At 69.2% G+C, this 111,651-nt stretch carries 105 protein-coding genes (2 of these 105 cut by a window edge); 59 read left to right on the forward strand and 46 right to left on the reverse strand.

Features of this window, described 5'->3' with window-relative positions:
* From QTI33_RS15995 to QTI33_RS16005, 3 genes are all read right to left on the reverse strand, one after another.
* On the reverse strand, positions 1-1,757 hold the 5' portion of the coding sequence (locus QTI33_RS15995) for a cytochrome c biogenesis protein DipZ (RefSeq protein ID WP_286507071.1). 31 nt of this gene lie to the left of the window's left edge; only the first 1,757 of its 1,788 coding nucleotides appear in the window; the start codon lies at positions 1,755-1,757; its stop codon lies off the left edge, out of view.
* 23 nt (positions 1,758-1,780) lie between these two features.
* Entirely contained in the window at positions 1,781-3,157 is a 1,377-nt protein-coding gene (locus QTI33_RS16000) for an ATP-binding protein (protein ID WP_286507072.1), read from the reverse strand.
* Between the two features lie 112 nt (positions 3,158-3,269).
* Positions 3,270-3,686 carry an organic hydroperoxide resistance protein gene (locus QTI33_RS16005; RefSeq protein WP_286507074.1) on the reverse strand — a complete coding sequence of 139 codons (417 nt, stop codon included), beginning with the start codon at positions 3,684-3,686 and terminating at the stop codon, positions 3,270-3,272.
* A gap of 189 nt (positions 3,687-3,875) precedes the next feature.
* Between QTI33_RS16005 and QTI33_RS16010 the strand changes: the two genes are divergently transcribed.
* Positions 3,876-4,619, forward strand: coding sequence for a response regulator (locus tag QTI33_RS16010; RefSeq protein ID WP_286507075.1), 744 nt, complete (start codon positions 3,876-3,878; stop codon positions 4,617-4,619).
* Positions 4,620-4,632: 13 nt separating this feature from the next.
* Here the strand turns inward: QTI33_RS16010 and QTI33_RS16015 are convergent, their stop codons facing one another.
* Both QTI33_RS16015 and QTI33_RS16020 read right to left on the reverse strand, forming a co-directional pair.
* Complete coding sequence (locus QTI33_RS16015; RefSeq protein ID WP_286507076.1) at positions 4,633-4,761, reverse strand: hypothetical protein; 129 nt, start codon at positions 4,759-4,761, stop codon at positions 4,633-4,635.
* Position 4,762: 1 nt separating this feature from the next.
* A complete protein-coding gene (locus QTI33_RS16020; RefSeq protein WP_286507078.1) occupies positions 4,763-5,326 on the reverse strand; it encodes a thioredoxin family protein in 564 nt (187 codons plus the stop codon).
* Positions 5,327-5,679: 353 nt separating this feature from the next.
* Between QTI33_RS16020 and QTI33_RS16025 the strand changes: the two genes are divergently transcribed.
* From QTI33_RS16025 to QTI33_RS16045, 5 genes are all read left to right on the forward strand, one after another.
* A complete protein-coding gene (locus QTI33_RS16025; RefSeq protein WP_286507080.1) occupies positions 5,680-7,251 on the forward strand; it encodes a phospholipase D family protein in 1,572 nt (523 codons plus the stop codon).
* Positions 7,252-7,572: 321 nt separating this feature from the next.
* Positions 7,573-12,726, forward strand: coding sequence for a trifunctional serine/threonine-protein kinase/ATP-binding protein/sensor histidine kinase (locus QTI33_RS16030; protein ID WP_286507081.1), 5,154 nt, complete (start codon positions 7,573-7,575; stop codon positions 12,724-12,726).
* Between the two features lie 13 nt (positions 12,727-12,739).
* Positions 12,740-13,411 carry a response regulator transcription factor gene (locus tag QTI33_RS16035; protein ID WP_286507082.1) on the forward strand — a complete coding sequence of 224 codons (672 nt, stop codon included), beginning with the start codon at positions 12,740-12,742 and terminating at the stop codon, positions 13,409-13,411.
* A gap of 112 nt (positions 13,412-13,523) precedes the next feature.
* Complete coding sequence (locus tag QTI33_RS16040; RefSeq protein WP_286507083.1) at positions 13,524-14,519, forward strand: ATP-binding protein; 996 nt, start codon at positions 13,524-13,526, stop codon at positions 14,517-14,519.
* Positions 14,516-14,908, forward strand: a complete 393-nt coding sequence (locus tag QTI33_RS16045; protein ID WP_286507084.1) for a response regulator transcription factor — start codon at positions 14,516-14,518, stop codon at positions 14,906-14,908. The genes QTI33_RS16040 and QTI33_RS16045 overlap by 4 nt, the downstream gene beginning before the upstream one ends.
* 24 nt (positions 14,909-14,932) lie before the next feature.
* Here QTI33_RS16045 and QTI33_RS16050 read toward each other — a convergent pair whose 3' ends face one another.
* Positions 14,933-15,526, reverse strand: a complete 594-nt coding sequence (locus QTI33_RS16050; protein ID WP_286507085.1) for a cytochrome P460 family protein — start codon at positions 15,524-15,526, stop codon at positions 14,933-14,935.
* Between the two features lie 365 nt (positions 15,527-15,891).
* On the opposite strand from QTI33_RS16050, the gene QTI33_RS16055 reads away from it, so the two are divergent.
* From QTI33_RS16055 to QTI33_RS16070, 4 genes are all read left to right on the forward strand, one after another.
* Positions 15,892-16,710 carry an alpha/beta fold hydrolase gene (locus QTI33_RS16055; RefSeq protein WP_286507086.1) on the forward strand — a complete coding sequence of 273 codons (819 nt, stop codon included), beginning with the start codon at positions 15,892-15,894 and terminating at the stop codon, positions 16,708-16,710.
* Between the two features lie 145 nt (positions 16,711-16,855).
* The gene (locus QTI33_RS16060; protein WP_286507087.1) at positions 16,856-17,872 is read left to right on the forward strand and encodes an alpha/beta fold hydrolase; all 1,017 of its coding nucleotides are present in this window, start codon (positions 16,856-16,858) and stop codon (positions 17,870-17,872) included.
* Between the two features lie 8 nt (positions 17,873-17,880).
* The gene (locus QTI33_RS16065; RefSeq protein WP_286507088.1) at positions 17,881-19,323 is read left to right on the forward strand and encodes an aldehyde dehydrogenase family protein; all 1,443 of its coding nucleotides are present in this window, start codon (positions 17,881-17,883) and stop codon (positions 19,321-19,323) included.
* On the forward strand, positions 19,320-20,663 hold the full coding sequence (locus QTI33_RS16070) for an epoxide hydrolase family protein (RefSeq protein ID WP_286507089.1): 1,344 nt from the start codon (positions 19,320-19,322) through the stop codon (positions 20,661-20,663). The genes QTI33_RS16065 and QTI33_RS16070 overlap by 4 nt, the downstream gene beginning before the upstream one ends.
* A 7-nt stretch (positions 20,664-20,670) precedes the next feature.
* On the opposite strand, the gene QTI33_RS16075 is transcribed toward QTI33_RS16070, so the two are convergent.
* The gene (locus QTI33_RS16075; RefSeq protein WP_286507090.1) at positions 20,671-21,585 is read right to left on the reverse strand and encodes a LysR family transcriptional regulator; all 915 of its coding nucleotides are present in this window, start codon (positions 21,583-21,585) and stop codon (positions 20,671-20,673) included.
* Between the two features lie 136 nt (positions 21,586-21,721).
* On the opposite strand from QTI33_RS16075, the gene QTI33_RS16080 reads away from it, so the two are divergent.
* From QTI33_RS16080 to QTI33_RS16105, 6 genes are all read left to right on the forward strand, one after another.
* Positions 21,722-22,735 (forward strand): tripartite tricarboxylate transporter substrate binding protein, encoded by a 1,014-nt coding sequence (locus QTI33_RS16080; protein WP_286507091.1) that lies wholly within the window; start codon positions 21,722-21,724, stop codon positions 22,733-22,735.
* A gap of 46 nt (positions 22,736-22,781) precedes the next feature.
* Entirely contained in the window at positions 22,782-24,302 is a 1,521-nt protein-coding gene (locus tag QTI33_RS16085) for a M81 family metallopeptidase (RefSeq protein WP_286507092.1), read from the forward strand.
* A gap of 170 nt (positions 24,303-24,472) precedes the next feature.
* On the forward strand, positions 24,473-27,385 hold the full coding sequence (locus QTI33_RS16090) for an ATP-binding protein (protein WP_286507093.1): 2,913 nt from the start codon (positions 24,473-24,475) through the stop codon (positions 27,383-27,385).
* Between the two features lie 22 nt (positions 27,386-27,407).
* The gene (locus tag QTI33_RS16095) at positions 27,408-27,599 is read left to right on the forward strand and encodes a DUF3311 domain-containing protein (protein WP_286507094.1); all 192 of its coding nucleotides are present in this window, start codon (positions 27,408-27,410) and stop codon (positions 27,597-27,599) included.
* Between the two features lie 38 nt (positions 27,600-27,637).
* Entirely contained in the window at positions 27,638-29,125 is a 1,488-nt protein-coding gene (locus QTI33_RS16100) for a sodium:solute symporter family protein (protein WP_286507095.1), read from the forward strand.
* Positions 29,126-29,398: 273 nt separating this feature from the next.
* Entirely contained in the window at positions 29,399-29,854 is a 456-nt protein-coding gene (locus QTI33_RS16105; protein WP_286507096.1) for a hypothetical protein, read from the forward strand.
* A gap of 31 nt (positions 29,855-29,885) precedes the next feature.
* Here the strand turns inward: QTI33_RS16105 and QTI33_RS16110 are convergent, their stop codons facing one another.
* Positions 29,886-30,557 carry a hypothetical protein gene (locus QTI33_RS16110; RefSeq protein ID WP_286507097.1) on the reverse strand — a complete coding sequence of 224 codons (672 nt, stop codon included), beginning with the start codon at positions 30,555-30,557 and terminating at the stop codon, positions 29,886-29,888.
* A 79-nt stretch (positions 30,558-30,636) separates the two neighbouring features.
* On the opposite strand from QTI33_RS16110, the gene QTI33_RS16115 reads away from it, so the two are divergent.
* On the forward strand, positions 30,637-33,801 hold the full coding sequence (locus tag QTI33_RS16115) for an ATP-binding protein (protein ID WP_286507098.1): 3,165 nt from the start codon (positions 30,637-30,639) through the stop codon (positions 33,799-33,801).
* Positions 33,802-33,823: 22 nt separating this feature from the next.
* Positions 33,824-34,477 (forward strand): peroxiredoxin family protein, encoded by a 654-nt coding sequence (locus QTI33_RS16120; RefSeq protein ID WP_286507099.1) that lies wholly within the window; start codon positions 33,824-33,826, stop codon positions 34,475-34,477.
* 6 nt (positions 34,478-34,483) lie between these two features.
* On the opposite strand, the gene QTI33_RS16125 is transcribed toward QTI33_RS16120, so the two are convergent.
* Together QTI33_RS16125 and QTI33_RS16130 are read right to left on the reverse strand one after the other, a co-directional pair.
* Entirely contained in the window at positions 34,484-35,188 is a 705-nt protein-coding gene (locus QTI33_RS16125; protein ID WP_286507100.1) for a Crp/Fnr family transcriptional regulator, read from the reverse strand.
* Between the two features lie 77 nt (positions 35,189-35,265).
* Positions 35,266-36,018 carry a sulfite exporter TauE/SafE family protein gene (locus tag QTI33_RS16130; protein WP_286507101.1) on the reverse strand — a complete coding sequence of 251 codons (753 nt, stop codon included), beginning with the start codon at positions 36,016-36,018 and terminating at the stop codon, positions 35,266-35,268.
* A 109-nt stretch (positions 36,019-36,127) separates the two neighbouring features.
* On the opposite strand from QTI33_RS16130, the gene QTI33_RS16135 reads away from it, so the two are divergent.
* Complete coding sequence (locus QTI33_RS16135; protein ID WP_286507102.1) at positions 36,128-37,021, forward strand: LysR family transcriptional regulator; 894 nt, start codon at positions 36,128-36,130, stop codon at positions 37,019-37,021.
* Positions 37,022-37,027: 6 nt separating this feature from the next.
* On the forward strand, positions 37,028-38,230 hold the full coding sequence (locus QTI33_RS16140; RefSeq protein WP_286507104.1) for a M20 family metallopeptidase: 1,203 nt from the start codon (positions 37,028-37,030) through the stop codon (positions 38,228-38,230).
* A 9-nt stretch (positions 38,231-38,239) separates the two neighbouring features.
* On the opposite strand, the gene QTI33_RS16145 is transcribed toward QTI33_RS16140, so the two are convergent.
* The 9 genes from QTI33_RS16145 to QTI33_RS16185 form a co-directional block, all read right to left on the reverse strand.
* Positions 38,240-38,653 (reverse strand): YXWGXW repeat-containing protein, encoded by a 414-nt coding sequence (locus QTI33_RS16145; RefSeq protein ID WP_286507105.1) that lies wholly within the window; start codon positions 38,651-38,653, stop codon positions 38,240-38,242.
* A gap of 61 nt (positions 38,654-38,714) precedes the next feature.
* On the reverse strand, positions 38,715-39,899 hold the full coding sequence (locus tag QTI33_RS16150) for a PP2C family protein-serine/threonine phosphatase (RefSeq protein ID WP_286507106.1): 1,185 nt from the start codon (positions 39,897-39,899) through the stop codon (positions 38,715-38,717).
* Entirely contained in the window at positions 39,896-40,804 is a 909-nt protein-coding gene (locus QTI33_RS16155) for a patatin-like phospholipase family protein (RefSeq protein WP_286507107.1), read from the reverse strand. The genes QTI33_RS16150 and QTI33_RS16155 overlap by 4 nt, the downstream gene beginning before the upstream one ends.
* Positions 40,801-41,688: a patatin-like phospholipase family protein gene (locus tag QTI33_RS16160; protein WP_286507108.1), complete on the reverse strand. Its 888-nt coding sequence runs from the start codon at positions 41,686-41,688 to the stop codon at positions 40,801-40,803. Before QTI33_RS16160 ends, QTI33_RS16155 begins: the two co-directional genes overlap by 4 nt.
* Entirely contained in the window at positions 41,685-42,029 is a 345-nt protein-coding gene (locus QTI33_RS16165) for an STAS domain-containing protein (protein ID WP_286507109.1), read from the reverse strand. Before QTI33_RS16165 ends, QTI33_RS16160 begins: the two co-directional genes overlap by 4 nt.
* 21 nt (positions 42,030-42,050) lie before the next feature.
* Positions 42,051-42,473 carry an ATP-binding protein gene (locus QTI33_RS16170; RefSeq protein ID WP_286507111.1) on the reverse strand — a complete coding sequence of 141 codons (423 nt, stop codon included), beginning with the start codon at positions 42,471-42,473 and terminating at the stop codon, positions 42,051-42,053.
* Entirely contained in the window at positions 42,470-42,856 is a 387-nt protein-coding gene (locus QTI33_RS16175; protein ID WP_286507113.1) for a response regulator, read from the reverse strand. The genes QTI33_RS16170 and QTI33_RS16175 overlap by 4 nt, the downstream gene beginning before the upstream one ends.
* A complete protein-coding gene (locus QTI33_RS16180) occupies positions 42,849-44,195 on the reverse strand; it encodes an ATP-binding protein (protein WP_286507114.1) in 1,347 nt (448 codons plus the stop codon). Before QTI33_RS16180 ends, QTI33_RS16175 begins: the two co-directional genes overlap by 8 nt.
* A 7-nt stretch (positions 44,196-44,202) precedes the next feature.
* Entirely contained in the window at positions 44,203-45,612 is a 1,410-nt protein-coding gene (locus QTI33_RS16185; RefSeq protein ID WP_286507115.1) for an ATP-binding protein, read from the reverse strand.
* Between the two features lie 155 nt (positions 45,613-45,767).
* Between QTI33_RS16185 and QTI33_RS16190 the strand changes: the two genes are divergently transcribed.
* Positions 45,768-46,823 carry an AraC family transcriptional regulator gene (locus QTI33_RS16190; protein WP_286507116.1) on the forward strand — a complete coding sequence of 352 codons (1,056 nt, stop codon included), beginning with the start codon at positions 45,768-45,770 and terminating at the stop codon, positions 46,821-46,823.
* Positions 46,824-46,840: 17 nt separating this feature from the next.
* On the opposite strand, the gene QTI33_RS16195 is transcribed toward QTI33_RS16190, so the two are convergent.
* From QTI33_RS16195 to QTI33_RS16215, 5 genes are all read right to left on the reverse strand, one after another.
* Positions 46,841-47,143 carry a LysR substrate-binding domain-containing protein gene (locus tag QTI33_RS16195; protein ID WP_353506345.1) on the reverse strand — a complete coding sequence of 101 codons (303 nt, stop codon included), beginning with the start codon at positions 47,141-47,143 and terminating at the stop codon, positions 46,841-46,843.
* 535 nt (positions 47,144-47,678) lie between these two features.
* Entirely contained in the window at positions 47,679-48,506 is an 828-nt protein-coding gene (locus QTI33_RS16200; protein ID WP_286507117.1) for a MetQ/NlpA family ABC transporter substrate-binding protein, read from the reverse strand.
* A 45-nt stretch (positions 48,507-48,551) separates the two neighbouring features.
* Positions 48,552-49,214 (reverse strand): methionine ABC transporter permease, encoded by a 663-nt coding sequence (locus QTI33_RS16205; RefSeq protein WP_286507118.1) that lies wholly within the window; start codon positions 49,212-49,214, stop codon positions 48,552-48,554.
* Positions 49,207-50,085, reverse strand: coding sequence for a methionine ABC transporter ATP-binding protein (locus QTI33_RS16210; RefSeq protein WP_286507119.1), 879 nt, complete (start codon positions 50,083-50,085; stop codon positions 49,207-49,209). The genes QTI33_RS16205 and QTI33_RS16210 overlap by 8 nt, the downstream gene beginning before the upstream one ends.
* Before the next feature lie 147 nt (positions 50,086-50,232).
* Entirely contained in the window at positions 50,233-51,597 is a 1,365-nt protein-coding gene (locus QTI33_RS16215; protein ID WP_286507120.1) for a replication initiation protein, read from the reverse strand.
* A gap of 624 nt (positions 51,598-52,221) precedes the next feature.
* On the opposite strand from QTI33_RS16215, the gene QTI33_RS16220 reads away from it, so the two are divergent.
* On the forward strand, positions 52,222-53,418 hold the full coding sequence (locus QTI33_RS16220) for a ParA family protein (RefSeq protein WP_286507121.1): 1,197 nt from the start codon (positions 52,222-52,224) through the stop codon (positions 53,416-53,418).
* 1 nt (position 53,419) lies between these two features.
* The gene (locus QTI33_RS16225; RefSeq protein WP_286507122.1) at positions 53,420-54,475 is read left to right on the forward strand and encodes a ParB/RepB/Spo0J family partition protein; all 1,056 of its coding nucleotides are present in this window, start codon (positions 53,420-53,422) and stop codon (positions 54,473-54,475) included.
* Positions 54,476-54,643: 168 nt separating this feature from the next.
* Here QTI33_RS16225 and QTI33_RS16230 read toward each other — a convergent pair whose 3' ends face one another.
* A complete protein-coding gene (locus QTI33_RS16230) occupies positions 54,644-55,456 on the reverse strand; it encodes a hypothetical protein (protein ID WP_286507123.1) in 813 nt (270 codons plus the stop codon).
* 505 nt (positions 55,457-55,961) lie between these two features.
* Positions 55,962-56,192, reverse strand: a complete 231-nt coding sequence (locus QTI33_RS16235) for a hypothetical protein (RefSeq protein ID WP_286507124.1) — start codon at positions 56,190-56,192, stop codon at positions 55,962-55,964.
* Positions 56,193-56,650: 458 nt separating this feature from the next.
* On the opposite strand from QTI33_RS16235, the gene QTI33_RS16240 reads away from it, so the two are divergent.
* From QTI33_RS16240 to QTI33_RS16250, 3 genes are read left to right on the forward strand one after another with little or no spacing between them, the layout of a single operon-like run.
* The gene (locus tag QTI33_RS16240; protein ID WP_286507125.1) at positions 56,651-57,460 is read left to right on the forward strand and encodes a DUF2092 domain-containing protein; all 810 of its coding nucleotides are present in this window, start codon (positions 56,651-56,653) and stop codon (positions 57,458-57,460) included.
* Between the two features lie 20 nt (positions 57,461-57,480).
* On the forward strand, positions 57,481-57,939 hold the full coding sequence (locus tag QTI33_RS16245) for a DUF6515 family protein (RefSeq protein WP_286507127.1): 459 nt from the start codon (positions 57,481-57,483) through the stop codon (positions 57,937-57,939).
* 58 nt (positions 57,940-57,997) lie between these two features.
* On the forward strand, positions 57,998-58,234 hold the full coding sequence (locus tag QTI33_RS16250) for a hypothetical protein (protein ID WP_286507129.1): 237 nt from the start codon (positions 57,998-58,000) through the stop codon (positions 58,232-58,234).
* 3 nt (positions 58,235-58,237) lie between these two features.
* On the opposite strand, the gene QTI33_RS16255 is transcribed toward QTI33_RS16250, so the two are convergent.
* From QTI33_RS16255 to QTI33_RS16270, 4 genes are all read right to left on the reverse strand, one after another.
* Positions 58,238-58,660, reverse strand: a complete 423-nt coding sequence (locus QTI33_RS16255) for a DUF3830 family protein (protein WP_286507131.1) — start codon at positions 58,658-58,660, stop codon at positions 58,238-58,240.
* Between the two features lie 19 nt (positions 58,661-58,679).
* Positions 58,680-60,182 (reverse strand): amidohydrolase family protein, encoded by a 1,503-nt coding sequence (locus QTI33_RS16260; protein ID WP_286507132.1) that lies wholly within the window; start codon positions 60,180-60,182, stop codon positions 58,680-58,682.
* Between the two features lie 231 nt (positions 60,183-60,413).
* A complete protein-coding gene (locus tag QTI33_RS16265; protein ID WP_286507133.1) occupies positions 60,414-61,706 on the reverse strand; it encodes an NAD(P)-binding domain-containing protein in 1,293 nt (430 codons plus the stop codon).
* Between the two features lie 108 nt (positions 61,707-61,814).
* Positions 61,815-62,276, reverse strand: a complete 462-nt coding sequence (locus QTI33_RS16270) for a MarR family winged helix-turn-helix transcriptional regulator (RefSeq protein ID WP_286507134.1) — start codon at positions 62,274-62,276, stop codon at positions 61,815-61,817.
* A gap of 187 nt (positions 62,277-62,463) precedes the next feature.
* On the opposite strand from QTI33_RS16270, the gene QTI33_RS16275 reads away from it, so the two are divergent.
* Together QTI33_RS16275 and QTI33_RS16280 are read left to right on the forward strand one after the other, a co-directional pair.
* Positions 62,464-62,916, forward strand: coding sequence for an Ohr family peroxiredoxin (locus QTI33_RS16275; RefSeq protein ID WP_286507135.1), 453 nt, complete (start codon positions 62,464-62,466; stop codon positions 62,914-62,916).
* Between the two features lie 83 nt (positions 62,917-62,999).
* Positions 63,000-63,608: a DUF2652 domain-containing protein gene (locus tag QTI33_RS16280; protein WP_286507137.1), complete on the forward strand. Its 609-nt coding sequence runs from the start codon at positions 63,000-63,002 to the stop codon at positions 63,606-63,608.
* Positions 63,609-63,781: 173 nt separating this feature from the next.
* On the opposite strand, the gene QTI33_RS16285 is transcribed toward QTI33_RS16280, so the two are convergent.
* Positions 63,782-64,369 carry a TetR/AcrR family transcriptional regulator gene (locus QTI33_RS16285; protein ID WP_286507138.1) on the reverse strand — a complete coding sequence of 196 codons (588 nt, stop codon included), beginning with the start codon at positions 64,367-64,369 and terminating at the stop codon, positions 63,782-63,784.
* A gap of 262 nt (positions 64,370-64,631) precedes the next feature.
* Here QTI33_RS16285 and QTI33_RS16290 point away from each other — a divergent pair, with 262 nt between their 5' ends.
* The 8 genes from QTI33_RS16290 to QTI33_RS16325 are packed head-to-tail and all read left to right on the forward strand — an operon-like array spanning position 64,632 to position 72,206.
* The gene (locus QTI33_RS16290; RefSeq protein ID WP_286507139.1) at positions 64,632-65,612 is read left to right on the forward strand and encodes a VOC family protein; all 981 of its coding nucleotides are present in this window, start codon (positions 64,632-64,634) and stop codon (positions 65,610-65,612) included.
* Between the two features lie 42 nt (positions 65,613-65,654).
* A complete protein-coding gene (locus QTI33_RS16295) occupies positions 65,655-66,797 on the forward strand; it encodes an FAD-dependent oxidoreductase (protein WP_286507140.1) in 1,143 nt (380 codons plus the stop codon).
* 29 nt (positions 66,798-66,826) lie between these two features.
* Positions 66,827-68,014, forward strand: coding sequence for an amino acid ABC transporter substrate-binding protein (locus QTI33_RS16300; RefSeq protein WP_286507141.1), 1,188 nt, complete (start codon positions 66,827-66,829; stop codon positions 68,012-68,014).
* Between the two features lie 36 nt (positions 68,015-68,050).
* Complete coding sequence (locus tag QTI33_RS16305; RefSeq protein WP_286507143.1) at positions 68,051-68,935, forward strand: branched-chain amino acid ABC transporter permease; 885 nt, start codon at positions 68,051-68,053, stop codon at positions 68,933-68,935.
* On the forward strand, positions 68,935-69,894 hold the full coding sequence (locus QTI33_RS16310; RefSeq protein ID WP_286507144.1) for a branched-chain amino acid ABC transporter permease: 960 nt from the start codon (positions 68,935-68,937) through the stop codon (positions 69,892-69,894). Before QTI33_RS16305 ends, QTI33_RS16310 begins: the two co-directional genes overlap by 1 nt.
* A complete protein-coding gene (locus tag QTI33_RS16315) occupies positions 69,891-70,634 on the forward strand; it encodes an ABC transporter ATP-binding protein (protein WP_286507145.1) in 744 nt (247 codons plus the stop codon). The genes QTI33_RS16310 and QTI33_RS16315 overlap by 4 nt, the downstream gene beginning before the upstream one ends.
* Positions 70,618-71,331 carry an ABC transporter ATP-binding protein gene (locus QTI33_RS16320; protein ID WP_286507146.1) on the forward strand — a complete coding sequence of 238 codons (714 nt, stop codon included), beginning with the start codon at positions 70,618-70,620 and terminating at the stop codon, positions 71,329-71,331. The genes QTI33_RS16315 and QTI33_RS16320 overlap by 17 nt, the downstream gene beginning before the upstream one ends.
* Entirely contained in the window at positions 71,331-72,206 is an 876-nt protein-coding gene (locus QTI33_RS16325; RefSeq protein WP_286507147.1) for an alpha/beta hydrolase, read from the forward strand. Before QTI33_RS16320 ends, QTI33_RS16325 begins: the two co-directional genes overlap by 1 nt.
* 36 nt (positions 72,207-72,242) lie before the next feature.
* Here the strand turns inward: QTI33_RS16325 and QTI33_RS16330 are convergent, their stop codons facing one another.
* Complete coding sequence (locus QTI33_RS16330; protein ID WP_286507148.1) at positions 72,243-73,214, reverse strand: LysR family transcriptional regulator; 972 nt, start codon at positions 73,212-73,214, stop codon at positions 72,243-72,245.
* A gap of 74 nt (positions 73,215-73,288) precedes the next feature.
* Between QTI33_RS16330 and QTI33_RS16335 the strand changes: the two genes are divergently transcribed.
* The 10 genes from QTI33_RS16335 to QTI33_RS16380 all read left to right on the forward strand — a co-directional run bounded on the left by QTI33_RS16335 (position 73,289) and on the right by QTI33_RS16380 (position 81,389).
* Complete coding sequence (locus QTI33_RS16335; RefSeq protein WP_286507149.1) at positions 73,289-73,843, forward strand: GAF domain-containing protein; 555 nt, start codon at positions 73,289-73,291, stop codon at positions 73,841-73,843.
* 7 nt (positions 73,844-73,850) lie between these two features.
* Positions 73,851-74,252, forward strand: a complete 402-nt coding sequence (locus QTI33_RS16340) for a VOC family protein (protein WP_286507150.1) — start codon at positions 73,851-73,853, stop codon at positions 74,250-74,252.
* Positions 74,249-75,040 carry an alpha/beta fold hydrolase gene (locus tag QTI33_RS16345; RefSeq protein WP_286507151.1) on the forward strand — a complete coding sequence of 264 codons (792 nt, stop codon included), beginning with the start codon at positions 74,249-74,251 and terminating at the stop codon, positions 75,038-75,040. Before QTI33_RS16340 ends, QTI33_RS16345 begins: the two co-directional genes overlap by 4 nt.
* Positions 75,037-75,837, forward strand: coding sequence for an ABC transporter ATP-binding protein (locus QTI33_RS16350; RefSeq protein ID WP_286507152.1), 801 nt, complete (start codon positions 75,037-75,039; stop codon positions 75,835-75,837). The genes QTI33_RS16345 and QTI33_RS16350 overlap by 4 nt, the downstream gene beginning before the upstream one ends.
* 28 nt (positions 75,838-75,865) lie before the next feature.
* Entirely contained in the window at positions 75,866-76,747 is an 882-nt protein-coding gene (locus QTI33_RS16355; RefSeq protein ID WP_286507154.1) for an ABC transporter permease, read from the forward strand.
* 18 nt (positions 76,748-76,765) lie between these two features.
* Entirely contained in the window at positions 76,766-77,866 is a 1,101-nt protein-coding gene (locus QTI33_RS16360) for an ABC transporter substrate-binding protein (RefSeq protein WP_286507155.1), read from the forward strand.
* Between the two features lie 16 nt (positions 77,867-77,882).
* Positions 77,883-78,998 carry an FAD-dependent monooxygenase gene (locus QTI33_RS16365; RefSeq protein ID WP_286507156.1) on the forward strand — a complete coding sequence of 372 codons (1,116 nt, stop codon included), beginning with the start codon at positions 77,883-77,885 and terminating at the stop codon, positions 78,996-78,998.
* A gap of 224 nt (positions 78,999-79,222) precedes the next feature.
* Positions 79,223-79,513, forward strand: a complete 291-nt coding sequence (locus tag QTI33_RS16370; protein WP_286507157.1) for a hypothetical protein — start codon at positions 79,223-79,225, stop codon at positions 79,511-79,513.
* Positions 79,514-79,808: 295 nt separating this feature from the next.
* Complete coding sequence (locus QTI33_RS16375) at positions 79,809-80,066, forward strand: helix-turn-helix domain-containing protein (RefSeq protein WP_286507158.1); 258 nt, start codon at positions 79,809-79,811, stop codon at positions 80,064-80,066.
* 3 nt (positions 80,067-80,069) lie between these two features.
* Positions 80,070-81,389 (forward strand): M16 family metallopeptidase, encoded by a 1,320-nt coding sequence (locus QTI33_RS16380; RefSeq protein ID WP_286507159.1) that lies wholly within the window; start codon positions 80,070-80,072, stop codon positions 81,387-81,389.
* A 15-nt stretch (positions 81,390-81,404) separates the two neighbouring features.
* On the opposite strand, the gene QTI33_RS16385 is transcribed toward QTI33_RS16380, so the two are convergent.
* The 3 genes from QTI33_RS16385 to QTI33_RS16395 are packed head-to-tail and all read right to left on the reverse strand — an operon-like array spanning position 81,405 to position 83,602.
* Positions 81,405-82,655: an eCIS core domain-containing protein gene (locus QTI33_RS16385; RefSeq protein WP_286507160.1), complete on the reverse strand. Its 1,251-nt coding sequence runs from the start codon at positions 82,653-82,655 to the stop codon at positions 81,405-81,407.
* Between the two features lie 29 nt (positions 82,656-82,684).
* A complete protein-coding gene (locus tag QTI33_RS16390) occupies positions 82,685-83,194 on the reverse strand; it encodes a hypothetical protein (RefSeq protein ID WP_286507161.1) in 510 nt (169 codons plus the stop codon).
* A gap of 36 nt (positions 83,195-83,230) precedes the next feature.
* Positions 83,231-83,602 carry a hypothetical protein gene (locus QTI33_RS16395; RefSeq protein ID WP_286507162.1) on the reverse strand — a complete coding sequence of 124 codons (372 nt, stop codon included), beginning with the start codon at positions 83,600-83,602 and terminating at the stop codon, positions 83,231-83,233.
* 53 nt (positions 83,603-83,655) lie between these two features.
* Between QTI33_RS16395 and QTI33_RS16400 the strand changes: the two genes are divergently transcribed.
* The gene (locus QTI33_RS16400; RefSeq protein WP_286507163.1) at positions 83,656-84,567 is read left to right on the forward strand and encodes an NAD-dependent protein deacetylase; all 912 of its coding nucleotides are present in this window, start codon (positions 83,656-83,658) and stop codon (positions 84,565-84,567) included.
* 1 nt (position 84,568) lies between these two features.
* On the opposite strand, the gene QTI33_RS16405 is transcribed toward QTI33_RS16400, so the two are convergent.
* From QTI33_RS16405 to QTI33_RS16420, 4 genes are all read right to left on the reverse strand, one after another.
* Positions 84,569-85,228 carry an FHA domain-containing protein gene (locus QTI33_RS16405; RefSeq protein WP_286507164.1) on the reverse strand — a complete coding sequence of 220 codons (660 nt, stop codon included), beginning with the start codon at positions 85,226-85,228 and terminating at the stop codon, positions 84,569-84,571.
* A gap of 123 nt (positions 85,229-85,351) precedes the next feature.
* The gene (locus tag QTI33_RS16410) at positions 85,352-87,814 is read right to left on the reverse strand and encodes a response regulator (protein WP_286507165.1); all 2,463 of its coding nucleotides are present in this window, start codon (positions 87,812-87,814) and stop codon (positions 85,352-85,354) included.
* Positions 87,811-89,514, reverse strand: a complete 1,704-nt coding sequence (locus QTI33_RS16415; protein ID WP_286507166.1) for a SpoIIE family protein phosphatase — start codon at positions 89,512-89,514, stop codon at positions 87,811-87,813. The genes QTI33_RS16410 and QTI33_RS16415 overlap by 4 nt, the downstream gene beginning before the upstream one ends.
* 66 nt (positions 89,515-89,580) lie before the next feature.
* The gene (locus QTI33_RS16420) at positions 89,581-89,751 is read right to left on the reverse strand and encodes a hypothetical protein (protein ID WP_286507167.1); all 171 of its coding nucleotides are present in this window, start codon (positions 89,749-89,751) and stop codon (positions 89,581-89,583) included.
* A 119-nt stretch (positions 89,752-89,870) separates the two neighbouring features.
* Between QTI33_RS16420 and QTI33_RS16425 the strand changes: the two genes are divergently transcribed.
* On the forward strand, positions 89,871-91,508 hold the full coding sequence (locus QTI33_RS16425; RefSeq protein ID WP_286507168.1) for a mechanosensitive ion channel family protein: 1,638 nt from the start codon (positions 89,871-89,873) through the stop codon (positions 91,506-91,508).
* Between the two features lie 8 nt (positions 91,509-91,516).
* Here QTI33_RS16425 and fabI read toward each other — a convergent pair whose 3' ends face one another.
* From fabI to QTI33_RS16450, 5 genes are read right to left on the reverse strand one after another with little or no spacing between them, the layout of a single operon-like run.
* On the reverse strand, positions 91,517-92,296 hold the full coding sequence (fabI, locus tag QTI33_RS16430) for an enoyl-ACP reductase FabI (RefSeq protein WP_286507169.1): 780 nt from the start codon (positions 92,294-92,296) through the stop codon (positions 91,517-91,519).
* 11 nt (positions 92,297-92,307) lie between these two features.
* Positions 92,308-93,489, reverse strand: coding sequence for an acetate/propionate family kinase (locus QTI33_RS16435; RefSeq protein ID WP_286507170.1), 1,182 nt, complete (start codon positions 93,487-93,489; stop codon positions 92,308-92,310).
* Entirely contained in the window at positions 93,486-94,421 is a 936-nt protein-coding gene (locus QTI33_RS16440; RefSeq protein WP_286507171.1) for a phosphate acetyltransferase, read from the reverse strand. Before QTI33_RS16440 ends, QTI33_RS16435 begins: the two co-directional genes overlap by 4 nt.
* Complete coding sequence (locus QTI33_RS16445) at positions 94,418-96,577, reverse strand: TerB family tellurite resistance protein (protein WP_286507172.1); 2,160 nt, start codon at positions 96,575-96,577, stop codon at positions 94,418-94,420. Before QTI33_RS16445 ends, QTI33_RS16440 begins: the two co-directional genes overlap by 4 nt.
* Before the next feature lie 56 nt (positions 96,578-96,633).
* Positions 96,634-97,206, reverse strand: a complete 573-nt coding sequence (locus QTI33_RS16450; RefSeq protein WP_286507173.1) for a GNAT family N-acetyltransferase — start codon at positions 97,204-97,206, stop codon at positions 96,634-96,636.
* 200 nt (positions 97,207-97,406) lie between these two features.
* Here QTI33_RS16450 and QTI33_RS16455 point away from each other — a divergent pair, with 200 nt between their 5' ends.
* The 7 genes from QTI33_RS16455 (at position 97,407) to QTI33_RS16485 (ending at position 106,170) form a co-directional block, all read left to right on the forward strand.
* On the forward strand, positions 97,407-97,655 hold the full coding sequence (locus tag QTI33_RS16455) for an RNA recognition motif domain-containing protein (RefSeq protein WP_286507174.1): 249 nt from the start codon (positions 97,407-97,409) through the stop codon (positions 97,653-97,655).
* Between the two features lie 9 nt (positions 97,656-97,664).
* Positions 97,665-98,711 (forward strand): hypothetical protein, encoded by a 1,047-nt coding sequence (locus tag QTI33_RS16460; RefSeq protein ID WP_286507175.1) that lies wholly within the window; start codon positions 97,665-97,667, stop codon positions 98,709-98,711.
* A 25-nt stretch (positions 98,712-98,736) separates the two neighbouring features.
* The gene (locus QTI33_RS16465; RefSeq protein WP_286507176.1) at positions 98,737-99,135 is read left to right on the forward strand and encodes a response regulator; all 399 of its coding nucleotides are present in this window, start codon (positions 98,737-98,739) and stop codon (positions 99,133-99,135) included.
* Between the two features lie 154 nt (positions 99,136-99,289).
* Complete coding sequence (locus tag QTI33_RS16470; RefSeq protein ID WP_286507177.1) at positions 99,290-101,353, forward strand: ATP-binding protein; 2,064 nt, start codon at positions 99,290-99,292, stop codon at positions 101,351-101,353.
* A gap of 44 nt (positions 101,354-101,397) precedes the next feature.
* A complete protein-coding gene (gene pflB, locus QTI33_RS16475) occupies positions 101,398-103,659 on the forward strand; it encodes a formate C-acetyltransferase (protein WP_286507178.1) in 2,262 nt (753 codons plus the stop codon).
* A gap of 18 nt (positions 103,660-103,677) precedes the next feature.
* Positions 103,678-104,535, forward strand: coding sequence for a pyruvate formate-lyase-activating protein (gene pflA, locus QTI33_RS16480; RefSeq protein WP_286507179.1), 858 nt, complete (start codon positions 103,678-103,680; stop codon positions 104,533-104,535).
* Positions 104,536-104,577: 42 nt separating this feature from the next.
* A complete protein-coding gene (locus tag QTI33_RS16485) occupies positions 104,578-106,170 on the forward strand; it encodes an aspartate:alanine exchanger family transporter (protein ID WP_286507180.1) in 1,593 nt (530 codons plus the stop codon).
* Here the strand turns inward: QTI33_RS16485 and QTI33_RS16490 are convergent.
* On the reverse strand, positions 106,156-107,916 hold the full coding sequence (locus QTI33_RS16490; RefSeq protein ID WP_286507181.1) for a SulP family inorganic anion transporter: 1,761 nt from the start codon (positions 107,914-107,916) through the stop codon (positions 106,156-106,158). The genes QTI33_RS16485 and QTI33_RS16490 overlap by 15 nt on opposite strands.
* Before the next feature lie 131 nt (positions 107,917-108,047).
* Between QTI33_RS16490 and ppk2 the strand changes: the two genes are divergently transcribed.
* Positions 108,048-108,914, forward strand: coding sequence for a polyphosphate kinase 2 (ppk2, locus tag QTI33_RS16495; protein ID WP_286507182.1), 867 nt, complete (start codon positions 108,048-108,050; stop codon positions 108,912-108,914).
* Positions 108,915-108,970: 56 nt separating this feature from the next.
* On the opposite strand, the gene QTI33_RS16500 is transcribed toward ppk2, so the two are convergent.
* A complete protein-coding gene (locus tag QTI33_RS16500) occupies positions 108,971-109,435 on the reverse strand; it encodes a universal stress protein (protein ID WP_286507183.1) in 465 nt (154 codons plus the stop codon).
* A 109-nt stretch (positions 109,436-109,544) separates the two neighbouring features.
* Between QTI33_RS16500 and QTI33_RS16505 the strand changes: the two genes are divergently transcribed.
* The 3 genes in view from QTI33_RS16505 to QTI33_RS16515 are tightly spaced (at most 5 nt apart) and all read left to right on the forward strand, a layout consistent with a single transcriptional unit that may run on beyond the window.
* Complete coding sequence (locus tag QTI33_RS16505) at positions 109,545-110,090, forward strand: DUF3302 domain-containing protein (RefSeq protein ID WP_286507184.1); 546 nt, start codon at positions 109,545-109,547, stop codon at positions 110,088-110,090.
* Entirely contained in the window at positions 110,090-111,310 is a 1,221-nt protein-coding gene (locus QTI33_RS16510) for an HlyD family secretion protein (protein WP_286507185.1), read from the forward strand. Before QTI33_RS16505 ends, QTI33_RS16510 begins: the two co-directional genes overlap by 1 nt.
* Before the next feature lie 5 nt (positions 111,311-111,315).
* Positions 111,316-111,651, forward strand: partial view of a TolC family protein gene (locus tag QTI33_RS16515; RefSeq protein ID WP_286507187.1) — the beginning only. Its footprint extends 1,038 nt past the window's final position; 336 of the gene's 1,374 nt are visible here — the first part of the coding sequence; the start codon lies at positions 111,316-111,318; its stop codon lies off the right edge, out of view.

The following is a 111,651-nucleotide window of genomic DNA, read 5'->3' on the forward strand; positions in this document are numbered from 1 at the left end:
CCGCTGTCGAGAAACTCGATCTCGAACAACCGGTCGTTTCCGTTCTTCTGCTGGCGCACCAGCTGATAGAGCTTCTGCGCCTCGATGGTCCCGTAGCCCTGTTCGTCGGTGTCCGCGCCGTGGTCTGCCAGCGGCGCCTTGCCGTCGACCAGCACCCGGAAGCGCACGGGCTTGCCATCGGCCGCCGGGCCGAGCACCAGGTGCAGGTCGCGCGCCTGGAAGCGGTAGGCGATGCGGGCGTTGGCGCCGTTGGACACGGCGCGCTCGGGCTCGACGGTCCAGTCGCCGGCCAGCGCCCACTGGTTGGTGCGCAGGGCAGCGGGCCGCTGGTAGACATGCGCGCGGCCGCTCACGAGGCCGCCAGGCGAGGCGAAGCCGTTCGCGCGCTCGGCGCCCACATAGGTCTCGCCCGACATGGCGAGCTCAGGGCCGGCGGCGGCCTGGGTGCCCTGCCCCTTCGGTGCCACCCGATCGGACGGCAGGTCGCGCTGCCCCGCTTCGCGCAGCAGTTGCTGGAGGACCTGCTCGGCCTTCTCATACCCGTTCTCGCCGAACTGGTGATGGCGGATGCGGCCCTGGGCATCGATGAAATAGAACGCGGGCCACGCCTGGTTGTCGAAGCCGCGCCAGATCTTGAAATCGTTGTCCAACGCCACCGGGAAGTCGATGCCCAGCTCCTTCGTCGCCTGGCGCACATTGGCAGCGCGCTTCTCGAAGGCGAACTCGGGCGAATGGACGCCGATGACGACCAGGCCCGCATCCTTGTACTTCTGCGCCCACGCACGCAGGTACGGCAGCGTGCGCAGGCAGTTGATGCACGAATAGGTCCAGAAGTCGACCAGCACGACCTTGCCGCGCAGCGCCTCGGGCGTCAGTGGTGGCGAGTTGATCCATTCGGTCGCACCGGCCAGCGACGGGAAGTCGCCCTCCACCCCCGGCTTGCGCACCGGCGCCATCGAGGGCTCGGGCGCTGCGGCGGCCGTACGCACGAAGCCCGCGTCCTGGTCCTGCCGGCCGCTCGTGTCGGCACGTCCGGGTTGCGGCTTGGGTCTCTCGATCTTCTCCAGCAACGCCTGCTCCAGTGCCGACGTGGTGCCGACCGACAGCCGGGCCAGCAGGCCCGTGTCCAGCCCCGCCGCGATCGCGCCCACGCCCACCAGCACGGCCGCACCGGCCGCGCGGCGCACCCATTCGCCGGTGGGCAGCGAACGCTTCATGACCGACAGCAAGCGCCCACCGAACAGCAGCGCCGCAGCCAGCGAGGTACAGGCCCCGGCCGCATAGGCCAGCAGCAGCAGCGAGGTGCCGGCACTCGCGCCGTTGAGCGCCGCGCCGGTCAGGATGAGCCCCAGGATCGGCCCCGCGCACGGCGCCCACAGCAGGCCGGTACCGACGCCCAGCAGCAGCGGCGAGAAGACGCCGTCGTGCTGCGACTCGGCCAGCCGCAGTCCCAGCGCCACCAGCGGCCGGCTCAGGCGGTCGGCCAGGCCCGGGAACAACAGCGTCACGCCGAAGAGCGCGAGCACCGCGATCGCCGCATGGCGCCCGTACTCGTTGAGCGTCACCACCCAGCCGCCGCCCACTGCCGCCAGCGTGGCGATGGCGGCAAAGGCGAGGGCCATGCCGATCAGCATCGGCAGGCCGTGCGAACGGAAGGGCCGGTCCGCCCGTGCGAACACGAAGGGCAGCACGGGGAGGATGCAAGGGCTCAGGATCGTGAGCACCCCGCCCAGGTAGGCAATGAGGAGGATCAGCATGATGGGTCGCCGCGCAGAGCGGCTCAGTTCGAAGCAGCGGGTCGGGTCGGCAAGGTCAAGCGCGCCTCGAGTCCGCCTTCAGGGCGGTTTCGCAGCGCCAGTTCGGCGCCCATCGCCATCGCGAGTTGGTGCGCGATGGCCAGGCCCAGGCCCGTCCCGCCAGTGCTGCGGTTGCGCGAGCTCTCGACGCGGTAGAAGGGCTTGAGCACCGCGTCCAGCTCGTCGGGCGGAATGCCGGGGCCGTTGTCGACCACGGCGATGGCCAGCTGGCCGTCGCCGGCCTGCACCCGCAGGCGCACATCGCTGCCGAAGATCAGCGCGTTGTCGACCAGGTTCATGACGATCCGGCGCAGCGCGTTCGGCCGGCCGACGATGGGCGCGCCGACGCGTCCTTCGAGTTGCACCCGCTTGCCGGCGTCTTCGTAGTCGGCCACCATGCTTTCGAGCAGCGCGTCGGCATCCATGCGCAACGCCGGCTCGGTGGCGCCGTGCAGGGTGCGCGCATAGGTCACGCCCTCGCGCACCAGCGAATTCATCTCGTCGAGGTCCTGGCGGAACTTGTCGCGGTCGTGCGCATCGTCCATCAGATCGGTGCGCAGCCGCATCCGCGTGATGGGTGTCTGCAGGTCGTGCGAAATGGCCGCCAGGATCTTCACCCGCTCCGACATGTAGCCGCCGATGCGCTGCTGCATGGCATTGAAGGCGCGCGCGGCGTGCGCCACCTCGGTAGGGCCATCTTCGGTGAGCGTCTGCGCCTTGAGGTCGGGCCCCAGGTCATCGGCCGCGGCCGCCAGGTCGGCCAGCGGCCGCGTGACCAGCCGGACAGCGAACCAGGCGCAGGCGGCCAGCACCAGCAGCTGGATCACCAGCACCCAGATCACCCAGCGCGACATCGGCATGCCCACCCGCATGGCGTGGATCACCACGGAGGCCCCGTCGGTCAGCCGAACCTGGATCTGCAGGCCTTCGGGCGGCTGGGTCACCTGCCCGACCTTGATGATCTGGAACGGCCGTATGGCGTCGACGATGTCCGTGGCGAACTGCTGCGACAGCCGGGATGTCGGATCCACCCCTTCAGCCACGCCGCCCAGCACGAAGCGGTAGTTGCGCCGCTCGAGCCGCTCGAGCCAGCCAGCCCTCTCCGCGGCGGGCAGCCGGTCGAGGAGGGCGACCGAACTCGCGATGTCGCGTTCGATGCCGATCATCATCAGCTCGCGCATGGCCATGTCCCGCTCGTAGCGGATGCTGGCGAAGGTCAGCAGCTGGGCGATCGCCAGGCCCACCACGATGATCAGCGTCACGCGGGAAAAGAGGGTGCGCGGCACCAGGCGGCCCAGACCGCCGCCGGCGCCGCTTCTGGCACTCGCGGCAGGATGAGCGGGGCTGGAGGGTGTGGCCATTGACTCGTTTATAAACCTCGGCCCAGCCGGAAGGCCCAACCCGTGTATCGCAATATGTCGAGCAGCGATGAGCGACATGGAAGATCCTTGGTTCGGCCCCGCCGGCGTGCGCTCAGACCACGTGGATCGTGACGTCGACGTTGCCGCGCGTGGCCTTGGAGTAGGGGCAGGTCTGGTGCGCCGCATCCACCAGCGACCGGACGACCTCGGGCGCGAGGCCGGGCACGCTGACGTTCAGGCGGGCCTTCAGAAAATAGGCCCCTTCGGTGTTGGCCAGGTCGATCTCGGCATCGACGGCGAGGTCGACGGGCAGCTTGAGCGCGAGCTTGCCCGCGGCCAGGCCCATGGCGCCGATGAAGCAGGCGGACCAGCCGGCGGCGAAGAGCTGCTCGGGATTGGTTCCGTTGCCCGAGCCGCCGGGCGGCGACAGCTTGACGTCCAGACGGCCGTCGCTGCTGATGGAAGCGCCGTCCCGGCCGCCCGTGGTGTGGGTCTTCCCGGTATAGAGGATCTTTTCGGTGGAGGTCATGCGGTGTTCCTGGGGAGGGTTGAAGGGAGAACGGCTGGATTGTTGGCCCCCTTCGACCGCGCCGGAGCAGCTTGCGTATGCCTCCGTATCGCCCCTCGCCGCCGGATACTTGCGAATACAAACCCGCCTCCGGTGTGCGACCGGCAGGCTACATTGCAGGCGCGGCGCACCTCAAACACCCTCACCGTCATGACCCCAAAGACCTCCGACCACATCCTCATCGTCGACGACGACCGGGGCATTCGCGAGCTGCTCACCTCCTACCTGGTCAAGAACGGCTTGCGCGTGGTCGCCGTTCCCACCGGCCGGCACATGCGCGCGGCGCTGGAGGAGTCGGGCCCTTTCGACCTGATCATCCTCGACCTGATGCTGCCGGGCGAAGACGGACTGACGCTCTGCCGCGACCTGCGCACCGGCAAGTACAAGGCGACGCCCATCCTGATGCTCACCGCGCGCAGCGAGGAAGCCGACCGCATCCTCGGCCTGGAGATGGGCGCCGACGACTACCTGGCCAAGCCTTTCTCCGCGCGCGAGCTGCTCGCGCGGCTGCGCGCGGTGATGCGCCGCACGCGCATGCTGCCGCCCAACATGGGCGCGGTCGAGCCCAGCCAGAAGCTGGCCTTCGGCGACTGGCAGGTGGACACGGTGGCGCGCCACCTGCTGGACGACAGCGGCACGATGGTGGCCCTGAGCGGCGCCGAGTACCGGCTGCTGCGCGTGTTTCTCGACCATCCGCAGAAGGTCCTGACCCGCGACCAGCTGTTGAGCCTCACCCAGGGCCGCGAAGCCGAACTCTTCGAGCGCTCGATCGACCTGCTGGTGAGTCGCCTGCGCCAGCGTCTGCGCGAGGATGCCCGCGAGCCCCGCTACATCAAGACGGTCCGCAGCGAAGGCTACGTCTTCGCATCGTCGGTCGAGCCCCGGGACGACTGAGCGTTCCGCCCCTTCACGGGCGACCGCGTCTGCGCCCGCCTTCGAATTCGCGGGCGTTGATGCATTGGCAACTCACCGGGTTGCGCACTTCGTGCGCGAAGCCGCCCGCAAGGAAGAGAAGCGCGATCCAGAGCTTCTTCATCTCAGCCTCCTGTCGATGGCGCCGCCGGCGCCTGTTCGGCCAGCAACGCCTGGATCTTCTTCTCGGTCGCGCCGTAGCTGCCCTCGCCGAAATGCGAATAGACGATCTTTCCGCGCTTGTCGATCAGGTAGACCGCGGGCCAGTACTGGTTGCCGAAGGCCCTCCAGGTGGCGTACTGGTTGTCCTGCGCCACGGCGTGCTTGATCTGCAAGCGGTCGATGGCGTCCTGCACGTTCCTGGCGGATTTCTCGTAGGCGAACTCCGGCGTGTGCACGCCCACGACGACCAGCCCCTTGTCCTTGTATTTCTCGTTCCAGTCCTTGACGTAAGGCAGATGGTTGAGACAGTTGATGCAGGTGTAGGTCCAGAAATCGACGAGCACGACCTTGCCGCGCAGGTCTTCCAGCTGGAGGGGCGGGCTGTTGAACCAACGGTCGATGCTCGTGAACTCGGGCGCCTTCTGCGCGGCGCTGGCGGCGCTGTCGCCTGTCGGCGGCGACGCCGCGAAAGTCAGGACGCCCGCAGTGGCCGCGGCGGCCGCAACGGCGAGAAGGGACAGCTTCATGGCGATTTCCTCGATGACGGTTGTGCGTGGTTGGAGAACGAGCGAATTGTTCGACGCTCCGCTCCTTGCGGCCGGCCTTGCGTATGGCCGTGTGTCAACCTCGCAAGCGCACACACTACGTTTCACGGCGAGCCCCTTCACGTCCATGCGCCTGGCCATATTCCTGTGTGCCACTGTATCGGGCAGCCGTCGGTACACATGGCCATGCAAGACGGTCTTCGCCGGACACATGCCAGAGACATGGCCCTCGTCCAATCGACCGACGAACCGACTCGAATGGCGCCTTCATGAACGAACTCTTCCAGCCCTGCCCACCGCGACCGCACGCTGCCAATCGGCCGGGCAGGTCGGTCATGAATTCCTGCGTCGTCGTGCGCTTCCTGCTCGCATGCGCCCTGGTCTCGATCCTCGGCGCGTGCGGCTCCCTGCCGCAACAGCGGGCGAGGGCGCCGGAACAGGCCGAGGTGCCAGACGCGACGACCTTGCTCGCCAGGGTTGCCGAGGCCTCGACGCCGCCGGGCGAGCACTCGGGTTTCCGTTTGATGCCGTTGGGGGTGTACTCCCTCGACGCGCGCATTCAACTGGCGCAGCGGGCTCAACGCTCGCTCGTTCTCCAGTACTACCAGATCGAGAACGACGAAGTGGGCCGCCTGCTGCTGCGAACGGTGCGAGAAGCCGCCTTGCGGGGCGTCCAGGTTCGCGTCCTGGTGGACGATCTCTACACCGTGAACAGCCAGCAGCTGCTGTTGGCGCTTTCGAGGACGCCCAACGTCTCGGTGCGCCTCTTCAATCCGTTCTGCTGCGGGCGCGACGGCTTCCTCGGGCGCTTTGCAGCCTCGCCCCTCGACGCGACCCGGCTGAACCACCGCATGCACAACAAGCTGTTCATCGCGGATGGCGTGATGGCCATCGTCGGCGGCCGCAACATCGCGAACGAATACTTCGTCTTGAGCGAAGCCCAGAATTTCATCGACATGGATGCGCTGATCGTCGGCAAGGTGGTGCCGCAACTCGAGACGATCTTCTACGCCTACTGGAACAGTGTCCAGGTCTGGCCTGTCGCAGACATCGTCACCGCCCAGGGTGACCGCTCGCCGGGCGATGCCGGTTTCGATGCCCGGGTCGAGATGGCCAAGCCACTTCCGAAGCTCATGCTCCCGCCGTCGGACATCCTGGGCTACGGACCGATCGCCGAGGAATTGGACGACGGTCGCATCGGCCTGCTCTGGGGCCATGCAGCCGCCATTGCCGACCCGCCGACCAAGCCCGCCACCATGACCGCGCAAGAGGCCGTTGCCACCAGCGTGACCATGACGGTCTGGGAGCTGATGCGCGATGCCCGGCAACAGGTCGACCTTTCCTCGCCCTATCTCGTGCCCGGAGATCGGGGTGTCATGGCCATCCGGGCATTGACGGATCGCCATGTCAAGGTCACGCTGCTGACGAACTCCCTGGCCGCCAACGACGAACCGCTGGTGCACACGGGCTATGCGCGATACCGGGAGGGTCTGCTGCGAAGCGGCGCGGCGTTGTACGAGCTGAGCCCGAAGCGGACCTCGGCCGGCATGCGCCTCGACGACTTCGGCAAGTCGCTGGGCCGCCTGCATGCCAAGACCCTGGCGATCGACGGCACCCGTATCTACCTGGGCTCCATGAACCTCGACCCCCGGTCGGCGACCCAGAACACCGAGATGGGTGTGGTGGTCGAGAGCCCGGAGCTGGCGCGGGAGCTCCTGCGCATCTTCGATGTGAGCAGGCTCCAGAACTCGTACCGGGTGCAGTTCGCGGAGGACGGGGTCACGCTGAGATGGTCGACCCGCGATGACCAGAAGGAAGTGGTCCATGCCTCCGAGCCGGAAGCCAGCCTGGTGCAGAAGCTCTACTACCTGCTGATGTCGCCGTTCATGCCCGAATCGCTGTTGTAGCCATGGCCGGTCGAGGCGCGGGCCTCGCAGGCCGCATGCGAAGGCCTCTCCCGAACCCACGAGGCCAGCTGCCGTCGTACAGCGACAGCTACGGCGTCGAATAGGCCGCCTGGCCGGCCCGGGAAGGCCAGGCAGGCCCGATTCACGGGCGCGCCTAACAACGGCTAACACACGCCAACACCCCCCACGGCCGCCAAGCCGCCAACTGGGCTCCAATGGGCGCAGCGCGAGACGCCTTCACGATCACGCGATCCGGCGTACAGCCAACCGGATCCCGACAAGGCGCATCGACACCCGAACGCCCATCGGAAGCCCATTTCCATGCGACAAGAAGAAGTCACGCAGCAAGCGCTGCTGTCTCGCGATTTCCGCGCGTTGAGCCCGGGCATGCCGCGAATCGAGCGCGCCTTCGCCCACGGCCTGCCGTCATGGCTGGTTGCCGGACGCGGCCAGGCGGAATTGACGACACTGACCACCCTCCAGCGCGAATATGCGTTCCGCGCCGCGCTTCACGAAGACTGGGCGACGGTGCCGTTGGCGCTGGTGCAGCATGGCGAAGGCGCACTGCTCGTTCTGAAAGACCCAGGCGGCGATCCGCTGCGCCGTGCGGACGGCCCGGCTCGCGACATGGGCACGTTCATCGACCTGGCGATCCAGCTGACCAGCGCCATCGGTGCCATGCACGCGGCCGGCGTGATGCATCGCGCCCTGACGCCGGACCGCTTCCTGGTCACGTCCGAGGGCCGCACCTGCTTGACGGGCTTCGGTTTCGCCCAGCTCGTCGCCACGGGAAACGATGCCCGGCCGGATGAAAACCTGGCCTGGGACGAGAACAGCTTCCACTACATGGCGCCGGAACTTGGCGGGCGCATGAACCTGCAAGTCGATCCGCGTGCCGATCTCTACTCGCTGGGCTGCATCCTCTACGAACTGCTGGTCGGCAGGCCCCCCTTCCCGGGCGCGGATGCTGCGCAGCGGGTGTACGCGCATGCGACCCACAAGCCCTTGCCACCTTCCGATCGGGTCGATGGCATACCCCGGCAGCTGTCGCTGCTGGTCTTGAAGCTCCTCGAGAAGACACCGGAGCACCGCCATGCCGACGCGGCCAGCGTGCTCGCCGATCTGCGTCGCTGCGAGACCCTGTATCGGCAGCACGGATCCATCCCACTGTTCGCGCTGGACGCCCAGGCGCTCTTGCGCAGGCATCGGTACCCGGAGCGGGTGCTGGGCCGCGATGCCGAACTGGAGACGCTGGCGTCGCTCTACCGCCAGGTCGCCAGCGATTCACGACTGCGCGTCGCATGGGTCTCGGGCTCATCGGGCAGCGGCAAATCGATACTGTTGCGCGAGGCCGTCGCGCGCATCCGGCCGTCGGGCTCGCCGCTGGTCGCCGCAGCCAAGTGCGACGAGGGCACCCGTGGCCAGCCGTATGCCATCCTGGTGCAGGCGCTCGATCGATTGCTGCAATTCGTGCTCGGCAGTCCCGAGCCGGAGTTCGCGATCTGGCAGGACCGGATCCGCGCCGCGACGACGGCAGTGGACCGCACCTTGGCCGGCTTGCTGCCCGCCCTGCCGGTGGTTCTCGGCGTGCAAGCCGGAGCGCCCGAGACGCCGGACGCGTCCGCCGCGCTGGAGCGGGAGCGCGTGCTCCAGGGCCTGGCGCGCCTGCTGGCCTGCTTTGCGACCGCCGCGCGGCCGCTGGTGCTGCTGCTGGATGACCTGCAATGGGCGGATGACGGCACCTGGCAGGTGCTCGAACGGCTGCTTCATCAGCATCCCGACAAGGCGCTGCTGCTGGTCGGCACGCTTCGGACCCCCGAGGTCGATGCAGACCCTCCTTCGTGTGCGGACCGGCTCGCCGAAGTGCCTGCCTCCGCGCACCTGTCGCTCGGGCCCCTCGACGCGCCTGACTTGCGCGCGCTGATCGCGCAGGCATTGCAGCAGGACGGCGACGACCTGGACCCCCTCGCCGAAGTGATCGGACGCAAGACCCAGCGCAACCCGTTCTTCACCCAGCACCTGCTCGAGCGGCTTGCCCACGATGGCCTTCTCGCCTACGACGTGGAGGCTTCGGCATGGCGCTGGAGCCTCGAACGCATCGCCGCCCATCCGGGCGTCGACAACGTCGTCGACCTGCTGGTGCGCCGCTTCGAAGAGCTGCCCGCGCCAACGCAGTGCGCACTGCAACGGCTGGCTTGCCTCGGCCATCGCGCCTCGGCCGAAGCGCTGGCCATCGCGGCGGGACTGCCGCCGGGCGCCGATGCGATCCGCGGCCTGGAAGCCGCGCTCGCGCCGGCGCTTCAAGCGGGAAGCCTTTGCCGCGAGAACGACGGCTGGGCGTTCTGCCACGACCGATTCCGTGAAGCGGCCTATGCATCGGTTCTGCCGGAAGATCGCGCGTCGCTGCATCTGCAGATCGTGCGCCACCAGATCGTGCACGCCACGCCGCCGGCCCATGTCTTCGCGATCGCCGCGCAGGCCAACCTCGCGCGGTCGGCGGTCGACACACTTGCCGAACGGCGCGAATTCGCAAAGCTCAACCTCGACGCCGGCCGCCAGGCCAAGGCCGCCACCGCCCACCATTCGGCGCTCGTCTTCTTCCGCGCCGCACTGGACTTCCTGGGGGCGGGCGATGCCACCGAGGACGGCCTGAGCGCACGCGCGTTGTGCGGCGAAGCCGAATTCCTGACCGGCGCCCTCGAGGCTGCCGAAGCACGCCTGTCGGCCTTGGAGCGGGTGGCGGGCGATGGCGTCTTCGGCGCCGACCTGGCGCGCCTGCGGGCGGCGCTCTACACCACCCTCGGGCGCTTCGACCTGGCGCTGGGCGTCGGGCTGGCCTTCGTGGGCAAGGCAGGCATCGAGGTGCCCCTGCAGCCGGACGACGCCGCGGTCGACCGTGAGTACGCGCAGCTGCGGGCCTGGCTGGACCGACACGGCATCGATGCGCTGCGGCGCCTGCCTGTCGCGACCGATCCGCTGCGCCTGGCGATCACCAACATCTTCTGCGACCTCATTCCGCCGGCGCTCTACACCGACCAGAACCTGGTCGACCTGATTCTGCTGCGCATGGCCAACCTCGGGATCGTCCACGGCCACACGGACGCCTCGGCGAATGGCTATGTCTGCATGACGCAGGTCTTCGGGGTTCGCTACGGCGACTATGACACCGCACGCGGGTTCGGCGCACTGGCGCTGCACCTGGTCGACGAGCGCGGCCTGGCCCTCTATCGCGGCCGCGTCTACATGGCCTACGGCACCATGGTCGTGCCCTGGACGCAGCCCGCCCGTGCGGCGCGCGACTTCATCCGCCGTGCCTACAAGGTCCTGGCGGCGGCCGCGGACCACACGTTCGCGATCTATTGCGGCGCCAACGAGGCCAGCGGCCTTCTGTTCGCGGGCGAGTTCCTGGGCAACGTGCGCGACACGGTCGAGCGCGGCCTCGCCATCGCGCGCGACGCCAACTTCCAGTTCGTCGTCGACGCGCTGCTGGCGCAGAAGCTGCTGCTGGCCCGACTGCAGGACGGCCCGGCCGGGCCGCTCGACGCACCACGGAGCGCGCCCCGGGAGGACGGACCGACGACGCTGGTGGACTTCGAGTACTGGGTGTACCGGCTGCAGGGCGCGCTGCTGTGTGGTGACCTCGCGGATGCACTCGAGGCTCGCCGCCGCGCCGAAGCCTGCGCAGCGGCAGGGCGCACCTTCGCGGAGAGCGGCGAACTGCCGTTCTACGGCGCGCTGGCGCTCCTCGCGTTGCCGGCGCGGGACGCAGACCAGCAGGCGGCGCTGCAACGCCACGCGGCGCAGCTCGCAGCCTGGGCCAGCACCTGCCCCGACAACTTCTCTGCCCGATTCGACCTGGTGCGCGCCGAGCTGGCGCGGGTGGGCGGCGAGCCGCTGGAGGCCGGCGAGGCCTACGTCCGCGCGGTCTCGCATGCCCGCCGGCACGGCTTCACCCAGGTCGAGGCGCTGGCAGCCGAACGGGCGGCGGCGTTCCACATCGGCCGCGGCGACGAACTCTCCGCCCACGGCCACCTGCGCCACGCCCGGGGCGCATGGCAGCGCTGGGGCGCCACGGCCAAGGTACGACAGCTGCAGGCCGCCCATCCTGCCGTGTTCGAGCAGGACGCATGGACGCCTGCGGCAAGCCGCCTGCAGGCGCTCGATGCACAGGCCGTCCTGCGCATCTCGACCGCGCTCGCGAGCGACATCGTTCCCACGCGCCTGGTCGAAACCCTGCTGCGCACCGCGCTCGAGAGCGCCGGCGCCGAATGCGGCACGCTGGCGCTGCTGCGCCACGGCGTCTGGCAGGTGCGCGCGCAAGCACGCGTGCTCGATGGCGCCATCTCGGTCACGCACGAGGCGGCCGCGTTCGGCGCCCAGGTTGTTCCGGTGACGATCGTGCAGGCCGTCGCCCGCACCCAGCAGCGCATGGTGGTGGCTGACGCGCGCGAGGACCCTTCCCTCGCCCAGGACGACTACGTTCGCGGCCGCCGCCCGCGTTCGGTGTTGTGCGTGCCGCTGCTGCGCCATGCGACCCTGGTCGGCGCGCTGTACCTCGAGAACAACCTCGCGGCCCAGGTGTTCACGCTGGCCAAGGCCGAGGTGCTGGAGGTGATCGCCTCGCATGCGGCTTTCGCGCTCGAGAATGCCCGCCTGTACGAGGAACTGATCGATCAGAATCGGCAGCGTGCCGTCGCACAGGAACAGCTGCGCGGCGCGCTGGCCGAGCTCGAGCGGGCCAGCCGCCTCAAGGCCATGGGAGAACTGGTCGCGTCCATCGTCCACGAGATCGGACAACCCATCGCGGCCGTCGACACCTCCGCCAGTGCCGCGCTTCGCTGGCTCGACCGCAGCACGCCGGACATCGACGAAGCGCGCGCGATGCTCGCGCACATCAGCAAGAGCGCACTGCGCGCGCGCGCCATCATCCAGAGCCTCAGGTCCAAGGCGCGCAACGCCGAGCCGCAGTTCGCCCCGTTCGAGCTCGGCGAAGCGCTGCGCGAAGCGGTGACGCTGGTCGCCGGTCCGCTCGAATCGCTGGGCGTCGTCCTGGCGCATCAGGGCCTGGACGCCGCGGTGCGGGTCCGCGGCGACCGCGTCCAGCTGCAGCAGGTTGCAGTCAACCTGCTGATGAACGGCGCCGAGTCGATGGCGGCGCTCGAGCGCGGCTCGCGCCGGCTGCTGCTCGCCTGCACGACCGACGACGAGGGCCGCGCCCAGGTGGCGGTGGACGACCTCGGCAGCGGCATTGGCGACGAGGTCGCCGGCAAGCTGTTCCAACCCCTGTTCACCACCAAGGCCAACGGCATGGGCATGGGGCTGGCCATCTGCAGGTCGATCCTCGATGCGCACGGCGCAACGCTGTCGCTGATGCCGCGCCGGACGGCAGGCACGCGCGCCGTGTTCACGCTGCCGCGCCTGGACCTTGGCACCTCGGCGATCGCTGCCGACCGGAGCGTCCGAGTCATTTCCTGAGAGAGTCCGCGCCATGCATCCCGCCACCGCTTCCTCGACCGGCTCCCGTGCCGCCCGCGAACCACGCGTCGCCTACATCGTCGATGACGACGAACTCGTGCGCAGCGCGCTGGGCAGCCTGCTGCGCTCCATCGACCTGGAGGTTCGAGCCTTCGACTCGACCGAAGCATTCCTCGCCGCGCCACGCGCCGACGGGCCGTCCTGCCTGGTGCTGGACGTGCGTCTGCGCGGCCAGAGCGGCCTGGCCTTGCAGCAAAGCCTGCTCCAGCTCGGCCGGCCGCCGATTCCGATCATCTTCATGACCGGGCACGGGGACATCGCCATGACCGTGAAGGCGATGAAAGCCGGTGCCGTCGACTTCCTGAGCAAGCCTTTTCGCGACCAGGACATGATCGATGCGGTCACCGCGGCCCTGGACAGCGACGCGCGACGCGCCGATGCCGAACGCAAGCTGCTGGCGCTTCGAAGCTGCTGGAACTCGCTGACGCCGCGCGAGCGCGCAGTCACGCAGCACGTGGCCGCAGGGCTCATGAACAAGCAGATCGCCGACCGTCTGGGCATCGCCGAGATCACGGCCAAGATCCATCGCGGCCAGGCCATGCGCAAGATGAATTCGCGCTCGGTCGCAGAGCTGGTCCGCAAGATGGAGGCGCTGGGCGTCGTCCAGGAGCCGCACTTCGCATGACCAGGGCAAACCTTCGTAGGGGTCGGGCGAACACAGGTGCAATGGTGCCCTCATGCCCCGCGTGATGTCATCTCCGCATGCCGCCGATTGCGCCGGCCACAGGAGATTGAAGATGACGAATGGCCCCTTCGAAAACACCGGCTCGGGCCGGCGCGCGCCGATCGCAGTGCGCGCGCTGGCTTTCGCCATGCTCGGCCAGACCACGCATGCCGCGACACTGCCGTCGCTGGACTGCACGATCAATGACGGCCTTTGGGGAATGCTTTCCCTGACATTGCTGGCCGGTCTTTCGCTGGTCTGCGTCCTCCTCGGTCTCCACGTCCACGCCCACCGGGCTGGCGCCATGCGAATGGCCCGCGAACTGGATCGGGTGGGCAAGGACGCCCGCCTGCCTTCGATGGCGCAGGACGGCCCCTCGGCCATTGCGCAGCTCATCCGCTCCATCAACACGATCCGCCACCGCCAGGCGGAACGCGAGGCGGAGCATCTGGACGTCCAGGCCTCCTACGCGCACGACCTCCGCACGCCGCTCACCCGCATGGGACTGCGTTGCGAAATGCTGGAGGATCCGGTTGCACGCGAAGGCATGGAGCGGGATCTGGCGGAGATGCGCGAACTGGTGGAGGCCAGCGTCGCATGCGCGCGGATGCAGCGCAACGTGGCCGAGCCGCTGCAGCGTGTCGACGCCGACGGCCTGATCGGCAAGCTGGTGCGCGACTACCGCGACGCGGGCCGGGCGATCGCACTGGACGGGCACATCGGCCGGCCGGTGGTCGCGTGCCCGCTGGCGCTGCGCCGCGTGCTCGCCAACCTGATCGACAACGCGCTGCGGTATGGCAGCGACGTGCGCGTCTGCGCCCGCATCGATACCCAGAGCCTGGTGCTGGCGGTGGTCGACTCGGGACCTGGCATCTGCCCGGCGCAGCTGGAGGCCGTCCTGTCGCCCTGGGTGAGGGCTCCACAGGGACAGGAAGAAAAGCCCGGATCCGGCCTCGGCCTGGCGATCGCCCGGCGCCTGGCGCGGTCCATGCAGGGCGAGCTCCAGTTGCGGAACCGGCGCAGCGGGGGCTTCGAGGCGCGACTGACGCTGCCGCTCGTGGTGGCATGAGCCGTCCTGCCGAGCGTGCCCCCCGCATCGAACTCGTCTCCATCGTCGACGACGATCCTTTCGTACGCACCGCAACGAGCAGCCTCGTGCGCTCGCTCGGATGGGAAGCGCGCGATTTCGCATCGGCCTCGGCCTTCCTCGCCTCCGGCGCGGCGGCTCGGACGCGCTGCCTGGTGTGCGATGTGCAAATGCCGGAAATGGATGGCATCGAACTGCTGAATCGACTGCAGGCCCGGGGCCTGCATGTTCGCACGCTGTTCATCACCGCGTTCGCGTCGACGCGTGTGCGCGAGCGCGTGGAGGCCAGCAAGGCGCTGTGCCTGATCGAAAAGCCGATCGACGCCGGCGAGCTCGAGGCCTGGATCGACCTCGCGCTCCAGCACGACTGACGACGCCCGCCGGCTGGCGAGCTGTCAGCGCGCGAGCCGCGTGAACACGTAGTCGTGGTTCTTCACCAGCGCCTGGTGGCAGGCGAAGCAGGTCTGGTGCTGCGCCAGGTCGGCGGGCTTTCCGTTGACGAAACGGCCGAAGCCCCAGCCACCCGAGGCGGCGTATTTCTTCGAGTCCTTCACCATCACTTGCACGGTCGTGGCCGCACCGGGAATGGATGCGGACGGGAATTCGGGAGACTGCACGTGTTTCCATGCCAGCTTGGCGAGGACGGTGCCGTCCGGGAACGGCAGCGTGCCCTTGTCGTAGGCCTCCACCGCTTTGGCATTTCCAAGGACCGCCCGAAGTTCGTTGAGCGGCTCCGCCTCGATGGCCGGTGCGATCAGCTGCCACTGCCTGTAGCCCTTGGGCAGGGTGACGCCGTAGAGCGGCGAGGCGTCCGACGTGCTGGCGTCCTCGGCGGCGCTGGAGGCCACCGAGAAGACGACGGCGGCTGCCGCGAGCGCGACGAGGCCGATGCCGGTGATCTGCGCCAACACCGCCCGGCAGGAAGACGGTGATGCATCGAGACTTGCCGGATTCGAGGAGGACACATGCTGCGTGGGGGGTCGATTCATGAGACGGGCCTTGTGAGTTGGAAATCTCGCTGGATGCGAAGCCCCAGCGCGCCGGGGCGCGCCGATTGTTCGGCGCGCCTGGCGGTCGCGCACCCGCCTTCGTATGCGCGTGTATCCCCACTGCCCGGCAGCACACTACGTTTCACCGGCGAGCGCTGCGGCACCTCGCGACGTTCTTCGCAGGCGAGGCCTTCGCGTAATTCTTCATGTCAGCCGGTCCGACAGACACAGTGCCATACAGAGACCAGCGCCGCGCCTGGCGGCGAATCCTATAAATGCGGCCGTGCCTTGCGCCGCGCTCGCCGCCCTTTGCGACGGGCGATCCCTCTCGTTGCTCCCAACCTCCATCGCAGGAAAGAATCGACATGAACAAACCTGGCCGCCGTTTCGTCCGTTCCGTCGCCACCGCAGGCCTCATGGCCCTGGCGGGCGCCTTCGCCACGCTCAGTGCCTCGGCACAGACCACCCCCACTGCGCAGGCTGCCAAGCCCACCGTCGTGCTCGTGCACGGCGCCTTCGCCGAATCATCGAGCTGGGACGGCGTGATCCGCAAGCTCGAGGCGCAGCACTACCCCGTGATCGCCGCGGCGAATCCCTTGCGCGGCGTCAAGTCCGACGCCGCCTATGTCGCGGGGATCGTCGATTCGGTCAAGGGTCCGGTCGTGCTGGTGGGCCACTCGTATGGCGGCTCCGTGATCTCCAGCGCTGCCACCGGCAAGAGCAATGTCAAGGCGCTGGTCTTCGTGGCCGCGTTCGCGCCCGAAGCCGGAGAGTCGGCCGCCGATCTCGCCGGCAAGTTCCCCGGCAGCACGCTCGGGCCCGCGCTGGCGCCGCCGGTCGCACTCGCCGACGGCGGCAAGGACCTGTACATCCTGGGGAACAGGTTCCACGACCAGTTCGCCGCCGACGTGCCGGCCGCCGCTGCCCGCCTGATGGCCGCGACGCAGCGCCCGATCGCCGAGGCCGCGCTCGGCGAGCCGGCCGGAGCGCCAGCATGGAAGACGGTGCCCTCGTGGTTCGTCTACGGCGACCGCGACAAGAACATTCCGCCAGCGGCACAGGCCTTCATGGCCGAACGCGCCAAGTCGGTGAAGACGGTGGTGGTGAAGGGCGGCTCGCACGTCGTGATGACCTCCAGGCCCGAGGTGGTCGCCAAGCTCATCGTCGAAGCCGCAAGCCGATAGGCGGCCTGCTGCGCCGGCATCGAAATTTATTGTCGAGAAAACAGCCGTAGATACAGAGCGATACGCAGTGTCTGCCGAAGGGTGATCCCGCCGGCACCATCTGGATCTACCCCTTCCACCGCTTGCTCTTGCCCAGGAGATTCACATGACATCGACGTTCCAGCTGCCCCGCCGGACCTTCCTCACCGCGACGGCGCTCGGCGCCGCGGCTTCCCAGCTCGCGGCGCTCACGCCGGCCTTCGCCCAGTCCGCACGCCCCCTCCAGCGACTCGAACCGCTGAAGAGCATCGATGCCGGCACCCTCAACATCGGCTACTACGAATCCGGGCCGGCCCATGGCGCGCCGGTGATCCTGTTGCACGGATGGCCGTACGACATTCACATGTTCGTCGACGTGGCGCCGGCGCTGGCCGCGGCGGGCTTGCGCGTCATCGTGCCGCACCTGCGCGGCTACGGAACCACCCGCTTCCTGTCGGCCGACACGCCACGCAACGGACAGCAGTCCGTGGTTGCCGTGGACATCATCGCGCTGATGGATGCGCTCAAGATCCAGCGCGCCACCGTGGCCGGTTGCGACTGGGGCGCGCGCACGGCCTGCATCATGGCCGCGCTCTGGCCGGAGCGGGTCGAGGCGCTGGTCTCGGTGAGCGGCTACCTGATCGGCAGCCAGGCAGCCGGCAAAGTGCCCCTGCCGCCGCAGGCCGAACTGCAGTGGTGGTACCAGTACTATTTCGCGACCGAACGCGGCCGCGCGGGCTACGAGAAGAACCGCCACGACTTCGCCAAGCTCATCTGGCAACTCGCTTCGCCGAAGTGGAACTTCGATGCCGACACCTTCGATCGCAGCGCAGCGGCACTCGAGAACCCCGACCACGTGGCCATCACGATCCACAACTACCGCTGGCGCCTCGGTCTGGCCGACGGCGAGGCGAAGTACCAGCCGCTCGAGGACCGTCTTGCCAAGGCGCCCGTGATCGGCGTGCCGACCATCACGCTCGAAGGCGATGCCAATGGCGCCCCGCATCCGGAGCCCAGCGCCTACGCGAAGAAGTTCTCGGGGCGCTACGAGCATCGGCTGGTCAGCGGCGGCATCGGCCACAACCTGCCGCAGGAAGCGCCGGAGGCCTTCGCGAAGGCCGTGATCGACGTCGCACGCGCCTGAGCCGAACCATGTGGAACCTCCATCAGGCCTACATCGACGGCGCCTTCGTGCCTGTCCAGGGCAGCGAACGACTGGAGATCGTCAACCCGGCGACCGAGGCAGCCATCGGGACGGTGGTGCTGGCGAACCGCGACGATGCGAAACTGGCGATCGCCGCGGCCAACCGGGCCCAGCCCGGGCTGGCGAACAGCACCAAGGCCCAGCGCATCGAGATGCTCAGGCAACTCGAAGCCGCCGTGCTCGCCCGGACCGACCAGATCCGCGATGCCACGATCGAGGAGTACGGTGGCCCGGTGGCCCGTTCACAGTGGGTCAGCAACTACGCCTCGCAATGCTTCGCCACGACGGCGCGGATGCTGGCGGACTATGACTTCGAAGGCCGCCTGGGCGAAGCCACCGTGGTGATGGAACCGATCGGGGTCGCCGGCCTCATCGCGCCCTGGAACAGCACGGCTGGCAGCATCTGCAGCAAGTTGGCCTCGGCCCTCGCCGCGGGCTGCGCCTCGGTCGTCAAGCCCAGCGAGCTGGGTCCGCTGCAGGCGCATGTCGTGACCGAGGCACTGCATGACGCCGGCTTGCCGGCCGGCGTCGTCAACGTACTGCTCGGGCGCGGCGGCGATGTCGGCGACGAGATCTCCACCAGCCCGGGAATCGCGAAGATCTCCTTCACCGGTTCCACGCAGACCGGAAAGCTCATTGCCCGCGCCGGCCTGGAGACCATGAAGCGGGTGAGTCTGGCGCTTTCGGGCAAGTCGGCCACCGTGGTGCTGGACGACGCCGACCTGGCCACCGTGTTGCCCATGGCGCTGAGCGCCGCCTTCATGAACAACGGCCAGGCCTGCGTGGCCGGGACGCGCCTGCTGATCCCGAAGGTCTCCATGACGCAGGCCATCGAACGCCTGCAGGGTGCCGTTGCGGCCCTGCGGGTGGGCGATCCGCGGGACGCCGCCACCGCGGTCGGACCGCTCGCGAGCAAGGCGCAGTTCGAGCGCGTGCAGCAATTCATCCGCCGCGGCCTCGCGCAAGGCGCGACCTTGGTGGCCGGCGGCGAGGGCCGACCGGAAGGCCTCGACAAGGGCTGGTTCGTGCGGCCCACCGTATTCGCCGGGGTGCGCAACGACATGGACATCGCACGCACGGAGATCTTCGGGCCCGTGCTCTCGGTCATCGGCTACGACGACGAAGACGAAGCCGTCGAGATCGCCAACGACTCCATGTACGGCTTGCAGGCCTACGTCTTCTCGTCGCAGCCGCAGCGCGCACGCCGTGTGGCCTCGCGACTGCGCGCCGGCACCGTGCTGATCAATCGCATCACCCCCGAGTTGATCGCGCCATTCGGTGGCGTCAAGCAGTCGGGCATCGGCCGGGAGTTCGGAGTCTTCGGGATGGAAGCCTTCCTGGAGCCGAAGACCATTGCCATCGCCGACAAGCTCCTGCAGGTGCCACGATGACGCGCCCGCGCCGCTTTCTCAACACCGCCCTCTGCGCGGCCAGCCTCTGGGTCGCGTCGGGTCTCTCGTTCGCGGGCCAGGTCGGCACCAGCGACGGCACGCCCGATCGCGACCCGCACCAGTCGGCGTCGCCCTCGGAGGCGATTCGTCCGTTCAAGGTCCACGTCCCGGACCGGGCCCTGAAGGAATTGAAAGCCCGCCTGAGAGCGACCCGCTGGCCGGACAAGGAGACGGTCGACGATGCGTCCCAGGGGGTGCAGCTGGCAAGGCTCCAACAGCTGGTGAAGCACTGGGCGACCGACTACGACTGGCGCAAGGTCGAGGCGAAGCTCAACGCCCTGCCCCAGTTCGTCACCAGGATCGACGGCGTGGATGTCCAGTTCATTCACGTCCGCTCGCGTCATCCGAACGCCCTGCCGCTCATCCTGACCCACGGTTGGCCAGGGTCTCCCCTGGAGTTCATCGATGCCATCGGTCCTCTCACCGATCCGACCGCGTTCGGAGGACGCGCCGAAGACGCGTTCGACGTCGTCATACCGGCGATCCCGGGGCATGGCTTTTCCAGCCGGCCTGCCGAGCTGGGCTGGGGGCCGGACCGCGTGGCGCGGGCTTGGGACGTGTTGATGCATCGTCTCCACTACGACCGGTACGTGGCCCAAGGTGGCGACCATGGCTCCGTGATCTCCGACGCCCTGGCCCGGCAACAGCCCCGAGGCCTGCTCGGCATTCACCTGAACATGCCGGCCACGGTGCCGCCCGAACTGGTCAAGGGCATCCTGGGCGGTGACGCGCCCCCGGCGGGACTGCCCGAGGCCGAAAGAAGCGCGTACCAGACGCTGAGCAGCTTCTTCGCCCGCAACGCCGCGTACGGCGCCATGATGGTCACGCGACCGCAGACCGTCGGCTACGGCCTCACCGATTCGCCGGCCGGCCTCGCGGCCTTCATGTACGAGAAGATCACGGAATGGACCTATCCCGCGGGGAATGCCGAGGCCGTGCTCGGCAGGGAGCGAATTCTCGACGACATCTCGCTCTACTGGCTCACCAACACCGCCAGTTCCTCGTCGAGGTTCTACTGGGAGAACAACAACAACAACTTCAGCTCCGCCGCCCAGCGAACGACGGAGATCGCGGTGCCGGTCGCGATCACGGTGTTCCCGGGCGAAATCTACCGGGCACCGAAGTCGTGGGCGGAGCGCGCCTACCCGACGCTCTCCTACTTCAAGGAGGTCGATCGAGGCGGCCACTTCGCGGCCTGGGAACAACCGCAGCTGTTCGCGCAGGAGCTGAGGTCCGCCTTCGGGCCCCTGCGCAACCAGGCCGACCGCCCGGCCCGGTGATGGCGCCTCAAGGCGCGAAAACGGAAAACCGGCGCTGGATCTCGGCCAGCATCTTGCTCGCCGCGATGGCCAGCGGGCGCCCTTGGCGCACGATCAGCCGGACCTGCGCCGTCCTGCAAAGCGGATCGGCAAGGCTCAGTGCCACGAGCTCGCCGGATTCGATCTCCGCCGATGCCGCCATGCCGGCGCCGATGAAGGTCACGCCGTTGGTCGACTTCACGAATCTCTTGAGGCTCACCACGGAGTTGCTGCGCAGCGAAGGGTGCAGCTTCACGTGCTCCGCGTATTCGAGCAGCTCGACGACGCGTTCGACGCCATAGCCCGGCGGCATGAGCGCGATCGGGAATCCGACCAGCTGCTTGAGCCGCAGGGCACCGGCGAGCCGGGTGAGCGGGTGGCCGGCCCGCACCAGCACCTGGGTCGGCGCGGCCGCGCTGGCGACGAACTGCAGCAGCGGATCGGGCTGCGGGTTGTAGGCGAGCCCGATGTGGGCCGAATCGTCTGCCAGCGCGCCGATCAGTTCGTTCACGGGCAAGGCATCCAGCTCGACCGAGAGCTTCGGATAGGTCTCGCAGAACGGCGCCACGATCTGCGTCACCAGGCCCTCCACGAAACCTTCGCTGGCCACGATGCGAACCGTCCCCACCTCCATCGAATCGATCGCCTGGAGCCGCTCGACCAGCTGCTCCTGATGCGCCTGGCAGCCGCGCCAGTATTCGAGCAGGTGGTAGGCGTTGTCGGTCGGCACCACGCCGCGGGCCTGCCGCTCGAAGAGCGCGAAACCCACCTCCTCTTCCAGCAGCGCGACCTGGCGCGTGATCACCGACGGTGCGGTGTTGAGCGCGTCGGCGGCACCGCGCATGGATCCCCGGACCAGGACTTCCTGGAAGTACCTCAGTCGCTTCTGATTGATTTCTCGCACGGTGCAGGCCTTCTTTTATGTTGCCCGTTGAGCAACGCTCAAGCCATCAAATTGCTGTTGCTCGAACGAATGCTACATCAAACAATCGCCTCACCCCCAACCTGCCGCGACGCGGCGCTGAACGAAAGAGGATGAAATGCGACGCACAAGCTTCAACGCCTTCGGCCGCCTGATCGCCATCCATGCCGCCCTGCTGGGCATCGCGACGTCGGCCGGCACCGCCGCGGCGGCGGATGCGTTTCCCTCGAAGCCGGTCACCATGCTCGTCGCCTTCCCGCCGGGCGGACCGGCGGATGTCCTGGCGCGCGCGATGCAGCCCGAGATGGCCAAGGCCCTCGGGCAGCCCTTCATCATCGAGAACCTCCCGGGCGCCGGCGGCGCGCTGGCGGCACAGCGGCTGCTCGGCCGTCCGGCCGATGGCTACACGCTGATCATGGGTTCGCCCAACGAGGCGATCCTCGCGCCGCTGGCCAACGCCTCCGCGAAGTACAAGCCCGAGGCGTTCGCGCTGCTGGCACCGATCTCGACCCATCCGCTGGTGGTCATGGCGCGCAACGACCTTCCCTATTCGTCGCTCGAGCAGTTGATTGCGGCCGGCAGGAAGACCGGCAGCCAGAGCCTCACCTTCGGCAGCCCCGGCCACGGCTCGATGTACCACATCGTCTCGGAGTACATCGCGCAGACCACCGGCGCCAAGCTGCTCCATGTGCCCTACAAGGGCGCCACGCCGATGATGCAGGACCTCGTCGGCCAGCAGATCGACATCACGATCCTGCCGAATCTGGGGGCATCGACGCAACTGCTCGAGAGCCACAAGATCAAGGCGATCGACGTGCTGGACACGCAGCGCATGCCGACCTTGCCCGAGGTGCCCGCCATCACCGAGGGCCAGCTGGCGCAGAAGAAGGAACTGGTCCACGCCGTCTGGCTGGCGGTCATGGCCAAGGACGGCATGCCGGCCGACCGCGCCGCCGTGCTGCTCGCCGCCTCGCAGAAGGCCATCGCGTCGCCCGAGATGACCAAGGCGCTCGCGCTGTCCGGCGTCGAGGCGATGAAGCCGCAGTCGCTGGCCGACTCGGCGAAGTTCTACGCCGACGAGACCGACAAGTTCAAGAGGATGGCGCGCTCCATCCAGCTGACGCCTCAGTGAACCGGCGCCGCCGCCTCCCCCACGCCCCCCTTTCCGAAAGAACCCCATGAACATCCTCGTCGCCGGTTTCCAGCATGAGACCAACACCTTCGCCCCCACCGTGGCCAGCTACGACAGCTTCGTCCGCGGCGAGGACTTCCCGGGCCTGGTGCGCGGCGAGGCGATGTTCGGGCTGCTCAACGTGAACCTGCCCGCCAGCGGCTTCATCCAATTCGTGCGGGCGCAGGGGCACAGCGTCACGCCGGTCATCTGGGCGGGTGCGGGCGCGTCGGCCCATGTGACCACCGACGCCTACGAACGCATCGCCTCCGAGATCGTCGAGGCTGCCGGGAGCGCGTCCTTCGATGCCATCTACCTGGACCTGCATGGCGCGATGGTCGCGCAGCACCTGGACGACGGCGAGGGCGAACTGCTGTCGCGCATCCGGGCGGTCACACGGCCCGGCATGAAGATCGTGATCTCCCTCGATTCGCATGCCAACGTCACACGGCAGATGCTCGCGCTGGCGGATGGCGCCGTCGCCTATCGCACCTATCCGCACGTCGACATGGCAGACACGGGCCGGCGCGCCGGCGAACTGCTGCTGGCCTTGATGCGTGCCGAACACCCTGCGCACCTCGCGATCCGGCGCGTGCCCTTCCTGATCCCCGTGAACAGCATGTCGACCATGATGCAACCCGCACGCGGCATCTACGACCTGCTCGAAGCGCTCGAGCCCAAGGCACTTTCCCTGTCTTTCGCGCCTGGCTTTCCAGCCGCGGACTTCCCGGAATGCGGACCCGTGATCTGGGGCTACGGCTTCGACGCAGCAGAGACCGAGCGCGCCCTGGACACCCTCTTCGATCACGTCTGCAAGCCCGAGGACCAGTGGGCCGTCGCGTTCGAGGAGCCTGACGCCGCCGTGCGGCGCGCGATGCAGGTCGCGGCCTCCGCGCACCGGCCAGTGATCATCGCCGACACGCAGGACAACCCGGGCGTCGGCGGCGATTCGAACACCACCGGCATGCTGCGCGCGTTGCTGCGCCACGGCGCGCAGGACGCCGCCATCGGCCTGATCTGCGATCCGGCGGCCGCGGCGGCCGCCCACGAGGCCGGCGTGGGCGCGACGATCGACATCGAACTGGGGGGTTGTCCGCAGATCGAAGGCGACCCGCCGCTTCGAGCGAGATTCCAGGTGGAGGCGCTGTCCGACGGCAAGTTCGTCTACGGCGGCCCGATGATGAACGGCAAGGCCAGCGACCTCGGTCGGATGGCGCGCCTTCGAATCGGCGGCGTCCGCATCGCGGTGAGTTCGGCGAAGGCCCAGTTGCTCGACCGCAACATGTACCGGGCGGTCGGCATCGAACCCGAGCGGATGAAGATCCTGGTCAACAAGAGCTCGGTGCATTTCCGGGCCGACTTCGCGGCCATCGCCGAAGAGATCCTGGTGGTGCGCGCGCCCGGCCCCTTCATTGCGGACCCCGCGGATCTGCCGTGGCAGAACCTGGCTGCCGGCATGCGGACCAGGCCGAACGGCCCGGCCATCAGGGACAATCCCGTTCCGGCAGCAGTCGCGCCGATAGCTTGACCGGGGCCGCCGCATGGGCGCATTCGCGGTGCGCCCCGCGAAGTCGACGTTTCATCCGGCGGGGCAGTCCATGCCGGGCAACGCATCGACGACGCCGCTAAACTCGCTGTCCTTTGCGGTCCTTGTGTCGGCAGTCGCCGTGCGCCGAGGATGCCTCCACCGAACATTTGATGGTCCAGCCGATTTCAGCGCCCGCCACCGCGAACGAAGCCGCTCCGGGATCCGGAGCGATCGTGACGTTCGGGCCGTTCACCCTGGTGGAGAGCGAACGGCTGCTGACGCGCGACGGCGCTGCGGTGGAACTCGGGGGGCGCGCCATGGACGTCCTGGTCGCCTTGGTCTCGCGCGCCAACGTGGTGGTCAGCAAGCGCGAACTCATGCGGCTTGCCTGGCCCGGTGTCGTCGTCTCGGACGGCAGCCTGCGCTTCCAGATCACGATGCTGCGGCAGGCGCTCGGCGACGGCAAGGACGGCGCCCGCTATATCGTCAACATCGTCGGCCGCGGCTACTGTTTCGTCGCCGAGATCGCAAGGCAAGGCCTCGGTGCGGCCCGCATCGCCGAGGCCGTGCACCCCGTCGAGCCCAGCCTTCCAGGCCAGCCGCCGCCATTGGTGGGACGGGAGGAGGATCTCGCCGAGATCCGGGCCCAGCTCGCAACGCGCAGGTTCGTGTCCATCGTGGGCTCGGGCGGCGTGGGCAAGACAAGCGTCGCCGCCCGAACGGGCCACGACCTCCTGGCCATGTTCGGCAACGCCGTCTTCTTCATCGACCTCGCGGCGCTGAGCGATGCCTCCCTGGTGCCGACCGCCGTTGCCTCGACGCTGCGGCTGTCCGTCCGTTCGACCGACCCGGTGCCCAATCTTCTGGCCTACCTGCGCGACAGGCGCATGCTGCTGATTCTGGACAACTGCGAACATGTGATCGATGCGGCGGCGCTGCTCGCCGAGCGGATCTTCCAGGCTGCGCCCGGTGTGCACATCCTGGTGACGAGCCGGGAACCGCTGCGCACGCAAGGCGAACATGTTCACCGGCTGGAGCCGCTGGCGAGCCCCCCGGACCAGCCCGGGATCTCGGCGGTCGACGTCCTGATGTACCCGGCGGCGTGGCTGTTCGTGGCACGGGCAGGTGCGAGCGGGGCCATGCTGGGTCTCGACGACGCCGATGCGCAGGTCGTCGCCAGCATCTGCCGCAAGCTTGACGGCGTGCCCCTGGCGATCGAACTCGCGGCGCGGCGCGTGGTGAGCTACGGCCTGCACCAGACCGCCGCCCTGCTGCAGGATCGCCTTGCGCTGTCCTGGCCGGGGCAGCGCACCGCGCGACCGCGCCATCAGACGCTGCAGGCGACGCTGGACTGGAGCTTCGAACTGCTCGACGCGGCAGAGCGACAGGTCCTGTGCCAGCTCCCGGTCTTCGTCGGCCACTTCTCGCTGGAAGCCGCCCGCCAGGTCGTGGTCGCGCCCGCTCTGAACGAGGAGCAGGTGCTCGCCGCGATCGCCGGCCTGGCAGAGAAGTCGCTGCTTGCCGTTCATCGTTCAGGCCCGCTCACGCGTTACCGTCTCCTGGAGAGCACGCGCGTCTATGCCCTCTCGAAAGCCGACCCGGAAAGCACCGAGGCGGCGTCGCTTCGGCACGCGTCGTACTTCTGCCGTCAGCTCGCGCAGAGTGCCGAAAAAGAAGCCGCCTTCTCCCGCGATGCCGGCCGCGCCTCGGACACCGCCGACCTGGGCAATGTCAGGGCAGCGCTGGAATGGTGCTTCGGTCCCGCCGGCGCCACCCAACTCGGCATCGCACTGGCAGCGGCAGCCGTGCCGGCCTTCATGGCGATGTCGCTGCTGGCCGAATGCCACCGGTGGTCGGCGCGCGCGCTCAGCGAGTTGAGCGAGGCCACCGTCTTCAGCCGCTCGGAGATGACCCTGCAGGCCGCCTTGGGCCTGTCGCAGATGTTCACGCGGGGCAACAGCGAGGCGGTGCGCCATGCCCTCGAACGCAGCCTCGTGGTTGCGCAGGGATTGGGCGACGCCGCCAGCCAGGTCCAGCTTCTTGCCCGGCTGCAGATATTTCACGAGCGCATCGGAGACTTCGTCGTCTCGCTGGACTACGCCCAGCGCAGTGCCGCCGTGGCCCGCACGATCGACGACCCGACGGCGCGTGCGACCGCAAATTCGCTGCTCGGCCTCTGCAACCACTTGACCGGAGACCAGGCCAAGGCACGCCTGCTGCTGGAAGCAGCGATCGCGGACGCGGTGCAATCGACCCAGGCCAGCACGATCTACGCCGGCTTCGATCATGGCAACCGCGCGATGATCGCTCTGGCCCGCACCCTGTGGCTGCAGGGGTACCCGGCGCAGGCCGTCGACGTGGCCCAACGCGCCGTGGACGATGCCCGCCAGCTGGACCATCCGGTGACGCTTTGCATTGCGCTGATCTGGGCCGTTTCGGTCTACCTCTGGGTCGGCGACCTGGCAAGGGCCGAGCGGGACATCGACAGCTTCATCGCCTACGCGGAATCTCATTCGCTGACGCCCTACCTGGCCGTCGGCCGCGGGATCAAGGGAGAACTGGCGGTGAGGCGTGGCGATCCGCAGCGCGGCGTCGAGGCGCTCGAGCGCTGCCTGATCGACCTCCACGAGTCTCGCTATGAGTTGCTCACGACCTCGTTCCGTCTCACGCTCGCGGAAGGCCTGACCCTGGTCGGGAGGTCCGCCGAAGCGCTGGGCTTGATCGACCATGCCTTGGCATCCGTGCATGCGAACGGCGATCTGTGCTACCTCCCCGAGTTGCTGCGAGTCAAGGCGCGCGCCCTGGGCCGCACGCCCGGACGCCCCATGCAGGAAGCCGAGGAATGCCTCATGCAATCCCTGGAATCGAGTCGCCTTCAGGGTGCGCGCGGCTGGGAGCTGAGGACGGCGATGGACCTGGCGCGGTCATGGAGCGAGACTCGCCGCGCCCAGCAGGGCAAGACATTGTTGAAGGACGTTCTCGCCAATTACCAGGAAGGCTTCGAAACCGCGGACCTGCAGGCGGCGAGCGCGATTTTGGCGCGGCTCGATGAGCCGGCCGCGTCGGCCGCGCCGATGGGCTAGCGATGCCGCACACCGCCTCCCCATGAAACTGCATCACTGGCTCGCCGTCATTCCCTTTGTGTTGATCCTGTGCGGCTCGCTGTTCGCCGCTCGGGTGCGGCCTTTCGTGTTCGGACTCCCCTTCTTCGTCGCATGGACCATCGGGTGCGTGATCGCGACGGCCGTGGTGATGTGGCTGGTCTTCCGGCTCGACCCCGCCAATCGGGCGCCCTAGGCTGCGCCACCGCCTTCGCACGTGTCGCCGCAGCCCGCATGAATGCCGCGCTTGCCATCATCTCGCTGACCCTGGTCGGCGTCCTGCTTCTGGGACTGCGTGCCCGGCATGGGGTGCGTATGGACCTGGAGCAATGGAGCGTGGGCGGGCGTGGCTTCTCCGGCCGGCTGGTGTTCGTGCTGATGGCCGGCGAGCTCTACACCACATTCACCTTTCTGGGTGCCAGCGGCTTCGCGTATGGCCACGGCGGCCCTGCGTTCTACATCATGGCCTACTCTTGCCTGGCCTTCGTGCTGTCGTATTGGCTGCTGCCGGCCATCTGGCGCTTCGCCCGGCAGCATCGTGTGCTCACCCAGCCCGAGTTCTTCGCCAAGGCCTACGACAGCCCGTCGCTGGGTTTCCTCGTGTCCGCGGTGGCACTGCTCGCGCTGGTGCCCTACCTGGTCCTTCAGCTCAAGGGGCTGGGCATCATCGTGGAACTCACTTCGTATGGCAGTCTCGACGCGTCCTCGGCGATCTGGATCGGCGCGGTGGCCATGACGGCCTACGTGATCCTGTCGGGCCTGCACGGCTCCGCCAGCACGGCCGCCTTGAAGGACGTCCTGATACTGGCGGTCTGCGTGTTCCTCGGGCTCTACTTGCCGCATCGCCACGACGGCGGTGTGGGCGAGATGTTCAGGCACATCGAGCAGCAACGGCCGGGCTTCCTGGCGCTGCCTGCCACCGGCAAGAGTGGCGCCTGGTTCGTATCGACCGTCGCGCTGTCGGCGCTGGGCATGTACCTGTGGCCCCATGCCTTCACCGCGACATTCACTGCCAGCAGCGAGCGCAGCTTCCGCCGCAATGCCATGGTGATGCCGCTCTACGCGCTGGTGATGCTGTTTTCGATGTTCGCCGGATTCGCCGCCCTGCTGCAGATACCCGCGCTGACCGGAGACCAGATCGACCTGGCCTTGCTGAAGCTCTCGATCCAGACCTTCGACCCCTGGGTCGTCGGCGTGATCGGTGCCGCCGGCATGCTGACGGCCATCGTCCCGGGCTCCATCATGCTCGTGTCTGCCGCCACCCTGGTGGCGCGTGATCTCTATCGGCCGGCGCGACCGGCCAGCAGCGATGCGCACCTGTCCATGGTTTCGCGTGGCGCGACCCTCTTGCTGATGCTGGCGGCGGTCGCGCTGACCTTGGCCGGCGGCGTCAGCATCGTGTCGCTGCTGCTCATGGGCTTCAGTTTCGTGACGCAGCTGGCACCGGCACTGCTGGCCGCCCTTGCGGGGACTGGCGCGGTCAACCGCCATGGCGCATTCGCCGGCATTCTCGCCGGCGTCGCGTTCGTCGCCGGCAGTGCCACGGCCGGACTCACGATGAAGAGACTGCTTCCAGCGGCGCCGGAATGGACCCATGACGTCAACCTCGGCATCGTCGGGTTGGCGCTGAACGTCCTGGTGATGTTCGCCGTGAGCCTGCTCACGCGCGGCCGGGGGCGCGCGAGGAACCTGCCGCCGGTCAGCCCCGCGCCGTTGCGGTAGCGCCCTGCCCTGCCCCGGGCAGGCAGGCAGGCGGGCGGGCGGGCCGGCAGCAGCCGCGCCAGGTTGCCGGGCCGTGTGCCGATGTTTCAAAAGCAACCGTCCAGGTTTCAGCCGCATTGCGCCTTCGCTGCGATGCAATTCGCGCGCAACCCCCCGATCCGACAGTCGAGACACCGACGCAGACGCAAGTCGCCCGGTGCTTTCGAGAGGTCGCCGGATGCGTGTCTGCCGGCGCCGCCTCTTCATCTACTCCAGACGCGCGAAGGACTCATCATGAAGAAGACCCCCCTGACCCTGGCACTGGTGGCCACCGTTCTCACGCTCTCGGGCACCATGGCCTCGGCGCAGCTCAGCCGGACCGAGGTGAAGGCGCAGCTCGCGGCCGCGCAAGCCAGCGGCGAACTCGCCGCGCTCGACAGCGAGGACAGCGGCTCCGCCTACCTGGCCTCGCACTTCCGCTCGACCGAGTCGCGCAAGGAGGTCAAGGCCGACGTCAAGGAAGCTCGCACGGACGGCACGCTGAATGCGCTGGATGGCAGCGACAGCGGTTCGTTCTACCTCTCGCGCCACCAGGTGCTGGATGCGCCGCGCGCGGAAGTGAAGGCACAGCTCGAGGCCGCCGAGAAGAACGGCACGCTGAACCGGTTGTACGGCGAGGACAGCGGCTCCTTCGCGCTGTCCGCGAACCGGCACCCCGCCGCGGCGCGCCCGGCCGTGGCCTCGAACTGAAGCCAGGCGGGGGCGCCGCCGCCCTCGCCGCTCATGGCGACGCCGGCCCAAGCAGCAGGAAGGCAAACCCGAAGGCCAGCAGGAAGGCGATCGCCACCAGCTTGAGGGCGATCGCGAAGGCATGCAGGCGCCCGATGCCCAGGCGGGTGCGAAACCATTCCGTCTCGACGCCGAGATACCAGAGGACCGCGCCGATGGTCAGGCCGGTCGCCACCAGCGCGAACCCCAGCCGCGCGAGGACCGAGGCCACCGAGAGCGTGACCACGAAGGGCGACGCGAAGAAGCACTGCAGGAAGAACGGCCGGCGCAGCGTCTTGCGGTCGATGTCGCGCCGCTGCCGGTGCAGCAGGCCGGTCGCCATCAGCAGCGGGAACAGGCTGAAGGTGATGGCGCGGAAGATCAGCAGGTTGGTGTCGGAGGTCAGCACCTCCTTCGCCACGCTGGAGGTGAAGGGCGCCAGGTTGGCATGCAGGCCGACTTCGAGCGCATGGGCCAGCAGGATCGACAGCATCAGGAACAGGGGCGGACTGACCAGGTCGATGAACTGATCCTCCTCGCGCTCGCTCATCTCGGCCTCGGCCTGCGCCGCCAGCGCCAGCGGATGGCGCAGCACCCGCCACAGCGTGCGCGGGTAGAACAGCATCCAGGTCATCACCTCGTAGAGGAGTTCTTCGAGCGAGCGGATGAATTTGAGGAATTCCATGGCCGGTGGCCGGATCATCGCGGATTTCTGCGGTGGCGCGCGGGCCCGAACTGGCGCAGCATCCGGCTCGGGACGCCCCATGACCACCACCTGTGCCGGCTGCGGCGCCGAAGTGCTGCCCTCGTCATCGTTCTGCCAGCGCTGCGGGCGCCGGCTGGACAGCCCGCGCCCGCCCGACCCCGAGCCCAGTGCCGACCGGCGCCAGGTCACGGTGCTGTTCGCCGACCTCACCGGCTTCACGGCGTTGGCCGAGGAGCTCGACCCCGAGACGGTGCGCGCGTTCCAGAACGCCCTGTTCGAGACCATGGCCCAGGCCATCGCCCAGGGCGACGGCTTCGTCGAGAAGTTCGTCGGCGACGCCGTGATGGCGGTGTTCGGCGCCCCGCGCGCGCACGAGGACGACCCGCTGCGCGCCCTCGAAGCGGCGCAGGACATGATGCAGCGCGTCGAGGACCTGAGCCGGCAATGGGGCCCGCGCCTGGGCCGCGGGGTGACGCTGCACATCGGCGTCCACACCGGGGCGGTGGTCGCCGGCAGCCTGGGCAGCGGCGCCGGCGGCGCCTACGCGGTCACCGGCGACACGGTCAACACGGCGTCGCGCCTGCTCTCGGCCGCGCTGCCGGGCACGGTGCTGGTGTCGGACGCCACCTGGTCGCTGGTGCGGCACTGCTTCGACTTCGAGCCGGCCACTGAACTGGCGCTGCGCGGCAAGGCGCAGCCGATGCGGGTCCATGAACTGCGCGGCGCGCGCACCGATGCGGTCTCCGCGCGCGGCCTGGCCGAACTCGGACTGGCGGCGCCGCTGGTCGGCCGCGACGACGCCATCGAACGCCTGCTGGCGGCCTTCGACCGCATGCAGGGCGGCGAGGCGCAGCTGGTCAGCATCGTCGGCGAGGCCGGCGCCGGCAAGTCGCGCCTGCTGGCCGAGCTGTTCGCGCGCCTCGCGGCCGAAGGCCGCCTGGCCTCGACCGGCGTGCGCCGCACCGCCTGCTCGTCGCACGGCGAGCCGACCTACGGCACCTTCGGGACCCTGTTCCGGGAGGTCTACCAGATCCGCGCCGACGACTCGCTGGCGGTGGCCCGGCGCAAGCTGCACGATGGCCTGCAGGCGCTGGGCGCCGATCCCGTGGAGGTCGACGCGGTGGCCCGGGTGGTGGGCCACCTGCTCGGCATCGAGGAGGCCCGGCCGCAGGACATCGAGCCCGAACAGCTGCAGCGCCAGATCACGCTGGCGGCCCGGGCGATGCTCGAACGCCGGCTGGCGCGCCAGCCGGTGGTCATCGTGATCGACGACATGCAGTGGGCCGACGCCGCCTCGGCCGACCTGCTGCGCGACGTGATCGACCAGCTCGCCGACCGGCCGCTGATGCTGCTGGCCGCGCAGCGCCCCGACGCCCGCGCGCTGCGGCCGCTGCGGGCGGCGCATTCCACCATCGCGCTGGAGCCGCTGGACGACCGGCAGGCCGGCGCGCTGGTGGGCCACCTGCTGGGCGGCGCCGACGGCGACGCCCTGGCGCCGGTGCGCGACCTGGTCGCCGCCCGGGCCGGCGGCAATCCGCTGTTCGTCGAGGAGATCGTCCGCAGCCTGGCCGGGTCCGGCCTGCTGGTGCGCCAGGGCGCGCGCTGGCACTGCCAGCCCACGCACGAGGCGGCGGCCGTGCCGTCGACGCTGTATGGCCTGCTGCTGTCGCGCATCGACCGGCTGGAGGCGCCGGACCGCCGTCTGCTGCAGGAGGCGGCCGTGCTCGGCGCCGAGTTCGACGCCGCGCTGCTGCAGCGGGTCGCCAGCGACCCGCCCTCGACCGGGGCCGCCCTGGGCCGCCTGGCGGCCGCCGACCTGGTGCGCGCCGACCCGGCAGGCGGGCCGCGCTGGCGCTTCACGCAGGCGCTGCTGCACGAGGTCGCCTACCAGAACCTGCTGCTGGCCCGGCGCACCGAGCTGCATCGGCGGGCCGGCCAGGCGCTGGAGGACATGGCGGCCCCGGGCCAGCCGCTGCCGGTCGATGGCGAGGGCCCGAACCCGCGCCGGCTGGCCGAGCTGGAGGCGCTCGGCCACCACTGGAGCCTGTCGAGCGACAAGGCGCGCGGCGCCCGCTACCTGCTGGCGGCGGGCGACCGGGCCCGCGCCGTCTACGCCAACGACGACGCCATCCGCCACTACGAGCGCGCGCTGCGCACGCTGGCCGAAGCCCCGGCCGACACGCCGGCCAGCGCCGCCGAGGTCGAGCCGATGGCGCTCGACGCCCGCGAGCGGCTGGCCGACCTGTTCGGCCTGCAGGGGCGGCGCGCCGAGGCGCTGGCCCAGTACGAGCAGGTCCGGCAGGCGGCCGCGGAGCGCCACGAGCCGGTGCGCCTGGCGCGCGCCCTGCGCAAGACCGGCGGACTGCACTGGGAGGCCGGCGACCGCGAGCGCGCCGGCGCCTGCTTCGACGCCGGGCTGGCGGGCCTGGGTGAACAGGGCGACCCGATCGAGCGCGCCCACCTGTTCCAGGAGATGGGCCGGCTCGCCTTCCGCGCCGGCGACAGTGCGGCCGCGCTGGCGCTGGCCGAACGCGCGCTGGCCGAGCTGCCCGCCGATGCCCGGGCGCGCGCCCGCGAGGCCACCGTGGTGCGGGCCGAGGCCTGCAACACGCTCGGCGTCGCGCTGGCGCGCCTGGGCCGGCCGTCCGAGGCGGTGGAACGGATCGAGAGCAGCGTCGCCCAGGCCGAGGGGCACCAGCTGCTGCAGGCGGCCTGCCGGGGCTACACCAACCTCGGCGTGCTGTACGCCACGCTCGATCCGCAGCGCAGCATCGAGACCTGCCTGCGCGGGCTCGAGACCGCGCGCAAGGTCGGCGACCTGGGCTTCCAGTCGCGGCTGTACGCCAACCTCGCGGTCGCCTACTGCGCCCTGACCAACCGCTGCGAGGACGAAGGCATCGAGGCCGCGCGCGCCGCCGCCAGCCTGGACCGCCGGCTCGGCCTGCTCGACCACCTGGCCGTGCCGCTGATCGTGCTGGGCCAGATCTACCAGTGCCACGGCGACCACGCGCGGGCCTTCGAGTCCTACAACGAGGCGTTGCAACTGGCCGAGCAGGTCGACGAACCCCAGCTGCTCTTTCCCTGCTACGATGGTTTGGCGACGTTGTATCTCGACGCCGGGCGCATCGCGCAGGCCGAGGCCTACCTGGCCAAGGCACAGACCGTCTGCGAGCGCGCCGGCCTCGAGCCCGACGCCCTGATGGTGCTTCCGTTCCTCTGCTGAACCTGCCGGAAGGAGTCTGTCCATGACCTCCTCGATGAATCCCCCCGTGGCCCCCGGCGAGGCCGCCCCCGACTTCGCGCTGCCGGCGGTGGCCGGCCCCGGGACGGTGTCGCTGGCCGACTACCGCGGGCGGACCCCGCTCTTCCTGGCGCTGATGGTCGGCCTGTGGTGCCCGTTCTGCCGCCGCCAGCTGGTGCAGATCGGCAAGTTCGAGGTCAAGCTGAAGGCGCTCGGCGTCGAAAGCCTGGTGGTGGTGGCCACCGACCCCGAAAACGCCCGGCTCTACTTCAAGTTCCGGCCGACCCCGCTGCGGCTGGCCTCCGACCCCGCCCTGTCGACCCACCGCGCCTACCGCGTGCCCAAGCCCGAGCCGACGCCCGAGCTGCTGCAGGCCTTGCAGGAAACCCGCGTCAATCCCACGGGCGAACTGCCCGAGCCGCTGCCGATCCCGCAGGCCGCCAAGGCCATCGAAGCGCTCGACAACTACGTCTGCACGCCCACCGACCTCGGCGACGTCGACCGCCAGTGGCCGCAGCTGAAGGCGATGTTCATGATCGACCGCGAAGGCATCGTGCGCTGGCACGACATCGAGTGCGCCCGCGAAGGGCTGGCCGGCATCGGCAAGCTGCCCTCGGAGGCCATGATCCTGGACGCCGCCCGCGCCTGCGTGGCTTGACGTCGACTAGCTTCCCAGCGGCGCCGGCCGGCTGGAAGCCATCAGCGATTCGAGCCGGTGGCGGTCGGCGATCAGGCGCGAGGTCACCAGGTTGACGACCTGGAAGCCGAAGGCCGGGTTCTGGAAGTAGAGCTGCTTGAAGGTGGTCTCGTCGATCCGCAGCACGGTGCAGTCGGTGGCGCAGCGCGCCGTGAGCGTGCGGCGCTTGTCGGGCGCGAAGAAGGCGATCTCGCCGAACAGGCGCCCGGCCTCCATCATCTCGCCGATCTCGACGAACTCGATCTGGCCCGAGGCCAGGAAATAAAGGTGCCTGGCCGCATCGCCCTTGCGGAACAGCACGCGGCCGGCCTTCATCCGGGCGCTGCGCATGTAGGGCCGCAGCCAGACCCCCGACAGGTCGTTCTCGGCCGCCGCCGCGGTCACGCGCCGCGTCAGGCGGACCATCTCCGCCGTGCGCCAGATGTTGATCGGCAGCAGCGCGCCATGCAACAGCATCATGATCAGCGAAGGATGGAGCGCACCGTAGAGGAGGAAGCCGAGGTTGCCGCCGACCGCCAGGCAGCGCAGCGGAATCATGGTCTTCACGAACGAGCTCACCACCACCAGCGCCCCGGCCACCGTCGCCGAACAGGCGGCCACGATGCCCGCCGGGGTGGCGAGCGACGATGTCAGGGTCGCGACCGCGGTGTCCCACAACAGTGCCATTGACATGCGTACTCCTGTTCGCCCCATGCGTGGGCCGTCGGCCCATCGCCGCGCGCTAGATTGTGCGTCGGCGCACAGGATTCTCAACGCAGCAATTCACGTCCCGCCATGTAGAGCCCCAGCAGCCCCAGGCCGATGAAGAAGCAGCGCCTGAAAACCGCCACCGAAATCCGCTGGCGCAGCCGCTGGCCCAGCGCCATGCCCGCCAGCGCCGGCACCAGCATCGCCAGCGAGGCGCCGGCCCCCGGCGCCGAGTAGCCGCCCTGCCCGGCCAGCGCCACGCCGAGCGCCAGGGTCGAGCTGGTGAAAGAGAGCCCCATCGCCTGGATCAGTTCGTCGCGCGGCAGCCGCAAGGCCTGCAGGTAGACCACCGCCGGCAGCACGAACACGCCGGTCAGCGCCGTGACGGCGCCGGTGAGCGCGCCCACCACCGGGCCCAGCCAGGCCTCATGCCGCGCGGGCAGCGCGAGCGGGCGCCCCAGCAGGCCCCAGGCCGCATAGCCGGCCAGCGCCAGGCCGAGCGCGAGCATCGCCCCCGAGCCGGCCGGGGCGCCGAAGCACCAGGCGCCCAGCAGGGTGCCGGCGACGATGCCGAGCTGCATGCCGGCCAGGCGGCGCAGCATGGCCAGGACGCCGGACCAGGGCTGGAGCTGCCACAGGTTGGTCACCAGCGACGGCGCGATCAGCAGCGCGGCGGCGGCCGCCGGCGGCATCCACACGGCCAGCAGCGCCATCGACAAGGTCGGCAGCCCGAGCCCGATGACGCCCTTGACCAGGCCCGCCAGCACGAAGACGGCCGACACCAGGGCCCACAGGGAAAGATCGGAATCCAGCATCGGGCCAGTGTCGCGGGCCCGGCGCGGCCTGCCAATGCGGAACTTTCAGAGCCGGCCTCAGGCCCGGCCTGAGGCTCGGCCTGAGGCCCGGCGTGCTACCTTGCCGGCCATGCGATTCGACCTCACCGACCTGCGACTGTTCGAGCACATCGTCGAGTCCGGCAGCATCACCGGCGGCGCGGCCCGCACGCACATGACGCTGGCCTCCGCGAGCCAGCGCGTGCTCGGCATGGAGGCCGACCTCGGCACGCCGCTGCTGCTGCGCTCCCGCCTGGGCGTGCGGCCGACCGAGGCCGGGCGCACCCTGGCCCACCACGCCCGGCTGGTGCTGCAGCAGATGGAGCGCCTGCGCGGCGAGCTCGGCGAATACGGCGGCGGCCTGCGCGGGCACGTGCGGCTGTCGTGCAACAGCTCGGCGATGACCGAGCACCTGCCGGAGGCACTCGGCGCCTTCCTCGCGCAGCATCCGCAGATCTCGGTCGACCTCGAGGAACAGGGCAGCAGCGACATCGTCGATGCGCTGCGCGCCGGCCTGTGCGACATCGGCATCGTCTCCGACGTGGTCGACGTCGAGGGCCTGCAGCATTTCGTCTTCCGGCGCGACGACCTCGTGCTGGTGGTGCCGCGCGGCCATGCGCTGGCACGGCGCCGGCGCGTGGTGCTGGCCGAGGTGGTCGACTGCCGCTTCATCGGCCTGGCCGAAGGCAGCCCGCTGCAGGACCACGTGGCGCTGCACGCCCGCCGGCTCGGCAAGCGGCTGGCCTACCGGGTGCGCGTGCGCAGCTTCGAGGCCGTCTGCCGCATGGTCGAGCAGGGCATCGGCGTGGGCATCGTGCCGAAGGCCGCGGCCGAGCGCTCGCCGTCGCTGCCGCGCATCCGGGCCATCCCGATCGCAGAGGCCTGGGCCGCCCGCCACCTGCTGGCCTGCGTGCGCGATGCCGACGCGCTGCCGCTGCCCGCGCGCCGCCTGCTGCAGCACCTGCTGGCGCCGGCGCCACAATAGCCGCGCATGGCCAGCCCGCCCGTCCCGCCAGTCCCGACCGACTCGATCGTCGCCCTGCTCCAGGCGCTGGTGCGCACGCCGAGCCGCGCCGGCGCCGATGCGACTGAACCGGTGCTGGGCTGCATGGAAGACTGGTTCCGCCGCCGGGGCCTGGCCTGCCGCCGGCTGCAGGGCGCCGACGGCCAGCCGCTGGGCCTCTATGCCGAGATCGCCGGCGCCCGGCCCGGCGGCCCCTGGACCGTGCTCGACGCCACGCTCGACACCGCGGGCTTCGGCGATGCCGCCAGCTGGACCCGCTCGCCGACCGATCCCGGCATCGAGGACGGCTGGCTGCACGGCCGCGGCAGCGCCGACTCCAAGGGCGGCGCGGCCCTGTTCGCGCACCTGCTGGCGGAATTCGGCGCGGCGCCCGAAGGCTTCGCCGGCCGGCTCGGCCTGCTGCTGGATCTCGACGAGCATTCCGGACGCTTCGGGGGCGCCCGCGCGTTCTTCGACCCTCCGCCGGGAGATGGGCCCGCGCCGCGGCCGGACGGCGTCCTCATCGGCTACCCGGGCATGGACAGGATCGTCACCGGCGGCCGCGGCTTCCTGCGCGCCCGGCTGGTGGTGCACGGCATCGCCGCCCATGCCGGCGCCAGCCGCCGGCGCGGCCTGAACGCCATCACGCGGGCCACGGCGCTGGCGCGCGCGCTCGAAGCCGCGCCGCTGCCGCCGACCGATCCGGCCTTCGGCCTGGCGCCCCAGCTCACCCTGACCGGCATCCAGGCCGGAGACGGCGGGTACACCCAGGTGCCCGATCGCTGCGAGTTGCGGATCGACCTGCGGCTGACGCCCGGCTTCGACGACGCGCAGGCGCGCGCGCTGGTGCAGGCCACGGTCGAGCGGCAGGACGCCGCCCATGCCGGCGCGGCCGCCACCGCCATCGAATGGTTCGGCGGCTGGCCCGCCTACCGCGTGCCCGACACCCACCCGATGGTCGCGGCGCTGCGCGAGGCGGGCCGCGCCGAGTTGGGCATCGAGCTGCCGACCGGCGTGGCCGGGCCGTCGAACATCGGCAACTACCTGCATGGCCTGGGCGTGCCCGCCCTGTGCGGCTTCGGCCTGCGCGGCGAGCGCATCCACGCCGCCGACGAACGCATCGCGCTCGACAGCATCGGGCCGGTCTACCGGATCTACCGCGCCGCGCTGAATCTGTTGCAGCGCGGCTGAAGCCCCTGGTTAGCAGCGGCCCTTCTTGGCCTGGCCCGGCGGGCAGTGGTAGCCATCGTGGTCATGGTCGTCGTCATGGCCGCGACCGTGCTTGCCGTGCTTGGGCGGCTTGCCGGGCTTCCACTGGTCATCGACCCAGCGCCAGCCGCCGCCCGCCTGCACCCAACGGCCCGGCGCGTAGACGTAGTCGGGCCGGTCGCGCTGCCACCGGCCGCCGTGCCAGACGTAGTCGCGTTCGTTCCAGACCCAGCGGCCCGGCACCCACACCTGGCCCGGACGCGGGCCGGGCATGACTTCGTAGCGCGGCGGCGGCGGTGCCACCTGCACCAGGCCGGGGACGTTGATGTTGATGTTGACCTGCGCGAGCGCCGGCAAGGTGGCTGCTGCAGCGAGCGCTGCAAGGGCGAAGGTGGCAATGCGCAAAAGGAACTCCGTTCAATCGTGGTCGCCGATTCTAGGGACCCCGCCTGTATCGAAACGCAAGCTACGCTGCCTCGGCCGTGCCGGCGCGTCGCAGCGCCACCATCGTGATGTCGTCCGAGGCTTCGGCGCCGTCGCTGAAGACGTCCAGCGCGGACTCGATGCGCTGCAGCAGCGCATCGGACGACCCCGGAGGCTCGCGCAGGGCCTCCAGCAGCCGCGCTTCCCCGAAGGCGCCGTCGGTGCCGGTCGACTCGACCACCCCGTCGGTGTAGCCCAGCAGCAGGTCGCCGGGCTGCAGATGGGTGACGCCGACCGTGAAGCGCTGTTCGGCCAGCAGCCCGAGCGCCGGTCCGGTGAGGCCGAGCCGGCGCCGGCTGCCCTCGGCGCCGGCGACCAGCGGCGGATCGTGGCCCGCGTTGACGTACTGCAGCGTGCCGCTTGCAGCGTCCAGGATGCCGAGGAAGGCGGTAGCGAACATGTTGGCGCGGCCGTGGACGCGCGCGATGTAGTCGTTGGTGAGCGAGGCGGTCGCCAGCAGGATGGCCGTCGCGTCGGTACCCTCCGGAAACGGCTGGCTGGCCGTGGCGCGGATCAGGGTCCGGAACAGCGCCATGTAGAGCGCCGCGCCGACACCCTTGTCGCAGACGTCGGCGACGACGATGAAGATGCCGCCCGACGAGGTCGCGAAGACGTCGTAGAAGTCGCCCGCCACCTGGCGCGCCGGCCGGAAGCGCACCGCGATGTCCCAGCCGCCGGGCACCGGCAGCGACTCGGGCAGGAAGCCGGTCTGGATCGCGCGGCCGATCTCGAACTCGCGCTCCATGCTCTGCAGCTGCCGCAGCTCGCCGTCGTGCACCCGCTTCTTCAGCAGGCAGGCGTCGACCCGGGCCTGCAGGATCAGCGGGTTGAAGGGCTTGGTGAGGTAATCGTCGGCGCCCAGCGCCAGGCAGCGGACCACGCTGTCGGTCTCGCCGAGCGCCGAGATCATGATGACCGGGATATGGCGCAGCGCCGGGTCCTGCTTCAGGCGCGCCAGCACCTCGTAGCCATCGATGCCGGGCATCATGACGTCGAGCAGGATCAGGTCGAAGGGCTGCGTCCGCAGCCGCGCCAGGGCGCGCTCGCCGCTGTCCACCACCTCGACCGCATGGCCGCTGCGCTGCAGCCGGCGCGACAGCACGTCGCGGTTCATCTCGTTGTCGTCGACCACCAGGGCGCGTGCCGGGGCGACGGTGGTGGCGTTCACCGCGCTCGCTCCGGCAAAGGGTCGATGGCCGTCGTCCCGGCGGCAAGCAGCCGGCGCAGGTACGGAATCTCGCGCTCGGCCGCGCGCTCCCCGAGCGCCATGATGTAGGGCAGCTCGCTCAGGTCGCGCAGTCCGATGCGGCGCTCGAACACCGGCAGGATCGGGATCACCTCCGCATGGTGCGTGAGGCTGTGGAGCGCGTACTGCGAGCGGATGAAGTGATTGACCGAGATCGAGATGGCGCGGTGCGCCAACTGCATCGCAGAGCGCACCTGGCCGTCGAGCGGCTCCTCGAAGCCCATCGCGATGACGATGTCGCAGCCCTCGCGCGTGGCCACGTCCACCGGCACCGGGTTGGAAGCGCCGCCATCGAACAGCAGCCGTCCTTCGACCGGCCAGGGCGGCAGCACCAGCGGGATTGCGATGCTGGCGCGGATCGCGTCGGCCAGCTTGCCTTGCGACAGCACCACCTTCTCGCCGCTCGCGTAGTCGGTGGCCGCCAGGTGCAGCGGAATGCGGGTGTCGGCGAAGCTGCGCTGCCGCGTGAAGGCCTCGATCGCGCGGTTGACCTTCCGGTCGTCGAGCAGGCCGAAGCGGTGGCCGAAGCCGAACAGGCGCGGAAACAGCAGACGCAGCATGGTGCGGTAGTCGACCCGCCCGAAGGTCCCGCTCCAGCCGCGCGCGAAGCCCGCGGCCATGGCGTCGATGTCGTCGGCGCCGAGCGCGATCGCGGCAGCGAAGAAGCTGCCGCCGCTGCAGCCGATCGCCATGTCGATGCCGATGCCTTCGCGCTGCAGCACCTTGAGCACCCCGAGCGCGGCCGCGCACTTGAGCCCGCCCGAACCGATCACCACCGCCACCTTCGGCCGGCGGCGCTCAGGCAAGCCGGGATGGCCCTGCTTCATGCGTGGGCCGCCGGCTCGACCGCCTGCTGCATCAACTCGCGCAGGTAGGGAAGCTGCTCCTCGGCGGCGCGTTCGCCGGCTTCGATGATGTAGGGGATCTTGTCGGTATCGAACAGCCGCACCCGCTGCTCGAAGCGCGGAATGATCGGGATGATCTCGCTGTGGTGCGCCAGGCTGTGGAAGGCGTAGTTCGACTTGAACAGGTTGTTGGACATGATCGCGCTGAGCTGGAAGGCGAAGCGCCCGGCCGAATGGATGCTGGTCTGGTAGGGACTCTCGAAGCCGGCCGCCACGATCACGTTGGCGCCCTGCCGGATCGCGACGCCGATCGGCATCGGGTCGGACAGGAAGCCGTCGATCAGCAGCTTGCCGCCGATCGTCCAGGGCGAGAAGGCGAAGGGCAGCGCGATGCTGGCGCGCAGCGCGTCCACCACGCGGCCCGAGGACAGCACCACCTGCTCGCCGTTGGCCAGGTCGGTGGCCGTGATGTGCAGCGGCGTGGGCAGGTCCTCGATGCGGCTGTCGCCGAAGGCGGTCTGCAGGCGCTGCATGATCAGGCGGTCGTCGCGCAGGCCGTAGGTCCCCTTGTCGAAGCCCATCCAGCGTGGCGCCAGGGTCTGCAGCAGCCCGCGCGTGTTGCGCTTGCTGGCCACCTCCTTGGTCCAGAGCCTGCGGGTCATGCCGGCCGCGACCTCGGCATCGTGCCCGGCCGCCATCACCGCCGCATACATGGCACCGGCGCTGCAGCCCACCACCATGTCGAGCTCGAAGCCTTCGCGCTTGAGCACGCTCTGGATGCCGATCGCGGCCGCGCACTTGACGCTGCCCGAGCCGATCACCAGCGCGATGCGCTTGCGGCCCGGGGCGCCGGCCGGCGGCCTCATTGCACTTCGGCGTCGAAGCTCGCCACGGCGGACCCGACATCGCCGTAGAGCTTGAGGATGCTGGTGAAGCCCGAAAGCTCCAGCACCCTCAGGACGGCCGGCTGCACGCCCGCCAGCCGGAAGTCGCCGCCCTGCCGCCGGGCGTCCTTGAGCGTTGCGAGCAGCGCCCGCAGGCCCGCACTGCTGGTGTAGACGACCGCGCTGAAGTCGGCCACCAGGCGCACCCGCTGGCCGCTGACCGCCTGGCCCAGGGTCTGCATCAGGTGCTCGGCGGTGAGGCTGTCGACGCTGCCGCTGATGGCCGCGACCGTGACGTCGCCGGGGGTGATGTCGATCTGCATGGAAACTCCTCTGATCTGGAATTAGGGATGGATCTGCTTGAGCAGCGTCAGGCGGTTGCCGCGCTCGGGATCGGGCCGGTAGCGCACCTCGTCGACCATCTGGCGCACCAGGTGCCAGCCGAGGCCGCCGATCGGGCGGTCTTCCAGCGCCGTGTCGAACGCGGGCGGCGGCACCGAGCGGGGGTCGAAGGCGCGCGCCCGGTCGGCAATCTCGATCGTCATCGGGCAGCGGTCCCAGTCGAGCTCGATGGTGATCGGGCCCGGCGGCTCGTCGGCGTAGCCGTGGGTGATGACGTTGACCGTGACCTCCTCGACCGCCAGCCGGACCGCGTCGCGCACCTCGCGGCTGGCCCCGGCCCGCTCGCAGGCCTGGTCGGCCACCGCGAGCAGGTCGGCCAGGTTGTCGAAAGTGGCGGTGCGGGTGATGCTGAGCCTGTTGGTCATGCCGGGCCTTTCGCGCCCAGCGCGCGGGCGATCTTGTCCATCAGCCGTGCCAGCTCGACCGGCTTGGTGTCGAAGTCGTCGCAGCCGGCGGCCATGGCGCGTTCGCGGTCGCCCGACATCGCGTGCGCGGTCAGCGCAATCACCGGGATCGCCCGTGTCGCCGCTTCGGCCTTCAAGGCGCGGGTGGCCTGCCAGCCGTCCATCACGGGCAGGCTCATGTCCATCAGGATCAGGTCGGGCGCCGCGCTCGCCGCCAGCGCCACCGCCTGCGCGCCGTCGGCGGCGGCCGAGATCTCGAAGCCCTGGCGCGACAGCCGGCGCGTCAGCATGTCGAGGTTCATCTCGTTGTCCTCGACGATCAGGATCCTGTGCGGGCTAGGCATGGGCAAGGCCCCTCCGTGCGGCGACGGGTGCGGGCACCCGCACCGTGAAGTGGGCGCCGGCGCCCGGCTGGCTGTCGACCTCGATCGTGCCGCCCATCAGTTCGCAGTAGTGGCGCGTGATGGCCAGCCCCAGGCCGCTGCCGCCGAAGCGGCGGGTGCTGGAGCTGTCGGCCTGGGCGAAAGCGCGGAACAGGGCTTCGCGCTGCGCGCCCGAGATGCCGATGCCCGTGTCGTCCACCCGCAGCACCAGCATCTGGGTGTCGGGCTCGTGGCGGACGTCGAGCGTCACCTCGCCGTCGCGCGTGAACTTGCCGGCGTTCGACAGCAGGTGGCCGAGGATCTCGCGGATCTTCTCGTCGTCGCCCAGCAGCCGCAGCGTCGGTACCTCGCAGGACACGCGAAAGACGTTGCCGTTGCGCTCGATCTGCTCGCGCATCTCCTGCGCCACCTGGTCCACCAGTTCATCGGCATGGAACGGCGCATGGAAGACCTCCGCCTGGCCGGCCTCCGCCTTCGAAAGGTTGAGCACGCTCTCGACCATCGCCAGCAGCGTCCGGCCGGCGTCGCGGATCTTCTGCACGTCGCCCACCCGCTCGGCCTCGCCGATGTCCATGAACTCGGATTCGAGCAGCTCGCTGTAGCCGATGATCGCGTTCAGCGGCGTGCGCAGCTCGTGGCTCATGTTGGCCAGGAAGGCGCTCTTGGTGCGGTTGGCCGAGTCGGCCAGCATGCGGGCCAGCTCGAGCTGGCGGTTCTTCAGCGTGATCTGCTCGTTGCGCTGGACCACCTCGCGCCGCGCCTCCTGGGCCCGCTGCGACTGCGAATACGAATGGAAGCCGAACATCAGCAGGTAGGGCACGAAGCAGGTGACGGACAGCAGCGCGGTTCGCAGCGACGACTCCAGCTGCAGGTCGAAGCCGTTGGCGGCCGCCCCCAGCAGCGCGCCGGCCAGCCAGGCCACGAAGCCGCGCCGCGCCAGCGGGGCGCCGCCGAGGCTCAGGATCGACAGCAGCCCCGAGCCCAGCATCAGCGTGCTCGGCCACAGGCCGAAGGACACCAGGCCGCTCAAGGCGCCGAAGAACAGCGCATCGAGCATCAGGTTGTGGTGCTCGGCCTGGCGGCTGTCCTCGGCCCGGCGGGCCAGCCAGCGCGCCAGCGGTGCCCACAGCAGGCCGTGGAAGAGCAGCAGCGCCCAGACCCAGGCCGGCGTCGGGCGCTCCAGGAAGTGCGAGAACAGCACCACCAGCACCAGCAGGTTGGCCCAGCGGCGAACCCCGTAGTCCAGCTCGACGATCGGGTGGACGCGCCGCGGCACGGCGACGGCCGCCTCGGCGGTCATGGCGGGCTCAGGCCTGCGCATCGGCGACGGCCAATCCGAACCCCAGGACCGGCAGCATGACGGTGAAGCGCGAGCCCTTGCCTTCCTCGCTCGACACGCGGATGTCACCGCCCATGAGCTCGCACAGCCGGCGGCTGATCGCCAGCCCCAGGCCGGTGCCGCCGAAGCGGCGGGTGGTGGTGCTGTCGGCTTGCGAGAAGGGCAGGAACAGCCGCTCGATCTGCGCCGGCGTCATGCCGATGCCCGAGTCGCTGACCGCGATCTCGAGCCAGCGCACGCCTTCGCGGGCGGCGCCGCGCACGTCCAGCGACAGCAGCCCGTCCTTGGTGAACTTGCCGGCGTTGGACAGCAGGTTCAGCAGCACCTGGCGCAGCTTCATGGCGTCGGCCCGCACTGCGCCCAGGTCCGGCTGGACGCTGACTTCCAGCACATTGGCGTTGCGCGCGATCAGCGGGCGGGCGATGTCCAGCACCTCCTGGATCAGGTTCTGGAGGTCGACGTCCTCGATCTGGAGCTCGAGCTTGCCGGCTTCGATCTTCGACAGGTCGAGCACGTTGTTGATCAGTTCCAGCAGTTGCTGCCCGGCGGCGCGGATCTTGTGCAGGTCGGGCTGCAGTTGCGGCTGGCCGAGCTCGACCACCTCCTCGGCGACGAGCTCGCTGTAGCCGATGATCGCGTTCAGCGGCGTGCGCAGCTCGTGGCTCATGTTGGCCAGGAAGGCGCTCTTGGCGCGGTTGGCCGACTCGGCCGCCTCGCGCGCCCGCTCGGCCGCCGCGCGCTCCTGCTCGGCCTGTGCGTGCGCGGTCTCGATGTGCCGGTTCTGCTGCGCGATCAGCAGGTTCTGGCTCTCCAGCTTCTGCTTGGTGCGCAGCACGTTGCGGGTCTGGGCATTCGAATGCACCGCGAAGATGGTCGTGAACAGCGCCAGGGCGGCGATGCTCAGCAGCGAGATGCCCAGGCTCGATTCGAGGTCGACTGCGAATCCGGTGAGGCTGCCGCCGGCCAGGGCGCCGGCCGCGAAGGCCAGCAGGCCGAGCGCGGCGAAGCGGCCGCCGCCGACGCTGAGGTTGGCGGCATTGAGGGTGATGAACACCGCCGCCACCGGCCACAGGCTGAACGAACACAGCGCCACCATCAGCATGCACAGGAAGGCATCGCCCAGCAGGTTGCGCAGCTCGGCGCGCTTGGAGTTGGCGGCCCGGCTTGCGAGCAGGTACGCGACATGGGGCCACAACAGGCCATGGAACACCGCCAGCGCCCAGAGCCAGGCGCTGGCCTCGCGCCGGTTCAGCAGCGTCCCCCAGAGGGCCAGCACCAGCAGGCACACCGGCAGCCGGACTCGGTAGTCCAGCTCGACGATCGGGTGGGTCTTGCGCGCGCCTGCTCCACCCGCAACGGCTTCGGTCGCAGGAACCATACAGAAAGTAATAATTGTGTTTTCTTAAGTTTGCAGATTAAGCTGCGGCCCGCGGAGCAGACTGTCCGCAGCCGCCAATCTCACTTGCCGAAGGCGCCAAGGCCCCCGGCAGCCCATCCGGCCGGGCGGGGAACCGCCATTGAAGGGAACGCCTCGTGACCTCCACCGCCGCCTTGCCGCTCAACATGCTGTCCAGCATGCAGAAGGCCGGCATCGACCTGGCCGAACTCGCGGCCCTCGCCGGGCTGGCGCTCGCCGATCTCAAGAAGCCGCTCACCGAAGCGCAGGCCGACCGCTTCTTCACGGTCGCCTACGAGCGGGCCGGCGACCCGGCGGTCGGCCTGTTTCTCGGCCTGCAGCCGATGCGGCCCGAGCTGTTCGGCGTGGTCGGCTTCTCGGCCATGACCTGCAGCAGCTTCGGTGCGGCGCTGGCGCGCATCGGGCGCTACAACGCACTGGTGTCGGCCTGCGAGCTCGAGGCCGTGACCGAGGGCGAGGAGACCGCCGTGCGCGTGCGCTACGCCGGCCCCCAGCGCCCCTACAGCCGCTGCCGCATGGACATCCAGATGGGCACGCTGCTCAACTTCGGCCGCCTGTTCACCGAGCGCCAGATCACGCCGGTGCGCCTGACGCTGATCGGCGAACCGCCGCCCTACCACGCACGCTACGCCGAGGCCTTCGGCTGTCCGGCGCTGTTCGGCCAGCCCCACGATTCGATCGTGTTCCAGCTCAGCGACCTCGCGCTGCCGCTGGTCAGCGCCAACCCCAGCGTGGCTGCGATGTTCGAGGATGCCGCCGAGCGCGACCTCGTGGCCTTGCGCGCGCCGCAAGACACCTCGCAGGCCGTGCGGCAGGCCTTGCGCGGACTGCTGCATGGCGATGTCCCGGGCATCGAGCAGGTGGCCAGCGTGCTGTGCGTGAGCGAGCGCACCCTGCAGCGGCGGCTGGCGCGCGAGGGCGTGCGGTTCAGCGCGCTGCTGGACGAGGCCCGCCTGGAGATGGCGCGCCGCTACCTGGCGGCAGGCCGGGCCAGCCTGACCGAGATCGCATACCTGCTGGGTTTCGCCGACCCGAACTCCTTTTTCCGCTCGTTCAAGCGCTGGACCGGGAAGACGCCGGCGGACTACCGCCACAGCCACGGCGTCAAGTCGTCGGGCCTGTCGGCGCCGGCGCCGCGTTCGGGCACGGGTTCGCCTGCACCGCCGCCGTAGGGTCTGCGCCCTGCCCTTCAGTCTTGCGCCGCCAGCCGGGCGGCTTCGGCGCGGACCAGGTCGCGCACGACGACGAGTGCCGGACTCTGCGCCCGCTCGACCCGCGTGGCCAGCACCAGCATCCGGTGCAACTGGGCGCCCGAGATCTCCGACAGCCTCACCGCCCCGGCGCGCGGCTCCTTGAAGACCGACACCGGCATCATGGTGGCCCACCGGCCCTGCCGCACCAGTTCGCGGATGGCATCGACCGAGTCGAACTCGGCCTCCATGTGGAGCCGGCCGCCGAGCGGGGCCAGGCTGCGTTCGACGATTGCCGCGATGCAGGCGGGTCATCACCAGCGGCACGCGGGCCAGCGACGACAGCGGCACCACCGGCGAATCGGCATTGGACCGGCGGCGCCGCCGTTCCTAGACTGCCGCATCCGAACACACAGGAGACATTCGGTGCGCCGGCCACGGCGGGCCGACCCGCCGCATGCCGAGCGAATAGCTCCCCAGGAGTTCGTTGACCACGGGTTGCGTTTCGTCGACCCGCACCTCCCGGCCCACGGCCTTGGAATACGCGGCGGCGGCCTGGGCCGAGAACACGCCCCGCGCATCCCCCCGGGGTCGAGGTTCGGTCAGCGTCTTCCGGATCGCGGCCTGAACCCGGACGGCCGGGCTGGTCCCGTGCGGCGCAGGCCGGGGCAGGAGCACGCCGGACCTGCCGGACCGCAGGCCCTCGTCCAGGACGCCGAGGCGCAGCAGTTGCCCAGCCATCTGGACGGCCAGGGCAGCACGCCGCTTCCATCCGACAATTTCCGACAAAACGCCCCCGGCTGGCTGGCCCGGTCAGGCGGCGCGGCCCCTTCCGCCCTACTGCAGGAAGGCCGGCTTCGCGTAGCCCGGGAACTTGCTGTCGACCACCGCGCGGAAGTCCTTCGAGTGGTAGGCCTCGACGATGTCCTTGGCCCACGGCGTGTCCTTGTCGGCGCGCTTCACGGCCACCACATTGAGGTAGTGGTCGGGCGTCTTCTCGAGCACCACGGCCTCGGTCAGCTTCAGGCCCGAGGACATCGCGAAATTGCCGTTGATGATCGCGTACTCGGTGTCACCCAGCGAACGCGGCAGCTGGGCCGCCTCGAGCGGAATGAACTTCAGCTTGCGCGGGTTCTCGGCGATGTCCTTCTCGGTGGCGCGCAAGGCGTCGATGCCGGGCTTCAGCGTGATCAGCTTGTTCTGCTCCAGCAGCACCAGCGCGCGCGCCAGGTTGCTCGGGTCATTCGGGATCGTGAAGCGGTCGCCGTCCTTGAGTTCGGCCAGCGTCTTGCGCTTGGTCGAGTAGACGCCCAGCGGCGCGATCGGGCCTTGCACCAGTTCGACGATGTCGAGCTTCTGGTCGGCCGCGAACTTCTGCAGATAGACCCGGTGCTGGAAGAAGTTGGCGTCGAGCGAGCCCTGCGCCAGCGCGAGGTTCGGCTGCACGTAGTCGTTGAACTCGACCAGCTTGACCTTGTAGCCCTTCTTTTCGAGCAGGGGCACGATGCCGGCCTTGAGCTGGTCGACGTTGGAGCCGGCGGTGCCGCCGATCACCAGGTCCTTCTTGGCCGCGGCCTGGGCCTGGGCTTCGAGCGAAAGGCCGCCGAGCGACAGTGCGAGCACCGACAGAGCGAGGACGGAACGGCGGACGAGAGATGTTTTCATGGGAACGGTCACGGTAGGAAAAAACGGAATCGGCAACGCGAGGCGTCAGCGCTTGTCCAGGCGGCGCGCGGCGGTGTTGCCGACGAACTGGATGATCTGCACCAGCGCCACCAGCAGCGCCACGGTGAGCACCATCACGTCGGTCTGGAAGCGGTAGTAGCCGTAGCGGATCGCCAGGTCGCCGATGCCGCCGCCGCCCACCACGCCGGCGATCGCCGAGTAGGACAGGAAGCTGACGGCGAGCACGGTGAAGGCCAGCACCAGGCCCGAGCGGGCCTCGACGACCAGGACGCGCCAGATGATCTGCAGCTCGGAAGCGCCCATCGCGTGGGCCGCCTCGATGACGCCGCGCGGCACTTCGCGCAGGCACTGGTCGACCAGCCGCGCGAGGTAGGGGATGGCCGCCACCGACAACGGCACGGCGGCCGCCAGCGGTCCGATCGAGGTGCCCGCGATCACGCGCGTGAAGGGCACCAGCGCCACCAGCAGGATGATGAACGGGAAGGAGCGCACCGTGTTCACGATCCAGTTGAGGATCAGGAAGGTCGGCTTGTTCTCGAGCGACTGGCCGGGGCCGAGCAGGAACAGCAGCACGCCGAGCGGGCCGCCGATCAGCAGCGCGGCCGTGAGGCCGATGCCCAGCATCATGAAGGTCTGGGCGATGGCGATCCCGAGCTCGGGCAGGATGGCGGCGATGTTCTCAGGCATGGGCCAGCTCCTGCGTGCCTGCCGGTTGGCGTGGAAGGGATGAAGCCGCCTGGGCGGCGAGCGCTTCGCGCGCGTCGCGCTCGCGCCGGCGCACCAGCGCATCGATCTCGCGGCCGAGCGCGGTGGCGCGCTCGGCGGCCGGCGAATCGACCTCGAACTGCTCGACCAGGCGGCCCTGCTCGAGGATCGCCACCTGGCGGCACAGCACCTCGACCACCGACAGCTCGTGGGTGACGATGACGATGGTCACGCCGAGCTTCAGGTTGATGTCGCGCAGCGTTTCGAGCAATGCACGCGTGGTCTCGCTGTCGAGTGCCGAGGTGGGCTCGTCGCACAGCAGCACCTGCGGCCGCGGCGCCAGCGCACGCGCGATCGCCACCCGCTGCTTCTGACCGCCCGAGAGCTGGGCCGGGTGGCTGTGGATCTTCTCGGCCAGGCCGACCAGCGCGAGGCACTCGCGCACGCGGGCCTCGATCTCGGCGCGCGAATGGCGGCCGTGGATCTTCAGCGGGAAGGCGACGTTGTCGAACACGGTCGCGTTCTGGATCAGGTTGAACTGCTGGAAGATCATGCCGATGTTCTGCCGCGTGTCGCGCAGCTCGCGGCGCGACAGGGTGGTCAGGTCGCGGCCGCCGACCAGCACCTTGCCGGCGTCGGGGCGTTCGAGCAGGTTGATCAGCCGCAGCAGGGTCGACTTGCCGGCGCCGCTCTTGCCGATCAGGCCGAAGACGTCGCCTTCATGGATGTCGAGCGACAGCGATCGCACGGCATCGAAGACCGCGCCGTCGGGCAAGGTGAAAGATTTCTGCACCGACTCGAGTCGGATCAGGGGGGGCCGGGGCGGGGCCTCGGCCGGGGAAGAGGAGGTCATGGACGGGATCGGCCGGCACGGCCTGCGTGGCAGGCGGATGCAGCGGCGCCGCAAAGTCCGCAAGTATCGCGGCTCGCGGCGCCGAGGGGAACGACGCATTAGAAGGCTGCTTATATGCCCTGGGCATAAGCGCCCCGCGGCGACGGCCTACTGCACCGCGTCGAACAATTGCCGGTCGACCTTCCAGTCCGGGCCGTAGGTGGCGTCGGCATAGGCATACACCACGGCCGAGCCCAGCAAGCCGTGCAGGACGTCGCCCTGGGCCGCGCGGCGGCTGATCACCGCGTTGAGCGCCCCCTTGCGCGCCAGGTCCTGCAGCGCCTGGTCGACCCAGCGCTTGAGCTGCGCCGGCTCAAGCGCCGCGACTTCCTTCTTCATTGCCTCGATCTGCTCGCGCAGCCAGTTCGCGCTTTCGAGATGGGGCGCCGCCGCGGGGGGTTCCGGCACCGGCTGCAGCACCACCGGCGGGGCTACCGCGCGGGTGTCGGCGGCGCCTTCGCTGGCGGGCTCGTTGCGCAGCAGCGAGCGCAGGTACGAGAAGGCGTTCTCGATGGTGCGCAGCGACTTGTTGGCGGCGCGCCGCTCGAGCACCTCGATCTGGGCGCGCACGCGCTCGTCGCCGAATTCCTTCAGCAGGCCTTCCAGCTTGATCTCGCGGATGCCCAGCGTTTCGGCCCGCAGCACCAGCGTGGCGTCGACCGGCTCGCCGGCGAGCGGCCGCTGCAGCGGCGCCTGCCGCTTCTTGCGCACCGCGAACTGGACTTCGGTGATCACCCTGCCCTGCTTGTGCTCGATCAGGTCGATCTCGAGATCGGTCTCGGCGTTGATCTCGATCACCGCGTCCTTGACCCGCTCGTTCTTGAACTTGCGCCATTCGCGCCGCTCGGGTCCGGGCCCGTTGCTGAGCGCGTCGACCCACCAGGTCACCGGCTTGCGGCTGGTGACGCCGCTCGGGTTCTCGCGGTAGCGGGCGCAGATCTCGTAGAGCGCCACGGCGGTGTAGGAACCCAGCTTGGCCAGGACGTCGAGATCGATCCGGGCCCAGCGCTGCGGGTCGCGCAGCGCCGCCATGATGGTGGGCGGATAGGACCAGCTGACCCAGTTCTCGCCGCGGCGGAGCTCCAGCGCGACCTCGGACAGCATCGAGAAGCCGCGCCACTTGACACCGTCGCCCGGCGCGGTCGACTCCCAGTCCACCTCCAGGCTGCGCATCTCGATCAGGTACTTCTTGGCGGCGGTGCGCTCGCTGCCGCTGGAACCGGTGGTGCGCAGGATGGCCGCCAGCGGCGCCTCGAACATGAAGTCGGCCGCGGGCATGCCGGGCAAGGCGACCAGCCGCGTCTGCGCCACTTGCAGCAGCGCGCTGTAGATGCGCCGCCCGGTCAGGGTCACGCGGGCCGAGCGCGGCATCATCACGATCATCTCGTGCGGCTTCCTGAGCTCCAGCACGTCGTCGACGGCGTGGCTCATGACTGGCTTGTCGCCCGGATTTCCCGCGATCTGTTGGCTCATTGCAAGGTCGATGTTATGTCCAACGGCGTTTGGACACAAGCCCGCGCCGAGGTCGGTGCACGCGCCCGAGCAAAACCTGGACACTTGGGGTTCAGGCCGGCGCTGGCAATTCGATTAAAAGCTGGACGGTTGGCCGGAACGGGCGGTGACCGGCGTCTTCGCGCCCCGATTAAAAGCCGGACATTGGCGCCTCCAGCGCCTCCGCAGGCCCCGGAATACGCCTCAAAGTGGCGCTTAAAACCTGGACATTGGCCTCGCGCTGGTGCACAACCGGCCCAAACGGGCTGTGGACAAGCGGCCCGCAGGCAACGATGGCGACCCGGACAGTTGGCGATGGAAGGCTGGACGGATCCGATCAGGTGCCGGACGCAAGCGATTAAAGTCTGGACACTCGACCCCTCAGAAGCCGCGTAACTCGTTGATTTAATTGAAGAAAATCGCGTTTTCGGCGGCCTTAATCTCTTGAATTAATTGAAGTTTCTTTCTTAATCTCCCGAGACGGCTGAGAAAAAAGGCAAAAACCGCAAAGGAGACCGGCGCGTCACGTGAAGGATCGACGTTTCTTCGTTTTTTCGCGTGTGCCCTGCATAATCGCAAGACACTCCAACTTTCAAGGCAGATCCCGTGGACATCAAGCAAACCATTCGACGTCAAAACCTGGAGGATATCGAGCAGCAAGCGCACAAGATCGCCGGCATGATGGACCGGATCCGGTCGGCCATGCTGGCCCCCACGGCCGTGAAGTCTGCGCCCACGCTGAAGGCAGTGCAATTGGCCGACCTGTGCGGGGTCGACAAATCGAAGATCTCCTACCGCCTCACCCGCGGTGACCTTCCGGCCGGCGAGATCCACGGCAACAGCCGCGAGTGGTCGATGGCCGAAGCCCAAAGCTGGGCTCGCGAGCTGCGCGCCGAGCACCTGCGCCCGGAAGGCGCCGCCGGCATCACCATCACGGTGGCCAACTTCAAGGGCGGCGTGGCCAAGACGACCTCGGCCGTGACGCTGGCCCAGGGCCTGTCGATGCGCGGCCACCGCGTGCTGCTGGTCGACCTCGATCCCCAGGGCTCGGCCACGACCTTGTTCGGCGTGCTCCCGGACGCGGAGGTCGAGACCGAGCATACGGCGATGTCGCTGTTCACCGGCGACCAGGAAAACCTCCAATATGCCGTGCGTCCCACCTATTGGCCCAACATCGACCTGGTGTGCGCAGCCCCCCTGCTCTACGGCGCTGAATTCCATCTGCCCGCCCGCCAGGCGCGGGATCCGGGTTTCGAGTTCTGGCGCGTGCTCGACCGCGGCCTCGACCTGCCGCGCGAGGAATACGACGTCATCGTGATCGACACCCCGCCTTCACTGAGCTACGTCACCATCAATGCGCTGATGGCGGCCGACGGCGTGATCATGCCGCTGCCGCCGTCGGCGCTGGACTTCGCCAGTTCGGCGCAGTTCTGGGATCTGTTCTCGGACCTGTGCAACCAGCTCGTCCGCAGCCGCGGCAAGGACAAGAGCTTCGAGTTCATCGATGTGCTGCTGTCGCGGGTCGAAGCTTCCGACACCGCCAGCTCGGTGGTGCGGCAGTGGGTGCTCGAGGGCTACGGCGACAAGGTGCTGCCGATCGAGATTCCGAAGACGGCGGTGGCCGCCACGGCGAGCGCCGAATTCGGCACGGTCTACGACCTGCCCCGTGGCTCGGTGAATTCCAAGACCTTCTCAAGGGCGCGCGTGGCCTACGACAGGATGTGCGAATTGATCGAGCAGCAGATCGAAGCGGTCTGGGCCCGCCAGGTGGCGGAGCGTCAAGTACTGGAAACGGCGGTTTGACATGGGATTGAAAGACAAAGCCTCCAAGATCGACTTCGCATCGATCATGCCGAGTTCGCAGCCGAACCCGGAGCTCGCGAAACCCAAGACCGCGCCTGGCGCGATGATGGCCTTTGCCAACGACCAGCGCTCGGACCTGCTGCGCCAGAACGACGAACTGCGGGCGCGGGTGGCGCAGGTGGACGAGCTGGAAGGGCGGCTGAGCGAGGTGCGCGACGAATTGCGCAGCTGGGACGGCGCCTTGCCGGCGCGCCTGATCGACACCGCGGACATCACGCGCAGCGAGTTCGCCAACCGGCATGCGTCCGCTTTCGAAGGCAAGTTGTTCGAGGACTTCAAGCGCGAGATCCAGGAGGCGGGCCGCAACTCGCAGCCCATCAAGGTGCGCGCGATCGCCAACCCGGGTGACGGTCCGCACTATGAATTGGTGTTCGGGCATCGGCGCTACGAGGCTTGCCGCCAACTGGGCCTTCCGGTCTGGGCGGTGGTCGAGAACCTGGACGACCGGGCCTTGATCGAGGAAATGGACCGGGAGAACCGGGGCAGGGCGGACCCGTCGCCCTGGGAACAGGGAATGACTTACCTGCGGGCGCTCGAGAAGGGCATCTATCCGTCGAACCGCCAGATGGCGGCCGCGCTCGGCGTCGACATCAGCAACCTGGGCAAGGCGATCGCCTTGGCCCGCCTTCCCGCCACGGTGATCGCGGCCTTTCCCACGCCGCAATCGATCCAGCTGGCTTGGGCCACGGATCTCGGCAAGGCCATGACCGAGGACGAATCGGGTGTGCTGTCGCGGGCGCAGGCGCTGTCGTCGGAGAAGACGGCCCTGCCGGCGAAGAGCGTCTTCGCGCGGCTGGTGTCGCCGCCGTCCGTGGTGCCGGAGGCGGCTGCGCTGCCGGCCCAGGCCAACCATGCACTGAAGGTGGGGGGGCAAAAAGTGGGATCGCTTCGCTTCGATGCGATCGGACGTCCCTCGATCAGGTTGTCGATCAAGCTTTCGGATGCGCAGCAGAAGGCCTTGATCAAGGCGATGCAAGGATTTGTCGATTCGATCTGAGCGCCTGAATCAGGGAAGGGCAGGGGAGGGGTGGTTTGAAACCACCCCTTTTTTTTGCGCTGTCAGCCGCGAAGGTGCAGGGGGTAGTTTGAAACTACTCCCATTTTTTTTGATCGCCCGGGCGCTTGGACGAAGGGGGTGGTTTCAAACCACCCCCCTCTCCGCAGTTCAGCTTCGGCCGCCCTCGATGCGCTCGAGCGTGGCGAGAATTTCGGACAGGGTCGATTTCATGAGGCCCATGTCGCGGTCGCGGCGGGCTTCGGCGAGCGGATCGAACCCGGCCGCCGACGCCTGGGCGCCGCCGGCGAAGGCATCCTTCGCTCGCGCCACCACGTCGTCGAGCTTGGTGATGAGGTTGTTGCGCAAGGCCGAGAACTGGGCCAGCTCCCGCCGTACCGAAGCCATTTCGCGCATCAGCGCCGTGAGTTGCTCCTGAACCTCTTGGAGCGCCGGCCCCCCCGGCACAGCAGCAGACATCTCGGTGGCCGCGGCGTGTGCTGTCAAGGAAGGGCCGGCGGGGCCGAGTGCGGCACGGAAGTGGTCCGCGGTCCGGGCGACCGCCAGTTCGAGCACGGCGTGGGAATCGGAATCTGCCAGGAAAGGCCAGAGCTCGTAGACCCGGCCGATGGCGGCCGCGGTGCGCAATCTCAGGCCCGGCCGGCCGCCTCGACGGGGCCGCTGCAGCACGTCATGGGTGAGAGAGGAGGAGGGGGCTTCGCTGGCCTCGATTTCTTCCGGGGATGCCATGCAAGACCGGAACAAGCCCGCAGCGCTCCATTTCTTCAGGGACGAATCTGCAGGTGCGCGAACACCATGAACAAGTGTGAGGATCCGGCCCAGTTCGGCCAAGGTGCAAACGGGAGGCCAGCCTTGGCTGGCACCGGTCGACAGGGTCGAGCCGCCAGATCCGGGCGTCTTCTGGAGGTCATCCGTCTGGTCGTTATCATGAGTCGTAGCAGGCTTCATGAGAAATGATGGCATGTAGCGTGCCAATATGGTTACTCAATAACCGAATTATGACCGAGGAGCGACATTCTTGGTTCAAAAGCCGATCGGCGGCCACTGTTTCGTGAAACATCTTCCCCTTTTCGTCGAGAAATAAGAGCTAACTCGTTGTCGTGAAACAAAAAAATAAGATGCTTCAAAATGTCGTGAAACATCGGTCACGAAGCGCGGCTTAGGATTCGATTAGAACCTGGACACTACAGCCCTGCCTGCATGCCCGTGGTGCAAGAAGACCTTGGCGCGTGGCCGATCCAGCCGGAACCGCGTCGTTCGCTGGGGCAGATTGCCGCTCAACACGCAGATCAGGGCCTGCTACAAACTCGTTCGTCCCGACCGTGCACCGTCAGGGTCGCTGCCGGCAATGCGGTGTCACCTGGATGCCACGATCCCCGGCGGCTTCCACGTTCCTTCGCCAGGCGGCACGATCGACGGCGGCGTGTCCTTCGGCCAGTCGAGCCGCATCGCCAAGTAGATCGGGCCATCAGGCGCGGGCAGCCAGAGCGTTGGGTCCGGTAGATGGCCAGCGCAAACGGTTGGTCGAGGTGAAGACCTTGCGCACGCCGGGCGGCGTCTCCCCCTTCCAGGCCGGCCCGAAGGAGGCGCAGCGATAGGGCGGGCCGGAGGCCGCGGTGTAGACATGGCTGCCGTCGCCGCTTACCGAGACGTCGCGTATGTTGCCCACGCCGAACGAGTGCGGCGCAAGGATCGTCATCAGCAAACCGCCGGGCATCCCCGAACAGTCGACGTCATGCGTGCCGCCGGCCGTGCAGACGCGACGCCCGTCCGAGGTGGCCGTGGATATGCCGAAGCGGCGTGTGCTGCCAAGGCTGCGGCCCCGGCGTAGGCAGTGCCGTGGGGGTGGGAGTTGTAGCTGCCACTGGCCAGCGGGCCACGGGCCAGGTCGGGCTGCAGTTGTCGCAGCCAACTCACTCCGTCGATTTTTTGCTAAATGTATCGAAAAGAATGACAACTGCACCGGGATCTGTCGAGGCCGATGGTCAGCGGCCTGCACCACTGCATCGTGGACGGAAAGCCGAACTTCGACTACAACAGGCCCGTCCTTGCCCCACTGGCGCTGGGTCCCTCGGCCGTCGCATCGGACTGCGGCCGCACGGCGCGAGGTGGACCATGCCCCCGGCTCTCATGGATCCCAACTTCCGGAGCACACCGATGACATTCAGCTCGAATCTGTTTCATCGTCGCCTCGGCCTGGCCTTGCTTCTCGTGGCAACGGCGCTGGCCGGCACCGGGCGCGCCGCCCTGGCGCAGGACAACCAGTCGGCGCAGGCGGCCGCGCCCGCCAGGGACTTCAGGGACGAACGCGCGCTCGCGCTGCTCAAGGGGATGAGCGACACGCTGGCCGGCGCCAGGACCCTGCGCTTCAAGGTGCGCGGCATCGTGCCGACGCCCTCGCCCACAGGGCAGTTCGTGAGCCTGATGGCGTCGACGCGGGTGGTGATGCAGCGGCCCGACAAGCTTTTCGTCGAGGCGCGCGGCGACCTGTTTCCGAGCGACAGCTTCTACGACGGCAAGACGGTTACCGTGATCGGCGCCGACCACAAGTTCTATGCGCAGCGCGATGCCGCGGGCGGCGCGATCGAAGCGCTGATGCAGAGCCTGCAGCCAGGGTCCGACGCCACCGCGCCTTTCCTGGACCTGCTGGTCGCGGACCCTTATGCCTTCTTGACCAAAGACCTTGCAAGCGCCTTGTGGGTCGGCCAGACGACCATCGGCGGCGTCAAGACCGAGCACCTGGCATTCGCCGCCCCGGGACTGGACTGGGAAATCTGGATCGGCGCCGCGGACAAGCTGCCGCGCCTCTTGATCGTCTCCTATCGCTCGGGCGAGCGCCAGCCGACCTTCACGGTCGAACTCTCGGAGTGGAAGCTCGATGCGCCGGTGCCGGCGAAGACCTTCAGCGCCACCATCCCGCCGCGCGCTGCCAGGCTGGAGTTCAAGCAGATGGGCCCGGGCAAGTGACCGCGTCGAGGAGCATGGCGATGAAGCAGATCAAGACACTCATCCTCGGGGCCGCCGTCTTGGCTGGCGCCTTCGTTCCCCTGTCCGGTGCCCATGCATGGATCGCGGCCGCGGGCGGCTGGCGTGGCGGCGCGGTGGCCGTCGGCGGATACCACCCCTACCATCCCTACTACCGTCCCGCGGGCTGCTATGGCTGCGGCGCCGCTGCCGGCGCGGTCGCCGGCATGGCGGTGGGCGCGGCGATCGTCGATGCCAATCGTCCCGCCGCGGTGATCGTGCCGCCGCCCGCCATGGTCGTGCCGCCGCCGGCCTATGTGGTGCAGGGCAACATGCCGCTCGGCACCCAAGTGGCAGCGTTGCCCGCAGGGGCTCGCAGCATGGTGGTGAACGGCGCCAACTACTATCAGTTTGGCGCCACCTGGTACAAGCCCTACTTCGGCTCCAGCGGCGTCTACTACGAGGTCGTGCCGGTGCCGTGACGGCGCCGTACGCGTCATCCTCACCTCCGACCCGATTCACCACCCAAGGAGAGCCGTCATGAAGCACCACCTACTCGCCGCCGCCGCCGCATTGGGCATTCTGGGCGTGATTCCGTCTGCGTCCTGGGCGGTCACGTGCGCAGCCGGGGTCTATCGCGCCGGCTGCGCTGGCCCCAACGGGGCCGCGGTGGTCAAGAAGGCGCCGCCGCCGCCGCACGTGACGTGCGCCAAGGGCGTCTATCGCGAAGGCTGCGTGGGACCCAACGGCGGCGCCGCGGTTCGTCGGCGCTACTAGGCACTAGGCCGCGACCCGGTCCAGTTCGAACAGCACGTCCTGCGCGCCTTCCCACAGCACCTTGGTGCCGAGCGCGCGCAGGTTGTCCTTGCCTTCGACGATGGTCAAGAAGTGGTTGCCGGCGAGCTGGCCCATCTTGCTCGCGAAGCTGCAGGCGCCGTAGGCCAGGATGATCTCGGTCTCGCTGTAGCCGCCCGGGTAGAACAGGATGTCGCCCACCGAGGGGTGGCTGGTGTGGTTCTCGAAGCCGACCCCGAGCCGGAAGTCGCCCAGCGGCACCCAGCAGCCTTCGCCGCTCCAGCGCACGTGGATGAGCCGCTGCCGGTAGGGCAGCAGCTTGCAGAACGCCGCCACGGTGAGGGGTGCGTCGGGGTGCGTGGCGGCGACGAAGTCGAAGCCGCCGGCGCTGATCTTGATGCGGGTCATGTCTGGTGTTTCCTGGGTGTCAGCCGCAGCAGCCGCCCATGCGGCCGACGCGATAGAAAGGAGCAAGGTCCTGCGCCAGCGCGGCCACGGTGGCGCGCCAGCCGCCGTTCGTGGCGTCGGCGGCCAGGGCGGCACGGGTGCGCGCGAGCAACTCGGCGCGCAGCGCCGCCTCGTCGATGCCGGTCACCCGGCCCGCCTCGACCACGGTGCGGCCGCCGACGATGACGCCCGCGATGTGGCTGCCGTTGCCGCGTGCCAGCAGCAGGTCGAGCGGGTCGGTGTCGGCGAACAGGGCATCGTCGTCGAGCGCGTCCCAGTCCAGCAGCACGATGTCGGCCACCGCGCCGGGTGCGATGCGGCCGCCCGCCGGTGCGCCGGCGCCCGACACGCTGCGGGGGCCGTTGCGCGACGCGAAGCCCCACAGCTGCGCCGGCGTCATGGTGGTGTCGAAGCCCCAGCCGCGGTGCAGCGCATAGGCCAGGCGCGCCTCGCGCAGCGCGTCGTCGTCCTCGTCGAAGGCCATGCCGTCGAGCCCCATGGCCACGCGGCAGCCCTGCGCGAGCATGGCGGGCAGGGGAGCGATGCCGGACTTCAGGCCCAGGTTCGAACTGGTGTTGACGGCGATGGTCGCGCCGCGTTCGGCGATCAATGCCAGCTCGTCCGGCCGCGCCCAGGCGCAATGCGCCAGCGTGAGGCGCGGGCCGAGCAGGCCGATGCTGTCGAGGAACTTCACGATGCCGCCCGGATGCGCCCGGTCGGCCCATTGGCGCTGGTAGCGGGTCTCGAGCAGGTGCATGTGCACGGGCCGGCCCGTGTCGGCCGAAGCTCGCGCGATGGCTTCGAGCAGGGGTGTGCTGCACCACTGCACGGCCGTCGGGCCGTATTGCACGGTGACGTGGTCGCCCCAGCCGTCGTCCTGCACCATCGCGGCGACCTCGTCGACCAGCGCGAGCTGCTGCGCGGGCGCGACCGGCTGCACGGCGAGTCGCTGGGCGACGGGGTCGCGCAGGCCGGGGCGCAGCGCGGCCAGCACCGTGGCGTCGTCGCAGTAGGCGATGCCGTTGCGGTCGCGCATGGCCACCGCGAAGCCGATGCGCACCCCGACGTCGCGCGCGGCGCGTGCCACGGCGCGCGCCTCGTCCACGTAGGGCATGCCGCCCTGCACGCGGGTGTAGTGCACCATGAGGTGGGCGACGCCGTTGCGCACCGAGCGTGCGAACGAGGTCGCGGCGCACAGGTACGGGTCCATGCCCGGCACCACGCCGACGAAGGGCAGCCAGCTTTCCAGCGGCTGGTCGAACGCGCCCAGCGTGGCGCTGCGAAAAGTGCGCGCATGGTCGTGGGCGTTGGCGAGTGCCGGCAGCGCCAGCCTGCGGCGGTCGCCGCCCGCGCCCGGCCGCGCCTCGATGGAAACCACCCGCCCTCCCGCCAGGCCGACACGCACATCGCGCCGCGCCGGCTCCACGCCAGGGTCGGCCAGCAGCCAGGCGCAGTCGAGGAAGGTGGCGGGCGTCGCGGTCATGGTCATGGGGCCGAGGGCGGCGCTGGCCGCGTCGGGGTTGGCGATGGTAGCGCGAAGTCCGCTCGGACACTCCGAAGGCCAGGCAGACCAGCTCCCACAGCACGAAGAAGCCGATCAGCGCGCCGGCGGAGAGCAGGCGCTGGCGGGTTCGAGGGGAAAGCGACATGCCGCCACCTCTTCCAGCGTGGCGGTGATGGCTGCGTGACGCGTGCCTTCGGCCGCGGTCCTGCTTCAGAGCAATGGGTAGGGCTGGTCGTCCGGCGTGCCCAGTGCCAACGCGCGATAGAAGTCCCAGCCCCGCTCCCCGGCGTAGCTGCCGACGTCCCGCTCGGCGAGGTGGCGCACGACGTCGAAGTGGTTGAGCCTGCCTGAGAGCGGCGCCATGTCGAGCTGCGCGGTGCCGCGGATGTGCGACATGACCGAGCGTGCCATCAGCATGAAGTACCACGGCGCGGAGCCGATGCCGTCCAGGCCCACGCCCGGGAAATAGAGGTCCGGCGCATCCAGGCTGCGGAAGATGCAGGCGCAGCGCGAGGCCAGCTCGCCGACGGTGCGGATGCCTGCGATGCGCGGCTCCTCGAAGTACGACAGGTCGGTCCGGTAGCCGGTGCCCCACAGGAGAAGGTCCACCGCGAGGCGCGTGCCGTCCGACAGCGTGACGTCGGGCCCCTCGATGGCCTCGACGCTGGCCGGATGCCGCTCCAGATCGCCGAAGCAGGCCAGCATGCGAGCGCGGCCGGGAATGAGTTGGTCTTGCTGCACATCGAGCGGCTTGTCGGGCCGGATCGACTGGATGCCGAACTTTTCATAGCGGGCCAGCAGGTCGGCGCCGATCATCTCGTTCTGCTGCGCGACGGTCATGCCGTTCGCCTGCATCTTCGCGAAGGGCCGCACGCTGCCGGCGACGATCTTCGGCTTGCCGGTGGGCGTGAACCAGCGCAAGCCCCGGTACGCCCAGACGACCCGCCCGGCCTGGTACTCGAGGCACAGGTCCATCAAGTCGAAGGCCGAGGCGCCGCCGCCGACCACCAGCACCGTGCGACCCGTCAGTTCGGCCGGATCGCGCAGGGCGCTGGAATGCAGTTCCCGCACCGTGCTCGCGCGTCGAACCACATCGGGAATGGCAGGCGTGTTGTGGCCGCCGGTGGCCGCCACCAGATGGCGCGCCCGCACCGTGCCTTGTGGCGTATCGAGTTCCCAGCATGTGCCGGTGTGGCGCGCGCGAGAGACCGGGCTGTCGAGCCGGATGCGGTCGGCGAGGCCGAAGCGCTCGACCCAGGCCTCGATGTTGGCGAGGATGTGCGGCTGCATCGAGCCACCCAGCGGCAGGTCGCCGACGGTCCAGTCGGCCGGGCTGATCTGGATGTCCTGCCATGCCGGAAGCCGGCGCCACAGGCCGCCGACGCCGCCCTCCTTCTCCAGCAGCAGCGCCTCGAGGCCCGACTGCCGGGCGTAGTGCAGGTGGATGACGCCCGCGGCGCCAGCGCCGACGATGGCCAGATCGAGCAACGGGGCGGCTTGCATGGGTGCTCCTCGTCAGTGCCGATGGGCGGCGCGGTGCACGGTGGGCGATCGCCTGGCAGATGGGTGGCGCGATGATGCGCCCGATGCCCCGGGGCAGCAAGGGCGCGGTCAGCCCGAAGCGTGCGCTGCGCTGACCAGGTTGTTGCGCAACGCCACGATCTCCTTCTGCAGCGCATCGAACTGATCGCTGGTGAGGCCGCATGCGTCCCCCAGGTCGATGGCCGACGTCTTCTCGCGCAGGCGCCGCCCCTCCTTGGTGAGCCGCACGCGGACCTGGCGCTCGTCGAGCACATCGCGTGCGCGTTCCACGTAGCCCATGGCTTCGAGCTTCTTCAGGATCGGCGTCAGCGTGTTCGATTCGAGGAAGAGCTTTTCGCCCAGGCCACTGACGGTTTGATCGTCTTCCTCGAGCAGCGCGATCACCGTGACGTACTGGGTGTAGGTCAGGCCGAGCTTGTCGAGGACCGGCCGGTAGACCTTGCCGAAGGCGAGGTTGGCCGAATAGACCGCAAAGCAAAGGAAGTCACCCAGCTTTCGGCTGGAAGGGTCGGATGGCTTGCTCGATTTCATGGGATTCACCTGCAGGAAAGATGGCCTGGGCATATTACATCGGATGCGATGGAGTCGCAAACGATTTGATGCAATTTTGCGCCAGCGAGTCGTTGACCTGCGGGGCCGACCTCACTACCATTCAATCCATCGCATGCGATGCAATCGAATGCGATGTAACATCAACCTGTCTCCCAAGGAGTTTCACATGACCACCCAGATCCAAAAAGTCCTCTTGACCGGCAAGACCCACACGACGCTGAACCGCAGCGAGACGCGCCGCGCCGGCGAAGACCACGTCGACATGCGGCTGACCACGCCCAACGACCCGACGCTGGTCCATGCCTTCCAGAACCTCCCGCTGCACCCGAGCGCCGAACAGCTCTTCGCAGGTGCCTGGTCCGCCTGCTACACCGGTGCGCTGGGGCTCGTGGCCAAGCAGCGCAAGGTCCAGTTGCCGGCCGACCTCGCTGTCGACATCGAAGTCGACCTGGGCATGTCCGGGAGCGCCTACCTCCTGCAGGCCAGGATCAACGCCTTCCTTCCCGGCCTCGACCCGTCCCTGGCACAGGAGATCGCCCACGCCGCGGATGAAATCTGCCCCTACTCGAAGGCCACGCGCGGCAACATCGACGTGAGCCTGAACGTATCGACGTCTTGAGTGTTGCGGGGCTGCGGCCAGGGGCGTTCTGCGCTACCCTGTGCCCGCGGCCGTCCCCGCCGCATCAAGTTGTGGAGCGCGCCATGGCGGAGTCCTCGAGCTTTCCCAATGTCCTCTTCTTCATCCCCGATATCGGCGGATTCACGAAGTTCGTCACCGAGACCGAGATCAGCCACAGCCAGCACATCATCAGCGAACTGCTGGAGCTGCTGGTGGATTCCAACGAGATCGGACTCGAAGTGTCGGAGTTCGAGGGCGATGCGGTGCTGTTCTATTGCATGACCCCGCCCACCCTGGACAAACTCCTGGCGCAGGCCAAAAAGATGTTCCTCAACTTTCACCTGCACCTCAAGGAAAAGGAAAAGGGGCGCGTCTGCCAGTGCGGCGCCTGCACCCGCATGCACCTGTTGACGCTCAAGTTCATCGCGCACTGCGGTCCGGCCAACACCATGGCGGTCAAGGGGCATTCGAAGTTCATCGGCAAGAGCGTCATCGTTGCCCATCGGCTGCTGAAGAACCCGGTGCCCGAAGCGGAGTACCTGCTGGTGACGCAGGACACGCTGGACCGGCTGGACGATCGGCAAGCGCCGACTGTCGCGTTCGAGAGCGGCAGTTGCCGCTATGACGAGATCGGCGAGGTACCCTATCGCCATCATTCGATGGCCTGCTACCTCGACGAACTGCAGGCCTAGCCTGCCAGGAACGCCGAGGCCGCGTCGTGTCCGGGCAACGTTCGCGGACAAGCGAACTTGGTGCAGGCGCTGATGCCGAAGCACCAGGAACGGGCAGCCGCTGAGCATGCGCCACCGATGCCCGCGTCATCGAATGGCCTGCGGCACCACTCCAATCGAGCTCTGGAGCGCCTTCATGGCGTCGACGTGGACCTCGCGGCGGCGCCGGCGAACAAGCGGCTGAACAGCTGCGCCATGTCGTCGTTGCACGGAGGGCTGTGCGCCAGGCGGACGTTCATCGCGAAGCCGTCGAACGCCATGAGCGCGAGGCTTGCGAGCATGTTGCTTTCTTCGGGCGGCGTCGCCAGGCACTCGCGGATCCATCCGGCCACGCGCGACTGGAACAGCTGGCGCAGCGCCGGGCTGTAGTCGCCATTGCCGCTGGTCGAGACGGCTTGCATCACGTTGTTGGTGAACCCGTTGTTCTCCCTGGGCAGGTCGCGCCACAGCGTCAGCAGCAGCTTGCGCAGGCGCTCCTGCGGGTCCGCGATGCGGCGCTGGGCACGCTCGAGCTTGTCCAGACGCCCCAGCAGCCACGGCGAATACAGCTGGAACAGGATGTCGATCTTCGATTGGAAGTAGACGTAGACGTTGGCCGTCGACATGCCCGCCTCGCGTGCGATGCCGGGAATGGATGTCTCGCTGTAACCCTGCTCGCTGAAGAGGCGGAATGCCGCCTCGAGGATCGCGTCGCGAACCCCTTCCTTCTTGCGTTGAACCATGTGCCGTGCCTTCTTTTGGTGCTCGCGCCGACGGCGATGACCGCAGCGCTCGATGCACCAATTGTGCTTCCAATCGGCGGTCGTCAAATTTTCAAAACTGAATGGTATTCGCTATTGACAGCGCTCCGGGCGACTTTTAGAGTTCACTTCGATCGCAACTCGAGTCCCCCGAAACGAACAGTTTTCGCGCTTGCCGATGCCAAGGAAATCGATGCCCCGGTCCTGCATCGCACGGCGCTTCGCGACCCATGAAAGGCCTCCCATGACTGCCACTCGACCCGCCTCCTACTTCGCCCCGCGCCGCCTCGGCCACGTGAATCTGTGGGTGGACGACATCCCGACGTCCGAGCGCTTCTACAGCGATGTGTGCGGCCTGCGCGTGGAGTTCACCGAGCCCGAGTTGATCGCCACCTTCCTCGGAACCGGCCATACCCCGCACGACCTCGGCATGATCCAGAAGACCAATGGCGTGGACCGCTACGGCAAGGACGGCCTGCTGCAGCTGCCCGGCACCATCGGCCTGCATGCCGGCCTCAATCACCTGGCCTGGGAACTCGAGAACGAAGCCGACCTGGTGGCGGCCTTCAGGCGCTTGAAGGACGACGGCGTGCCCACCGACATCACGGTCGATCATCAAGTGGCGCACAGCGTCTACATGTTCGATCCCGACGGCAACTACAACGAGTTCTATTGCGACACCGTCAAGGATTGGCGCCAGGTCCTGAGCGGGCCGATGGCACTCCTCACCACGCACTGGGACCCGCTGGCCGCCGAGGGCTTCACCGAAGGCCGCTACGACACGGACCCGGTGCTGCGCACCAACAGCGCGGCGCCGATGCGCCCCTGGCGCATCACGCATGCCGTGCTCGAGACGGCGCGCATCGAGGAGATGACGCGCTTCTACACCGAGATCGGCGGCCTGCGCGTGGTGGCGCGCGAGGAGGGCGTCGTGTACCTCGGCGCCACCCAGGCCCAGTACGAGCACCACCTCGTGCTGGTGCCCGCGAACGGCGCGAGCTACCACCATGCGAGCTTCCAGCTGGCCGACGAGGCCACGCTGGAAGCGGCCATCGCGGGCCTGCAGGCGCAGGGCGTGGCCATTGCGCGCCAGGTCGATCTGCCCTGGAAGCGTTCGATCCTCCTGCGCGACCCCGACGGTCTGCTCAGCGAGTGGTACGTGAAGCGCCCGGCGCCGCGACAGCTGTCGGCGCGCGCCGAGGTCGAGCTGGTCGACGCGGCCTGAGCAGCTCCCCGTTCGGCATCCAACAGCCTGAAAGACAACACCATGGCAAGAAGCGCAATCATCTCCGGCGGCGGCATCGGCGGCCTGGCCACCGCGGCCGCGCTGGCCCAGCGCGGCTGGGACGTGACCGTCTACGAGCGGCAATCCGAGCTGCGTGCGGCCGGCTCGGGCATCTACATCTGGGAGAACGGCCTGCGCGTGCTCGAGGCACTCGGCGCCTACGAGGAAGCCACCGAAGGTGCGTTCCACGGCACGCACTTCGAGCAGCGTGACAATCGCGACCAGATCATCGAATCGGCGCCGATCGCCTCGGACAAGCGCCTGCTGACGGTCTTGCGCAGCCGCTTGCTCGGTTCCCTGAAGTCGGCCTGCGAGCGCGCCGGCGTCAAGGTCGTCACCCACGCCGAGACCATCGGCGCCACGGCCGGCGGCGAGCTGCTGCTGGCCAACGGACAGACGGTGCGCGCCGACCTGGCCGTGGGCGTCGACGGCATCTGGTCGCGCGTGCGCCAGAGCCTGGGACTGGAGCTGCTGCACGAGCAGACCCGCGAGGGCGCGTTGCGCACCATGATCGACTCCCGCGCCGGCGACTTCCCGCCGCAGGATGTCGGCAAGTACATCGAGAACTGGAACGGCACCCGCCGGCTCCTGGTCACGCCGGTCAATGCGACGCAGATCTATCTCGCATTGACCTGTCTGCGGGACGACGAAGCGCGCAACCTGCCGCTGAACCGGCAACTGTGGATCGACGCCTTCCCGCGCTGGGCCCACCTGATCGAACGCATCGGCGACACCCTGAGCTGGGGCGTCTACAGCGTCACGCGCAGCCGCGCCTGGTCGGCCGGCCGCACGGCGATCGTCGGCGACGCCGCGCACGCGCAGCCGCCCAACCTGGGCCAGGGTGGCGGCATGGCGATGCAGAACGGCCTGGCCATGGCGGTGGCGCTCGAACAGGCCCAGGATCCGCGCGACATTCCCGCGGCGCTCCAAGCCTGGGAAGCGGCGGAGCGTCCGCTGGTCGAGCACTGCCAGCGCTGGTCGATCCTCTACGGCGAAGTCACCTGCCTGCCCGACGCCGTGCGCTCGCAGGTGATCCGCTCGGCCATGGGCGACGAATGGGTCGCGGGCCAGGTCTTCAAGGCCGCCAACAGTTCACCCACCGGAACCGTGGCACCGCGCCACTGACCGCACTTCCTCAACTCAAGGGCTCCATGATGAAACTACTGAAAGTCTTTCGGATGTTCGCGACCGGACTCGTGCTCGCGATGGCCGCCGGCAGCTGGGCAGCGGCCGAGCCCGTGCGCATCGGCATGAGCATGGCCAAGACGGGTGCCTTCGCCGCCGCCGGTGCCGGCCAGCTCAACGCCTACCAGTTGTGGGCGGAGCAGGTCAACGCAGCCGGCGGCCTCGATGTGGCGGGCACCAAGCGGCCGGTGGCGCTGGTGGTCTACGACGACCAGTCCGACCCGGCCAAGGCCGCCGCGATCTACGAGAAGCTGATCACCAGCGACAAGGTCGACCTGCTGCTGTCGCCCTGGGGTTCGCCCGCGCACTTCGCGGTGGTCGGCGTGCTGGAGCGCTACAAGTTCCCGATGGTCGGCAGTTCCGCCGCCTCGCTGCAGATCCGTTCGCTCAAGGCCCGGAACATCTGGTTCCCGACCTCGGCCATCCCGGATGCGCTGGGCAACGAGCTGGCCAAGCTGATGCAGGCGCAGGGCGTCAAGGCGGTGGCGATCAACACCGTCCAGCTGCCCTTCCCGCAGGAGATCAAGCGCTACCTGGTGCCTGCCGTGCAGGGCGCCGGCATCAAGGTGGTCTACAACGAGGAATACGCGCCGGGCATCAAGGACATGACCGCGAGCATGGTGGCCATCAAGCGCGCCGCACCGGACGCGGTGATCTCGCTGTCCTACCCCGAAGACTCGATGCTCTACATGAAGCAGGCCCGCGAGCAGGACATCCGGGCGCCCTTCCAGTTCGTGGCGGTCGGGCCCAGCATCGCCTTCTTCTCGAAGATGTTCGGCGCCAACCTGGACAACATCGTCACCCTGGGCCACTGGTCGCCCGACCAGAAGGCCTGGCCGAAGGCGAAGCCCTTCTTCGACACCTACCAGGCCAAGTACGGCGAGGCACCGGACTACCTCGACGTGGCACTCGCCTGGGTGTCGGCCGAGATCCTGCAGCAAGCGGTCGCCAAGGCGGGCCTGGACAAGGACAAGCTGCGCGCCGCCATCGCCTCCGGCACCTTCGACACCATCGACGGCCCGGTCGCCTTCGACGGCGTCCAGAACCGCCTGACGCCGGCCATGTTCCTGCAGTTCCAGCAGGGCAAGGGCCAGATCGTCTATCCGCCGTCGCAGCAGACCGCGCCCTTCGTCGCGAAGAGCGGCTGGCAGAAGTAGGCCGGGCCCCCTTCCCCAGAGGCCTCGGCGAATTCCATGGCACAGATCCTGTCTCCCGAACTGCTGCTGGCGGCGTTGATGCTCGCATCGACCTACGCCCTGGTGGCGCTGGGCCTGAACCTCATCTACGGCGCCATGCGCCTGCTCAACGTGGCCCATGGCGACCTGATGGTGCTGGGCGGGTACGTGGCCTGGAGCGGCTTCACCTTGCTCGGGTTGAGCCCGCTGCTGGGGCTCTTCGGTGCGATGCTGCTGGCAGTGGGCCTGGGCATCGCCTGCTACACGCTGTTCTTCAAGCGGCTGGTGCGCAACACCGCGATCGCGGCGCGGCTGGAAGCCAACTCGCTGCTGATCTTCTTCGGCGTCTCGATCATCCTGCAGAACCTGATGTCGCTGGTGTTCACGGCCGACGCGCGCAGCTACAGCTACATGGACACGCTGGTGCAGTGGGGCAGCGTGTCGATCGCCCTCAATCGACTGGTGATCCTCGGCATCAGTGCCGGCGCGACGCTGGCGGTGCTGTGCTTCCTGCGCTTGAGCGTCTTCGGCATCGCGATTCGGGCCTTGATACAGCAGCGCGACGCCGCCTCGCTGGTCGGCATCGATGCCGATCGCATCAACCTCGTGGTGTTCTGCCTGGGCTTCGCACTGGCCGGCCTGGCCGGGGCGCTGATCAGCATGACCGAGAGCGTGACCCCCTTCGGCGGCTTTCCCTTCACGATCGCGGCCTTCGTGGTGGTCATCCTCGGCGGCCTCGGCTCGCTCGGCGGTGCCGTGGCGGGGAGCCTGCTGCTGGCTTTCGTCGAGGTCTACGGCGTGACGCTGACCTCGGCGGCCTACCGCTCGATCCTGGTCTACGGCTTGTTCATTCTCATTCTGTTCGTGCGGCCGCAGGGGCTGTTCGGGCGAAAGGCCAATTGATGGCACGCACTGTCATTTCTTCCGTCGACAAGAGTGGCCTGACGGTCGTCGCGTCGTTGACCGGCGTTGCCGCGCTGTCGCCCCTGCTCCTGAGTGCCTATGGCGTAGGCGTCCTCACGCAACTGTGCGCCTGGGTCGCCCTGGCCGGCAGCTGGGTCGCGTTCTCGGGCATGACGGGCTACATCTCGCTGGGCCACGCGGTGTTCTTCGGCCTTGGCGCCTACATCATGGCGCTGGGCTGGCAGCAGATCCCGATCGTGGCGATCCTGCCGCTGGCCGGCGTGGCGGCGGCGGCGCTCGCGCTGGTGGTGGGCTATCCGGCGCTGCGCGTGCGCGGTCCCTACTTCGTGATCCTGACCCTGGGCATCTCGGAGTTCCTGAAGTACGTGGTGGTGGCCATCGAGGCATCGCTCGGCGCCGGCGGTCGGCTGCTGATCGACACGCCCGACACCGTCGTCCTGTTCTACCCCATGCTGGGGCTGGCCCTGGCCGCCACCGCGCTCAACGTCTGGCTGACCCGCTCGCGCCTCGGCGCTGCGCTGCGGGCCATCCGCGAGGACGAGACGGCCGCGGCCACGGTGGGCGTGCCCGTCACGCGCATCAAGATGCTCGCCTTCGCGGTGTCGGCCGTCATTCCCGCGATGGTGGGCGCGCTCAGCGTGCTGCGCAGCACCTATTTCGAGCCCATGCAGCTGTTCAGTCCGACCACCTCGTTCACCATCGTGACGATGGCGATCATCGGGGGCAGCGACCGGCCCGCGGGGCCGGTCCTGGGCGCGGCCTTCATCCTGTTCCTGAGCGAGCTGCTGTGGGCCCGGGCGCCCCAGACCTACATGATCCTGCTGGGCGCGCTCTTGATCGGCTTCGTGCTGCTGGCGCCGTCCGGACTGTCGGGCCTGTGGGCCCGGCGGCGTTCGGCGTCGCTCAAGCGTCGCGCCGTCGTCGGGAGGACGGCGTGAGCCTGCTTTCGGTGCGCAACCTCGCCCGCCGATATGGCGGCAACCTGGCGGTCGACGATGTCAGCTTCGACGTCAGGCCCGGAGAAATCCTCGGCGTGATGGGCGCCAACGGCGCCGGCAAGACCACGCTGTTCAGCATGATCGCGGGCAACGTCAAACCCTCGTCGGGGCAGATCATGCTCGAAGGCCAGGCCATCCAGGGGCAGCCGCCGGAGCGCATCAACGCGCTGGGCGTGGCACGCACCTTCCAGATCGTGCGGCCCTTTCCGGGCATGAGCGTGCTGGAGAACGTGGCCGTCGCTGCCATGTACGGACGCGGCCGCATCGCGTCCCCGGCCGCCGCCCGCGAACAGGCTTTCGAATGGCTGCGCGAGACCGGGCTCGCCGATCGGGCCGAGTTGCCGGCCTCGCAGCTCAACCTGGCGGGACGCAAGCGCCTGGAGATCGCCCGCGCATTGGCGACCCGGCCCCGCCTGCTGCTGCTCGACGAGGTGCTGGCCGGGCTCAACGCCACCGAGGTGGGCGCGGCGCTAGAACTGATCCGCGAAGTGCGGCAGCGCCATGGCCTGAGCATCGTCATCATCGAGCACGTGATGAAGGCGCTGATGCGCCTGAGCGACCGCATCGTCGTCATGCACGAGGGCCGCAAGGTGGTCGAGGGCCTGCCGGCGGAGGTCGCCAACGATCCCCGCGTCATCAAAGCCTACCTGGGAGAACGACGCCATGCCGTCCCTGCTTGAGGCCCTCGGGGCCAGCGCCGGCTACGGCGAGATCCAGGTGCTCGACCAGGTCGACGTCGCGATCCCGGCCGGATCGATCACGGCCATCATCGGCAGCAACGGCGCGGGCAAGTCCACGCTGATGCGCTCGCTGGCGGGCCTGCTGAGGCTGCGTTCGGGCCGCATCCGCTTCGACGGCGCCGACGTGACCGGCCGTTTCGCCCACCAGCGCGTGGACGACGGCATCGCGCTGGTGCCCGAAGGCCGCCTGGTGTTTGCGGACTTCAGCGTCGCCGAGACCCTGCGCATCGGGGCCTACCTGCCGCGCGCGCGCAAGGGTTGGCAGGCGCGGGTGGACCTGATGTACGAATTGTTCCCGCGGCTGAAGGAGCGGCGCGCCACCCCGGCCGGCCTGCTGTCCGGCGGAGAACAGCAGATGCTGGCGCTGGCGCGCGGCCTCATGTCCATGCCGCGCGTGCTGCTGCTGGACGAGCCGAGCCTGGGTCTGGCACCGGCCATGGCCGACGAGGTGTTCGCCGCGCTGCGCGCGATCCGTGCCCAGGGCATGACCATCGGGCTGGTGGAGCAGAACGTCTATGCGGCGCTGTCGATCGCCGATACGGCCTACGTGATGGAAGACGGCCATGTGGTGCGGCACGGGCCGTCGGCCTCGTTGATCGACGATCCGGCGATCCGCCAAGCCTATCTGGGAATGTGATGAAGCCACCCATGCTCTACCGCCAGTTCGCCAGCCAGGCCGAGATCGACGCCGAGTACAACCCGGCGGCCGGGCTGAGCGACCCCGGCGCCTACCAGCGCCACTATGTCGAACGCAGCCGGCTGGCGCGCGAGCGCTTGCCCGGCCTGCAGGGCGTTCCCTTCGGGCCGACGCTGGCCGAGACGCTGGACATCTTCCCGGCTGCGCAGCCCCGCGCGCCGGTCTTCGTCTTCATCCACGGCGGCTACTGGCGGGCCTTCTCGGCCGGGGATTTCAGCTGCGTCGCGCTGGGCCTGCATGCGCTGGGCATCACGACCGTGGTCGTGAACTATGCCTTGGCGCCGTGGGTCGGCATCGACGAGATCACGCGCCAGACCCGGGCGGCACTGGCCTGGGTGCTGCGCAACATCGAACAGCACGGCGGGGATCCGGCGCGCCTGGCGGTCGGCGGGCACTCGGCCGGCGCCCAGCTGGCCGCCATGGCGCTGCAGACGCGCTGGTCGGACGACTACGGCCTGCCCGAGGACCCGTTCCGGGCCGCGGTGCTGGTCAGCGGCTTGTACGACCTGGAACCGCTGCGCCACAGCTACCTGCAGCCGCAGCTACAGCTGGACGACGGCGTGATCCGCCGCAACTCGCCGCTCGTTTCGGTTCGCGCTTGTTCCACGCCGGTTCTGTTGACCTGGGGCGATGAAGAGAGCGCGGAGTTCGTGCGGCAGTCGACCGCTTTCCATGCCGCATGGACCGGTGCGGGCAACCTGTCGATGTGCGCGCCCCAACCGGACGCCAACCACTATTCGGCGATCTTCGGCTTCGAGCAGCGCGCAAGCGCCTTGTGCGAGTGGATCGGAAGCCAGCTGCAACCGGAGCGATAGCCACGCGCGGCACGCCACATGGCCTTGGCAGCACCTTCAGCCGGCGGCCTGCTTCATGCGCCGCGCGGTCTCGGCCACCACGCCGCGCAGTGATCGCACGACGGGATGCCCTTCGAGTTCCTTCAGCGTGAAGAAACTCACCGGCGGCAGGTTCCAGCTCAGCCGCCAGGGGAGAGCGGCCCAGTGGCCTGCATGCTCCATGTCGGCCGCCACGTCACGCGCAAAGATGGTGATCGCGTTGGGCTCCTGGTGCAGCACCATCTCCATGCTTCGGATCGAGGTGGTCTCCAGGATCGGAAGCGGCGGCTGCACGCCTGCGCCCACGAAGATCGCGTTGTAGGTCCTGCGCATCGGCGTGTTGGGCGGTGGCAGGATCCAGTCGAGCTGCGCCAGCCGTGCCCAGTCCAGTGGCCCGCGCGAGAGCCGCTTGACGTTCTTCGCACCGACCAGCAGGCAGGGCTCCTGCTCGTAGATGGCCTCTTGCAGCAGGCCGCTCGCGTCGCCGTCGTAAGAGCGTCCGATGGCGCAGTCGATCTCGTGCGCGAGGAGGCCGGCGACCAGCTCGTCCGTGGTGCCTTCGCGCACCATCACCGAAACGCGCGGCGAGCGGTCGAGCAGATGCGTGAGCGCCGCCGACATGAGCTGCCTCGGCACCTGCTGCGTGAGGCCCAGCCGCAAGCGGCCGCTGCGGCCCGCTTCGAGCGAGGTCAGCACGCGGGTGGTCGCTTCGAGCTCGGCAAGCCAGCGCCGTGCATGGTGCAGCACCGCATCGCCCGCTGCCGTCGGCACCAGCCCCCGGGTCGTGCGCTCGAAGAGCCTGCTGCCGAAGATGTCCTCCACCTCGTGCAGCGCCTTGGAGATCGCCGGCTGGCTGAGCTGCATTTCGGCGGCCACGCGCCCGAGCGTGCGATGCCGGTCGACGGCCTGCAGCAGCGACAGCTGCTTGAGCTTCAGGCGCGAGAGCAGGACGTGCAGCAGATCGGCGGCAGGATCGCGGGTGCTTGGCAAGGCCATAACTCCAAGGTTATCGGGTCATCAAAAATTATGTCACTTTGGTGAATACGCGGTCCTAGACTTTGTTCATGGACCCGATCAACGCACCGACGAACACCGCCATCACGGCGAGGTTTCTGGATTCGCTGGCCGATGCACCCAGCGCCGGCGAGGCGCTGCGCCGGATCGACCACTGCCGCTCACGGATTGCTTCGGGCAGCATCTTCAGCATCCAGCAGAACGTGACGACCGCGCGCGCTGCGGCCGGCGAAATCCTCCTGCGGCGCTTCTATTCGTCGGAGGCGTCGACCTTTCCGGTCGACGGCACCAAGCGCAAGACCCTGACGCCGTGGACCGAATGCCTCTTCGTGCGGGGTCGCGTGTTCGTCGGCGAGGGCGAGCACGTGCTGGCGCAGAACTTCGACGACTTCGAGCAGATGCGCCTGCACAAGCTGAGCAGCGTGATCAACGTCCCGTTGATGCAGGGGACGCTCTGCTACGCCACCTTCAACGTCTTCGGCACCCGCGCCCGCTGGCTGCCGGAGGAAGTCTTCGGCATCCGGCTGCTGGCGCTGGCGGCTGCGCGCTGGGTGCCTCCCATGCCCGGCCTCGCCTACGGCTTGGCGGGCGCGAAGGGGATATGAGATGCCAGTGACCGCCCTGCACCACTTCACGATCCGCTGCACGCCGGACGAACTGCCGGCGCTCGAGGACTTCTACACGCGCGTGATCCGCCTCACGGTCGGTGCCCGGCCGGAGATTCCCGCGCCCGGCACCTGGCTGTACGCGGGCGGCCAACCCATCGTGCACCTCTACGCGCACCTGTCGACGCCCGACAGGCCGGTCGAGCCCGTCACGGGCCATGTGGACCACATCTCGTTCCGCTCGCGCGGGCTCGACGAGATGCGCGGCCATCTTCGCTCGCAAGGCGTCCCGTTCGCCGAAGCACCGATTCCCGGCTGGGCGATTCACCAGCTTTTTCTGCACGATCCGCGTGGCCTCAAGGTCGAGATGACTTTCTGGATGGACCAGGAAGAAGGGACCGTCGCATGACGAACTTCGTGCGCGCCGGCGAACTGCGCATCGCCTTCGAACGCGAGGGCGACGGTCCGCCGCTGGTTCTGATGCACGGCGCGGAAGCCTCGCGGCAGATGTTCGCGGCGCTGGTGCCGCACCTGTCGAGGCATTTCACCGTGATCGCCTACGACCAGCGCGACTGCGGCGAGACTGAAGGCCCGGAGCGAGCGTCGACGCTGGCGGACCTGGCGAACGACGCGCAGCAATTCATCGAGGCACTGGGATGGCGGCGCGCGCACGTGTTCGGCTCGTCCTTCGGCGGCAGGATTGCGCAGGCGCTGGCACTGCTGCATCCACGCTCGGTCGACCGCCTCGTGCTCGGAAGCACCTGGCCCCTGCCCAGACCTTACGAGGAGCTGTGTCCGGATGCGGGGCGCCTGGGCGAATTGCGGCGCGGCCTGCCGGCCACCGCCGAGGAACTGGCGACCTGGTTCTTCCCCGAGGCCTTCCTGCAGCAGCGGCCGGAGCTGCGCCGCCTGTTCGCGAATGCGCGCCCTGCATCGGCGCGCTCGGCGCGGCGCCTTGCCACGGTGCAGACCACGCTGGAAAGAGGCGTGGGCGACATCGTCGCGCCCACGCTGGTGCTGGCCGGTGAGCTCGACCGCGTGGTGCCGCCGGGCGTCACCCTGTCGATGGCCGACAGGATTCGCGGCGCCGATGTCGTGCTGCTGCCCGCGACCGGCCATGTCGCCGCGGTGCAGGCGCCGCAGGTGCTGGCACGGCACATCGTCCGCTTCCTCGACGACGAAAGGGCCAAGCCATGAGCACGAACCATGAGCGCGCACGCGGGCGCTCCGACTACATTCGCATCGAAGGGCTCTCGAAGCACTTCGGCGACGGCGGCGATGGCGTCCTGGCGCTGAAGGACATCGACTGCAGCATCGAGCAGGGAAGCTTCGTGACCATCGTGGGCCCCAGCGGCTGCGGCAAGAGCACGCTGCTGCGGATCCTCGCGGGGCTGCTCGACTACGGCACCGGCCATGTGGTGCTCGACGGCCAGTCGATCCGGGGCACGCGGCGCGACGTGGGCGTCGTCTTCCAGAGCTCGATCCTTTTGCCCTGGCGCACCATCCTCGAGAACGTGATGCTGCCGGCCGATGTGCTCGGCCTCCCGATGAAGCAGGCACGCGAGCGCGCGATGCAGCTGCTGCACATGGTCCGGCTCGACGGCTTCGAGCACAAGCTGCCGCGCCAGCTGAGCGGCGGCATGCAGCAGCGTGCCTCGATCGCCCGCGCGCTCCTGCACGACCCGAAGATCCTGCTGATGGACGAGCCCTTCGGTGCCCTGGATGCGATGACGCGCGAGCGCATGAACCTGGAGCTGCAGCGCATCTGGATCGAAAGCGGCAAGACGGTGGTGCTGATCACGCACTCGATCCCCGAGGCGGTGTTTCTCGGCGACCGCGTGTTCGTGATGTCGCCACGCCCCGGCACGCTGGAGCGCGTGCTGCCGATCGACTTGCCGCGCCCGCGCGAGATGGCGGTGATGTCGGACCCGGTCTTCGCCGCGGCCACGGCGTCGATCCGCGAGCGCTTCTCGCATGCCGCTTCATTCGACTGATGCCTAAAGACTTGAGGAGCGCACCGCCATGACCCAAGCCACCCTCTCCACCGGCGCGGAGCCCGCATCCGCGCCACACGCGAAGCAGCCGTTCCGGTCGCGCGCCAAGCCATCTTTGTGGAATGCCGCGCGGGTCCAGGCCGTGCTGCTGCTGGCGGCGATCCTGGGCTTGTGGGAAGTCGGCGTGCGCGCCTTCGGCGTTTCCAGGCAGCTGCTGCCGCCGGTCAGCGACATTGCGGTCGCCCTGTGGAACGGCTTCAACACCGCGCCGATGGCCAAGGACGGCTACTGGTATCACGGTGCCATCACCCTCAGCGAGATCTTCCTCGGCTTCGTGGTGGGCAGCTTCGTCGGCCTGGCGATCGGCATCGTGGTGTCGCAGTTGCCGCGGCTGGAGGCGCTGGCTTCGCCCTACATCGCCGCCCTTCAGAGCGTGCCCAAGGTGGCCTTGGCGCCCATCATCGTGGTCTGGCTGGGCTTCGGCATCAGCTCGAAGGTGATGATCATCTGCCTGCTGACCTTCTTTCCGGTGCTGGTCACGAGCATTGCCGGGTTCAAGGCCGTGGAGGCCGACCGCATCGACCTGCTGCGTTCGCTGTCGGCCACGCGCTGGCAGATCTTTCGCTTCACCAAGTTTCCAAGCGCGCTGCCCTACATCTTCGCGGGCCTCCACATGGCGGCCGCCTTCAGCGTGGTGGGCGCCGTGGTCGGCGAGTTCGTGGGCGCCCAGGCCGGGTTGGGGGTGCTGATCCTCCAGTCGGAGGCGCAGGCCGACAGCGCAGGCAGCTTCGCGGTGATGGTCGTGCTGTCGGTCATCGGCATCGCCCTCACGGCCGCGCTGCGCCAGGTGCAGCAGCGCGTCCTGCACTGGATGCCCGCGGACAGTTCGCAGCGCACCGTGAACAGCTGAACCACCAAGGAGTACATCATGCTGAATCGACGTCAGATCGGACAGGCGCTGGGCGCGCTGGGCCTCGCGGCCAGCTTGCCGAGCCGGGCGCTGCAGCAGATCAGGGTCATGAAGCTGGCCAACACGGCCGTGGTCAACGATCCGCAGCAGTGCTTCTGCACCTCGGGCCAGGACCCTCGGCTCAACTTCTACAGATCGCATGGCGTGGATCTGGAGTACGTCAACATGTCGAGCATCGTGCAGGCGATGCAGAGCCTGCGCGCCGGCCAGGTGGACTTCGGCCCCGCGGTGCCGGGCCTGCTGCTGCCGGCGATGGCCAAGGACCCCGCCATGGACCTGGTCAGCGTCTACGAATGGCTGCCGCGCAATGCCGACGTCATCGTGGTCAAGCCGGGCAGCCCGATCAAATCGGCCGCCGACCTGGCCGGCAGGAAGATCGGCGTGCGCAACCAGGGCGACCCCGGCATCGTGATCACCAAGACCGTGCTGGCCGAACTGGGCCTGAAGGACGAGGGGGTCGAGTACATCGGCATCGGCGACGGCGCGCTGGCCGGCTCGGCCATCGACACCGGCCGGGTCGATGCCATGGTGACCTACGACACCGCCGCTGCGCGCATCGAACTGGTGAGCGGGCCGCTGCGCTACGTGCCGATCACGCCGAAGCTCGCGCAGCTGGGCTCGGGCTGGCTCTGCGTGCCGCGCAAGCTGCTCAAGGAAGAACGGGGCTCGCTGGTCGCGCTGTTCCAGGGGCTGGCCAAGTCGACGCTGTTCTCCAACGCCAACCTGGACGCGGGCATCGACCTGCATTGGGCCGTGTACCCCGAGAGCCGGCCCAAGGGCCGCACCGAGGCCGAGGCGCGCAAGGAGCTGGCGTTCATCCTCAAGGACCGCAAGAACAACTGGATGCGCCGCCCCGACGATCCCGATCAACGCATGGGGGCGATGTCGCTGGCCGGGTGGCAGACCAACATCGCGATGACGGCCGAGACCAGCAAGAACCCCAGGCTGGGGGCGGAGCTGGGCGACCCGAACCGGCTGTTCACCAACGAGCTGATCGACGACATCAATGCCTTCGACAAGCAGGCGGTGGTCCGGATGGCCAGGGAATTCAAGCTGTAGGCACAGGAGCAGATCCATGAACGTCCTTGTTTCCGGGGCCAGCATGGCCGGCCTGTCGGCTGCCTGGTGGTTTTCCCGTCTCGGTCACCGGGTGAGCGTCGTCGAGCGTGCTGACGGCCTGCGCCCCGGCGGTGCGCCCATCGACGTCCGCGGGCGCGCGCTGGGGACCGCGCAGCGCATGGGCATCCTGGCGAAGATCGACGACCGCAAGGTCACGATCCTCGGCCCGGCGCCGGTGCTCGACGGCACGGGCACGCAAGTCGCGACCCTCGATCTGCGCTGGTTCGCCAACGAGACCGACCAGGACATCGAGATTTCCCGGGACCGGCTCAACAACATCCTTCTGGAGGCCTTGCCGGACGGTGTCGAGTTCCGCTTCGGAGCCTCCATCGCGTCGCTCGCCGACGGAGCGCGCGGCGTGGACGTCGCTTTCGCGGACGGCCTGAAGGCCCGCTACGACCTCGTGGTCGGTGCCGACGGCCTTCATTCCAACGTGCGCAAGCTCGCCTTCGGGCCCGAGAAGGACTATGTCCGGCACTTCGGCTACTACGTCGCGCTCGTCGATCTTCCGGCGCAGCGGGACTGGGAGCGCGGCATGCTCAATGTCCCGGGCCTCACGATCGCCGTGCGCGATGCGGGCGACGGTCCGCAGGCGCTGATGCTCGCCGCCAGCGCCGAGATCGACTACGACTTCCGCGATCCGGAAGCGCACCGCAGGCTGATCAGCCAGCTGCTCTCCCGCGTCGATGCCTGGCAGGTGCCCGCCTTGCGCGCGGCATTCATCGATCCCGCCGCCAAGGGTTTCTACTTCGATTCGGTCAGCCAGACCCACATGCCGAGTTGGATCAAGGGCAATGTCGCGGTCATCGGCGACGCGGGCCACTGCGCTGCACTGCTGTCGGGCATGGGGACCACGCTCGCGATGGTGTCGGCGGAGATCCTGGCGACCACGTGGACCGAGCACGGCGGCGACATGGGCGCGGCCTCCCCCGCCTATCACGAGCGCCTGCGCCCCTATGTGGCACAGTGCCAGGCATTCGCCCACGAAGGTGCGCCGATCATGGTGCCTGCGACGCAGGAGGCGCTCGACGCGCGCAACGCGCGTTTCCGGGCCTTTGCGTGCGCCGCCTAGGACGCTGGCATGCCGCACCTGCAACAGCGCGGAGTCTTCGATGCGCTCGACCCACCAGACGCCGATGCCGCTGTGCCCCCGATGCTGCTCGAGCACCCGCGCGCCGCCCTCTGGATGTTCTCCGGTGTGCCGAAACGCACAGACAGCCGGCCCCCCCCAGGCCATGATCGGACCCACAGGGACTTGCGGACGCAGAGGATGCACCGCTCTTCAGGAGACCGACCATGAACGCCATCCATCAGCCACTGGCACGGACCGACGCTCCCGGGCGCCCAGGCGCCACCGCCACCCTGCGGGGTCTGCAAAAGCCGCTGATGGCGCTGGGCGTGGCCATCGCAGCGCTCGCGAGCGCGATCGTTCTGGTCCTGAATCCGCAACCGGTTTCCTCTCCCTCGCAGGTGACGCTCGCCTGCAGCGGGACCGCGGCGCACGAATTGCCCGAGGTCGCGATGGTGCGGCAGCTGAGCCGCATTGCCAGGAGCAGCCATGACAGCCCTGATTCCCAGTGTGCGTGAGGCGGGCAGCGGACCCGGCGTGGTGTGCGTCCACTCGAACGCGAGCGCTTCCTCGCAGCGGCGCCACTGATGGATCGCCTGGCCCCGGGCTTTCACGTCTTCGCGCCGGACTCGCTGGGTGAATCGGGTCACATGGGCCCCGTGACACCTCCGGAAATGGTCAAGGACGCCGTCGCGGGTTTTCTCTCGCGCAGCGCGTTGGTTCACAGCGCCCATCGTTGATGCCGGCCGCCGCTCGCCGCGGCGTCGCCTTGCTCCCTGCCGCGCAGGCCGCGGGCGCGGCGACAATGCACCCATGACCCAAGGCAAGCGCATCTCGGCAGACATCGGCGGCGACGCCCTGCAATCCATCCGGGCGTTCGGGGCAGCGGCAAGGCAGGCCCGAACGGCGGCGGGGGAGGGCCAGGCCGCCGCGGCCGCGCGGCTGGGGGTGCATGTTCAAACCATCGGCCGCATCGAAGCGGGCGAGCCCGGCGTGGCCATCGGGCACGTGCTGGGCCTGCTCGCGCTGTATGGCATCGGCGCCAGGCTGCAGCTGCCGGAAGGACGCTGAGCCATGGACCGGCTGCCGGCGAAGCGCCCCACCATCGCCCTGCACACGCTGGCGAACGGCGTGCGGCTGCTCGCCATTCCCATGCCCCAGGTGCAGAGCGCCAGCGTGGGCGTGTTCCTGCGCGTGGGCTCCCGCGACGAGACGCCGCTCAGCAATGGCATCGGCCATGTGCTGGAGCACATGGCGTTCAAGGGGACCACCAGCCGCTCGGTGCAGGCCATCAACCTGGATGCGGAGCGGCTGGGCGCGGACGTCAACGCGTTCACCGGCAAGGACACCACCGGCTACTTCATGACCGGCCTGGGCCGTCACGCGCAGCAGTTGCTGCGCATGACGGCCGACATCGTGCTGAACAGCACGTTTCCCGACACCGAGCTGCAGCGCGAACTGGACGTGATTCGCCAGGAAGCCATCGAGTACGAGGAGGATCCGCAGGATGGCTCCAGCGACCTGCTCGACCGCGCGATCTGGGGCGACGACCCGATGGGCATGCCCGTGATCGGCACCGTCGCCAACATCGAAGCTTTCACCCGGCACGACCTGCTGCGCCACGTGCAGTCCCACTACGTCGCGGACAAGACCGTCGTCGCTGCGGCCGGGAACTTCGACGTCGACGCCTGGGTGGCGCTCGCCGGGGAACTCTTTGCGGCGATGCCCCCGTCGGCCGAGCGACCCGTGCCGCCGGCGCCCGCCAAGTACGTCGGTCATGCCATGGCCCGGCGCTTCACGCAGGTGTCGCAGGTGTTCCTGAACATCGCCTATCCGCTGGCGCCCGCGCGGCCGCAGGAGATGTCGCAGCAGCGCTGGCGCCTTGCGGCAGCGCTGGCGGCCAACCTGTTCGGAGGCGGGATGTCGGCGCCCCTGGTCGACACCGTCCGGGAGCAGCTCGGCCTGGCCTACACGGCCCATTCCACGATCGACAGCGGGGACGTCTGGGCCAACTTCGTGGTGCATGCGGTCACCACGCCGGACAAGCTCGACGCGCTGGTGGCGGCGACTGGCGACCTGCTGCGTGCGCAGGCCGCGACCATCGACCCGGTGCACCTGGAGCGGGCGAAGAACCAGCTGACCGTGTCCCGGGTGCGCGCCGGCGAGCGGACCTACGCCACCATGGAGCAGGCCGTCGAAGAGCTCTTCGCCAGCGCGGCCGCGATGCCGATGGCCGAAGCGATCGCCATGATCGACGACATCCGCGCGGAGGAAGTGCGGGCGGTCTTCGAGCGGATGCTGGCCCATCCGCCGGCGCTGGCGATCACGGGCAAGGGCGCCAGCGCGCGAGGCGCGCGGCAGCTGGCAGCGCGGCTGGTCGCCGGCGCCGGTTAGCGCCGGGCGTGGCGCTCAGGGCGCGATGCCGCCACTGGGCCCGGGGATCTTGGTATCGGAAGCCAGGTGCAGGCGGGCGGGCGGGCCCGACAGGCGGATCTGGTACTCGGTGATCTTCGTTCCCGTGTTGCCCACCACCAGATTCGGCACGCCACGCCGCTTGTCCTCCCTCAGGTCCGGGCGGCTGGGCGGGGCAGGTCGGCCCAGGTCCGGATGCGTGTGGAAAATGGCGACCAACACGCTGTCGTCGACATCGGGAGGCGGTTCGACCCTGATGTAGTTCGTGCCCTCCGCCTTGGCCCGTTCGATGGACAGCTGGCCCGTGATCAGGTTGAGGAAGACCCAGCCGCCCTCTTCATGGGCCTGGAGCACGCGATCGCGGGAGCCCACGTTGGACGCATCCCAGGCGGACTGGATCGCCTCGGCCACGACGCGGTTCCTGCGCAGTTCGTCGAAGGTCGGCGGTCGCCTGCCCAGCAGTTCCACGCAGCGGGCCAGCTCTCTGAAGCCGAGGGCGTTCTTCATGTCGGCAAGCATGCTTCTCCTCTCCAGCACGAATTGCCTTTCGGCCGGCGTGGCGGCCCGGATGGCGTCGCGATAGTCGGTGTACGTGGCGCCTGCCCTGTCCAGCAGGGCCTGGATCCTGTTGCGAAGCCCGTACGCCGGCCCGCCAGCGTCCCAGGCATGCAACGTGAGCGCTTCCGGCGTGGCGGCGTCGGAGAGGGCCTGGCGCTGAATGACGGGGGTGGCATCGCTCGAGCCCTGTTCCTGCTGGACGCAATGGGTCAATTCGTGCGCGAGGAGCTGGCGGCCCGAGGCGGTCGCGGGCGCGTACTGGCCCGCGCCGAACACCAGGTGGGCGCCGGCCGCATAGGCCCGCGCGTTCATCCTGCGCGCCGAGTCCGCGGCTTGCGCATCCGTGTGCAGGCGGACATGGCTGAAGTCGTGCCCGAAGCGCGGCTCGACAAAGGCGCGGGTGGGCGCGTCGAGGGGACGGCCGGGCGACTGCATCACGTCGCGGACGATCGGCGGCCATTCGACCGGTTCGCGGACCCCGGACCCGATGCGGCTGGCGCGCAGGGGCGCGGCGGCCGGGAGTTCGGCATCGGCCATGCGCGTCACCCGCTCCGAGACGCGATCCGCTTCCCGTTCGAACGCGCTTCCCGGCGGGTCGATCGCCGACTTCGGCGGGAGCCGGCCGAGCCGCATCGACGCGGCCGGCGACAAGTCCGGATGTGCCTTGGGCTTCGCCGCGAAAGTCTGCATGGCCACCCCTCGAAGCTGCGCCGCTCGGACTACCTCGAGAGCTTGAACAGATTGGATGCGCCGGGAATCCTGACCTTCATGTCGGCGGCATCGTTGCAGAACCCCGGCAGGTCGCCCCGGTGCGAGCCCATCACGGCGCCGGTCACCATGCCCAGGTGCATCAGGAAGATCTCCTTGCGAAAGCGCAGCTCATTGACTGCGGCCGGGCCTTTGGACTTGCCTTGTGGCTGCAGGAATTTCGTGCGCATCAAGGTGTCGACCTTCGCCTGGTCGATTTCGAGCGTGTCGCACATCGCCGACGCCGCGCTGTAGTAGCCGATATAGAACAGCAGCCCACGCTGCTCCGGCGTCCACCAGGGGGCCATGGTGTCGACCAGAACCTTCATGACGGCGGCCTTGCCGGCCTGGTTCTCCGCGCCGTCGGGTGGAGGGGCGGGGGGAGGGGCGGCTGGTGGCGGCATCGGCGCCGAAAGCGCCGGCGGCTGGGGCTTGGCGCCGTCCTGCTGCGGGGCGGCGCTGCAGCCGACCAGCGCCGCCATGCAAAGAAGGCAGGCGATGTTCCTCATTCGCCGCCCTCAATACCGGAACACCTGCGCCGACCAGTCCGCCGCATACATCATGCCCCGGAAGCAGGCGCGCTGGGCGCCGTAGCACATGACCCCGGGCGCCGGAGAGAAGGACACGTTGTCGGTGGGCGGCGGCGGTGGTGGATAGGGCCGCGCGCCGTGGCCGTAGGGCGGCGGGTAGGGGTACGCGTACTGAGGCTGCTCCCGGTCCTTGGCGATCGCTGCCGCGATGACGCCGCCGATCGCGACGGCCGCCAGGGCGGCCGCTGCATCGTTCGCGGACGTGTCATGGCGAGGCGGCGGCGCATTCCGGGGCTGGCCGAATGCCGTGGACGACACCGCCATCGTGAGTCCGACTGCTGCGGCGACCAGGGTTTTCACGACACCTCCAACGCATTGACGAACCATGCTATCGCCCGGCGCGCAAGTTGTCGATGCGAGGCCGCCTTCTGACGGTCCTGTCCTACGATGGCACTGCCCATGTCTGCCCGGCGGCGCCGGCCGCCGTATGCTCGGTGGCCATGGACGCCTCCACCTTGCTCGCCGACTTCGCCGCGCGCCACCGCCGCCTTTTTGTGCTGACCGGCGCCGGCTGCAGCACCGATTCGGGCATCCCCGACTACCGCGACCTCAACGGCGACTGGAAACGGCCGTCGCCGGTCACGTACCAGGCCTTCACCGGTGACGAACTCACGCGCCGCCGCTACTGGGCGCGCAGCCTCGTCGGCTGGCCGACCATGGCGACCGCCCGGCCCGGCGCCTCGCACCGGGCCCTGGCCCGGCTCGAGGCCTCCGGTCGCGTGGGACTGCTGCTGACGCAGAACGTCGACGGCCTGCACGACGCCGCGGGCAGCCGCCAGACCATCGACCTGCACGGCCGCATCGACACGGTGCGCTGCCTCGGCTGCGAGACGCGCACGCCGCGCGCCCGGATGCAGCAGACGCTGCGGGCGCGCAACCCGGCGTGGGCCGCACTGGAAGCCCGCGCCGCGCCCGACGGCGATGCGGATGTCGAAGGCCGGGACTTCGCCAGCTTCGAGGTGCCGGCCTGTCCGCTGTGCGGCGGCATGCTCAAGCCCGACGTGGTGTTCTTCGGCGAGAGCGTGCCGCGCGAGCGCGTGCAAGCCGCCTACGCGGCACTGCATGAAGCCGACGCCGTGCTGGTCGCCGGCTCGTCATTGATGGTGTATTCGGGCTTCCGCTTCGTGCAGGCGGCCGTGGCCGCGGGCAAGCCGGTGGCGGCGGTCAACCTCGGCCGCACACGGGCCGACGATCTGCTGGCGCTGAAGGTCGCGCAGCCGGTGGGCGACGCCTTGACGGCCCTGGCCGAGCAGCTGGCGGCCTGACTCAGAAATCGGAAGACCGGACGATGATCGGTTCACGGTGCGTGGCGTCGTAGCGCGACCAGGCGGCCACGTTGATCGCCACGTGGTTTTCTTCGTACGCGCTCACCGCGCGGCTGGCGCCATCCGAGGCGTGCACGTAGGCACCGAAATGGGCCGCCAGCGCGTCGTCGGTGATCAGCGCCTCGATCTCGCGGCCTTGCACGGGGAGCGCGAAGGCCACGCCATTGCCGACCCAGCGCGCGCCGCGCGAGCCGCCGATGCGATGGCCGCCGGCATCGACGTCCCGGGGCCTTTCCAGGGGCGCCCGCTGCGTTTCCGTGGTTTCCTCGACGGGTTCGGGCTGCGGATCTTCGATGATCTCGGCCGATGCGAAGTCCCGCTCCAGATACATCATCTCGTAGTTGCAGATCTGGATCACGTCCCGGTCCAGCAAGGGCCGCAGCGCCACGTCGTCGCCGTTGACCAGCGTGCCGTTGGTGCTGTGAAGGTCGTGCAGGGTGACGAAATGCCCGAGCCGCGTGAGGACGGCGTGGGTCTTGCTGACGGTGTTGCTCGGGAGCACCAGGTGGTTGCTCAGGCTGCGCCCGATCCTGAACTCGCCTTCGAGCAGCCGCACGTTGCGCAGCGCAATGCCGTTCTTGGTCACGATCAGAGTCGGCATCGCTCGAAGTCCCTCCTTGAGTGGCGATGGTATTCGCCACGGCCATGCCCGCTGGCGGTCGTCACATGAAGAGAGCAATGAGACGAACTGATACAGCCATCGCCGGCCCCCACCCGCGTGCCGTCAAGCCGCTTGCCTGCGGCCCGCGAAATAGGCCGCCAGGCGCATCCGTTCCTGCTCGAAGGCCGGCATGCCGGCGAGGACCGCCTTCCATTCCCCGCTGCGGCTGGCGCGGTCGATGGCCTCGCAGGCGGCGGCGAACGCGAGCGCACCGACCATCTTGCCGGCCCCCGCCATGCGGTGGGCGAACCGGGTGGCCTGGGCGGCGTCGTCGGCGGCCACCGCCTGCCGCAGTTCGGCCGCGTCGTCCTCGCAGGTTCGCCGGAAGGTCGCCAGGACCTCTTCCACCATCGATCCGTCGCCGCCGCATTTGGCCGCGAGGAGCGCTTCGTCGATCGGGTCGGCCGCGGCGGCTGCCGGGCCTGCGCCGCCGGGCGCGGCGGGCGGCGGCACCTGCGGAAGCGGCAGCCAGCGATCGAGCTTTTGGGTCAGCCGCGCCAGCTCGACCGGCTTGACCAGGAAATCGTCCATGCCGGCGGCGAGGCAGGCCTCGGCTTCCCCCTGGAGCGCGTTCGCGGTGCAGGCGACGATCGGCACGCGAGCGCCGCCGCCCGATGCGGCTTCATGGCTGCGGATGGCGCGCGCCAGTTCGTAGCCGTCCATGTGAGGCATGTGGCAGTCGGTGATGACGAGGCCGAAGCGGCCCGCCTGCCACATCTTCAGGGCCTGGGCGCCGTCGTCGGCGGTCTGGGCGGCATAGCCCAGCGTCCGCACCTGGCGCAGCAGCAGCATGCGGTTGACCGGATGGTCGTCCACCAGCAGCACCAGCGTGCCTTCGGTCGCGGCCTGCGCGGGGTCGGGGGCCGCGCGGCGCATGGCGAGGGCCGCCGGCAGGGCACGCACGCTCTCGGCGCCCTCCGGCAGGGCATCGGCCACGGGCAGCGACAGCTCCAGGATGACCGTCGTGCCGCTCCCCGGCCGGCTGTCCAGGCTGATCGAGCCCCCCATCAGCTGCGCCAGCTGCCGCGAGATGACCAGCCCCAGCCCGGTGCCCCCGGGGCGCCGCCGCGCCTGCTCGCCGACCGCCTGGCTGAACGGCTGGAACAGGCGCTGCTGGTCCTCGGGCGAGATGCCGATGCCGGTGTCCTTCACCTCGAAGCGCAGGCGCTCCAATCCCTCCGACCGCCCCAGCCATTGCACGTTGATGTCGATCCAGCCCTCGGAGGTGAACTTGATCGCGTTGCTGACGAAGTTGTTGAGGATCTGGCGCAGGCGCACCGGATCGACGCGCAGCGCCGGACTGACGCGCGGGTCGACCATCCGGCGCACGATCAGGCACTTGCTGCTGGCGTTGCCGAGGTAGATGCTCTGCACCTCCTCGACCAGGCGCTTGACCGAGGCGACCTCGGGGCGGATCTCCAGCTTGCCGGCCTCGATCTTCGAGAAGTCGAGGATGTCGTCGATGATGCGCAGCAGCGACCGGCTCGATTCCCGTACCAGCGCGAGCGTCTCGCGCTGCTCGGGGTCCAGCTCGGTCAGGCCGAGCAGTTCCAGCATGCCCAGCATGCCGTGCATGGGCGTGCGGATCTCGTGGCTCATGGTCGCCAGGAAGGTGCTCTTGGCGCGGGTGGCGGCCTCCACCTCGGCGCTGCGCTGCGCCAGGGCCGCATTCAGCCGCTCGATCTCGCGCTCCCGCTTCTTCCTCTCCGTCACGTCTTCCGACATGGTCAGCAGGTAGCGCGGCCGGCCGGCCTCGTCGAGGATCGGGATCTTCTTCGCGTGCAGCACGCGCACGCTGCCATCGTTGGCATGCAGCGTCTCCTCGGGGATGTCCACTTCGCGGCCCAGCGCCAGCGCTTCCTTGTCCTTGGCCGTGAAGAAGTCGGCCTCTGCCTTGGAGCTGACGAAGTCGTCCACCGTCTTGCCCGGCAGCTCCTCCTGGCTGCGCCCCGTCAGTTCCTCCATGCGGCGGTTGACGCGCACCAGCCGCAGGTCGGCGGCGTCCTTGACCATGACCTGGTAGGGAATGTGGTGGATCACCGAGTTCAGGAACGCGTTGGCCGTTTCCAGTTCGGCCGTGCGCAGGTGCACGCGCGCCTCCAGCTCGGCATTCAGGGCCCGCAGCTGGTCCTCCGCCCGGCGCAGCGTCGTCTTCTGCCGCTGTTCGGCGAGCGCCCGGCGCACCGAGTAGAAAAGCCGCCGCACCCGCTCCTTGAAGACGTAGTCCGTGGCGCCCGCCTTCATGCATTCCACCGCCTCCTCCTCGCTGATCAGGCGGGTCGACAGCACGATCAAGAGCGCCTCCGGCTGCCGCTGGCGCACCGCGTGCAGCATCTCCAGGCCGCCGGCTTCGTAGTCGGACAGGACCAGGTCGAAGGTTTGCCGCTGCAGGGCGCGGACGAAGTCCTCCCGGGTCTGGACCCAGACGATGTCGCAGTCCAGGCCCTCGTCCTGCAGCGTGCCGCGGATGCGCTGCGCATCGGCCGGGTCGTCCTCCAGGTGCAGCACGCGAATGGCGGTGGTCATCGGCCTGCGTCCTGATCGCCGCGCAGCGATTCGACGACCTCCCTGAACGCCTCGCGGTTGCGTTCGCTCAGCGCCGAGAGGGCCTCGTGCGCCTGCAGGATGCGCTGCTGCACGGCGGCCCGCACGTCCTGCGTTCCGAGCGCATAGAGCGCGGGCGCGGCGGGACCGGGATCGCGGATCGCGGCCAGCACCTGCGCCATGCTCAGTTCCTCGAACAGGGCGCGCACGCCGGGCGTGACTCCCGTGAGCGCCACGGCACCCCGGGCGACCAGTTCGTGGACCGTGCCGAGGCAGGTGCTGTCCATGTACTCGCAGCCGGAGAGGTCCAGCACCAGGGGACGTCCGCCATCCAGCACGGCGAGGGCCGTTTCGTGGAAGGCGTCGCAGTGCAGCCAGCTGGCCCGGCCGCGCAGCGCGAGGTGGGCGGCCTGGTCGGACTCGCCGTAGAACACCACCTCGCTCTCCATGCGCGGCGCCCCGGATGCCGTCGCCGCAGGGAGCCCGGCGCCGTTGTCGAACCAGGAGGCGCCCGCGTGCGCGTCGACCAGCAGGATCGTCACGTCGTCGCGTTCCGCGCCCGCTGGCGCGCCGGCGTGGAGCTGCGTCATCACGTCCTGCGCGCTGGCGAGCGGACTGGCGAGCACCTGCTGCAGCAACGCCAGGTCGCGTTCCGAGCCGGAGGGCAGCAGCCCGTCGGTGTAGAGCAGGATCCGGTCGCCCGCCAGCAGCTGCAGACGCTCCTGCCCGAAGTGCGCGTCCGGTGTCAGCCCGAGCGCCGGCCCGGTGCGGCGGACCAGGCGCGCCGGCCGGCCGTCGCGCGTGTGCAGCACCGGGGGATGGCCGGCCGAAGCCAGCGTGAGGCTCGCGTCCGAGGTGTCCAGCAGGCCGAAGACGGCCGTCAGGAACAGTCCCGGCGCGGCGTGCGCCTCGCAGATCGAGCGGTTCACCGCGGCCAGCACTTCCGCCGGCGGCAGCGCGAGGCCGGTCGCCGGATCCATCAGCACCAGCCGCTGCTTGAACAGCACCGAGAGCATCGCCGAGGTCACGCCGTGGCCGGTGGCGTCGGCCAGGTAGAAGGCGAGGTGCCGCTCGCCCAGCCGGACCACGTCGTAGAGGTCGCCGCCCACGTGCTGGCCCGGGCGGTAGAGCGCCTGGATGCAAAAGCCCTCCATCGGGGGCGGGCTGCGCGGCAGCAGGGCGCGCTGGATCACCTCGGCCCGCTCGAGGTCGCGGCGCAGCACCTCGGAGGTCTCCTCGAGTTCGCGGACCTTGCGCTGCAGTTCCCGGTGCAGCCTTTCGCGTTCGGCCAGCAGTTGCCGCCGTTCGAGCGCATTGCGCACCGCGACCCCCATTTCCTCGGCGCGGGGCGACTTCGGCAGGAAGTCGAACGCCCCCAACCGGATGGCGGCCACGGCCGAGTCGAAGGTCTCGAGGCCCGACAGGACGATCCACATGGCGTCCGGCACGGCCTGGCGTCCCCAGCGCAGCAGTTCCAGGCCGTCCATGCGCGGCATCATGATGTCCGTCAGGACCAGGGCGATCCCGGGGTGGGCGCGCAGGACTTGCTGGGCGTCGACGCCGTCGACCGCCTCCAGCACCGGGGCGCAGCCGAGGCTTTCGAGTGCGCGCTTGACCAGCAGGCGGGTCACCGGCTCGTCATCCACCACCATCGCGGCGGGAGGGGCAACATCGAGGTTCATCAGGTCCGCCAGCGTTGCTGTGCAGACAGGGGATTCTCCGAGCCGGCGGGCGCGCTGGCAAGTCGCCTAGAAGCGGCCCGTCGCCCGTCGGATGACCGCCTTGTCCTTGGCCGCCGGCTGGGTGCCCGCGGGCGCGGCCGCCGACCGCGGCGCGCGCTTGGCGGGCTTGCGCCGGCCCTTGAGCGACTCGATCAGCGACAGCGCTTCCTTGTCGAACTTCGCCTTGTCGTCGGGCATGGGGGCCTCCTGAGGATGCGAAGACGGATGGTACGCTCGCCAACGGGAGGCCCGATGAGGCAAGTCGAGATCACCTGCCCGGGCCGGCGCCTTGACGTGCGAGAGGAAAGACCATGGGCATGAGCAGGATGTTGGCGAGCGCGCTGCTGGGCGCGCTGCTCGCGCTGGGCGCTGCCGGCGCTGTCGCGGCCGACACGGCCGCCGCGGCGCACCCGCCGATCGCCGGCGCGGTCGCGGCCGATCAGGTCGACGAGCCGGCCACCCTGCGGTTCCTGAATCGCGAGGTGCTGACGATGCGCGCGCGCCTGGCCGGCTCGACCCCGCAGGCGCGCGTGCGGCGCGCCCGCGAGCGGGTCGGGGCGCTGCCGGACGAGGCCGTGGACCTGCCGTTGAACCAGATCCCGTTCAACCTCGGCGAGGCGCACGGCGTGCAGTTCCTGCTCGGCGACCTGCCGCTGTTCTCGGTGCTCGAAGGCGACGTCGACGTCGAGGCCAAGCAGAGCTTCGACGCGCTGGTGCTGCAGACGCGGGCGCGGCTGGAGGAGGTCCGCACCGCCTGGCGCCAGGCGCGCAGCAAGCCGCTGCTGCTGCAAGGCCTGTTGAGCACGCTGGTGGCCACCCTGGTGCTCGGCGTCCTGGTCTGGATCGTCTACCGGGTCAGCGCCAAGGCGGTCGAGTGGATGGAAAAAAGGCGCGACGTGCTCGCCGAACGCTTTCCCTACGTCGACTGGCGCGAGTTCCTGGCCCGGCTCGCCGTCGGGATCATGCAGATCGTGCAGTGGGTCGCGCTGCTCGCCATCGGCTACTTCTGGGTGTATTGCGTGCTCGCCAGCTTCGTCGCCACCGCGCCGATCGCGCACAGCCTCGGCAACTGGCTGCTGGGCAAGCTCGAATGGCTGGCCGAGGGCTCGCTGGAAAGCCTGCCCGGGCTGGTCACCGTCTTCATCGTGCTGATGCTGACGCGCGCCGGGGTCGACGTGCTCGGCTACTTCTTCGATGCGGTGCAGAAGGGCCGCCTGCGCCTGCCGCTGGTCCACATGGAGACCGTGCCCGCCACCCGCCGGATCTTCACCCTGCTGGCCTGGGCGCTCGGCGTCGCCATCGCCTACCCCTTTCTCCCGGGCGCGAGCAGCGACGTGTTCAAGGGGCTCTCGGTGCTGTTCGGCCTGATGGTCACGCTCGGCTCGACCGGCCTCGTCACCCAGGCGATGAGCGGCCTGGTCGTGGTCTATTCGCGCTCGCTGCACAAGGGCGACTTCGTCGACATCAACGGCGTGCAGGGCGTGGTGACCGAGGTGGCCTCGCTGGCGACCAAGATCGTCAACGTGCGCAACGAGGAGATCACGATTCCGAACTCGGTCGTGATCTCGAACCCGATCCACAACTATTCGAAGCTCGCCGGCACCCAGGGCACCCTGCTCACCACCAAGATCACCATCGGCTACGACGCGCCCTGGCGCCAGGTCCACGAACTCCTGATCGGCGCCGCGAAGAAGACCGCGGGCGTGCGCGCCACGCCCGTGCCCTACGTCTACCAGCGCGCGCTGTCGGACTTCTATGTCGAGTACGAACTCTTTGTCAGCATCGACAAGCCGCTGGAGCGCATTCCGACCCAGTCGGCCCTGCATGCCAGCATCCAGGACGAGTTCAATGCCTACGGCGTGCAGATCATGTCGCCGCATTTCCTCGGCCAGCCGGCACAGGCCGTGGTGGTCGAGAAGGGCCAGTGGTACGCGGCGCCGGCGCGCCAGCCTTGAACGCGGCCTCAGCCCATGATGTTCACGCCGCCGTCGACGAACAGCGTCTGGCCCGTCAGCCGGCGCGCGTACGGCGTCGCCAGGTAGGCGCAGGCGAAGCCGACGTCGTCGATGTCGACCAGCTCGCCCACCGGCGCACGGCTCGCGGCCTCGTTGAGCAGCAGGTCGAAATCCTTCAGCCCCGAGGCCGCACGGGTCTTGAGCGGGCCGGGCGACACCGGATGCACGCGGATGCCCTTGGGGCCGAGTTCGTACGCCAGGTAGCGGCACACGGCCTCCAGCGCGGCCTTCACCGGCCCCATCACGTTGTAGTTGGGCACCACCTTCTGGGCGCCGAGGTAGCTCATGGCGATCATGGTGCCGCCCTCTGTCATCAACGGCGTCGCCAGCCGCGCCATGCGCACGAAGGAGTGGCAGGAGACGTCCATCGCGCGCTGGAAGCCCTCCGCCGAGCAGTCGAGCAGGCCGCCCTGGAGATCGGCCTTGGGCGCGAAGGCGATCGAATGCACCAGGATGTCGAGCCGGCCCCACCGGTCGGCGATGGCGTCGAACACGGCTTCGAGCTGCCCGGGCTGCTCGACGTCGAGCGGCAGCACGATGGGCGCATCGAGCGCCTTCGCCAGCGGCTCGACGTGCGGCCGCGCCTTCTCGTTCAGGTAGGTGATCGCCAGCTCGGCGCCGAGGCTGCGAAAGGCGTTGGCGCAGCCGTAGGCGATGGAGTGCTCGTTGGCGACCCCCACCACCAGCGCCTTCATGCCGGCGAGGACGGGGTTGTGCGGTGGCGGCATGGCGTTCGTCCTCAGGCCAGGAGATCGCGCGTGTGGCGGGCGATCATCAGTTCTTCGTTGGTCGGGATCACCCAGGCGGCCGTGCGGCTGTCCGGCGTGCTGATGCGGGGGCCGCCCCCGGCATTGGCGTCGGGGTCGAGCGCGATGCCCAGCCAGGCGGCCTGGGCGCAGATGCGCTCGCGCACGGCGCTGGCGCGCTCGCCGATGCCGGCGGTGAAGACGATGGCGTCGAGCCCGCCGAGGGCGGCGGCGAGCGAGCCGAGTTCGCGTCCGATGCGATAGACGAAGAGGTCGACCGCCATCCGGGCCTGCGGCTGCTCGGACGCCAGCAACTCGCGCATGTCGCTCGACACGCCCGAGACGCCGAGCAGGCCCGACTGGCTGTAGATCAGCTTCTCGACGGCGCGGGTGTCCATGCCGTGCTCGTCCATCAGGTAGAGAATCACGCCCGGGTCGAGGGCGCCGCAGCGCGTGCCCATCGGCAGACCGTCGACGGCGGTGAAGCCCATGGTGCTGGCGACGCTGCGGCCGGCATCGAGGGCGCACATGCTGGCGCCGTTGCCGAGGTGCAGCACCACGGTCTTGCCGCGCGCGGCGCGCTCGTCGAAGCGCGGCAGCACCGAGGCGATGTATTCGTAGGACAGGCCGTGGAAGCCGTAGCGCCGCACGCCGGCGTCGGACAGCGCCTTCGGCAGCGCGAACATCTGCGCCAGCGCCGGGTTGGAGCGATGCATGGCGGTGTCGAAGCAGGCCACCTGCGGCAGGCCGGGCGCGTGCTCCAGCAGGGCCCGCATGGGCGCCAGGTTGTGGGGCTGGTGCAGCGGGGCGAGCGGGATCAGCTTCTCGAGCCGGGTCACGACCTCGCCGTCGACCCGTACCGGCGCGGCGAAGTCCATGCCGCCGTGCACGACACGGTGGCCGACCGCACTCAGGTGATGCGCGTGGCCGTAGGTGGCGCGCAGCCATTCGACGATGTGAGCGATCGCGCCATGATGGTCGAGCTTGGCGCCGGCGTCCCAGTGTTTCTCGGCGATCGCGTTGCCGCCGGCGTCCTTCGCCACGAAGCGCGGCGCGGCGGTGTAGAGGCCCGAGACCTGGCCGCCGACCACGAAGGGCAGCGCGTCCCCGCCCGCGAACACCGAGAACTTCAGGCTCGACGAACCGGCGTTGAGGACGACGATCGCGTCGGTCATTGGATGGCCTTCGCCGCGCTCTCGCGCCGGGCGTGGGCGACCATCACCGCCACCGCGCAGGAGGCCAGCCGCGCGGTCACCGAGTCGGCGCGACTGGTGAGGATGATCGGCACCTTCGCGCCCAGCACGATGCCGGCGGAATCGGCCTGCGCCAGGAAGCTCAGGCTCTTGGCGAGCATGTTGCCGGCCTCGAGGTTGGGCACGATCAGCACGTTGGCGCGGCCGGCCACCGGCGAGACGATCTTCTTGATGCCGGCGGCTGCCATGTCGATGGCGTTGTCGAGCGCCAGCGGTCCGTCGAGGATGCCGCCGGTGATCTGGCCCCGGTCGGCCATCTTGCACAGCGCCGCGGCCTCGACGGTCGACGGCACCTTCGGATTGACCGTCTCCATCGCCGACAGGATCGCGACCCGCACCTCGGGCTGGCGCAGCGCGTGTGCCAGGTCGATCGCGTTCTGCACGATGTCGACCTTCTCCTCCAGCGTGGGCGAGATGTTGACGGCCGCGTCGGAGATGATCAGCGCGTCGTCATGGCCGGGCACGTCCATCACGAAGCAATGGCTGATGCGGCGCGCGGTGCGCAGGCCGGTGTCCTTGCGCACCACGGCGGCCATGAGCTCGTCGGTGTGCAGGCTGCCTTTCATCAGCGCCTCGGCCTGGCCGGCCTGCACCAGTTCGACCGCCTTGGCGGCGGCGGCGTGGCTGTGCGGCGCATCCACGATGTCGAAGCCAGTCAGGTCCTGGCCGCATTCCTTGGCCGCCGCTTCGATCTTGGCCCTGGGGCCGACCAGGATCGGCCGGATCAGGCCCAGCCGCGCCGCGTCCAGCGCGGCGGAGAGCGAGCTGACGTCGCACGGATGCGCCACGGCGGTGGGAATGGTGTCGAGGGCCTTCGCGACCTCGATCAGCCGGTCGTACTTCTCGTGGCTCATGCTGCTCTCCTGGGTCGCACCGGCGCATCGAGGGACAGGACGCTCGCCAGCCGGCGGAAGCGCTCCTCCTGGTGCGCCGACAGCTTGCCGCGCGCGCCCGCCACCTTGCGCGCCGCCTCGACGCCCTTGCGCCGATGGTGCATCTCGGGGATCAGCGCCGGCAGCGCGGCGATGGCGCGTTCCTCGTCGAGCGCGACGACGAAAGCCTGCCGCTTGATCGCCGCCTTGACGGCGGCCAGCGCCGGCCGGTGCTCGGGCTCCATCTCGTCGATCATGCGGCGCATCAGGTTGTAGGGACGTTCGTCGACCACGTTTTCCTCGCGCCGTACGTAAAGCAGCATCCGTGCCCATGCATCGAGCAGCGAGCCGCTCTCGAACTGCGATTCGATCTCCTGCCGCTTGAGGCGTTTCAGCTCGTCCTGCTCCCAGGTGGCCGAGGGCGGTCCGCGCCGGCCCAGCGCGTCGGCGCCCAGGCCGACCGCCGCCGCCAGCCAGGGCGCCTCGTAGATGGCCTTGAACATGCGCTCCGACATGGCATCCTTGGCATCGCGCACGCGGTCGAGCGATTGCTCGATGCGGCCGGACACCTCGCGCTCGGCCTTCGTGAAGGGATTGTCTGGCGCTGCCGCGCGCCGTTGGGTGCGTACGTTCTCGGCCATGGCCTGGACCCAGAACATCCACGGGTTGAGGTTGGAGAAGCCCCAGCGCTCCATGCGCGACGGGTTGGTGGCCCGCGACAGTTCGGCGCTCGCCTCGCTGCTCATGGCCTTGACCAGCGGGGAGGCGAAGGTGTCGTAGAGCCCCTGGTTGATCTGCGCCACGCGGTCGACCACCTCGAAGGCCTTTTCGTCCTCGCGCCCGTCGTCGAAGGCCAGGATGTCCTCGATGGTGCGCGGCACGAACTGGATCAGGTAGCGCCCTTCCAGGTAGGCCAGGCCGGGCATGTCGGGCTGGGTGTCCTGGATCACGGCCTCGTAGAGGCCGGGCGGCAGCGTCTCGATGAGGTCGAGCGCGCTGGCCAGTTCCGAGGTCTCGCGCTTGGCCACGCCGGCCGAGACGAAGATGCCGAGGTGGCCGATCTTCTCGTGCAGGCAGTAGACGATGGTCTGCTCGTTGAGCCGGATCTCGTCCACGCTCGCATAGGCGTCAGGGATCCAGTTCAGCGCCTGCTGCGGCGGCGTGATGTTGTCGCCCCAGGAGGCGAACACCACGATCGGCGTGCGGATGTTGCGGATGTCCACCCGGTGCTTGCCGTCGAAGGATTCCACCTCGCCGGCCGAGAGCTTGTTGCCGACGAAGAGGTTCCTGGTGATCCACTCCATCTCCTCCTTGTTCATGAGGAAGAGGCCGCCCCACCATTTCTCGAACTCCAGGAAGCGCTCGCGCTCGGTGTCCACCTGCGCATAGAGGTTGTAGAGCTTGCTCCAGTAGGTGTTGGCGGGATTGAGGCTCTCGAAGTTGTTGACCAGGTAGGCGCCGTCGAACTTGCCGTGCCCGAGGTCGCCGACCAGCGAGGCCAGCCAGGTGCCGCCCAGCAGGCCGCCCGAATAGCGCATCGGGTTCTTGCCCTCGACGCCGGCCCAGTAGGAGACCGGCGAGCCGGCCAGCAGCAGCGGGCCGACATGCTGCGGCGCCAGCGCGGCCAGCATGATCAGCGCCCAGCCGCCCTGGCAGTTGCCGATCACGAAGGGCTTGCCGTCGGCGTCGGGATGCAGCTCGTTGACCTTCTTCATGAAGGCGATCTCGGCGGCGCAGACCGATTCGATGGTCTGGCCCGGCATCGGGTACGGAAAGAACATCACGAAATAGCAGGGATGGCCGTGCTGGAGCGCGATGCCGATCTCGCTGTCCATCTTGAAGCCGCCGATGCCCGGCCCGTGGCCGGCGCGCGGGTCGATCACCACGAAGGGCCGCTTCTTCGCGTCCGTCTTCGCGTGGCTGGCATCGGGCTTGATGCGCACCAGCGCGTAGTTCGCGGGCTTCGGGAACTCGCGTGCGTCGAGCACCGTTTCGTAGTCGAACACCAGCACCGGCGGCTTGCCGGACTTGGTGTGTTCGAGGTATTGGTTGCCGCGCTCGCGCAGCACGTCCATGGTGAGGATGCTGCGCTGCCAGGCATCGATGCCGTATTCGGCGGCGGCCTGGGCGGCCTGCATGGGCCACAACGGGGAAGAAGGGAACGAGGCGGAAGGGGGAGGGGCTTTGTTGGCCATCAATGCACTCCTGGCGGCGAAGCCCGATCGTCCTCGCCCTGTGTTTCAGAATCGTGGCGGCAGTCCATGCGCACCAGCGTCACGCCGCCGTCGCGCACGAGCGTGACCGGCAGGCCGCTGCGCCGGAACACGGCCAGCATCGGCGCGTTGTCCGCCAGCACCTCGGCCTTCAGGGTCTGCAGCTGCGCCGCCCTGGCGATCCGCGCCAGGTGGCGCATCAGCAGCGTGCCGATGCCGAGTCCGTGGTGCGGGTCGTCGACCGCGAAGGCCATCTCCGCGCAGCCCGGTGCCGAGACGATGTAGCGGCCGCCGCCGGCGATCACCGGTGCGCCGTTCTCCTCCAGTTCGGCGACCAGCGCAACGTGGCCGACGAAGTCCACGTCGATGTAGTAGGCGATCTCGGCGTCGGTGAAGTGGTGCTTGGGGGCGAAGAAACGGCGGTAGAGCGAGGCGTCGCCGATGCGCTCCACCGCCGCCAGCATCGACGCGCGGTCTGCCGGCTTCAGCGCGCGGATGCGCACCGGCCGGCCATCGCGCAGGGTTTCGAACGCAAGGTACTCGGCTGCATTCATGAGTCGGTCGCTGGGGTTCGCGCCGCGGCGGGCTGACGCCGGGCATGTTCGGATGGCCTGAGCTTGCGCCCGCGCCGCGCGCCATGTGAATCCAACCAAAGTAGGATTTTCGCCCCGCCGGGCAGGGACTAGCGTAGGGCCTCCCAGACGTGCGGCCCCGTCCCGGTCGACCCGCTGCCGCTTGCATCGAAGGACGCCACATGCAACAACAAGTGCACATCGTCATCGGAAACCTGCCCGACGACGTCACCGAGGAAGGCATTCGCGAGGCGCTCAGCGCCTTCGCGGAGGCGGACAAGATCCGCCTGGCCAACGAGACCGGCACGCCGAGCGCGCTGATCGACGTCGACATGCCGCGGGCGCAGGCCGAGGCCCTGGCGCAGCGCATCAACGGGCGCTCCTACCAGGGCCGCGTGCTGCGTGCCTGGGTGCCCAAGATGGACTGGTAGCGCGCCGCCATGGACCTGACGGCGCTGTTCGACCGCGTGGCCTCGGCCCTGTTCGGGCGCGACGGCACGCAGCCCGACGATGCGGCCGAGAAGCAACTGGTCGCCGACATGACCGAGCTGGTGGTCGAGACGGTGGACTCGCGCATTCGCCTGCAGTCGCGCTACGCCGAGAAGCTCGAGGGCTGCGTGCGCAAGACCATCGCCCACCTGCGCGAGATCGGGCGCCAGCCGCTGGAGCCGCTGCTGCTGTCGCGCGCCGGCTGGAGCGACGATCCGCGGCTGAACGCCTTCTTCGCCTCGGCCGACGACGTGCCGGCCTTGCTGGGGCGCAGCAAGGAGCTGCGCGCCTTCTTCGGCGTGCCTTCGCAGCGCGAGCTCGGGGAGGCCTATGCGCTGCTGGCGATGAAGAGGGAGGAGCGCACCGTGCTGGCGCCCAAGCAGGACGGCGACCGGGTGCAGCACGAGGTGCCGCAGGTGACCGTCAGCTTCTCGGGCCATCGGCTGTTCGCGCCGTCGGCCACGCTCGAAGCGACGCGCCTGGAGGTCGGGCGCCGGATCATCCGCCGCCTGGCCCAGATGGCGCTCAAGCGCATCGTCGACCTCGACATGAAAGCCGCCGACCTCGGCGAGCGCAAGGCCTGGCTGGCCGCCCGGCTGCGGCTGGTGAAGCTGGCGGTGGATGGCGCGGCCGGCCTGCTGGAAGACACGGTGGACACGCGCTCGAAGATCGCCGCGCTGGAGCGCGAGCTCAACGAGACGGTGCACGACTACATCGAGACCAAGGCCAGCGTCGCCACGCTGACCAGCTACACGGGGCACATCAAGGCCGTCCTGGACCACCCCGAGCAGCAGGTGAGCCTGCAGCGCATACCGATGCGGTTGAGCCGGATGGGCATGCGCGTCGATGAGGCCCATCCGGGGCCGCTCAACGCGTTCACGCTGTCCGAACTCGCCATCGGCGAGGGCGTGGTCGCGGTGATCGCCATCGTGCGCTGCCCGCTGGCCGAGCTGCCCGCCGAGGCGGACCCGCTCGCCCACGCCGAGCGCTACCTCTAGCTGCCGACCAGGAAGGCGATGCGCCATGTCGAAGTCAGCCAGCGTCCGGATCGTCTACGTCGTGGATGGCGACGCTTCGGTGCGCGAAGGCATGTCGCGCCTGATGGACTCCGCCGGGCTGGAGGCCCGTCCCTGCGCCTCGGTGCCGGATTTCCTGGACCAGGCGCGCGGCATGCGTGTCGCCTGCGTGCTGCTCGACGTCTGGGGGGCGCGACAGTGCGAGGTGGCGGTGCGCAATGCGCTGCTGGCGGTCGCCAAGGTGCTGCCCGTCATCGCCCTGTCGTCGAGCGACGATCCGACGGCGCGCCAACTCGCGCGGGAGCTGGGCGCCCAGACCTTCTTCCGCAAGCCGGTCGACGCGGCCGCCCTGCTCGATTCGATCGAGTGGGTGATGCAGGGCGATGGCCGAAGCACCCCAAACTGAGGATGGCATGGGCCTTGCTGTTCGCTTGACAGGGATCGAGGTCGGGAATCATGATCTTCCGGATTTCCGGCCGTCGGCACGCCTGGAGCGTTGCGGGTGGCGCCGCGACAGGCTGCCATGTACAACAACCCGCGATCCACGCGAGGAGAAATCGATGCGCCAGGCACAGGCCAGTTCGGTCGCGGCCGTCCACGCCGCACCGGGGCGGGCGGAAGCCGTCCTGCTGGAGCGGCACGCCTTCGAGCGCCTGCTGGCCCAGCTGTCCGAGCGCCTGGGCGACATCGCGGAGCCTGATTTCCTGGTCCGGACCGAACGGGCGCTGAGCCGGCTGCTCGTGTTCCTCGACTGCGACCGCTGCACCTTCTCCGAGTTCGTCGGCGGCGACTACCTGAACGTGCTGTGCTCCGTGGGTTCGGCCGCCTTCGGTCCCTTGCCACGCGGCCGGCTCCAGTACCCCTTCCGGTGGTTCGTCGACACCCTGCGAAGCGGCCGCATCGTGGCGATGTCGAACCTGCCGGACGAGCTGCCGCCCGAGGCGGCCGAGGAGGCCGAACACTGCCGGCGCACCGGCCTGCGCTCGCACATCTCGATCCCGGTGCGCGTCGGCGGCCGCGTGACCAGCGTGCTGTCCTTCGCCACCGTGCGCGCGGCGCGCGGCTGGCCGCCCGAGATGGTCGACCGGCTGCGGATCGTCGGCGACCTGCTGGGCAGTTCGGTCGCCCTCGCGCGCTCGGAGGAGGAGGTGCGGCAGCTGCGCCATCGCGTCTGGCATGCCGATCGCGTGCAGCGCGTGGGCGCGCTCACCGCGGCGATCGCCCACGAGGTCAACCAGCCGCTCGCGGCCATCCTCAGCAACGCCCAGGCCGGGCTCCAGTACCTCGCGCGCGGGGACGCGGCGCCGGAGGCGATCCAGGACATCCTCGAATCGGTGGTGCGCGAAGGCAAGCGCGCGGCCGAAACCGTCCGCACCATGCGCGCCCTGATCCGCCGCGACGACACCCGGCGGGAGCGCATCGACCTCGCGGTTGCACTGGGCGAGGCCGAGCGGCTGCTGCAGAGCGAGTTTGCGGCCAATGGCGTGTGCCTGGAGACCTGCTTCGACGCCGCCTGCTGGGTGCTGGCGGACAAGGTGCAGATGGAACAGGTGGCCCTCAACCTGCTGCTCAATGCGGCCGCGGCCGTGCAGGGCGGACCGCAGGCGACGCGCCGGGTCCGGCTGCAGGTGACGCAGGGCGACGAAGGCAGGGTTCGGATGTCGGTGCGCGACGCCGGCAAGGGCATCGCGCCGCAGGACCTGCGGTCGATCTTCGAGCCCTTCTGGACCACGGGGCAGGAAGGGCTGGGCCTCGGACTCGCCATCTGCCGCTCGATCGTCGAGGCGCACGGCGGCCGCATCTGGGCCGAGTCGAACCCGGAAGGCGGCGCGACCTTCAACGTCGAACTGCCGGCGGCCGCGATCGATGGCGATGCGACCGGGCAGGCGGCCGACGAGCCCGTGGCCGCCGCTGCCGCCGTCTGCGCGAGCCAGGCCGGCGGGCAGCCTGTGGTGTGCGTCATCGACGACGATCCCGAGGTGCGCGGCGGCCTGCTGCGCCTGCTCGACGGTGCCGGCTGGAGCGGCGCCGGCTACGCCTCGGCCGAGGAATTCCTCGCCAACCCGCCGGCGGGCGACCCGGCCTGCGTCCTGCTCGACGTGCAGATGCCGGGCCTCTCGGGGCCGCAGCTGCATCGGCGCCTGCTCGAAGGCGCATCCGCGCCGCCGGTGATCTTCCTCTCCGGGCGCAGCGATGTCGCGGCCGGCGTCGACGCGATGAAGCGCGGCGCGGCCGATTTCCTCGAGAAGCCGGTGGACGGCGAGGTCCTGCTCGCGGCGCTGCGCCGCGCGGTCGAGCGCCATGCCGGCGAGCGCCGGCACGCGCTGGCGCAGGACGCGGCGAAGGAGCGGATCGCCCGCTTGTCGCCGCGCGAGCGCGAAATCATGCGCCATGTGGTCAGGGGGCGCCTGAACAAGCAGATCGCGGCCGACCTGCTGATCGCGGAGCAGACCGTCAAGCAGCACCGGGGGCGGGTGATGGAAAAGGTGGACGTGCACTCGGTCGCGGAACTCGTGCGGCTCTGCGAGGCCGCAGGCCTGGCTGCGGAGCCGTCGCTGCAACTGCGGCCGGGCGCCCTGGACGGGGGCGACGACCCGACCCACGTGATCGCAACTCCGCCATAGGGCGACCCAAGCAGGCGCACCAGGCGCCAGACAAGGAGACAAAAATGGAAACCCAGTTCGCATTCGACCTGTCGGGCCGCAAGGCCGCGGGTGCATGGCGTGGCTTCACGCCCGGCATGTGGCAGGACCGCGTCAACGTGCGCGAATTCATCCAGCGCAACTACACGCCCTACGAGGGCGACCACGCCTTCCTCCAGGGGCCGACCGCGCGCACCAGGGCCATGTGGAAGACCCTGGCGCCGCTGCTCGCGAAAGAGCGCGAGAAGGGCATCCTCGGCGTCTCGCAGGTGCCGTCGGGCATCCTCGCGCACGCGGCGGGCTACATCGACCGCGACAACGAGATCATCGTCGGCCTGCAGACCGACGCGCCGCTGGTGCGCGCGATCATGCCCTTCGGCGGCTGGCGCGTGGTGGAAGACAGCCTGCGCGCCTATGGCTACGAGCCCGACCCGGCGCTGGTCGAGGTCTTCACCAAGTACCGCAAGACGCACAACACCGGCGTCTTCGATGCCTACACGCCCGAGATCCGCAAGGCGCGTTCGTCGCACGTCATCACCGGCCTGCCGGACGCCTACGGCCGTGGGCGCATCGTCGGCGACTACCGCCGCGTGGCACTCTACGGCGTCGACTTCCTGCTGGCCGACAAGGCGCGCGAGAAGCACGAACTCGACGAGCGCCATTCGACCGAGGAGACCATCCGCCTGCGCGAGGAATTGTCCGAGCAGATCCGCTCGCTCGAGGAACTGAAGGAGATGGGGGCGCGCTACGGCTTCGACATCTCGGTGCCGGCGAACGATGCGCGCGAGGCCGTGCAGTGGACCTACTTCGCCTACCTGGCCGCGATCAAGCAGCAGAACGGCGCCGCCATGTCGGCCGGCCGGCTCTCCACCTTCTGGGACATCTACTTCGAGCGCGACCTGCGCGAAGGCACGCTGACCGAAACCCAGGCCCAGGAGATCATCGACGACCTGGTCATCAAGTGGCGGCTGGTGCGCTTCCTGCGCGCGCCGGAATACAACCAGCTGTTTTCCGGCGACCCGGTGTGGGTGACGGAAGTGGAGGGCGGCATGGGCGAGGACGGCCGCACGCTGGTCACCAAGTCGGCCTTCCGCATGCTGCACACGCTCAACAACCTCGGGCCGGCGCCGGAGCCGAACCTCACGGTGTTCTGGTCGCCGCGCCTGCCCGAGGGCTTCAAGCGCTTCGCGGTCAAGATCTCGATCGACACCAGCTCGATCCAGTACGAGTCCGACGACCTGATGCGGCCCAAGTGGGGCGACGACTGCGCCATCGCCTGCTGCGTCTCGGCGATGCGGCTGGGCAAGCAGATGCAGTTCTTCGGTGCCCGGGTCAACCTGCCGAAGACGCTGCTCTATGCGCTCAATGGCGGGCGCGACGAGCTGACCGGCGAGCAGGTCGGGCCGATGCTGGCGCCCGTCACCGGCGACCTGCTCGACTACGACGAGGTGATGAAGCGGCTGGACCCGATGCTGGACTGGCTCGCCAAGACCTACGTCAACGCGCTCAACGTCATCCACTTCATGCACGACAAGTATTGCTACGAGGCGATCGAGATGGCGCTGCACGACCGCGACGTGCTGCGCACGCTGGCCTGCGGCATCGCGGGCCTGTCGCACGCGGCGGACAGCCTGTCGGCGATCCGCTTCGCGCAGGTGCGGCCGGTGCGCGACGAGCGCGGCCTGATCGTCGACTACCAGACGACCGGCGAATTCCCGTGCTTCGGCAACAACGACGACCGGGTCGACGGCATCGCGACCGAGCTGGTGTCGATGATGATGAACAAGATCCGCATGTACCCGAGCTACCGCAACGCGGTGCACACGCAATCGGTGCTCACCATCACCTCGAACGTGGTCTACGGCAAGGGCACGGGCAACACGCCGGACGGCCGCAAGAAGGGCGAGCCCTTCGCGCCGGGCGCGAATCCGTCGAATGGGCGCGACACGCACGGCGCGCTGGCGGCGCTGATGTCGGTCGCGAAGATCCCCTACGACGATGCGGAGGACGGCATCTCGCTCACGCTGTCGGTGGTGCCCTCGGCGCTCGGCAGCGAGGAGGAGCGCCTCGCGCGCGGCACCGGCGCGCTCGACGCCTACTTCGCCAGCGGCGGCTTCCACGTCAACATCAACGTGCTCAACCGCGAGACGCTGCAGGACGCGATGGCCCATCCGGAGAACTATCCGCAGCTCACGATCCGCGTGTCCGGCTACGCGGTGAACTTCATCAAGCTCACGAAGGAACAGCAGCTCGACGTCATCAACCGCACCTTCCACGGCGCGATGTAGGCCGGCCGGGAGCACCACATGGCCCAGTCACTGAGCGGCAGCCGCTACGAGCTGCACGTCGCGCGCAAGTGGGCGGCGGACACCAAGTCGCAGGACTACTACACGATCCACGCGGCCGATCTCGAGCAGGCGCCGGACACCGGCGAGGACATCGTCGGCTACGTCCACTCCTGGGAGGTGGGCAGCACGGTCGACGGGCCGGGCATCCGTTTCGTCGCCTTTCTCACGGGCTGCTTCCTGCGCTGCCAGTACTGCCACAACCCCGACACCTGGCACCGCCAGAACGGCAAGCCGGTGACGGTGGCGCGGGCGATGCACGAGATCGCCAAGTACGCCCAGGTGCTGAAGATCAGCCGCGGCGGCATCACGCTGTCGGGCGGCGAGCCGATGGTGCAGAAGCCCTTCGCGATGCAGATCTTCAGGCGCTGCAAGCAGCTCGGGCTGCACACCTGCATCGACACCTCCGGCCGCCTCGGCGAACGCATGACGGACGAGGAGCTGAGCCAGATCGACCTGCACCTGCTCGACATCAAGTCGGGCGACCCGGCGATCTACCAGCAGGTCACGGGGCAGCCGCTGCAGCCGACGCTCGACTATGCGCGCCGGCTCTCCGATCTGGGCCGGCCGATGTGGGTGCGCTACGTGCTGGTGCCCGGCCTCACGGACGGATTCGACAACGTCGAGAAGGTGGCCGAGGTCTGCGCCGGCCTGAAGTCGCTGGAGCGGGTCGAGATCCTGCGCTTCCACCAGATGGGGCGCGACAAGTGGCAGCGGCTCGGGCTCGACTACCCGCTGAAGGATGTCGAGCCGCCGTCGCCGGAACTCGCCGAAAGGGTGCGCGGCCAGTTCCGCAGCCGCGGCCTCACGGTCTACTGAAGCGAATCCCGGACCCGAACCAAGAAGAACGAGGAGAAGACCTTGGAGACACTGAGCAACATACTCGCGCAGCAGCCGATGATGGCGCTGTTCCTCACCATCGCGCTCGGCTACCTGCTGGGCGAGGTCAACATCAAGGGCTTTTCGCTCGGCGTCGGCGCGGTGCTGTTCGTGGCCTTGTTCATGGGCTGGCTGGCGCCCAAGTCGGCGCCCGCGCCGATGGTCGGCACATTGGGGCTGGCGCTGTTCCTCTATGCCGTCGGCGTGCAGTACGGCAAGCAGTTCTTCATCGGGCTCACGAGTCCCTATGGGCGCCGGGCCAACCTGATCGCCCTCACGGGCGTGCTGCTGTCCGGCGTCGTGAGCGTGCTGTTCATGAAACTGTCGAGCCTGCCGCTCGGGCATGCGCTGGGGCTGTTCGCGGGCGCCGGCACCAGCACGCCGACCTTGCAGGCGGCCATCGTGCAGCTGGGCAACGACGACCCGGCGGTGGGCTATTCGGTGGCCTATCCGCTGGGTGTCGCGGGACCGATCCTGTTCCTGTACATCTGCTTCATGGTCCTCAAGCCGAAGATCCAGGCGCCCACGGGCGGCGGCATCGAGATGCTGGAGATCGCGCCCGAGGAATCGGCGCTGAAGGGCAAGACGATCGGCGACCTGCTCGCCGGACTGCCCGCCGGCATCGACATCGCGGCGCTGCGGCGGGCGCACCACAACCTGCCGGCCTCGCGCTCGATGGCGCTGGCGGCCAACGACGTGCTGCTGGTCACGGGGCCGAGCCGCGAGGCGCTGGAGCAGGCCGCGAAGCAGCTCGGCGAGGTGCACCGCGGCCGCGTGACCGGCGACCGCCGCGACCTCGACTACGTGCGCATCTTCGCCTCCCGGGCGGCCGTGGTCGGCCGCAGCCTCGGCGACCTGAAGCTGCCGGAAGGCCGGCCCCACGCGCTGGTCCAGGTCCGGCGCGGCGACGCCGACATCATGCCCAGGCCCGACCTGGTGCTGGAGTTCGGCGACCGCATCGGCATGCTGGCGCACCGCGACGACTTCGCCGCGCTGCGCAAGTTCTTCGGCGATTCGATCAAGGGCACGGCCGAGTTCAGCTACATCTCGATCGGCTTCGGCATGGCGCTGGGCTTTCTGCTCGGGGCGATCAACTTCCCGTTGCCGGGCGTCGGCAAGCTCGCGCTGGGGCTGTCGGGCGTGCTGATCGTGGCCCTGGTGCTGGGCAAGCTGCGCCGTACCGGCGGGCTGAACTGGACCATCCCGCTGTCGGCCAACCTGGTGCTGCGCAACCTCGGCCTGACGCTGTTCCTGGCCCAGGTGGGCATGTCCTCCGGCCCCAAGTTCGCCGCCACGGTGTCGCAGACGGGCTTCCTGATGCTGGGGCTCGGCGCGATCGTGGTGGTGGCGCTGGTGCTGCCGATCCTGCTGCTGGGCCTGGGCGTCTTCAAGATGCCCTACGACGAGGTGGCCGGGATCGTGGCCGGAGCCTGCGGCAATCCGGCCATCCTCGCCTACGCCAACAAGCTGGCGCCGACCGACAAGCCGGACATCGGCTACGCGATGATCTTTCCGGGCATGACGATCATCAAGATCCTGTTCGTCGACATCGTGCCGGCGCTACTGAGCGGCTGAGGCGGCCCGGCCCTCGAATTCGTCGAGCACGTCGAGCGCCGTGACGCGCCGCCCGAAATAGCCGACGCGTTCCTGCAGCCCCTCGCCACGCAGGATGTCGCGCGCCGCCGCGTGCGCGGAGGCCAGCCGCAGCGCGATGCCGGCGGCGTGCAGCTGCGCGTGCAGCTTGGCCAGCATGCGCGCGCCGGCCAGGTCGATGTTGGCGGTGGTCGACAGGTCGCAGACCACGAGGCGCACCGGCTCGGTGGCGGCGCGGACCTTCGCGATCACCGTCTCCTGCACATGCTCCACGTTGAAGTAGAGCAGGGCAGCCTCGACCCGGAACACCAGCGCGCCGGCCACCGGCAGGTTGTCCGGGTTTCGCTCCATGTCCGAGAGGCCGCGGGTGCCGGGTATGCGGCCGAGGAAAGCCACGTGCGGGTGGGCGACCCGGCGGATCAGCAGCAGCAGCGAGGCGATCGCCGCCAGCATCACGCCCTTGAGGATGCCCAGCGCCAGCACGCCGGCGAAGGCGATCGCGGCGACGCCGAATTCGTAGCGGCTGGCCCGCCAGAGCGCGCGCAGCTGCGGGACGTCGAACAGGCCCTTGACCGCCACCAGCACGATGGCCGCCAGCACCACGCTCGGCAGGTTGCGCAGCAGCGGCGCCAGGTACACCAGGCACAAGCCGATGGTGAGGGAGGCGAAGACCAGCGCCAGCGGCGTCTTCGCGCCGGCCTTGTCGTTGACCGAGGACTGCGACAGCCCGCCCGCGACCGGGTAGCCCTGGGCGAAGGCCACCGCCAGGTTGGCGGCGCCGAGGCCCAGCAGTTCCTGCCGGGCGTCGATCGCCTCGCCATGCCGCTCGGCCAGCGTGCGCGCGGCGGAGACGCCCTCGACATAGGCCAGCAGCAGGCAGGCGAAGGCCAGCGGCAGCACGTCGTCGATGTCGCGCAGGTGCAGGCTCGGCACCCGGATTTCGGGCAATCCCCGGTGCACCTCGCCCAGCACCGGCAGGCCGAGTCCGGCCAGCGGCGTGACGGTGAGCGCCACGATCGACAGCACCACCACGACCAGCGCGACCGGCCGCCCGGGCAGCAGCTTGTCGCCCGCCAGCAGCAGGGCGAGCGCCGCCAGCCCGAAGGCCAGGACCGCGAAGCGCGTGTCGGGCAGCTGGCCCGCGAGCACCGCGATGCGCTCGAAGAAATGCTCCCCGCCGCCCTTGACGCCGAACAGCTTCGGCAGCTGCGTCATCGCGATCGTCAGCGCGGCGCCGGCCTTGAAGCCGAGCAGGATCGTCTCGCTGACGAAATTCATCAGCGAGCTCAGGCGCAGCACCCAGGCGAGGACGCTCAGCGCCGCCATCACCAGCGCGGTGAGCGCCGCGAGCTCCATGGCGCGCGCGGGATCGCCGGCGGCCATGGCGGCGGTCATGGTCGGCGCGATCAGGATCGAGATCGCCGAGGTCGGACCGATCGCGAGCTGGCGCGAGGAGCCGAACAGGGCGTAGAACAGCCCGCCGGCCAGATAGCCGTAGACGCCGCATTGCGGCGGCAGTCCGGCGAGCAGCACATAGGCCAGGGAGACCGGAATCGCATAGGCGGCCAGCGTGACGCCCGCGATGGCATCGCGTGGCAGCCAGGCGGCGCGGTACGCCGCCAGCCATTGGGCGGGCGGAAACGCCGCCCGCCAGCCGCTGGCGGGCGCGGGGGTGAGCGACGGCTCCTGCGCGCCAACGGTGGCGGGGTGCCCGGTGGTGTGCGACATGCGGCCGGCCCTCTCGAAGGTGGATCAGCTTGCGCCGCGCCGCGCCAGCGAGGAAATCCGACCAAAGTAGGATTTGCGCCCCCGTTCGGCTGCGCTACGTTCGACGGCCAACAATGACGAGCGAGGCCGCCATGCAGCAGAAACACCGACCGTCGGACAAGCAGGAGCAGGAAGCCGTTGCGGTGCGCGACGAGGCCAAGCCCAAGGATGGCGAGACCACCAAGGACAGACTCGGCCGCCGGCAGTACGACAAGGAGCTCGAGCGGTTGCACGTCGAGCTGGTCAAGCTGCAGCAGTGGGTGGTCCACAAGGGCCTGAAGGTGTGCATCGTGTTCGAGGGGCGCGACGGTGCGGGCAAGGGCGGCACCATCAAGGCGATCACCGAGCGGGTGAGTCCGCGCGTGTTCCGGGTGGTCGCGCTGTCCGCGCCGACCGAGCGCGAGAAGAGCCAGATGTACGTGCAGCGCTACCTGCCGCACCTGCCGGCGGCCGGCGAGGTGGTCATCTTCGACCGCAGCTGGTACAACCGCGCGGGGGTCGAGCGGGTCATGGGTTTCTGCAGCGACCAGGCGGTCAAGGGCTTCCTCGAGGCGATCCCGAAGGTCGAGCGGGTGATGGTCGATTCCGGGATCATCCTCATCAAGTACTGGCTCGAAGTGAGCCCCGAGGAGCAGACCCGGCGGCTCGAGGAGCGCAGCGACGACGGGCGCAAGATCTGGAAGCTGACGCCGATGGACCTCAAGTCCTACAGCCGCTGGTACGACTACTCGCGCGCGCGGGACGACATGTTCGCGGCCTCCGACACCGAGTTCGCGCCGTGGAACGTCGCGCGGTCCGACGACAAGCGCCGGGCCCGCCTCAACATCATTTCGCACTTGCTGGGCCAGGTGCCGTACCGGGAGGTGCATCGCGAGAAGGTCAAGCTGCCCAAGCGGCAGAAGGCGGAAGGCTACCGCGAGTCCAACCATCCGATGCGCTTCATCGAAGAGCGTTTCTGAAGAGAAGCCGGCCAGCCCGCCACACCGGGAACCCACGCATGCCCCTCTTCAATTGCCTACCCGCTGGCCGCGGTCTCCGGCGCCTGGACCAGCAGGACCGGCACCGTCGTGAGGCGCAGCACCTGCTGCGCCTCGCTGCCCCACAGGATGCGCTCGATGCCCTTGCGGCCGCGGGTGCCGGCCACGATGAGGTCGGCCTTCCAGTCCATGGCGTCCTGCGCGACCAGCTCCGACAGGTGCAGGGTGAGCGAAGCCAGCAGCTGCGTCTCCACGGCCTCGGCGCCGAGGCGCTCGGCGCGCTGGCGGGCCTGCTGCAGCAGGGCTTCGCCTTCCTCCTTCATCCTGGGCAGCAGCGTGGCATAGGAAGCGTGCGAGGCATGGCCGGGCGTGCGGCCGAAGCGGTTGAGCCCATGCACCAGCCGCAGCGCCGCGCCGTGCGCGAGGGCGAGGCGCACGGCCTCGTCGAGCCCGCGCAGCGAGGTCTCGCTGCCGTCGAGAGGGACAAGGATTCGCTGGTACATGGCCGGCCTTTGCTGCGTCGATCGACGGCCTGCATCGTGACGCTTCCGGCAACGGCTTGCAACCCGGCCTGATGGGAACACCATGACTCTCGCATCCAGGGACTCCGCAGTGAAGCGCCTCCGCCCGCCGCACCTGCTGGGCCTCGGCGCGCTCGCCGCGGCGCCGGCCGCGAACGCCTCCTTCCTGCCGCCCGAGATGATGGCCTCCGTCGCGACCGGCATCGCCTGGTTCGTCGTCTTCGTGGTGCCCATCGCCGTGATCGTGCTGTTCTGGATGGTGCACGTGCTGCCCGAGAAGATCGCGCACAAGCGGCATCACCCGCAGCGCGATGCCATCAAGACGCTGTGCCTGCTCTCGCTGGTGTTCGGCGGCATGCTGTGGCCGCTGGCCTGGCTGTGGGCCTTCGTCAAGCCGGTGGGCTACCAGGCCGCCTACGGCACCGAGAAGCACGACGACTACTTCCGCGAGCAGAGCGAGAAGGCCCACGCGGGCGAGCTGCTGGAGCACGAGATCGCGCACCTGCGCGAGGAACTCGATGCGATGGAGGCCAAGGGCGCACTGTCCGCCGAACTCAAGCAGGTGCGCCGGAACCTGGCCGCGGCGCTGCAGGCGCGGCGCGCCGAAGCAGAGGCCACCAGAGACGCGAGCATCTGATGGACATCCTCCTCCTCGGCATCTATGCCTTCTTCGTCTGGCTGATCTTCATCAAGCTCAAGTGGCTGCCATGGAACACCGCCTGGCAGGTCACGGTGGTGATCATCCCGATCGTCGCGCTGTCGATCCTGATCCTCACGCTCAATGTCGTCGCGCCGTCGACCGCCGACGTGCGCGTGCTCAAGTACGTGGTGCAGGTGGTGCCGCAGGTGCGCGGCCGCGTGCTCGAGGTGCCGGTGGAGCCCAACCGGCTGGTGAAGAAGGGCGAGCTGCTGTTTCGCATCGACCCGACCCAGTACGAGAACGAGCTCAACGCCGCCAAGGCCAAGCTGGCGTCCGACGAGGCGAAGTTCGCGGCCGCCGGCGCGGCCCTGGTCGATGCCTCGGCCGGCGCACGCCAGCTGCAGGAGCAGCTCAAGGGCGCCACCGGCCAGGTCAGGGCGCTGCAGCCCAAGCTCGAACTGGCCCGCCTGCGGGTGCGCCAGAACCGCGAACTGGTCGCCACCGGCGCGGGCGAGCGCTTCGCGCTCGAGCAGGCCGAATCCACGCTGGCCGAGTTGCAGGGCCAGATCGCCTCGGTGACCGCGAGCGAGACGCAGGTCTCGCAGCGGCTGGCGGCGCAGGTCAATGGCGAGCAGGCCTCGGTCGCCACCGCGCGGGCCCAGCTCGCGACCGCCAAGGCCCAGGTCGACCTCAGCCGGGCCGAGCTCGGCAACGCGCAATGGAACCTCGACCAGACGGCCGTCTTCGCGCCCTCCAACGGCTATGCGATCAATGTCCAGCTGCGGCCGGGCTCCTTCGTCGCTTCGATTCCGCTGACGCCGGCGATGAGTTTCGTCGAGGAGACCTACCAGGTGATCGCGCTCTTCGACCAGAACGAGCTGCGGCTGGTCGAGCCCGGCAACAAGGCGGAGTTCACGCTCAAGACCTATCCCGGCCGCATGATCGGCGCGACGGTCGATTCCATCGTCTGGGCCCAGGGCCAGGGGCAGGTGGCGCAATCGGGCAACCTGCCGCAGACCGGCGCGTTCCCGCAGGTGCCGGGCCGCTTTCCGGTCAAGCTGATCGTCGACGCGCCCGACGCCGGGCTCTTTCTCGCCGCCGGCGCGGACGGGCAGGGCGCGATCTACACCGAGCATGTCGCGGCGATCCATATCCTGCGCATGGTGATCCTGCGCGTCGGCTCGATCACCAACTACCTCGTGCTGAAACTGCACTGATGTCCATGCCGTCGCTTCGTCCCTCGGTCCTGGCAGCGTCGCTCGCGGCGGCGCTGGCGGGCTGCGCACTGCAGGCGCCGCCGACGGCCGACGCGCTGCGCAGCGAAGTGCTGCCGCAGGCGCCGCTGCCCGACGCCTTCCGGGCCGGTGGCGGCGTGTCCGCGGCGGTGGCGGACCGCTGGCTCGCTTCCTTCGGGCAGCCGCAGCTGACGGCGCTGGTCGACGAAGCGCTGGCCTACAACGCCGACCTGCGGGTCGCCGCGGCCCGGGTCGAGCAGGCCGCGGGCTATGTCAAGGTGGCGTCCGCCAGCCTGCTGCCGTCGGTGGGCGTGATCGGCCTG

This window comes from Variovorax davisae (assembly GCF_030316845.1).
Taxonomy (GTDB): domain Bacteria; phylum Pseudomonadota; class Gammaproteobacteria; order Burkholderiales; family Burkholderiaceae_C; genus Variovorax; species Variovorax davisae.

What these genes read in the sequence shown, in the direction of transcription:
- QTI33_RS16420 (WP_286507167.1), bottom strand. Translation starts at nt 89,751, where the DNA reads ATGCCCGACGACAAGGCGAAGTTCGACAAGGAAGCGCTGTCGCTGATC.
- QTI33_RS16010 (WP_286507075.1), top strand. Translation starts at nt 3,876, where the DNA reads ATGACCCCAAAGACCTCCGACCACATCCTCATCGTCGACGACGACCGG.
- QTI33_RS16300 (WP_286507141.1), top strand. Translation starts at nt 66,827, where the DNA reads ATGAAACTACTGAAAGTCTTTCGGATGTTCGCGACCGGACTCGTGCTC.
- QTI33_RS16305 (WP_286507143.1), top strand. Translation starts at nt 68,051, where the DNA reads ATGGCACAGATCCTGTCTCCCGAACTGCTGCTGGCGGCGTTGATGCTC.
- QTI33_RS16065 (WP_286507088.1), top strand. Translation starts at nt 17,881, where the DNA reads ATGTGGAACCTCCATCAGGCCTACATCGACGGCGCCTTCGTGCCTGTC.
- QTI33_RS16120 (WP_286507099.1), top strand. Translation starts at nt 33,824, where the DNA reads ATGACCTCCTCGATGAATCCCCCCGTGGCCCCCGGCGAGGCCGCCCCC.
- QTI33_RS16265 (WP_286507133.1), bottom strand. Translation starts at nt 61,706, where the DNA reads ATGCAAGCCGCCCCGTTGCTCGATCTGGCCATCGTCGGCGCTGGCGCC.
- QTI33_RS16115 (WP_286507098.1), top strand. Translation starts at nt 30,637, where the DNA reads ATGACCACCACCTGTGCCGGCTGCGGCGCCGAAGTGCTGCCCTCGTCA.
- QTI33_RS16020 (WP_286507078.1), bottom strand. Translation starts at nt 5,326, where the DNA reads ATGAAGCTGTCCCTTCTCGCCGTTGCGGCCGCCGCGGCCACTGCGGGC.
- QTI33_RS16200 (WP_286507117.1), bottom strand. Translation starts at nt 48,506, where the DNA reads ATGAAAACATCTCTCGTCCGCCGTTCCGTCCTCGCTCTGTCGGTGCTC.
- QTI33_RS16455 (WP_286507174.1), top strand. Translation starts at nt 97,407, where the DNA reads ATGCAACAACAAGTGCACATCGTCATCGGAAACCTGCCCGACGACGTC.
- QTI33_RS16245 (WP_286507127.1), top strand. Translation starts at nt 57,481, where the DNA reads ATGAAGCAGATCAAGACACTCATCCTCGGGGCCGCCGTCTTGGCTGGC.
- QTI33_RS16250 (WP_286507129.1), top strand. Translation starts at nt 57,998, where the DNA reads ATGAAGCACCACCTACTCGCCGCCGCCGCCGCATTGGGCATTCTGGGC.
- QTI33_RS16400 (WP_286507163.1), top strand. Translation starts at nt 83,656, where the DNA reads ATGCGAGGCCGCCTTCTGACGGTCCTGTCCTACGATGGCACTGCCCAT.
- QTI33_RS16345 (WP_286507151.1), top strand. Translation starts at nt 74,249, where the DNA reads ATGACGAACTTCGTGCGCGCCGGCGAACTGCGCATCGCCTTCGAACGC.
- QTI33_RS16360 (WP_286507155.1), top strand. Translation starts at nt 76,766, where the DNA reads ATGCTGAATCGACGTCAGATCGGACAGGCGCTGGGCGCGCTGGGCCTC.
- QTI33_RS16385 (WP_286507160.1), bottom strand. Translation starts at nt 82,655, where the DNA reads ATGCAGACTTTCGCGGCGAAGCCCAAGGCACATCCGGACTTGTCGCCG.
- QTI33_RS16260 (WP_286507132.1), bottom strand. Translation starts at nt 60,182, where the DNA reads ATGACCGCGACGCCCGCCACCTTCCTCGACTGCGCCTGGCTGCTGGCC.
- QTI33_RS16140 (WP_286507104.1), top strand. Translation starts at nt 37,028, where the DNA reads ATGGCCAGCCCGCCCGTCCCGCCAGTCCCGACCGACTCGATCGTCGCC.
- QTI33_RS16425 (WP_286507168.1), top strand. Translation starts at nt 89,871, where the DNA reads ATGAGCAGGATGTTGGCGAGCGCGCTGCTGGGCGCGCTGCTCGCGCTG.
- QTI33_RS16445 (WP_286507172.1), bottom strand. Translation starts at nt 96,577, where the DNA reads ATGCAGGCCGCCCAGGCCGCCGCCGAATACGGCATCGATGCCTGGCAG.
- QTI33_RS16295 (WP_286507140.1), top strand. Translation starts at nt 65,655, where the DNA reads ATGGCAAGAAGCGCAATCATCTCCGGCGGCGGCATCGGCGGCCTGGCC.
- QTI33_RS16375 (WP_286507158.1), top strand. Translation starts at nt 79,809, where the DNA reads ATGACCCAAGGCAAGCGCATCTCGGCAGACATCGGCGGCGACGCCCTG.
- QTI33_RS16370 (WP_286507157.1), top strand. Translation starts at nt 79,223, where the DNA reads ATGAACGCCATCCATCAGCCACTGGCACGGACCGACGCTCCCGGGCGC.
- QTI33_RS16380 (WP_286507159.1), top strand. Translation starts at nt 80,070, where the DNA reads ATGGACCGGCTGCCGGCGAAGCGCCCCACCATCGCCCTGCACACGCTG.
- QTI33_RS16240 (WP_286507125.1), top strand. Translation starts at nt 56,651, where the DNA reads ATGACATTCAGCTCGAATCTGTTTCATCGTCGCCTCGGCCTGGCCTTG.
- QTI33_RS16335 (WP_286507149.1), top strand. Translation starts at nt 73,289, where the DNA reads ATGGACCCGATCAACGCACCGACGAACACCGCCATCACGGCGAGGTTT.
- QTI33_RS16170 (WP_286507111.1), bottom strand. Translation starts at nt 42,473, where the DNA reads ATGACCAACAGGCTCAGCATCACCCGCACCGCCACTTTCGACAACCTG.
- QTI33_RS16180 (WP_286507114.1), bottom strand. Translation starts at nt 44,195, where the DNA reads ATGACCGCCGAGGCGGCCGTCGCCGTGCCGCGGCGCGTCCACCCGATC.
- QTI33_RS16285 (WP_286507138.1), bottom strand. Translation starts at nt 64,369, where the DNA reads ATGGTTCAACGCAAGAAGGAAGGGGTTCGCGACGCGATCCTCGAGGCG.
- QTI33_RS16205 (WP_286507118.1), bottom strand. Translation starts at nt 49,214, where the DNA reads ATGCCTGAGAACATCGCCGCCATCCTGCCCGAGCTCGGGATCGCCATC.
- QTI33_RS16110 (WP_286507097.1), bottom strand. Translation starts at nt 30,557, where the DNA reads ATGGAATTCCTCAAATTCATCCGCTCGCTCGAAGAACTCCTCTACGAG.
- QTI33_RS16040 (WP_286507083.1), top strand. Translation starts at nt 13,524, where the DNA reads ATGACGAATGGCCCCTTCGAAAACACCGGCTCGGGCCGGCGCGCGCCG.
- QTI33_RS16355 (WP_286507154.1), top strand. Translation starts at nt 75,866, where the DNA reads ATGACCCAAGCCACCCTCTCCACCGGCGCGGAGCCCGCATCCGCGCCA.
- QTI33_RS16350 (WP_286507152.1), top strand. Translation starts at nt 75,037, where the DNA reads ATGAGCACGAACCATGAGCGCGCACGCGGGCGCTCCGACTACATTCGC.
- QTI33_RS16185 (WP_286507115.1), bottom strand. Translation starts at nt 45,612, where the DNA reads ATGGTTCCTGCGACCGAAGCCGTTGCGGGTGGAGCAGGCGCGCGCAAG.
- fabI (WP_286507169.1), bottom strand. Translation starts at nt 92,296, where the DNA reads ATGCCGCCACCGCACAACCCCGTCCTCGCCGGCATGAAGGCGCTGGTG.
- QTI33_RS16130 (WP_286507101.1), bottom strand. Translation starts at nt 36,018, where the DNA reads ATGCTGGATTCCGATCTTTCCCTGTGGGCCCTGGTGTCGGCCGTCTTC.
- QTI33_RS16415 (WP_286507166.1), bottom strand. Translation starts at nt 89,514, where the DNA reads ATGAACCTCGATGTTGCCCCTCCCGCCGCGATGGTGGTGGATGACGAG.
- QTI33_RS16510 (WP_286507185.1), top strand. Translation starts at nt 110,090, where the DNA reads ATGGACATCCTCCTCCTCGGCATCTATGCCTTCTTCGTCTGGCTGATC.
- ppk2 (WP_286507182.1), top strand. Translation starts at nt 108,048, where the DNA reads ATGCAGCAGAAACACCGACCGTCGGACAAGCAGGAGCAGGAAGCCGTT.
- QTI33_RS16160 (WP_286507108.1), bottom strand. Translation starts at nt 41,688, where the DNA reads ATGAGGCCGCCGGCCGGCGCCCCGGGCCGCAAGCGCATCGCGCTGGTG.
- QTI33_RS16290 (WP_286507139.1), top strand. Translation starts at nt 64,632, where the DNA reads ATGACTGCCACTCGACCCGCCTCCTACTTCGCCCCGCGCCGCCTCGGC.
- QTI33_RS16135 (WP_286507102.1), top strand. Translation starts at nt 36,128, where the DNA reads ATGCGATTCGACCTCACCGACCTGCGACTGTTCGAGCACATCGTCGAG.
- QTI33_RS16325 (WP_286507147.1), top strand. Translation starts at nt 71,331, where the DNA reads ATGAAGCCACCCATGCTCTACCGCCAGTTCGCCAGCCAGGCCGAGATC.
- QTI33_RS16055 (WP_286507086.1), top strand. Translation starts at nt 15,892, where the DNA reads ATGAACAAACCTGGCCGCCGTTTCGTCCGTTCCGTCGCCACCGCAGGC.
- QTI33_RS16165 (WP_286507109.1), bottom strand. Translation starts at nt 42,029, where the DNA reads ATGCAGATCGACATCACCCCCGGCGACGTCACGGTCGCGGCCATCAGC.
- QTI33_RS16025 (WP_286507080.1), top strand. Translation starts at nt 5,680, where the DNA reads ATGAATTCCTGCGTCGTCGTGCGCTTCCTGCTCGCATGCGCCCTGGTC.
- QTI33_RS16105 (WP_286507096.1), top strand. Translation starts at nt 29,399, where the DNA reads ATGAAGAAGACCCCCCTGACCCTGGCACTGGTGGCCACCGTTCTCACG.
- pflA (WP_286507179.1), top strand. Translation starts at nt 103,678, where the DNA reads ATGGCCCAGTCACTGAGCGGCAGCCGCTACGAGCTGCACGTCGCGCGC.
- QTI33_RS16270 (WP_286507134.1), bottom strand. Translation starts at nt 62,276, where the DNA reads ATGAAATCGAGCAAGCCATCCGACCCTTCCAGCCGAAAGCTGGGTGAC.
- QTI33_RS16015 (WP_286507076.1), bottom strand. Translation starts at nt 4,761, where the DNA reads ATGAAGAAGCTCTGGATCGCGCTTCTCTTCCTTGCGGGCGGCTTCGCG.
- QTI33_RS16050 (WP_286507085.1), bottom strand. Translation starts at nt 15,526, where the DNA reads ATGAATCGACCCCCCACGCAGCATGTGTCCTCCTCGAATCCGGCAAGT.
- QTI33_RS16410 (WP_286507165.1), bottom strand. Translation starts at nt 87,814, where the DNA reads ATGACCACCGCCATTCGCGTGCTGCACCTGGAGGACGACCCGGCCGAT.
- QTI33_RS16215 (WP_286507120.1), bottom strand. Translation starts at nt 51,597, where the DNA reads ATGAGCCAACAGATCGCGGGAAATCCGGGCGACAAGCCAGTCATGAGC.
- QTI33_RS16070 (WP_286507089.1), top strand. Translation starts at nt 19,320, where the DNA reads ATGACGCGCCCGCGCCGCTTTCTCAACACCGCCCTCTGCGCGGCCAGC.
- QTI33_RS16365 (WP_286507156.1), top strand. Translation starts at nt 77,883, where the DNA reads ATGAACGTCCTTGTTTCCGGGGCCAGCATGGCCGGCCTGTCGGCTGCC.
- QTI33_RS16310 (WP_286507144.1), top strand. Translation starts at nt 68,935, where the DNA reads ATGGCACGCACTGTCATTTCTTCCGTCGACAAGAGTGGCCTGACGGTC.
- QTI33_RS16090 (WP_286507093.1), top strand. Translation starts at nt 24,473, where the DNA reads ATGGTCCAGCCGATTTCAGCGCCCGCCACCGCGAACGAAGCCGCTCCG.
- QTI33_RS16060 (WP_286507087.1), top strand. Translation starts at nt 16,856, where the DNA reads ATGACATCGACGTTCCAGCTGCCCCGCCGGACCTTCCTCACCGCGACG.
- QTI33_RS16275 (WP_286507135.1), top strand. Translation starts at nt 62,464, where the DNA reads ATGACCACCCAGATCCAAAAAGTCCTCTTGACCGGCAAGACCCACACG.
- QTI33_RS16045 (WP_286507084.1), top strand. Translation starts at nt 14,516, where the DNA reads ATGAGCCGTCCTGCCGAGCGTGCCCCCCGCATCGAACTCGTCTCCATC.
- QTI33_RS16470 (WP_286507177.1), top strand. Translation starts at nt 99,290, where the DNA reads ATGCGCCAGGCACAGGCCAGTTCGGTCGCGGCCGTCCACGCCGCACCG.
- QTI33_RS16255 (WP_286507131.1), bottom strand. Translation starts at nt 58,660, where the DNA reads ATGACCCGCATCAAGATCAGCGCCGGCGGCTTCGACTTCGTCGCCGCC.
- QTI33_RS16320 (WP_286507146.1), top strand. Translation starts at nt 70,618, where the DNA reads ATGCCGTCCCTGCTTGAGGCCCTCGGGGCCAGCGCCGGCTACGGCGAG.
- QTI33_RS16030 (WP_286507081.1), top strand. Translation starts at nt 7,573, where the DNA reads ATGCGACAAGAAGAAGTCACGCAGCAAGCGCTGCTGTCTCGCGATTTC.
- QTI33_RS16210 (WP_286507119.1), bottom strand. Translation starts at nt 50,085, where the DNA reads ATGACCTCCTCTTCCCCGGCCGAGGCCCCGCCCCGGCCCCCCCTGATC.
- QTI33_RS16230 (WP_286507123.1), bottom strand. Translation starts at nt 55,456, where the DNA reads ATGCCATCATTTCTCATGAAGCCTGCTACGACTCATGATAACGACCAG.
- QTI33_RS16175 (WP_286507113.1), bottom strand. Translation starts at nt 42,856, where the DNA reads ATGCCTAGCCCGCACAGGATCCTGATCGTCGAGGACAACGAGATGAAC.
- QTI33_RS16225 (WP_286507122.1), top strand. Translation starts at nt 53,420, where the DNA reads ATGGGATTGAAAGACAAAGCCTCCAAGATCGACTTCGCATCGATCATG.
- QTI33_RS16035 (WP_286507082.1), top strand. Translation starts at nt 12,740, where the DNA reads ATGCATCCCGCCACCGCTTCCTCGACCGGCTCCCGTGCCGCCCGCGAA.
- QTI33_RS16440 (WP_286507171.1), bottom strand. Translation starts at nt 94,421, where the DNA reads ATGAGCCACGAGAAGTACGACCGGCTGATCGAGGTCGCGAAGGCCCTC.
- QTI33_RS16100 (WP_286507095.1), top strand. Translation starts at nt 27,638, where the DNA reads ATGAATGCCGCGCTTGCCATCATCTCGCTGACCCTGGTCGGCGTCCTG.
- QTI33_RS16490 (WP_286507181.1), bottom strand. Translation starts at nt 107,916, where the DNA reads ATGTCGCACACCACCGGGCACCCCGCCACCGTTGGCGCGCAGGAGCCG.
- QTI33_RS16235 (WP_286507124.1), bottom strand. Translation starts at nt 56,192, where the DNA reads ATGACGATCCTTGCGCCGCACTCGTTCGGCGTGGGCAACATACGCGAC.
- QTI33_RS16080 (WP_286507091.1), top strand. Translation starts at nt 21,722, where the DNA reads ATGCGACGCACAAGCTTCAACGCCTTCGGCCGCCTGATCGCCATCCAT.
- QTI33_RS16155 (WP_286507107.1), bottom strand. Translation starts at nt 40,804, where the DNA reads ATGAAGCAGGGCCATCCCGGCTTGCCTGAGCGCCGCCGGCCGAAGGTG.
- QTI33_RS16500 (WP_286507183.1), bottom strand. Translation starts at nt 109,435, where the DNA reads ATGTACCAGCGAATCCTTGTCCCTCTCGACGGCAGCGAGACCTCGCTG.
- QTI33_RS16390 (WP_286507161.1), bottom strand. Translation starts at nt 83,194, where the DNA reads ATGGCGGCGCTGGTCGGCTGCAGCGCCGCCCCGCAGCAGGACGGCGCC.
- QTI33_RS16085 (WP_286507092.1), top strand. Translation starts at nt 22,782, where the DNA reads ATGAACATCCTCGTCGCCGGTTTCCAGCATGAGACCAACACCTTCGCC.
- QTI33_RS16450 (WP_286507173.1), bottom strand. Translation starts at nt 97,206, where the DNA reads ATGAATGCAGCCGAGTACCTTGCGTTCGAAACCCTGCGCGATGGCCGG.
- QTI33_RS16125 (WP_286507100.1), bottom strand. Translation starts at nt 35,188, where the DNA reads ATGTCAATGGCACTGTTGTGGGACACCGCGGTCGCGACCCTGACATCG.
- QTI33_RS16460 (WP_286507175.1), top strand. Translation starts at nt 97,665, where the DNA reads ATGGACCTGACGGCGCTGTTCGACCGCGTGGCCTCGGCCCTGTTCGGG.
- QTI33_RS16280 (WP_286507137.1), top strand. Translation starts at nt 63,000, where the DNA reads ATGGCGGAGTCCTCGAGCTTTCCCAATGTCCTCTTCTTCATCCCCGAT.
- QTI33_RS16005 (WP_286507074.1), bottom strand. Translation starts at nt 3,686, where the DNA reads ATGACCTCCACCGAAAAGATCCTCTATACCGGGAAGACCCACACCACG.
- pflB (WP_286507178.1), top strand. Translation starts at nt 101,398, where the DNA reads ATGGAAACCCAGTTCGCATTCGACCTGTCGGGCCGCAAGGCCGCGGGT.
- QTI33_RS16095 (WP_286507094.1), top strand. Translation starts at nt 27,408, where the DNA reads ATGAAACTGCATCACTGGCTCGCCGTCATTCCCTTTGTGTTGATCCTG.
- QTI33_RS16000 (WP_286507072.1), bottom strand. Translation starts at nt 3,157, where the DNA reads ATGGCCACACCCTCCAGCCCCGCTCATCCTGCCGCGAGTGCCAGAAGC.
- QTI33_RS16405 (WP_286507164.1), bottom strand. Translation starts at nt 85,228, where the DNA reads ATGCCGACTCTGATCGTGACCAAGAACGGCATTGCGCTGCGCAACGTG.
- QTI33_RS16465 (WP_286507176.1), top strand. Translation starts at nt 98,737, where the DNA reads ATGTCGAAGTCAGCCAGCGTCCGGATCGTCTACGTCGTGGATGGCGAC.
- QTI33_RS16435 (WP_286507170.1), bottom strand. Translation starts at nt 93,489, where the DNA reads ATGACCGACGCGATCGTCGTCCTCAACGCCGGTTCGTCGAGCCTGAAG.